Origin of the sequence: Bordetella genomosp. 2 (genome assembly GCF_002261345.1) — a bacterium.
GTDB lineage: Bacteria > Pseudomonadota > Gammaproteobacteria > Burkholderiales > Burkholderiaceae_B > Bordetella_A.
In genome coordinates, this window is the sequence record NZ_NEVT01000006.1 from 1 (window position 1) to 110,260 (window position 110,260).

110 protein-coding genes (1 of these 110 cut by a window edge) are annotated in these 110,260 nt (G+C 69.0%); 56 read left to right on the top strand and 54 right to left on the bottom strand.

The genetic code is table 11. The features are described 5' to 3' along the window. The first annotated feature begins 172 nt into the window (after positions 1 to 172). The gene (locus tag CAL24_RS10225; protein WP_038853914.1) at positions 173 to 592 is read left to right on the top strand and encodes a hypothetical protein; all 420 of its coding nucleotides are present in this window, start codon (positions 173 to 175) and stop codon (positions 590 to 592) included. Between the two features lie 84 nt (positions 593 to 676). Then, a complete protein-coding gene (locus CAL24_RS10230) occupies positions 677 to 2,404 on the top strand; it encodes a methyl-accepting chemotaxis protein (protein ID WP_094806637.1) in 1,728 nt (575 codons plus the stop codon). Positions 2,405 to 2,465: 61 nt separating this feature from the next. Here CAL24_RS10230 and fliR read toward each other — a convergent pair whose 3' ends face one another. From fliR to fliF, 13 genes are all read right to left on the bottom strand, one after another. Further along, positions 2,466 to 3,254 carry a flagellar biosynthetic protein FliR gene (gene fliR / locus CAL24_RS10235; RefSeq protein WP_028356309.1) on the bottom strand — a complete coding sequence of 263 codons (789 nt, stop codon included), beginning with the start codon at positions 3,252 to 3,254 and terminating at the stop codon, positions 2,466 to 2,468. 1 nt (position 3,255) lies between these two features. Then, on the bottom strand, positions 3,256 to 3,525 hold the full coding sequence (gene fliQ / locus CAL24_RS10240) for a flagellar biosynthesis protein FliQ (protein ID WP_094806638.1): 270 nt from the start codon (positions 3,523 to 3,525) through the stop codon (positions 3,256 to 3,258). Between the two features lie 13 nt (positions 3,526 to 3,538). After that, positions 3,539 to 4,309, bottom strand: coding sequence for a flagellar type III secretion system pore protein FliP (gene fliP / locus CAL24_RS10245; protein ID WP_028356307.1), 771 nt, complete (start codon positions 4,307 to 4,309; stop codon positions 3,539 to 3,541). A 29-nt stretch (positions 4,310 to 4,338) separates the two neighbouring features. After that, entirely contained in the window at positions 4,339 to 4,662 is a 324-nt protein-coding gene (gene fliO / locus CAL24_RS10250; protein WP_094806639.1) for a flagellar biosynthetic protein FliO, read from the bottom strand. Positions 4,663 to 4,666: 4 nt separating this feature from the next. Continuing rightward, on the bottom strand, positions 4,667 to 5,203 hold the full coding sequence (gene fliN / locus CAL24_RS10255; RefSeq protein ID WP_094806640.1) for a flagellar motor switch protein FliN: 537 nt from the start codon (positions 5,201 to 5,203) through the stop codon (positions 4,667 to 4,669). Beyond that, on the bottom strand, positions 5,196 to 6,203 hold the full coding sequence (fliM, locus tag CAL24_RS10260) for a flagellar motor switch protein FliM (protein ID WP_028356304.1): 1,008 nt from the start codon (positions 6,201 to 6,203) through the stop codon (positions 5,196 to 5,198). The genes fliN and fliM overlap by 8 nt, the downstream gene beginning before the upstream one ends. Before the next feature lie 2 nt (positions 6,204 to 6,205). Further along, positions 6,206 to 6,784: a flagellar basal body-associated FliL family protein gene (locus CAL24_RS10265; protein WP_028356303.1), complete on the bottom strand. Its 579-nt coding sequence runs from the start codon at positions 6,782 to 6,784 to the stop codon at positions 6,206 to 6,208. 115 nt (positions 6,785 to 6,899) lie between these two features. Then, positions 6,900 to 8,174 carry a flagellar hook-length control protein FliK gene (locus CAL24_RS10270; protein WP_249278524.1) on the bottom strand — a complete coding sequence of 425 codons (1,275 nt, stop codon included), beginning with the start codon at positions 8,172 to 8,174 and terminating at the stop codon, positions 6,900 to 6,902. A 23-nt stretch (positions 8,175 to 8,197) separates the two neighbouring features. Further along, positions 8,198 to 8,647 (bottom strand): flagellar export protein FliJ, encoded by a 450-nt coding sequence (gene fliJ, locus CAL24_RS10275; protein WP_028356301.1) that lies wholly within the window; start codon positions 8,645 to 8,647, stop codon positions 8,198 to 8,200. Then, positions 8,640 to 10,085, bottom strand: coding sequence for a flagellar protein export ATPase FliI (gene fliI / locus CAL24_RS10280; RefSeq protein WP_028356300.1), 1,446 nt, complete (start codon positions 10,083 to 10,085; stop codon positions 8,640 to 8,642). The genes fliJ and fliI overlap by 8 nt, the downstream gene beginning before the upstream one ends. Next, on the bottom strand, positions 10,082 to 10,825 hold the full coding sequence (gene fliH / locus CAL24_RS10285) for a flagellar assembly protein FliH (RefSeq protein ID WP_028356299.1): 744 nt from the start codon (positions 10,823 to 10,825) through the stop codon (positions 10,082 to 10,084). Before fliH ends, fliI begins: the two co-directional genes overlap by 4 nt. Beyond that, a complete protein-coding gene (gene fliG / locus CAL24_RS10290) occupies positions 10,818 to 11,828 on the bottom strand; it encodes a flagellar motor switch protein FliG (protein ID WP_028356298.1) in 1,011 nt (336 codons plus the stop codon). The genes fliH and fliG overlap by 8 nt, the downstream gene beginning before the upstream one ends. Beyond that, entirely contained in the window at positions 11,818 to 13,464 is a 1,647-nt protein-coding gene (gene fliF, locus CAL24_RS10295; protein WP_094806642.1) for a flagellar basal-body MS-ring/collar protein FliF, read from the bottom strand. Before fliF ends, fliG begins: the two co-directional genes overlap by 11 nt. Before the next feature lie 333 nt (positions 13,465 to 13,797). Here fliF and fliE point away from each other — a divergent pair, with 333 nt between their 5' ends. After that, positions 13,798 to 14,130, top strand: a complete 333-nt coding sequence (gene fliE, locus CAL24_RS10300) for a flagellar hook-basal body complex protein FliE (RefSeq protein ID WP_028356296.1) — start codon at positions 13,798 to 13,800, stop codon at positions 14,128 to 14,130. Between the two features lies 1 nt (position 14,131). Here the strand turns inward: fliE and CAL24_RS10305 are convergent, their stop codons facing one another. From CAL24_RS10305 to CAL24_RS10335, 7 genes are all read right to left on the bottom strand, one after another. Then, positions 14,132 to 14,518 (bottom strand): hypothetical protein, encoded by a 387-nt coding sequence (locus tag CAL24_RS10305; protein ID WP_028356295.1) that lies wholly within the window; start codon positions 14,516 to 14,518, stop codon positions 14,132 to 14,134. Positions 14,519 to 14,536: 18 nt separating this feature from the next. Next, the gene (locus tag CAL24_RS10310; RefSeq protein ID WP_094806643.1) at positions 14,537 to 14,860 is read right to left on the bottom strand and encodes an EscU/YscU/HrcU family type III secretion system export apparatus switch protein; all 324 of its coding nucleotides are present in this window, start codon (positions 14,858 to 14,860) and stop codon (positions 14,537 to 14,539) included. Continuing rightward, complete coding sequence (locus tag CAL24_RS10315; protein WP_028356294.1) at positions 14,857 to 16,080, bottom strand: flagellar hook-length control protein FliK; 1,224 nt, start codon at positions 16,078 to 16,080, stop codon at positions 14,857 to 14,859. The genes CAL24_RS10310 and CAL24_RS10315 overlap by 4 nt, the downstream gene beginning before the upstream one ends. Positions 16,081 to 16,117: 37 nt before the next feature. After that, positions 16,118 to 16,468: a flagellar protein FliT gene (locus CAL24_RS10320; protein ID WP_094806644.1), complete on the bottom strand. Its 351-nt coding sequence runs from the start codon at positions 16,466 to 16,468 to the stop codon at positions 16,118 to 16,120. A gap of 51 nt (positions 16,469 to 16,519) precedes the next feature. Further along, on the bottom strand, positions 16,520 to 16,948 hold the full coding sequence (fliS, locus tag CAL24_RS10325) for a flagellar export chaperone FliS (protein WP_094806645.1): 429 nt from the start codon (positions 16,946 to 16,948) through the stop codon (positions 16,520 to 16,522). Positions 16,949 to 16,969: 21 nt separating this feature from the next. Beyond that, positions 16,970 to 18,343, bottom strand: coding sequence for a flagellar filament capping protein FliD (gene fliD, locus CAL24_RS10330; protein WP_028356291.1), 1,374 nt, complete (start codon positions 18,341 to 18,343; stop codon positions 16,970 to 16,972). Between the two features lie 99 nt (positions 18,344 to 18,442). Continuing rightward, a complete protein-coding gene (locus CAL24_RS10335) occupies positions 18,443 to 18,820 on the bottom strand; it encodes a flagellar protein FlaG (protein WP_028356290.1) in 378 nt (125 codons plus the stop codon). A 133-nt stretch (positions 18,821 to 18,953) separates the two neighbouring features. Between CAL24_RS10335 and CAL24_RS10340 the strand changes: the two genes are divergently transcribed. Continuing rightward, entirely contained in the window at positions 18,954 to 19,691 is a 738-nt protein-coding gene (locus tag CAL24_RS10340) for an IclR family transcriptional regulator (protein ID WP_028356289.1), read from the top strand. 72 nt (positions 19,692 to 19,763) lie between these two features. Here CAL24_RS10340 and CAL24_RS10345 read toward each other — a convergent pair whose 3' ends face one another. The 4 genes from CAL24_RS10345 to CAL24_RS10360 form a co-directional block, all read right to left on the bottom strand. Next, the gene (locus tag CAL24_RS10345; protein ID WP_028356288.1) at positions 19,764 to 20,930 is read right to left on the bottom strand and encodes an acyl-CoA dehydrogenase family protein; all 1,167 of its coding nucleotides are present in this window, start codon (positions 20,928 to 20,930) and stop codon (positions 19,764 to 19,766) included. After that, the gene (locus CAL24_RS10350; RefSeq protein ID WP_028356287.1) at positions 20,930 to 22,150 is read right to left on the bottom strand and encodes a CaiB/BaiF CoA transferase family protein; all 1,221 of its coding nucleotides are present in this window, start codon (positions 22,148 to 22,150) and stop codon (positions 20,930 to 20,932) included. The genes CAL24_RS10345 and CAL24_RS10350 overlap by 1 nt, the downstream gene beginning before the upstream one ends. After that, positions 22,147 to 23,106, bottom strand: a complete 960-nt coding sequence (locus CAL24_RS10355; RefSeq protein WP_094806646.1) for a Bug family tripartite tricarboxylate transporter substrate binding protein — start codon at positions 23,104 to 23,106, stop codon at positions 22,147 to 22,149. The genes CAL24_RS10350 and CAL24_RS10355 overlap by 4 nt, the downstream gene beginning before the upstream one ends. Before the next feature lie 61 nt (positions 23,107 to 23,167). Continuing rightward, positions 23,168 to 23,569, bottom strand: a complete 402-nt coding sequence (locus tag CAL24_RS10360) for a cupin domain-containing protein (RefSeq protein ID WP_094806647.1) — start codon at positions 23,567 to 23,569, stop codon at positions 23,168 to 23,170. A gap of 159 nt (positions 23,570 to 23,728) precedes the next feature. On the opposite strand from CAL24_RS10360, the gene folC reads away from it, so the two are divergent. The 5 genes from folC to CAL24_RS10385 all read left to right on the top strand — a co-directional run bounded on the left by folC (position 23,729) and on the right by CAL24_RS10385 (position 28,508). Beyond that, entirely contained in the window at positions 23,729 to 25,036 is a 1,308-nt protein-coding gene (gene folC / locus CAL24_RS10365; RefSeq protein WP_094806648.1) for a bifunctional tetrahydrofolate synthase/dihydrofolate synthase, read from the top strand. A gap of 54 nt (positions 25,037 to 25,090) precedes the next feature. Beyond that, positions 25,091 to 25,921, top strand: coding sequence for an SPOR domain-containing protein (locus CAL24_RS10370; protein WP_028356283.1), 831 nt, complete (start codon positions 25,091 to 25,093; stop codon positions 25,919 to 25,921). After that, positions 25,918 to 26,406 (top strand): CvpA family protein, encoded by a 489-nt coding sequence (locus CAL24_RS10375; protein WP_028356282.1) that lies wholly within the window; start codon positions 25,918 to 25,920, stop codon positions 26,404 to 26,406. The genes CAL24_RS10370 and CAL24_RS10375 overlap by 4 nt, the downstream gene beginning before the upstream one ends. Before the next feature lie 44 nt (positions 26,407 to 26,450). After that, positions 26,451 to 27,968, top strand: a complete 1,518-nt coding sequence (gene purF, locus CAL24_RS10380; RefSeq protein WP_028356281.1) for an amidophosphoribosyltransferase — start codon at positions 26,451 to 26,453, stop codon at positions 27,966 to 27,968. 69 nt (positions 27,969 to 28,037) lie between these two features. Further along, positions 28,038 to 28,508, top strand: a complete 471-nt coding sequence (locus CAL24_RS10385; protein ID WP_028356280.1) for a disulfide bond formation protein B — start codon at positions 28,038 to 28,040, stop codon at positions 28,506 to 28,508. Positions 28,509 to 28,517: 9 nt separating this feature from the next. Here the strand turns inward: CAL24_RS10385 and CAL24_RS10390 are convergent, their stop codons facing one another. Continuing rightward, positions 28,518 to 29,375, bottom strand: a complete 858-nt coding sequence (locus CAL24_RS10390) for a 23S rRNA (adenine(2030)-N(6))-methyltransferase RlmJ (protein WP_028356279.1) — start codon at positions 29,373 to 29,375, stop codon at positions 28,518 to 28,520. A 22-nt stretch (positions 29,376 to 29,397) separates the two neighbouring features. Beyond that, positions 29,398 to 30,144 carry a glycerophosphodiester phosphodiesterase gene (ugpQ, locus tag CAL24_RS10395; RefSeq protein WP_094806649.1) on the bottom strand — a complete coding sequence of 249 codons (747 nt, stop codon included), beginning with the start codon at positions 30,142 to 30,144 and terminating at the stop codon, positions 29,398 to 29,400. Positions 30,145 to 30,381: 237 nt separating this feature from the next. Between ugpQ and CAL24_RS10400 the strand changes: the two genes are divergently transcribed. Continuing rightward, positions 30,382 to 32,352, top strand: a complete 1,971-nt coding sequence (locus CAL24_RS10400) for a SurA N-terminal domain-containing protein (protein ID WP_028356277.1) — start codon at positions 30,382 to 30,384, stop codon at positions 32,350 to 32,352. On the opposite strand, the gene CAL24_RS10405 is transcribed toward CAL24_RS10400, so the two are convergent. Beyond that, positions 32,337 to 33,005 carry an arylesterase gene (locus tag CAL24_RS10405; protein ID WP_028356276.1) on the bottom strand — a complete coding sequence of 223 codons (669 nt, stop codon included), beginning with the start codon at positions 33,003 to 33,005 and terminating at the stop codon, positions 32,337 to 32,339. The genes CAL24_RS10400 and CAL24_RS10405 overlap by 16 nt on opposite strands. On the opposite strand from CAL24_RS10405, the gene CAL24_RS10410 reads away from it, so the two are divergent. Beyond that, positions 33,004 to 33,675, top strand: a complete 672-nt coding sequence (locus tag CAL24_RS10410) for an ABC transporter ATP-binding protein (RefSeq protein WP_028356275.1) — start codon at positions 33,004 to 33,006, stop codon at positions 33,673 to 33,675. The genes CAL24_RS10405 and CAL24_RS10410 overlap by 2 nt on opposite strands. 48 nt (positions 33,676 to 33,723) lie before the next feature. Here the strand turns inward: CAL24_RS10410 and CAL24_RS10415 are convergent, their stop codons facing one another. Further along, entirely contained in the window at positions 33,724 to 34,362 is a 639-nt protein-coding gene (locus tag CAL24_RS10415) for a cysteine hydrolase family protein (RefSeq protein WP_028356274.1), read from the bottom strand. A 137-nt stretch (positions 34,363 to 34,499) separates the two neighbouring features. Between CAL24_RS10415 and CAL24_RS10420 the strand changes: the two genes are divergently transcribed. Then, entirely contained in the window at positions 34,500 to 35,489 is a 990-nt protein-coding gene (locus CAL24_RS10420) for a GlxA family transcriptional regulator (RefSeq protein WP_051439590.1), read from the top strand. 15 nt (positions 35,490 to 35,504) lie between these two features. Here CAL24_RS10420 and CAL24_RS10425 read toward each other — a convergent pair whose 3' ends face one another. Next, positions 35,505 to 36,470 carry a DMT family transporter gene (locus tag CAL24_RS10425; protein ID WP_028356272.1) on the bottom strand — a complete coding sequence of 322 codons (966 nt, stop codon included), beginning with the start codon at positions 36,468 to 36,470 and terminating at the stop codon, positions 35,505 to 35,507. A gap of 102 nt (positions 36,471 to 36,572) precedes the next feature. On the opposite strand from CAL24_RS10425, the gene CAL24_RS10430 reads away from it, so the two are divergent. Then, positions 36,573 to 37,481, top strand: a complete 909-nt coding sequence (locus tag CAL24_RS10430) for a LysR family transcriptional regulator (RefSeq protein WP_094806650.1) — start codon at positions 36,573 to 36,575, stop codon at positions 37,479 to 37,481. A 17-nt stretch (positions 37,482 to 37,498) separates the two neighbouring features. Here CAL24_RS10430 and CAL24_RS10435 read toward each other — a convergent pair whose 3' ends face one another. Continuing rightward, positions 37,499 to 38,296 (bottom strand): AraC family transcriptional regulator, encoded by a 798-nt coding sequence (locus CAL24_RS10435; RefSeq protein ID WP_081760496.1) that lies wholly within the window; start codon positions 38,294 to 38,296, stop codon positions 37,499 to 37,501. 91 nt (positions 38,297 to 38,387) lie between these two features. On the opposite strand from CAL24_RS10435, the gene CAL24_RS10440 reads away from it, so the two are divergent. From CAL24_RS10440 to CAL24_RS10475, 8 genes are all read left to right on the top strand, one after another. After that, complete coding sequence (locus CAL24_RS10440) at positions 38,388 to 38,828, top strand: transcriptional repressor (protein WP_094806651.1); 441 nt, start codon at positions 38,388 to 38,390, stop codon at positions 38,826 to 38,828. Then, complete coding sequence (locus CAL24_RS10445) at positions 38,825 to 39,235, top strand: hypothetical protein (protein WP_051439589.1); 411 nt, start codon at positions 38,825 to 38,827, stop codon at positions 39,233 to 39,235. Before CAL24_RS10440 ends, CAL24_RS10445 begins: the two co-directional genes overlap by 4 nt. A 337-nt stretch (positions 39,236 to 39,572) precedes the next feature. Further along, positions 39,573 to 40,613 carry a TRAP transporter substrate-binding protein gene (locus CAL24_RS10450; protein ID WP_028356268.1) on the top strand — a complete coding sequence of 347 codons (1,041 nt, stop codon included), beginning with the start codon at positions 39,573 to 39,575 and terminating at the stop codon, positions 40,611 to 40,613. 85 nt (positions 40,614 to 40,698) lie between these two features. Further along, positions 40,699 to 41,319, top strand: coding sequence for a TRAP transporter small permease subunit (locus CAL24_RS10455; RefSeq protein ID WP_028356267.1), 621 nt, complete (start codon positions 40,699 to 40,701; stop codon positions 41,317 to 41,319). Continuing rightward, a complete protein-coding gene (locus CAL24_RS10460) occupies positions 41,316 to 42,599 on the top strand; it encodes a TRAP transporter large permease (RefSeq protein WP_028356266.1) in 1,284 nt (427 codons plus the stop codon). The genes CAL24_RS10455 and CAL24_RS10460 overlap by 4 nt, the downstream gene beginning before the upstream one ends. A gap of 43 nt (positions 42,600 to 42,642) precedes the next feature. Further along, a complete protein-coding gene (locus tag CAL24_RS10465) occupies positions 42,643 to 43,326 on the top strand; it encodes a DUF2848 domain-containing protein (RefSeq protein ID WP_028356265.1) in 684 nt (227 codons plus the stop codon). A 61-nt stretch (positions 43,327 to 43,387) separates the two neighbouring features. Further along, positions 43,388 to 44,734, top strand: a complete 1,347-nt coding sequence (locus CAL24_RS10470; protein WP_028356264.1) for an amidase — start codon at positions 43,388 to 43,390, stop codon at positions 44,732 to 44,734. A 58-nt stretch (positions 44,735 to 44,792) separates the two neighbouring features. Next, positions 44,793 to 45,587 carry a putative hydro-lyase gene (locus tag CAL24_RS10475; protein WP_028356263.1) on the top strand — a complete coding sequence of 265 codons (795 nt, stop codon included), beginning with the start codon at positions 44,793 to 44,795 and terminating at the stop codon, positions 45,585 to 45,587. 182 nt (positions 45,588 to 45,769) lie between these two features. On the opposite strand, the gene CAL24_RS10480 is transcribed toward CAL24_RS10475, so the two are convergent. The 4 genes from CAL24_RS10480 to CAL24_RS10495 all read right to left on the bottom strand — a co-directional run bounded on the left by CAL24_RS10480 (position 45,770) and on the right by CAL24_RS10495 (position 49,748). After that, complete coding sequence (locus tag CAL24_RS10480; protein WP_094806652.1) at positions 45,770 to 46,828, bottom strand: porin; 1,059 nt, start codon at positions 46,826 to 46,828, stop codon at positions 45,770 to 45,772. 144 nt (positions 46,829 to 46,972) lie between these two features. Further along, the gene (locus CAL24_RS10485; protein WP_094806653.1) at positions 46,973 to 48,274 is read right to left on the bottom strand and encodes a TRAP transporter large permease; all 1,302 of its coding nucleotides are present in this window, start codon (positions 48,272 to 48,274) and stop codon (positions 46,973 to 46,975) included. Continuing rightward, on the bottom strand, positions 48,267 to 48,767 hold the full coding sequence (locus tag CAL24_RS10490) for a TRAP transporter small permease (protein WP_094806654.1): 501 nt from the start codon (positions 48,765 to 48,767) through the stop codon (positions 48,267 to 48,269). The genes CAL24_RS10485 and CAL24_RS10490 overlap by 8 nt, the downstream gene beginning before the upstream one ends. A 6-nt stretch (positions 48,768 to 48,773) precedes the next feature. After that, the gene (locus CAL24_RS10495; protein WP_094806655.1) at positions 48,774 to 49,748 is read right to left on the bottom strand and encodes a TRAP transporter substrate-binding protein; all 975 of its coding nucleotides are present in this window, start codon (positions 49,746 to 49,748) and stop codon (positions 48,774 to 48,776) included. A gap of 231 nt (positions 49,749 to 49,979) precedes the next feature. Here CAL24_RS10495 and CAL24_RS10500 point away from each other — a divergent pair, with 231 nt between their 5' ends. Then, the gene (locus tag CAL24_RS10500) at positions 49,980 to 50,489 is read left to right on the top strand and encodes a winged helix DNA-binding protein (protein WP_028356258.1); all 510 of its coding nucleotides are present in this window, start codon (positions 49,980 to 49,982) and stop codon (positions 50,487 to 50,489) included. 58 nt (positions 50,490 to 50,547) lie between these two features. Then, positions 50,548 to 54,171 (top strand): hydantoinase B/oxoprolinase family protein, encoded by a 3,624-nt coding sequence (locus CAL24_RS10505; protein WP_094806657.1) that lies wholly within the window; start codon positions 50,548 to 50,550, stop codon positions 54,169 to 54,171. Positions 54,172 to 54,240: 69 nt separating this feature from the next. On the opposite strand, the gene CAL24_RS10510 is transcribed toward CAL24_RS10505, so the two are convergent. Beyond that, positions 54,241 to 55,263, bottom strand: a complete 1,023-nt coding sequence (locus CAL24_RS10510) for a C45 family autoproteolytic acyltransferase/hydolase (protein WP_094806658.1) — start codon at positions 55,261 to 55,263, stop codon at positions 54,241 to 54,243. Positions 55,264 to 55,427: 164 nt separating this feature from the next. Between CAL24_RS10510 and glnH the strand changes: the two genes are divergently transcribed. From glnH to glnQ, 3 genes are all read left to right on the top strand, one after another. Beyond that, the gene (gene glnH / locus CAL24_RS10515) at positions 55,428 to 56,174 is read left to right on the top strand and encodes a glutamine ABC transporter substrate-binding protein GlnH (RefSeq protein WP_094806659.1); all 747 of its coding nucleotides are present in this window, start codon (positions 55,428 to 55,430) and stop codon (positions 56,172 to 56,174) included. A 104-nt stretch (positions 56,175 to 56,278) separates the two neighbouring features. Beyond that, positions 56,279 to 56,938, top strand: coding sequence for a glutamine ABC transporter permease GlnP (glnP, locus tag CAL24_RS10520; RefSeq protein WP_028356254.1), 660 nt, complete (start codon positions 56,279 to 56,281; stop codon positions 56,936 to 56,938). Then, positions 56,935 to 57,663 (top strand): glutamine ABC transporter ATP-binding protein GlnQ, encoded by a 729-nt coding sequence (glnQ, locus tag CAL24_RS10525; RefSeq protein ID WP_028356253.1) that lies wholly within the window; start codon positions 56,935 to 56,937, stop codon positions 57,661 to 57,663. Before glnP ends, glnQ begins: the two co-directional genes overlap by 4 nt. Before the next feature lie 143 nt (positions 57,664 to 57,806). Here glnQ and CAL24_RS10530 read toward each other — a convergent pair whose 3' ends face one another. Further along, on the bottom strand, positions 57,807 to 58,505 hold the full coding sequence (locus tag CAL24_RS10530) for a FadR/GntR family transcriptional regulator (RefSeq protein WP_094806660.1): 699 nt from the start codon (positions 58,503 to 58,505) through the stop codon (positions 57,807 to 57,809). Between the two features lie 238 nt (positions 58,506 to 58,743). Between CAL24_RS10530 and CAL24_RS10535 the strand changes: the two genes are divergently transcribed. Continuing rightward, a complete protein-coding gene (locus CAL24_RS10535) occupies positions 58,744 to 59,715 on the top strand; it encodes a tripartite tricarboxylate transporter substrate binding protein (protein WP_094806661.1) in 972 nt (323 codons plus the stop codon). Between the two features lie 53 nt (positions 59,716 to 59,768). Here the strand turns inward: CAL24_RS10535 and CAL24_RS10540 are convergent, their stop codons facing one another. The 5 genes from CAL24_RS10540 to CAL24_RS10560 form a co-directional block, all read right to left on the bottom strand. After that, positions 59,769 to 62,054: a RelA/SpoT family protein gene (locus CAL24_RS10540; protein ID WP_094806662.1), complete on the bottom strand. Its 2,286-nt coding sequence runs from the start codon at positions 62,052 to 62,054 to the stop codon at positions 59,769 to 59,771. A gap of 21 nt (positions 62,055 to 62,075) precedes the next feature. Then, complete coding sequence (rpoZ, locus tag CAL24_RS10545; RefSeq protein ID WP_028356249.1) at positions 62,076 to 62,279, bottom strand: DNA-directed RNA polymerase subunit omega; 204 nt, start codon at positions 62,277 to 62,279, stop codon at positions 62,076 to 62,078. Between the two features lie 41 nt (positions 62,280 to 62,320). Beyond that, entirely contained in the window at positions 62,321 to 62,956 is a 636-nt protein-coding gene (gene gmk / locus CAL24_RS10550) for a guanylate kinase (RefSeq protein ID WP_028356248.1), read from the bottom strand. 87 nt (positions 62,957 to 63,043) lie between these two features. Then, positions 63,044 to 63,967 (bottom strand): c-type cytochrome, encoded by a 924-nt coding sequence (locus tag CAL24_RS10555; protein WP_094806663.1) that lies wholly within the window; start codon positions 63,965 to 63,967, stop codon positions 63,044 to 63,046. Further along, a complete protein-coding gene (locus tag CAL24_RS10560) occupies positions 63,964 to 64,689 on the bottom strand; it encodes a c-type cytochrome (RefSeq protein ID WP_094806664.1) in 726 nt (241 codons plus the stop codon). Before CAL24_RS10560 ends, CAL24_RS10555 begins: the two co-directional genes overlap by 4 nt. A gap of 223 nt (positions 64,690 to 64,912) precedes the next feature. On the opposite strand from CAL24_RS10560, the gene CAL24_RS10565 reads away from it, so the two are divergent. Further along, positions 64,913 to 65,683 (top strand): SDR family oxidoreductase, encoded by a 771-nt coding sequence (locus CAL24_RS10565; RefSeq protein ID WP_028356246.1) that lies wholly within the window; start codon positions 64,913 to 64,915, stop codon positions 65,681 to 65,683. 69 nt (positions 65,684 to 65,752) lie between these two features. On the opposite strand, the gene CAL24_RS10570 is transcribed toward CAL24_RS10565, so the two are convergent. Beyond that, positions 65,753 to 66,373, bottom strand: coding sequence for a C40 family peptidase (locus CAL24_RS10570; protein ID WP_094806665.1), 621 nt, complete (start codon positions 66,371 to 66,373; stop codon positions 65,753 to 65,755). A gap of 243 nt (positions 66,374 to 66,616) precedes the next feature. On the opposite strand from CAL24_RS10570, the gene CAL24_RS10575 reads away from it, so the two are divergent. The 9 genes from CAL24_RS10575 (at position 66,617) to CAL24_RS10615 (ending at position 74,283) form a co-directional block, all read left to right on the top strand. Next, entirely contained in the window at positions 66,617 to 68,113 is a 1,497-nt protein-coding gene (locus CAL24_RS10575; protein WP_028356244.1) for an AMP nucleosidase, read from the top strand. A 110-nt stretch (positions 68,114 to 68,223) separates the two neighbouring features. Continuing rightward, entirely contained in the window at positions 68,224 to 68,523 is a 300-nt protein-coding gene (locus tag CAL24_RS10580) for a helix-turn-helix domain-containing protein (protein ID WP_094806666.1), read from the top strand. After that, complete coding sequence (locus tag CAL24_RS10585; protein ID WP_094806667.1) at positions 68,520 to 69,863, top strand: type II toxin-antitoxin system HipA family toxin; 1,344 nt, start codon at positions 68,520 to 68,522, stop codon at positions 69,861 to 69,863. Before CAL24_RS10580 ends, CAL24_RS10585 begins: the two co-directional genes overlap by 4 nt. Before the next feature lie 251 nt (positions 69,864 to 70,114). Next, positions 70,115 to 70,990 (top strand): UTP--glucose-1-phosphate uridylyltransferase GalU, encoded by an 876-nt coding sequence (galU, locus tag CAL24_RS10590; protein ID WP_094806668.1) that lies wholly within the window; start codon positions 70,115 to 70,117, stop codon positions 70,988 to 70,990. Between the two features lie 75 nt (positions 70,991 to 71,065). Beyond that, positions 71,066 to 71,902, top strand: a complete 837-nt coding sequence (locus CAL24_RS10595; RefSeq protein WP_094806669.1) for a DMT family transporter — start codon at positions 71,066 to 71,068, stop codon at positions 71,900 to 71,902. Positions 71,903 to 71,936: 34 nt separating this feature from the next. Next, positions 71,937 to 73,022 carry a calcium:proton antiporter gene (locus CAL24_RS10600; protein WP_028356241.1) on the top strand — a complete coding sequence of 362 codons (1,086 nt, stop codon included), beginning with the start codon at positions 71,937 to 71,939 and terminating at the stop codon, positions 73,020 to 73,022. Positions 73,023 to 73,067: 45 nt separating this feature from the next. Further along, positions 73,068 to 73,577, top strand: coding sequence for a low affinity iron permease family protein (locus CAL24_RS10605; RefSeq protein WP_081760495.1), 510 nt, complete (start codon positions 73,068 to 73,070; stop codon positions 73,575 to 73,577). Between the two features lie 53 nt (positions 73,578 to 73,630). Continuing rightward, entirely contained in the window at positions 73,631 to 74,038 is a 408-nt protein-coding gene (locus tag CAL24_RS10610; protein WP_141218072.1) for a hypothetical protein, read from the top strand. Positions 74,039 to 74,091: 53 nt separating this feature from the next. After that, on the top strand, positions 74,092 to 74,283 hold the full coding sequence (locus tag CAL24_RS10615; protein ID WP_094806671.1) for a hypothetical protein: 192 nt from the start codon (positions 74,092 to 74,094) through the stop codon (positions 74,281 to 74,283). Between the two features lie 27 nt (positions 74,284 to 74,310). Here the strand turns inward: CAL24_RS10615 and CAL24_RS10620 are convergent, their stop codons facing one another. Next, a complete protein-coding gene (locus CAL24_RS10620) occupies positions 74,311 to 75,249 on the bottom strand; it encodes a YicC/YloC family endoribonuclease (protein ID WP_028356239.1) in 939 nt (312 codons plus the stop codon). A gap of 141 nt (positions 75,250 to 75,390) precedes the next feature. On the opposite strand from CAL24_RS10620, the gene rph reads away from it, so the two are divergent. Further along, positions 75,391 to 76,131 carry a ribonuclease PH gene (gene rph, locus CAL24_RS10625; protein WP_094806672.1) on the top strand — a complete coding sequence of 247 codons (741 nt, stop codon included), beginning with the start codon at positions 75,391 to 75,393 and terminating at the stop codon, positions 76,129 to 76,131. A 146-nt stretch (positions 76,132 to 76,277) separates the two neighbouring features. Here the strand turns inward: rph and CAL24_RS10630 are convergent, their stop codons facing one another. Then, entirely contained in the window at positions 76,278 to 77,651 is a 1,374-nt protein-coding gene (locus CAL24_RS10630; RefSeq protein ID WP_094806673.1) for an MmgE/PrpD family protein, read from the bottom strand. A gap of 9 nt (positions 77,652 to 77,660) precedes the next feature. Further along, a complete protein-coding gene (locus tag CAL24_RS10635) occupies positions 77,661 to 78,821 on the bottom strand; it encodes an acyl-CoA dehydrogenase family protein (RefSeq protein ID WP_028356236.1) in 1,161 nt (386 codons plus the stop codon). Between the two features lie 126 nt (positions 78,822 to 78,947). Here CAL24_RS10635 and CAL24_RS10640 point away from each other — a divergent pair, with 126 nt between their 5' ends. The 8 genes from CAL24_RS10640 to CAL24_RS10675 all read left to right on the top strand — a co-directional run bounded on the left by CAL24_RS10640 (position 78,948) and on the right by CAL24_RS10675 (position 88,467). Continuing rightward, entirely contained in the window at positions 78,948 to 79,880 is a 933-nt protein-coding gene (locus tag CAL24_RS10640) for a LysR family transcriptional regulator (RefSeq protein WP_028356235.1), read from the top strand. Positions 79,881 to 79,958: 78 nt separating this feature from the next. Beyond that, positions 79,959 to 81,590 carry a methyl-accepting chemotaxis protein gene (locus CAL24_RS10645; RefSeq protein WP_094806674.1) on the top strand — a complete coding sequence of 544 codons (1,632 nt, stop codon included), beginning with the start codon at positions 79,959 to 79,961 and terminating at the stop codon, positions 81,588 to 81,590. A gap of 26 nt (positions 81,591 to 81,616) precedes the next feature. After that, positions 81,617 to 82,246 carry an RdgB/HAM1 family non-canonical purine NTP pyrophosphatase gene (gene rdgB, locus CAL24_RS10650; protein WP_094806675.1) on the top strand — a complete coding sequence of 210 codons (630 nt, stop codon included), beginning with the start codon at positions 81,617 to 81,619 and terminating at the stop codon, positions 82,244 to 82,246. Between the two features lie 22 nt (positions 82,247 to 82,268). Then, a complete protein-coding gene (gene hemW / locus CAL24_RS10655; RefSeq protein WP_094806676.1) occupies positions 82,269 to 83,486 on the top strand; it encodes a radical SAM family heme chaperone HemW in 1,218 nt (405 codons plus the stop codon). Between the two features lie 188 nt (positions 83,487 to 83,674). After that, positions 83,675 to 85,087 carry a type I glutamate--ammonia ligase gene (gene glnA, locus CAL24_RS10660; RefSeq protein WP_028356232.1) on the top strand — a complete coding sequence of 471 codons (1,413 nt, stop codon included), beginning with the start codon at positions 83,675 to 83,677 and terminating at the stop codon, positions 85,085 to 85,087. A 100-nt stretch (positions 85,088 to 85,187) separates the two neighbouring features. Further along, positions 85,188 to 86,252 carry a nitrogen regulation protein NR(II) gene (glnL, locus tag CAL24_RS10665; protein WP_028356231.1) on the top strand — a complete coding sequence of 355 codons (1,065 nt, stop codon included), beginning with the start codon at positions 85,188 to 85,190 and terminating at the stop codon, positions 86,250 to 86,252. Beyond that, positions 86,249 to 87,748: a nitrogen regulation protein NR(I) gene (ntrC, locus tag CAL24_RS10670; RefSeq protein WP_094806678.1), complete on the top strand. Its 1,500-nt coding sequence runs from the start codon at positions 86,249 to 86,251 to the stop codon at positions 87,746 to 87,748. Before glnL ends, ntrC begins: the two co-directional genes overlap by 4 nt. A gap of 62 nt (positions 87,749 to 87,810) precedes the next feature. After that, on the top strand, positions 87,811 to 88,467 hold the full coding sequence (locus tag CAL24_RS10675; protein WP_141218073.1) for a class I SAM-dependent methyltransferase: 657 nt from the start codon (positions 87,811 to 87,813) through the stop codon (positions 88,465 to 88,467). A 564-nt stretch (positions 88,468 to 89,031) separates the two neighbouring features. On the opposite strand, the gene CAL24_RS10680 is transcribed toward CAL24_RS10675, so the two are convergent. Beyond that, the gene (locus CAL24_RS10680; RefSeq protein WP_028356229.1) at positions 89,032 to 89,943 is read right to left on the bottom strand and encodes a LysR family transcriptional regulator; all 912 of its coding nucleotides are present in this window, start codon (positions 89,941 to 89,943) and stop codon (positions 89,032 to 89,034) included. Between the two features lie 150 nt (positions 89,944 to 90,093). On the opposite strand from CAL24_RS10680, the gene CAL24_RS10685 reads away from it, so the two are divergent. Further along, positions 90,094 to 90,792, top strand: a complete 699-nt coding sequence (locus CAL24_RS10685; RefSeq protein ID WP_094806681.1) for a pirin family protein — start codon at positions 90,094 to 90,096, stop codon at positions 90,790 to 90,792. A gap of 113 nt (positions 90,793 to 90,905) precedes the next feature. Beyond that, the gene (locus CAL24_RS10690) at positions 90,906 to 91,790 is read left to right on the top strand and encodes a pirin family protein (protein ID WP_094806682.1); all 885 of its coding nucleotides are present in this window, start codon (positions 90,906 to 90,908) and stop codon (positions 91,788 to 91,790) included. A gap of 3 nt (positions 91,791 to 91,793) precedes the next feature. Here CAL24_RS10690 and CAL24_RS10695 read toward each other — a convergent pair whose 3' ends face one another. From CAL24_RS10695 to CAL24_RS10705, 3 genes are all read right to left on the bottom strand, one after another. Next, positions 91,794 to 92,570, bottom strand: coding sequence for an ABC transporter ATP-binding protein (locus CAL24_RS10695; protein WP_028356226.1), 777 nt, complete (start codon positions 92,568 to 92,570; stop codon positions 91,794 to 91,796). A 4-nt stretch (positions 92,571 to 92,574) separates the two neighbouring features. Next, complete coding sequence (locus CAL24_RS10700; protein ID WP_028356225.1) at positions 92,575 to 94,245, bottom strand: ABC transporter permease; 1,671 nt, start codon at positions 94,243 to 94,245, stop codon at positions 92,575 to 92,577. Positions 94,246 to 94,373: 128 nt separating this feature from the next. Beyond that, positions 94,374 to 95,414: a Fe(3+) ABC transporter substrate-binding protein gene (locus tag CAL24_RS10705; RefSeq protein ID WP_028356224.1), complete on the bottom strand. Its 1,041-nt coding sequence runs from the start codon at positions 95,412 to 95,414 to the stop codon at positions 94,374 to 94,376. 312 nt (positions 95,415 to 95,726) lie between these two features. Between CAL24_RS10705 and CAL24_RS10710 the strand changes: the two genes are divergently transcribed. Further along, on the top strand, positions 95,727 to 96,503 hold the full coding sequence (locus tag CAL24_RS10710) for a ferredoxin--NADP reductase (RefSeq protein ID WP_094806683.1): 777 nt from the start codon (positions 95,727 to 95,729) through the stop codon (positions 96,501 to 96,503). Between the two features lie 43 nt (positions 96,504 to 96,546). Here CAL24_RS10710 and CAL24_RS10715 read toward each other — a convergent pair whose 3' ends face one another. The 4 genes from CAL24_RS10715 to CAL24_RS10730 form a co-directional block, all read right to left on the bottom strand. Then, entirely contained in the window at positions 96,547 to 97,923 is a 1,377-nt protein-coding gene (locus tag CAL24_RS10715) for an amino acid permease (protein WP_094807242.1), read from the bottom strand. Between the two features lie 174 nt (positions 97,924 to 98,097). After that, positions 98,098 to 99,063, bottom strand: a complete 966-nt coding sequence (locus CAL24_RS10720) for a Bug family tripartite tricarboxylate transporter substrate binding protein (RefSeq protein WP_094806684.1) — start codon at positions 99,061 to 99,063, stop codon at positions 98,098 to 98,100. 61 nt (positions 99,064 to 99,124) lie between these two features. Continuing rightward, the gene (locus CAL24_RS10725; protein WP_028356220.1) at positions 99,125 to 99,514 is read right to left on the bottom strand and encodes an AtuA-related protein; all 390 of its coding nucleotides are present in this window, start codon (positions 99,512 to 99,514) and stop codon (positions 99,125 to 99,127) included. Beyond that, entirely contained in the window at positions 99,511 to 100,869 is a 1,359-nt protein-coding gene (locus CAL24_RS10730) for an acyclic terpene utilization AtuA family protein (RefSeq protein WP_094806686.1), read from the bottom strand. The genes CAL24_RS10725 and CAL24_RS10730 overlap by 4 nt, the downstream gene beginning before the upstream one ends. A 108-nt stretch (positions 100,870 to 100,977) precedes the next feature. On the opposite strand from CAL24_RS10730, the gene CAL24_RS10735 reads away from it, so the two are divergent. The 7 genes from CAL24_RS10735 (at position 100,978) to CAL24_RS10765 (ending at position 108,477) form a co-directional block, all read left to right on the top strand. Next, a complete protein-coding gene (locus CAL24_RS10735; RefSeq protein ID WP_028356218.1) occupies positions 100,978 to 101,874 on the top strand; it encodes a LysR family transcriptional regulator in 897 nt (298 codons plus the stop codon). A 93-nt stretch (positions 101,875 to 101,967) separates the two neighbouring features. Then, positions 101,968 to 102,354 (top strand): Rid family detoxifying hydrolase, encoded by a 387-nt coding sequence (locus CAL24_RS10740; RefSeq protein ID WP_028356217.1) that lies wholly within the window; start codon positions 101,968 to 101,970, stop codon positions 102,352 to 102,354. A gap of 34 nt (positions 102,355 to 102,388) precedes the next feature. Further along, positions 102,389 to 104,476 carry an ATP-dependent DNA helicase RecG gene (recG, locus tag CAL24_RS10745; RefSeq protein WP_094806687.1) on the top strand — a complete coding sequence of 696 codons (2,088 nt, stop codon included), beginning with the start codon at positions 102,389 to 102,391 and terminating at the stop codon, positions 104,474 to 104,476. 52 nt (positions 104,477 to 104,528) lie between these two features. Continuing rightward, positions 104,529 to 105,473 carry a LysR substrate-binding domain-containing protein gene (locus CAL24_RS10750; RefSeq protein ID WP_028356215.1) on the top strand — a complete coding sequence of 315 codons (945 nt, stop codon included), beginning with the start codon at positions 104,529 to 104,531 and terminating at the stop codon, positions 105,471 to 105,473. 102 nt (positions 105,474 to 105,575) lie between these two features. Continuing rightward, entirely contained in the window at positions 105,576 to 106,082 is a 507-nt protein-coding gene (locus CAL24_RS10755; RefSeq protein ID WP_094806688.1) for a Dps family protein, read from the top strand. 102 nt (positions 106,083 to 106,184) lie between these two features. Next, positions 106,185 to 106,973, top strand: a complete 789-nt coding sequence (locus tag CAL24_RS10760; protein WP_028356213.1) for an SDR family NAD(P)-dependent oxidoreductase — start codon at positions 106,185 to 106,187, stop codon at positions 106,971 to 106,973. Continuing rightward, a complete protein-coding gene (locus CAL24_RS10765) occupies positions 106,966 to 108,477 on the top strand; it encodes an LTA synthase family protein (RefSeq protein ID WP_094806689.1) in 1,512 nt (503 codons plus the stop codon). The genes CAL24_RS10760 and CAL24_RS10765 overlap by 8 nt, the downstream gene beginning before the upstream one ends. A 47-nt stretch (positions 108,478 to 108,524) precedes the next feature. Here CAL24_RS10765 and CAL24_RS24310 read toward each other — a convergent pair whose 3' ends face one another. Further along, positions 108,525 to 110,260, bottom strand: the 3' portion of a protein-coding gene (locus CAL24_RS24310) for a sugar phosphate nucleotidyltransferase (RefSeq protein WP_249278525.1). The gene runs 100 nt beyond the window's last position; the window shows 1,736 of its 1,836 coding nt (coding positions 101-1,836); the start codon falls outside the window, past its right edge; the stop codon is at positions 108,525 to 108,527.

Consider the following 110,260-nt stretch of genomic DNA (forward strand, 5'->3'; position numbering starts at 1 on the left):
GCCGGGGCCGTTGCCCGCCGGCGCGAGCGCGGCCCGTCCGGCGCGTCGTGCGGCGCCCGCCACGCCGCCGGCCCCGACGATGCCCGCCGCGGCCGCCACGCGCCGGCCGGCGGCCGACGACGACTGGGAGTCCTTCTGACATGCCGGGCGGGCGAACCGACGGGCGACGGCCATGGGCGTGAGAGCGCTGCTGCTGGGGCTGGGCGCGGCCGCGGCGTTGGCCGGCTGCTCGACCTCCGGAAACAATTTCGATCCCGGCGCTTTGTCGATGCTGACGCCGGGGGAGTCGACTCTGCAGGAAGCCGCCTATGCGCTGGGAGCGGCGCCGGTGGTGTTGTACGGACAGAGCGATGGCGGCGCATTGGCGCTGTGGTCGTTCAAGGCGACGTTCGTGACGGACGGACTGTACAGCCGCAAGGAGGCCCTGCTGCAGTTCGGTCCGGACGGCAGGCTGGTGCGCCTGGTGGATACGACCAACCTCCTGCTGGAGCCATGGGAGCGGCGCAAGCTGCTCGGCCCGGCACCCGGGCGGCTGGACGGGCCGGCGGGCGCTCCCTGGTCGATACCCGTGCCGGCCGCGCCTATGCAATAAGCGCCGCGGCGTGACCCGCCGAGGCCGATAACGCGCCGGCCTGCGTCGGCGAATACTTGTGCGAGCATCCCGACGGAGAAAATCATGGAAGCGAGTTACGACACTGCCGGCGCCAAGCCGGCCAAGCCCAAGAAGCGGGCCCGGGCGCCCAGGCAGAAGCGTTCCTGGAAGATCCGCGATGCGCGCGTAGGCACGCTGCTGCTGGTGGTGATGGCGTTCTTCGCGCTGCTGATCGCGGCGGTCGGCGCCCTGGCGGCGTATTTCCTGCAGACCAACTACGATGCGATCCGCCGCATCAACGACCTGACCGAGCGCGCCAAGCAGGTCGAGATCATCAACAGTGACATGCTGCGCGCCCGGGTGGACCTGATGGTGGCGGCCCGCTACCTGCAGGAGTCCGGCTGGGGCAGCGGCGAGAACTCGGCCCAATCGGCCAAGGAAGCGCTCGACGGCGCCACCGGCCGGCTGGACGGCGTGCGCAAGCGCTTCGCCGATTTCCAGAAGAACATGCTGGAAGACGATAGCGGCCGCCGGCTGTCGATGAATCTGGTGCGCCGGTATCGGGCCTATATCGACGACGGCGTCGACACCATGGTGGAGGCGCTGCGCAGCGAGGACTATTCCACTTTCTACATGGTGAACAATGAGTACGGCACGCCGCGCAGCGCCACCTTCATCGAGGCGATTGCCGAGTTCGACCAGTACATCCAGGAGCAGCAGCGCGCCAATGTGGCGGCCGCGCACCTGAACTTCCAGCGCGCCGTGCTGGCGGTCGGCGTGGCCGTGATCCTGGCCCTGCTGCTGATGGTGATGGCGCGCCTGGTGTTCGGCCGCCTGGTGGTGCGCCCGCTGATCGACGCCGGGCAGCACTTCGACAAGATCGCGGCGGGCGACCTGACGGCGCGGGTGGAGGTGCGCAACAGCAACGAGATCGGTCAGCTGTTCGCGGCGCTCAAGCGCATGCAGGAGAACCTGGCGCGCACGGTGTCGCAGGTGCGGCGCGGGGTCGACGAGATCAACGTGGGCGCGCGCGAGATCTCGGCGGGCAACACGGACCTGAGCAGCCGCACCGAGCAGCAGGCGGCCTCGCTGGAAGAGACGGCGGCCTCGATGGAGGAGCTGGCCTCGACGGTCAAGCAGAACGCGGACAACGCGCGCCAGGCCAACCAGCTGGCGGCCAGCGCCTCGGACGTGGCCGAGCGCGGCGGCGCGGCGGTCTCGGAGGTGGTGAGCACGATGGAGGACATCTCGGCGAGCTCGCGCAAGATTTCCGAGATCGTGTCGGTGATCGACGGGATCGCGTTCCAGACCAACATCCTGGCGCTGAACGCGGCGGTGGAGGCGGCGCGGGCGGGCGAGCAGGGCAAGGGCTTCGCGGTGGTGGCCGGCGAGGTGCGTTCGCTGGCGCAGCGCAGCGCGCAGGCGGCCAAGGAGATCAAGGTGCTGATCGAGGACTCGGTGAGCAAGGTGGGCACCGGTTCGCAGCAGGTCGAGCGCGCGGGCGCGACGATGCAGGAGATCGTGGCGTCGGTCAAGCGGGTGACGGACATCATGGGGGAGATCTCGGCGGCCTCGGAAGAGCAGTCGGGCGGGATCGACCAGGTGAACCGGGCGGTGTCGCAGATGGACGAGGTGACGCAGCAGAACGCGGCGCTGGTGGAAGAGGCGGCGGCTGCGGCGGGGTCGCTGCAGGAGCAGGCGCAGCGCCTGGCCGAGGCGGTGTCGGTGTTCAAGATCAATGCCGGCGAGGTCATCGAGGTGCCGGCGCAGCAGCTGACCGGATACGCGGCGCCCATGGTGGCGCAAGCCTGAGGTACCGCGGTCCGGGGAACCGGCGGGATGCCGGGAGCCGCTCAGCCATGTCGCTGGCGGCTCACTTCCCCGCCAGCCCCCCGGCCACGTCGCTCATGGCCTGCAGGCCGTCGCGCAGCAAGGCTTCGAGGAAGGGCGCCGAATGGGGCAGCACCAGCGCCAGCAACAGCAGCCCGGCAATCAGGCTGACCGGGAATCCCACCGCGAACACGGACAGCTGCGGCGCCGCGCGGTTCAGGATGCCCATCGCCAGGTTGATCGTCAGCAGGGCGCAAATGAGCGGCAGGGCCAGCAGCAAGCCGGATACGAAGACCGCCTGGCTCCATTGCAGCAGGACGCCCCAGCCATTGCGGTCCAGGGCCAGGGGCTGCAGCGGCAGCACATCGAACGAGCGCACCAGCGCGGCCAGCACCAGCAGATGGCCGTCGAGCGCCAGGAACACCAGCATCGCCAGGATGTTGAACAGGCGCGCCAGCACGGCGGTGTTGGCGCCGGTGGCGGGATCGAAGAACGAGGCGAACGACAGGCCCATCTGCAGGCCGACGAACTCGCCGGCCGTCTGCACCGCGGCGAACACGATGCGCATGGTAAAGCCCAGCGCGATGCCGATGACCACCTGCTGCCCCAGCAGCCACAGGGCGGCATAGGAGCCGGGCGGGATGGCGGGCGGCGGGCCGAGCGCCGGCGTCACCGCGACGGTCAGCAGGAACGCCAGGCCCACCTTGACCCGGACCGGGATGGTCGATTCCGAAAACAGCGGTGCGCTGCCCACCAGCGCCAGCATGCGCGCGAACGGCCACAGGAACTGCAGCAGCCAGGCGTCGAGCTGTTGCTGGGTAAAAGAGACCACCCTACGAAACCAGCAGGGGAATCTGGCCGATCAACTGCCGGATATAGTCTGTCATGAGCCCCAGCAGCCACGGGCCGATCAGCACCAGCACGCCGCACATCGCCAGCAGCTTCGGGATGAACGACAGCGTCATTTCATTGATCTGGGTGGCGGCCTGGAACACCGCGATGACCAGCCCCACCACCAGCGTCACCAGCAGCAAGGGGCCGGCCATGGCCAGCGCGATCTTCATCGCCTGGTAGGACATCGACATGACGGTCTCGGCGGTCATGGGGGCGCTCCGCTCATTGATAGAAGCTGCTGGCCAGCGAACCCAGCAGCAGGTGCCAGCCATCGGCCAGCACGAACAGCATCAGCTTGAACGGCAACGCCACCGTGACCGGCGGCACCATCATCATGCCGAGCGACATCAACACGCTGGCCACCACCAGGTCGATGATCAGGAAGGGGATGAAGATGGTGAAGCCGATCTGGAAGGCGGTCTTGAGCTCGCTGGTGACGAACGCCGGCACCAGGATCTTCAGCGGCACCTGCGAGGGATCCTGCAGCTCCGGCTGCTTGGCGAGATTGGCGAACAGGCTCAGGTCATTCTCGCGGGTCTGGTGCAGCATGAAGGTGCGCAGCGGCGCAGCGGCCCGCTCGACCGCCGTCTCGAACGGAATGGCGCCTTCCGACAGGGGCTGGTAGGCCTCGGCGTAGATGCGGTCGAACACCGGCGACATGGTGTAGAACGTCAGGAACAGGGCCAGCCCGATCAGCACGTGGTTGGGCGGCGACATCGCCGTGCCCAGCGCGCTGCGCAGCAGTCCCAGCACGATGATGATGCGGGTGAAGCCGGTCATCATCAGCAGGGCGGCCGGCAGGAACGACAGTGAGGTCATCAGCAGCAGGGTCTGCATGCTGAGCGAATAGGTTTGCGAGCCATCCGGGCCGGGGGTCGCGGTCAGCGCCGGCAGGGTGGCCTGCGCGAGCGCGCCGGCGGGATAGAGCGCCAGCGCGGCCAGCACGGCGGCGATGACCAGCGGCGGCACGCAGCAGCGCTGGAGCAGGGACATGGCGGCGGATGTCATGGGGCGCGGGCGCGTCATTGGCCGCGCCGCAGCGCCGCGGCGAGCTTGCCGGCGAACGGCTCGGCGCCGGGGCCTGCCGGCGGCAGCGCGCCGGCCGGCAGCGTATGCAGCGTGGTCAGCTGAGTGGGCGTCACGCCGACCACCAGCCAGGTGTCCTCGATCTGCAGCACCGCCACGCTGTGCCGCGGGCCGAGCGGCACGCTGGCCACCTGGCGCAGCAGGCGCGCCTGCGCGCGGCCGGCCAGGCCGGCACGGCGCGCCAGCCAGGCGGCGGCCAGGATCGCGGCCACCACCAGCAGCAGGCCGATCGCCACGCGCAGCAGGGCGGAGTCTGTCATCGTGTCAACGCCGGTTGTTCAGGCGGTTGATGCGCTCGGACGGGGTGATGATGTCGGTGAGGCGGATGCCGTATTTCTCTTCGACCACCACCACCTCGCCCTGGGCGATGAGGTAGCCGTTGACGAAGATGTCCATGGGCTCGCCCGCCAGCCCGTCGAGCTCGACCACCGAGCCCTGGCCCAGTTGCAGCAGGTTCTTGATGGTGAGCCGGGTGCGGCCCAGCTCGACCGTGAGCTGGACGGGGACGTCCATGATCAGGTCGATGTCGCTGCCGGTGCTGCCGGCAGTATTGGCCAGAGGCTTGAATACCGAGCCGCCGGCCGGCCTGGCGGCCGCCGCGGCGGCGTCCGCCGGCGGCGCGCCGGCGGCGGCCTGTTCGGCCATGGCGTTGGCCCAGTCGTCCTGCGGCTTCAAGCCGTCGGCCTGGGTGGCAGGGGCGCCCGCGGCGGATTGTTCGGCGAGCGCGTCGGCCCAGTCGTCGGCCGGGCGGGCCGGCGAGCCGGGGTCCGCCTGGCCGGGCCGCTCGTTCGTGTCAGTCATGGTCGGGAGCCTCGTGAGAGTCGCTTTCGTGAGTAAACAGGTTCTGGACGCGCAGCGCGTACTGGCCGTTGAAGACGCCGTAGCCGCATTCCATCAGCGGCACGCCATTGACGCTGGCGATCACTTTCTCGGGCACGTCGATCGGCAGTACATCGCCCGGCTTCAGGCGCATCAGCTCGCCGATGGTCGCGGCGATGGCGGCGAATTCGGCCGTCAGCTCGACGTCGGCGCTGCGCACCTGGCGCGACAGCTGTTGTGTCCAGCGCTGGTCCACTTCCTCGAGCGCGGTTTCCTGCAGCGGCCGGGTCAGCAGGTCGCGCACCGGCTCGATCATGGAATAGGGCAGGCAGATATTGAGGTCGCCGCCGGTCGCGCCGAATTCGATATGGAACGACGTCACCACCACCACTTCGTTATTGCCGGTGATGCTGGCGAACTTGGTGTGCATCTCCGAGCGCACATACTCGAACTCGATCGGATACACCGCTTCCCAGGACTTGCCGTAGCTTTCCAGCGTCAGGTTCAGCAAGCGGCGGATGATGCGCTGCTCGGTGGTGGTGAAGTCGCGGCCCTCGACGCGCGTATGGTATCGCCCGTCGCCGCCGAACAGGCTGTCAATGACCAGGAACACCAGGCTGGGATCGTAGGTGAACAGCGCCGTGCCCCGCAGCGGCTTCATCTGGATCATGTTCAGGTTGCTGGGCACCGGCAGGTTGCGCTCGAAATCGGCGTACTTCAGGATCTTGATCGAGCCTACCGTGATGTCGGCGTTGCGCCGCATGAAATTCAGCAACAGGTGGCGCAGGTGGCGCGCGAAGCGCTCGTTGATGAGCTCCAGCGTCTGCATGCGCCGGCGCACCACGCGGTCGGGCGAGCTCAGGTCGTAGGCGCGCGCGCCGCGCGGATCGTCCTCGCCGCCCGGCTTGCTGTCGCTTTCGCCCGTGACGCCGGCCAGCAGCGCATCGACTTCGTCCTGCGAAAGAAACGCCTCGTAGGCCATGCTTACTGCACCACGAAGGCGGTGAACAGCGCGTCGCTGACGTACTGGCCGTCGGGCAGCGGCGAGAAGGGCCGGTTGACGGCCGCGACGATGGCCCGCGCCATGTCGGCCTTGCCCTGCAGGCTCTGGGCGGCGGCCGGCGACTGCGCCGACAGCACCATCAGGATGCGGCTGCGGACCTCGGGCATGTATTTCTCGATGCGCGTGCGGGTCTGCTCGTCGCCGGCCCGCAGGGTGATGCCCACGTGCAGGATACGTTCGCTGTCGGCGCTTTGCAGGGTGACCGTGAAGGCTTCCAGCGGGATGAAGATGGGCGCGGGCACCGCTGCCGGCGCGGCGGGCGGTGCCACGAATACCGCCTCGGCCGGCCCGGAGCCGGGTTGGCCGACGCCCAGCTTGACGGGCGCGGCGGGCTGCGAGTACTGGCGGTGCATGACGAACCAGGTGATGGCGACACTGGAGGCTGCGACGATGGCGAGCGCCAGCAGCCAGAAAAGACCGCGCAGGATTGGACTGCCGCCGGCCGCGCGCAGCGGCAGGCTGTTGCGCAGCGGCATGGAAGGATTCTTGGAAGTGGCCATCAGGGTTTCGATACTAGGGAATGAAGGGATTCTGCCGCAAAGTCCGCGGGCCTTTGCAGGCGAAAAACAGCACGAAATTCGCGTATCTCAGCCTATTGCGCGCCGTCCGCCAAGCTCAGGCGAAAGTGTCTACCAGCCCGTCGGTGGGGCGCGCCGGCCGGCCCGCGACATGCACGGCCACTTCCGCGTCGGCCGGGGACTCGCCATGCCCGCCCTGGGCCTGGCCGCGCGCTTGCTGTTGCATGTCGGAGCCGGACTGCGCGCCGTGGTCGCCCACGCTGGCCTGGCCCAGCGACAGGCCGGCCTGGGCCAGCGCCTGCTGCAATTGCGGCAGCGCGGCTTCGACCGCATGGCGCACGGCCGCGTGGGCCGATACGAAGCTGGCGCTCGCCACGCCGTCGTTGACGCTGAGCGTGACGCGCAGCGGGCCGAGGTCCGGCGGGTCGAGCCGCAGTTCGGCGGTGTGGTGTCCTGTGCCGCTCTCGTGGCTCAGTACCACCAGTTGATGTCCCAGGTCGGCGCCCCAGGCGGGCGTCGCGGACAGCGGCGTGGCGATGCTCAATGCCAGGGGAGGGTTGGCGCCGAGCTGGCCGGGCGCCGCGGCGCCGTCCGGGCGGCCGCTGCCCGACAAGGCCAGCGCGGCTTGCATGGCGGACGGCTGATCGGGGGCCGCGGGCGCGGCCGGCTCCGCCAGCGGGGCGGTCAAGGGTACGCCCGGCGGCGCGTCGGCCGTCGGCGGCGGCTCGTCGCCGGCCAGTTGCTGTGTTCCGGCGTGGGGCACCGGCGCCTGCGGCAGCGCGGCCGCCGGGGCGGCGGTAGCCTGCATGGCGCGCGTTGTCGCGACCGTCGTCGCCGCGGCAGCCGCGCGAGGGTGCGCCGCGGCGGCATCGGGCAGGATCGCGGTGGCCGGCACGCCGGACGGCGCGGCGGCCGCGGCCGGCTCGGACGAGAGCGTCATGGGCGTCGCCGCCGGGCCGGCGGCCAGGACAGGCGGCGCGGCCGGCGTCGGCGCCGCGGCGGCAGCGGCCTGTTGCAGCCGGGCCGCGTGCGCGGCGATTTCGATGGCCTGGGCGGGCAGCGCCGGCGCGGTCGGCGCCGCCACCGCCAGGGCCGCCGCGGCGGCCTGGGCGGCTTCCTGGTCCTGGGCCTGGTCGGGCTGGCCGGCATCGATGCCTGGGGCCGTCTCGCCCTCGACCGCCTTGCCGCGATCCGCCCTGCCAGGCTGGCCGGCGGATAGGGCGGCCGGGCCCGGGTCGGCGGCGCGCTGGCGCGCCAGCGTCTGCGCGAAGCTGTCCCGCCCGCCGCCGGACGCGGGCTTGTCGGCGCCGCGCCCGGCGTTGGGAGGCGCGGCGGAAGGAACGGGCAATTGAGGAGGCGAGGTCGCGGTCATGGTGGTCTTGATCGGCGGTCGTATCATCGCGGCGCGGCCTGGCCGTATGCCAGGCGGGACGCGTATTCGTCGTTGGCGCGTTGTTCGCGGCGCGCTTCGCGCGTGGCCCGCGCACGCTGTTCGCGCCGGGCCAGCGCATCGAACGAGTTGAGGCGGCGCTGCTGCTGCTGCCAATGCGCGCGGCCCTGCGCCAGATGGTCGTCGGCCTGGCGCAGCACGATGGCCTGCTGCCCGATGGCATCGTCGAGCGTGGCGATGAAGCGCTGGTAGTTGTGGCAGTCGGCGGCCGACATGCCGGATTGCATGGCGGCTTGCAGGCGCGCGAGGTAGTCCTGCCGGTACTCGTGCAGCATCGACAGTTGCTGCTCGGCGTGGTTGCGCTGGGCATTGAGGCGGCCCAGCGCGCGCGCCGCGTCGTCGGCGCCGTCCTTGGCCAGTCCGAGCAGGGTGTCGAGGGGCAATCCGCTAGGCATGGGCGTCCTTGGTTTCGAAGGTGGCGCGCAGTTGGTCGACAGCGGCGTCATAGGCGACGTTCTCGCCGATATCCTGCTGCAGGAACGCCTCCAGGCGCGGATAGCGCGCGATGGCGTCGTCGAGCTGCGGGTCGTTGCCGGCGCTGTAGGCGCCGACGGCGATCAAGTCGCGGTTGCGCTGATAGCGGGACAGCGCCTGCTTGAAACGGCGCACCACGGCGTACTGCGCATGCGGGATCAGCGCCGTCATGGCGCGCGAGATCGAAGCCTCGATATCGATGGCCGGGTAGTGCCCGGCCTCGGCCAGGTGGCGCGACAGCACCACGTGGCCGTCGAGGATCGCGCGCGCCGCATCGGCGATGGGGTCCTGCTGGTCGTCGCCTTCGGCCAGCACGGTGTAGAAGGCGGTGATCGAGCCGGCTTTGCCGCCCGCTCCGGGCGCGCCCATGCCGGCGCGCTCGACCAGCGCCGGCAAGCGCGCGAACACCGAGGGCGGGTAGCCCTTGGTGGCGGGAGGCTCGCCGATCGCCAGCGCGATCTCGCGCTGCGCCATGGCGTAGCGCGTCAGCGAATCCATGATCAGCAGCACGTCCCGGCCCTGGTCGCGGAAATGTTCGGCCAGGCGGGTGGCGTAGGCCGCGCCCTGTAGCCGCAGCAGGGGCGACACGTCGGCCGGGGCGGCCACCACCACCGAGCGCGCCAGACCGTCCGCGCCGAGGTTGTGCTCGATGAACTCCTTGACTTCGCGGCCGCGCTCGCCGATCAGGCCCACCACGATCACATCGGCGCGGGTATAGCGGGCCATCATGCCCAACAGCACGCTCTTGCCCACGCCGGAGCCCGCGAACAGGCCCATGCGCTGGCCCCGGCCCACCGTCAACAGCCCATTGATGGCGCGTACGCCCACATCCAGCACAGTGTCGATCGGCGCGCGCGACAACGGGTTGATCGGCTGCGCGGCCAGCGGCGCCAGCTCGGCGCCGACCAGCGGGCCCAGGCCATCCAGCGGGCGCCCGGCGCCGTCCAGCACGCGGCCCAGGAGGGCGTCGCCCACCGGCAGGTGGCGGCCCAGCTGCGGCTTGGCGTTGCCGTTGAGCTCGGCCGTGCGGGGCAGGGGGATGGCCCGCTGCACGGGCGGTTCGCCCGGCACGACCCGCGCGCCGGGGGGCAGGCCGGCAATGTCGGCCTGTGGCATCAAGTACAGGGTGTGGCCATCGAACCCGACCACCTCGGCATCGGCCCAGTGATCGTGGCCGCGCGCGATCTCGATGCGGCAGGCCGCGCCCACCGGCAGGCGCAGGCCGGTGGCGTGCAGCACCAGGCCGGTGGCGCGCGTGATGCGGCCGGCCGCCAGCCAGGGCTCGGTGGAGCCGGCGCGGATCGAGCCGATGCGCAGCTGGGTCTGCCAGCGCTCGATGACCGGCACGGCGGCGCTCATGCCTGTTCCTCCCAGGGCATGTCGCGGCCCAGCGACGCGGCGATGCGGCGCCAGCGGGTCTGCAGGGTGGCGTCGATGTCACCGTAGGGAGTCTCGGCGCGGCAGCCGCCGCGCGCGATGGACTCATCGGCCAGCACGCGCCAATGACCTTCGCGCAGCTCGTCGGCCAGATGCAGCCGCACCAGTTCGAGATCGTCCGGGTGCACCCACAGCCGCATGGCGCCGCCCGCCGCGGGGTGAATGTGCAGCACTTCCCGCACCGCGGCCAGCATGGCTTCGGGCTGCTCGCGCAGCGCGGTGCGCAGCACCTGGCCGGCGATGTCCAGGGCCAGCGTCAGCAGGGCCTGGCCCATGCGGGCCTCCAGGGCGGCCAGCGATGCGCCGCAGGCGTCCGCCAGCGCGTGCAGCCGCAGCGCTTCCTGGCGCGCCTGTTCGCGGCCTTCGGCCAGGCCCTGCTGGTAGCCGGCCTCGCGGCCCGCGGCCAGCCCTTCGGCGTGGCCGGCCGCCCGGCCTTCGGCCAGGCCCTGTTCACGGCCTTGTGCCAGCCCTTCGAGATGACCGGCCTGGCGGCCCTGTTCCTCGGCCTGGCGGCGCAGCGCATCGAGGTCCGGCCCGGGATCGGGCGTGGGCGGCGCGATCTCCACCGCGTCCTCGACCGGCAGGTCGAACGACGACATCTGCCAGCGCCGCCACGCGGTGCGCGCCAGCGCGTCGGCGGCCGGCCGGTGCGCCTCAGACATAGGCGTCGTCTCCCTGGTTGCCCAGCACGATCTGGCCGCTCTCGGCCAGGCGGCGGGCAATCTGCAGGATCTTCTTCTGCTCGCCCTCGACCTTCGACATGCGGACGGGCCCCTGGGCTTCCAGGTCCTCGCGCAGGATGTCGGCCGCGCGGCTGGACATGTTGCGCAGGAACTTGGCGCGCAATTCCTCGGATGCGCCCTTGAGCGCGATCATCAGGCTGTCGTTGTCGATCTCCTTGAGGATCAGCTGCAGGGCGCGATCCTCCACGTCGACCAGGTTGTCGAACACGAACATCTCGTCGATGATCTTCTGGGCCAGGTCGTTGTCGCGCTCGCGCAGGCTTTCGACCACCGCTTCTTCGTCGGCCGAGCTCATCATGTTGAGGATCTCGGCCGCCGTGCGGACGCCGCCCATCTTGCTGCGCTTGGCGCCCTGGCCGGCCAGCACCGAGTTCAGCACGTCGGTGAGCTCCGCCAGGGCCGCCGGCTGCACCCCGCCGAACGTGGCGATGCGCAGCATCACGTCATTGCGCAGCCGGTCGGTGAGCAGCGCCAGCACGCCCGCGGCGCGGTCGCGCTCCAGGTGCACCAGGATGGTGGCGATGATCTGCGGATGCTCGTCGCCGATCAGTTCGGCTACGGTGTGCGGGTCCAGCCAGTTGAGGGCGTCGATGCCGCTGGCGCCTTCGCCGGCTTCCAGGATGTCCTCGATCAGGCCGGCGGCGCGGTCGCTGCCCAGCGCCTTGGTGAGCACGGCGCGGATGTACTCGTCCGAGCCCAGCGTGACCGCCATGAACTGGTCCGCCTCCTGGCGGAATTCTTCCAGCACTATCGCCACGTCGCCGCGGGTGACCTGCTTCAGATTGGCCATCGAGCCGCCCACCTGCTGCACTTCGCGCGCGGTCAGGTACTTGAAGACTTCCGCCGCGGCGTCCTCGCCGAGCGACATCATCAGCACGGCGCTGCGGGTCACGCCATCCAGCGGTTTTCCGTCATTTCTCATCTTTGGTCATCCAGGCGCGCATCACCATGGCCACCGCGCGCGGATCCTTGGTGGCCATCTCGCGGGCGCGCTGCAAGTTGTCCTCATAGCGGTCGACTTCCTTGGCGCGCGCCGCGGCCTGGGCCTCGCGCTGCGCCTCCAGCCTGCGCGCCTCGGCTTCTTCCGGGTCGACCGGCGGGTACAGGTAGTTGGCCACCGCCGGGCGCAGCTTGCGGTACAGCCAGAAGGCCAGCGCCAGTCCCAGCACCCAGGCCAGCACGGTCTTGACCAGGCCGATCAGTTCGGGGTCGCGCCACAGGGGCGGCGCCGCCGGCTGGTCGTTGAACTGGCTGTTGACCAGGTTCAGCGAATCGCCGCGCGTTTCGGAATAGCCCATGGCCTCGCGCACCAGGTTGGTCAGCTTGGTGAGTTCTTCCGGCGGCAGCGGCTGCGGTTCGCCGCTGGCGTCGGGCAGGTAGTTGACCACCACCGCCACCGACAGGCGCTTGAGCTGGCCCACCGGCTGCTTCACGTGGCTGATGGTCCGGTCGACCTCATAGTTGATGGTGGCGTCGTGCCGGTTGTTGGTCGGCACCTGAGGCTGCGGCGCCTCGTTCTGTTGCTGGGCCTGGCCGGCCCGGGCCGGCTGGGGCGCGGGCGGCGGGTTGACGATCGACGCCTCGGCCGCCGCGGGCGGCTGGTTGCTCAGCGCGCCCGGCACGCCCTGCGCGGGGCCCACGCCGGTCTGCGCCGAATCGCTGGTCTGCTTGCTGCGCACGGCGGCCTGGCCCGGTTCCTGGTTGGGCCGGTAGACCTCGGAGGTCTGCTCGCGACGCGCGAAATCGACTTCGGCGCTGGCCTGGGCCTGCACATTGCCGGGGCCGACCAGCGGGTTGAGGATGGTCAGGATGCGTTCGACGGTGCGCTGCTCGACGTCGCGCACGAAACGCGACTGGTCGGCGTCCATGCCGCGTCCTTCGCCCAGCGGGGCCGACAGCAGGCGGCCGTTCTGATCGACGATGGAAATGTTCTCGGCGGTCAGGTCGGGCACGCTGGACGCCACCAGCCAGGCCACCGCCGCCACCTGGGCGTGGCTCAGGCTGCGGCCGGGGTACAGGTGCAGCAGCACCGACGCCGTCGGCGCCTGGCGGTCGCGCACGAACAGGGACTGGCGCGGCAGCGCCAGGTGCACCCGGGCGCTCTGCACCGTGTTCATGGCCTCGATCGAGCGGGCCAGCTCGCCTTCCAGCCCGCGCTGGTAGTTCACCTGCTCGGCGAACTGGCTGGCGCCGAAGCGGGCGTTGTCCAGCAACTCGAAACCGACCGAGCCGCCGCGCGGCAGGCCCTGGCTGGCCAGCTGCATGCGCGTGTCATAGACCCGTTCGGCCGGCACCAGCAGGGCGCGGCCATCGCTGCTGAAGCGATACGGCACGTTCATTTGTCCCAGCGCGGTGACGATGGCGCCGCCGTCGCGGTCGTCGAGGTTCGAGAACAGGACCTTGTAATCCGGCTCGCGGCTCCATAGCGCCAGCACGGCAACGACGGCCACCAGGGCGGCCGCCGCGCCCAGCAGCAGCGGCTTGGGCAGCGCGCGTACTTTTTCTAGAACCGGAAACTTCGCCAGCAGCGAGGCGCCTGGAATGGCCTGCTGGTTCATCGGTGGCTCCGGCAAGCTTCGCGGAGCGGGGAGGCGGACAACATGGGCGAATGGGGCAGGTTACGCATGCAACATGCTTGGGATCGGGGAGCGTGAATTATGGCGGTGGCCCTGGCTATCCCAATCGATGAAAACAACCGGTTTTTGGCGTTAGTTGTCCTCTATGTGTCCCGCCTTTTCCCGGGCCCCTCGCCCGGGGGGGGCACGAGCCAGCTCGCGCCGGTCATGCGCGGAACTGCCGGGTGTTTTGCCGGCTATTGGCGGCTATGGAGACGGCCGGCGGCGCGTACGCTTGCAATCCTCAATGTTTTTCCTGCGAGAGGAAGCAAGGCCATGGCGGTGTCGGGATTGTCGGGTATTGAAAGCATGCTGCAGCAGATGCGCGCCGTGGTGCGCGCGGCGCAGAGCAATGGCGTGACGCCGGCCGACCTGACCCCCGCGCCCACCAGTTTCGCCGCCGAGCTGCATCGTTCCGTGCAGCGCATTTCGGCCGCGCAGAATGCCGCCAGCACGCAGGCCAAGGCATTCGAGCTGGGCGCGCCGGGCGTGGCGCTCAACGACGTGATGATCGATCTGCAGAAAAGCTCGATCGCTTTCCAGACAGCCGTGCAGGTCCGCAACCGCCTGGTGGCGGCCTACAAGGAAATCTCGTCGATGTCGGTGTAGTTCAAGCGCCGGGCTGCGTGCGGGTTCCCTGGTACCACATGCAATCAGGAAAGGCCGACAGCATGGCCGCGCTGCGGTCGGGAAAGCGCAGCACCAGGGGCGCAGGCACGCGGAAGCGCACGTCGGCGCCGTCCGGGGTGCCGGCGGAAAAGTCCAGCGTCATCGTCTCGTACGGCCTGGCGCCGCGCAGGTGAATCTCGAAGCGGTCGATGTCGCGGGGCCGCCAGAAGAAGTGCCGCAACTGCCAATCGGGACCGAGGATGCGCACATCGCAGGCTTGGCCGTCGGCGCACACTTGCACGCGGCAGTCCGGATGCATCAATTCGCGCAGCATCGAGCGGATCTCGTCGGTGCGGCTCATCAGGGCGCCAGCGGAGACGGGTTTCATGGTCCGGGGCGGCCCTCATTACGACGCCGGAGCAGGCGCAGTCGGTCCGCCGGGCGGCGCCGCGGCGGCTTCCAGTCCATACAGCCAGGCCAATAGTTCGGCTACGGCGGCATATAGCTGCGGGGGAATGTGTGCGTCCAGGTCGACCTGCATCAGGAGCTCCACGAGTTCGCGCGATTCGTGCACATACAAGCCATGCTCCCGCGCGGTGCGCACGATGGTGTCGGCGATCTGCCCGTAGCCCTTGGCCACGATGCGAGGCGCCACATCGTTATCGCCATAGCTTAGCGCAACGGCTGCGCCGCGGCTGGTAGGCGTTTCCCTCGGCTCGGATGGGCTCATGGCAGCGGCTCGTCGGGACGGGATGCCGTGGCCGCCACGGAAAGCCGGCTCAGCGTCAGGCCGGCGCGCTGCAGGCTCTCCCGCAGCAGCTGGGTTTCGTCGCCGATCAGGGCGGCGCTGCGCGGCGCGACCAGTTGCATCACGAGCTGGTCGCCCGCCAGGGTCAGGCGCGCCTCGACCAGGCCCAGGCGCGGCAGATCCAGCTTGAGGCGCGTGGCCCAGTGCGGCACGGACGGGTCGGCGCCCTCCGGCGCCTGGCGGCGCACTTCCCATTCAAGCGGCGTGCCCGGCCAGGCCGCGCCATGCCAGAGCAGCGCCTGGTTTGCCAGGATGTCCAATTGCTGGCGCACCAGCGGCGCGGCGTCCGGGTGGACGCCGGCCGGCGCGGCGGACGCGCCGGCGGTCGGCGCGGAATTGCCGCCAGGCGCGCTGTCGCCCGGCGCCGCCGCCCCGGCCGATGCCGGCCCCGGCGCGCGCGGCGCGCTTGCGGGAGCGAAGGTCTGCGAATGGTCGCGCGGCAGGCCGGCTTGCGGTTCGCCGCGCACTTGCTCGAGCGTGCGCTGGCCAAAGGCCAGTTCGCTCAAGTGCGATTCGTAGAACAGCCCGCTGCCTTGCAGCGCCTGGCGCAAGGCGCCGGCCAGCATGGCGGGCAGGGCGGCCGGTCCCGCGGCGCTTGCGGCCGCCGGGCCGGCGGCAGGCGGCGGCGCAGCGGGCGTCGCGGAGGCGGGCGGCGGCGCGGGGTGGGGGGCCGGCCGCGCGATCGCCGCCTCCGCGGGCGCGGCAGCGCCGGCCGGGGCTGCCGGGGTACCGGGCGGCGTCGGCCAAAGCGGCGCGCGGCCCTGGGCCGCGGGAGCCTGGTCGGGATACAGCGCCAGCAGGGCCAGTATGGTGCGGGCTGTTTGTCCCAGGGTGGTGGGCGCGGAGGCCGTGGCGTCGTTGCGCGTGACCAGCTCGCGCGCGGCCTGGCCGGAGGTCTCGGCCGTCCTGGCGTCGCCGACGGCGTTGCCGCGGTCGCCGCGGGCCTGCACGGCTTCGGCCGGCGGGCGCGGATTGCGCCCGGTGGCGTCGGCCTGGCCGGGGCGGGCGGCCTCGCCCGGCTGGGCGACCGCGTCGGGCCGCGCGCCCGACACGAGATTGGCGTGGGCCGCCATGGTGGTGCCGAGCACGGCATCGAGCCGCTGCACCAGTACCGTGCTCAGGGCGGGCGGTCCGATGCTCATTGTCGCCGGCCCGCCGGGCCCAGGGTGCCGCGCGCCGTCATGCGGCGGACGGCTGCGTGCCGTACGCGGACAGCAGCGATTGCTGCCGCTTCATGCGGCCCAGCAGATCGCTCAGGCGCGCCATTTGCGGAATCGCCAGGTCGCGGGTGGCGGCATCATTGTCCAGGATGCGCACCAGCAGGTCGTACTTGGCTTCACGGCCGGCATGGTCCAGCGGCGTCACCGGATCGACAATGCGCAATCGCTCGACCAGTTCGCAATAGCGCTGGCCGCAGTTCAGCACCGTGCTCCAGTCGCCCGCCCGGGCGGCGGCGTGCATCTGGTCGGTCAGGTTGGCGATTTCCCGGTAAATGTCCAGGACGGGGGCGTGCCGCAAGGTGGACGTCATAAGTTTCTCGCGCGATGGGCGATACGGCGGCTGTGGGCGTACCGTAAGAGATCAGGCCGGCGTGGCGCCGGCGGGCGGGTCGTTGGCGGCTTGCCAGGCCTGCGCCAGCTCGGCCAGCAGGCGGTCGGCCGTATCGAGGCCGGCGCGGTCGGCCTTCAGGTTGGCCAGTAGCAGCGTGCGGACGATGTAGTCGTACAGGCTGGCCAGGTTGGCGGCGATTTCACCGCCGGCCTCCATGTCCAGGCCGGTCTTGAGGCCTTCGTCGATGATGCGGGTGGCCTTGGAGATCGCCGCGCCGCGCTCGGCGGTCCGGCCCGCCTCGAGATGCAGGCGGGCCTGCGCGATGGCGGCCCGCGCGCCGTTGAACAGCAGGCTGACCAGCCGCTCGGGACTGGCGCTCAAGACCTGGGTCTCGAGCCCGATATCGGTATAGGAGCGGGCGGAATGAGAGCCCAGGGGGCGGCGCGCGGCATACGTCATGGTTTACGGACTGTGAAATCGTCAGCTCGCCTTGGACAGCGCCTCGAATTGCTGATTCAGGTAGCTGCTCAGGTTGTTCATCTGCGCCACCAGGGCGTCGAGCCGGGTGAACTGGGCCCGGTAGTTGTCCATGGTGGCCTGGATCGACAGCTTGGTGCGGTCGTATTGGTCCTGCAGCGTCTCGACGGTCTCCTGCAGGCCGTCGGTGCGCGTCTTGATCGAGCCCTTGTCGCCCAGGATGGCATCGGTGGCCGTCTTCATTTTCTCGGCCAGCCCGCCGCTGCCGGCGAACAACCGCGTCACGTCGGCCGGGTTTTCCTTCAGCGCCTTGTCCAGCTTGGTCTGGTCCAGCTCCAGCTTGCCCGTGGTGGCGTTGGTGGTGATGCCGAGCTGGCTCAGCGTGCGCAGCGTTCCTTCGCCGCCGACAACTCGCAGCGCATTCGCCATGCCCGCCTGGATGCTGCGCGTGGTGCTGTCGCCGGTCAGCGCGCTTTGCGTCTCGGCTTTGACGTCGAAGGCCGTCAGTTCGCCTATCGTCGTCTGCAGGCTGTTGTAGGCGTCCACGAAGGTTTTCACCGCCTTGGACATTACCGCCGGGTCGCTGGTGATCGACACGTCGACGAACTTGCCGGCCTCGGTGGTGGCGGTCAATTCCAGCGTGACGCCGTCGATCGCCTCGCTGAGGGTGTTCGACTGGCTCTCGACGGTGATGCCGTTGATCGTGACAACTGCATTGTTGGCCGCCTGCTGCACGCTCATGGCCGACGGGCTGCCATCCTGGTAACCCACCACCGCCTGGACGGCGCCGTTGTCCGATGTGATGCTCCGCACCGCCGCCTGTTCGCCAGTGGCCTTGCTGGTCAGCATCAAGTAGCTGGCGCCATTGCCATCGGTGATGATGGTGGCGCGCACCCCGGCGTCGTCGCTGCCATTGATGGCCTTGGCGATGCCGTCGAGCGAGGTGTCGGAGCCGAGCTCGATGGTGGCCGTCTCGTCGTTGGCCAGGGTGATCTCGATGCTGCCGCCGGCGCCCATCTGCGCCTTGCGGTCGGCCACGGCGCCGGATTTCAGCGTCTGGGCGCTGGCCAGCTCGGCGACGGCGATCTTGTAGTCGCCCGGCACGGCGCCGGCCTCGGTCTTGACCGTCAGCGCATCGCCGCTGACCTTGCTGGCGACCGCGCCGAACGTCGCCGGATCGCCCAGCGCGGCGGCTGCCTTCTGCACGGCCTCGACCATGCCCTGCAGCTTGCTGTAGGCGGAAATGCGCGTCTGGTAGCTGGACTGGCGGGCGGTGATCTGCTTGAGCCGGACTTCTTCCGCTTCCTGGAGCTTGGTGAGCATGTCTTCCAGGTTGGTCAGGCCGGAGCCGACGCCGAGCGAGGTAATGGAGGCCATCTGTTATTCCTTACTAGCTATGCAATTCTGTCAAAACGTTCCGCCGCGCGATCGGCCGGGCAAGGGGGCAAGGGCGGCCTAGTTCCGGGCTTCGGGCCGTCAGGCCGTGGTCTGGACCGCATGGCCCTGCATCTGCACGATCATCCGTGCGATGCGCAGCAGTGTCTCGGACGGAATGGTGCGGATCGTGTCCCCCGTCTCGGAGTCGATGATGCTCACCACGACCTGGTGCACGTTGGGGTCGATCTCGAACTGCAACTGTGTCGACCAGGCGCGCAACTGCTGGTTGATCTCTTCCAGGGCGCGCTCCAGGGGCAGGGGCGGGCGGCCCGGGTCGCCCGCCGCCGCATCCTGCGCCCCGCCGCTGTTGGCCGAGGTGGCCGCCGGGGTGACGGCGACAGCCGGCTCTGGCGGTGCCGGCGCGACGGCCGCGGCGGGCAGCGCAAGAGGGGCGGGGGCGAGAGGGCTGACAGCCATGGTCACTCCTGTCGGGGGCGCGGGCGGCGCCGGGTCTGGGGGAATTTCTCAGCTACCATTACGGCACCGCCGGGCGGAACTTTAGGCGCCGCCGCCGGGGCGGCGCCGCTCCACCGATACAATCCAGCCAACCATGAGCGTCAAGACGGCCCTGCGAGTCATCGAAATCATCGAGACCTACGCGCGTGAACGGCGTGCCCTGCCGCTGTCCGAACTGGCGCGCCTGCTCGGCGTGCCGGTCTCGAGCTGCCTGGCGCTGATCCGCACCCTGTCCGATCTGGGCTACCTCTATGAAACCGGGCGCCGCCAGGGCTATTACCCCACCGGACGCCTGCTGGCGATGGCGCAGCGCATCGCCAGCGCCGATCCGGTGCTGGATCGCGTCTATCCCAGCCTGGTCGAGCTGCGCGACGCCACCCAGGAAACCGTGGTGTTCGCCAAACTCAGCGGCGAGGGCCGGGTGGTCTACCTGGACGTGCTCGATTCCCCGCATACCATCCGCTATGCCCCGGTGGCGGGCGAGTTCCGCGACGTGCACGCGAACTCCCTGGGCAAGGCGCTGATCTCCGTGCTGGATGCGCCGGCGCGCGCGGCCTTGCTGGCCCGCCGTCCGCTCACCCGCTATAACGATCGCACGCTGGTCACGCCCGAAGCCGTCGATGCCGACCTGGAGGCCTCGCGGCGGCGGGGCTGGTTCATGAACCTCGGCGAGTCCATTCCGGATGTCTGCGCCATTGCCTGGCCGGTCACGCTATCGGGCGAGACCTACGCCATTTCGGTGGGCGGCCCGGTGTACCGGATCGAGCCCCAGCAGCAGGAATACGCGCGCATCCTGCGGGCCGCCTGCACGGCGCTGGAGCAGCGCGGCTGAGCGTCGCAAGAATGCCAGGTGCCTGCCACCCCCCAGGGTGGCAGGCACCTCGGGTGAGCCGTGCGGCCCGGCTCAATAGGACTTGGGCAGCCCCAGCACTTTTTCGGCGATGAAGCACATGATCAGCTGCGGGCTGACCGGCGCGATGCGCGGGATGTAGCTTTCCCGCAGCAGGCGCTCGACGTGGTATTCCTTGGCATAGCCCATGCCGCCCAGCGTCAGCACCGCCGTCTGGCAGGCATTGTGGCCCGCCTCGGCGGCCAGGTACTTGGCGCTGTTGGCATAGGGCCCGCAGGGCAGGCCGGCGTCGTACAGGCTGGCCGCCTTGAAGACCATCAGGTTGGCGGCTTCCAGCTGCATCCAGGCCTGCGCCAGGGGATGCTGGATGCCCTGGTTCTGGCCGATCGGCCGCCCGAACACGGTGCGCTCGCCGGCATACTGCACGGCGCGGTCCAGCGCGGCCCGGCCGATGCCCACCGCTTCGGCCGCGATCAGGATGCGTTCCGGATTCAGCCCATGCAGGATGTATTCGAAACCGCGGCCTTCCTCGCCGATGCGGTCGGCCACCGGGATGCGCAGTCCGTCGATGAACAGCATGTTCGAATCGACCGCCTTGCGGCCCATTTTCTCGATCTCGCGCACTTCGACCTTGTCGCGGTCGAGATCGGTGTAGAACAGCGACAGGCCCTGGGTCGGCTTGGCGACTTCCGACAGCGGCGTGGTGCGCGCCAGCAGCAGCATCTTGTGCGCCACCTGCGCGGTGGAAATCCAGATCTTGCGGCCATGCACCACGTATTCGTCGCCGTGGCGCTCGGCGCGGGTCGACAGCTTGGTGGTGTCCAGGCCGGCGTCGGGCTCGGTGACCGCGAAGCAGGCTTTTTCGCGCCCGGCGATCAGCGGTTCCAACCAGCGGCGGCGCTGTTCGTCGGTGCCGAACACCACCACCGGGTTCAGGCCGAAGATGTTCATGTGCACGGCCGACGCGCCGGCGAACCCCGCGCCCGAGGCGGCGATGGTCTGCATCATCAGCGCCGCCTCGGTCATGCCCAGGCCGGCCCCGCCGTACTCTTGCGGCATGGCGATGCCGAGCCAGCCGTCGCGGGCCAGGTCGGCGTGGAAGTCGTGCGGGAAGCCGCCTTCGCGGTCGCGCTCGAGCCAGTAGTCGTCCGGATAGCGTTCGCACACGCGCCCGATGGCGTCGCGCAGGGCCAGTTGGTCGGACGAGAATTCAAAGTCCATCAGGGTGCTCCTTCTTGGGTGGCGCGCGCGGCGATCAGCGCGTCGATTTCGGCATCGGTGCAGCCCGCTTCGCGCAGGATCTCGCGGCTGTGCTCGCCCAGCCGCGGCGCCGGGCGGCGGATCGCCGTGGGCGTGGCCGCATAGCGGCCCAGCGGGGCCGGCGTGCGCATGCGGCCTTCGGACGGGTGCTCCAGCTCCTGGACGAAGCCGGTGGCGCGCAGGTGCGGATCGTCGATCAGGTCGTCCACCGAGTACAGGCGCGCGGCCGGAATGTCGGCCTGCGCCAGCGCCGCCAGCCACGCGGCGCTGGTGCGCGTGCGCATGACCTCGGCCACGAAGGCGTAGGCTTCGTCGATGTGCGCGGCGCGCGCGGTATGGCTGCAGAAGCGCGGATCCTGTTCCAGTTCGGGACGGCCGATCAGGGCAAAGAAATTACGCCAGTGCTTGTCGTTATAGATCAGCAGGCACAGATAGCCATCCGAGGTGGCGTAGGGCTTGCGATGCGCCGCCAGCAGGCGGGCGTAGCCGGTGGAGCCCAGCGGCGGCTCGAACGTGGCGCCGCCCAGGTGGTCGCCCAGCACCATGTGGGCCATGCCCTCGAACATGGGGATCTCGACCTGCTGCCCGCGCCCGTGGGCGCGCGCATGCAGCGTCGCCGACACCAGCGCGATGGCCACGTGCAAGCCGACCGCCCGGTCGGCCAGCGTCAGCGGCGCGTAGCGCGGCACGTCGCCGCTCTGGCGGCTGGACAGCTCGGCGATGCCGGTCTGCCCCTGGATCAGGTCGTCGTACGCAGGCCGCCCGGCGTACGGGCCGGCCTCGCTGAAACCGTAGGCGCCCACGTAGACCAGCCGCGGGTTGCGCGCGGCCACGGCCTCGTAGGACAGGCCCAGCCGGGCCATGGCCTGCGGCCGGATGTTATACAGCAGCGCATCGCAGCTCTCGGCCAGCTTCAGGCAGGCCTCGCGGCCGGCCTCGGTCTTCAGGTCGAGCACGATGGAGCGCTTGTTGCGGTTCAGGTGCAGGTACAGGTGCCCCATGCCCGCGTTGCGCATGGGGCCGACGGCGCGCATGTTGTCGCCCGCCGGCGATTCGACCTTGATGATGTCGGCCCCGAGGTCGCCCAGCACCTGGGTGGCGTAGGGCCCCATGACGACCGAGCTCAGGTCGAGGATGCGCACGCCGGCCAGCGGGCCGGCCGGTTCTGCAAACGTGGTCATTGTGGCTGGATACCTGCGTCTTTGATCAATTTGCCCCACAGGTCGCGCTGTTCGCTGACGAAGGTGGCGAAGCTCTCGGGCGTGCCGCTGAAGGCGTCGAAGCCCAGGCCGGCCAGGCGCTTGCGGATCTCGGGGTTGGCGACGATCTGGTTGATCGCGGCGTTGAGCTTGGCCACGATCTCGGGCGGCAAGCCGGCCGGGCCGAAATAACCGTTCCAGGAATTCAGGTCGAAGTCGTCGACCCCGGCCTCGCGCATGGAGGGCAGGTCGGGCACGATGCTGCTGCGCTCGGCGGTGGATACGGCCAGCGCGCGCAATTGGCCGGATTGCACGAACGGCAGCCCGGATGCCAGGTCGGTGAACATGAAGTCCACCTGGCCGCCCACCAGGTCGGTCAGGGCCTGCGGCGTGCCCTTGTAGGGCACGTGCAGGATGTCGATACCGGCCCGCCGCGCCAGCGTGCCGCCGGCGACGATGCCGGTGCTGTTGCCGGTGGCGTAGGTCACCTTGCCGGGATTCGCGCGCGCATAGTCGATCAGTTCCTTCACGCTCTTGTAGGGCCGCTGCGGGTTGACCACCAGGATGAAGGGCAGGTTGCCGCCGCGCGCGATGGGCGTGAAGTCCGTGACGGGGTCATAGGGCACGTTCTTCATCAGCCAGGGGGCCGCCGAATGCGAGGTGTTGGTGGTGACGAACAGGGTGTAGCCATCCGGCTTGGCGCGCGCCACATAGTTGGCGGCGATGGTGGCGTTGGCGCCGGGCTTGTTCTCGACCACGACCTGCTGGCCCAGGATGTTGCCGAGCTCGGCCGCGAAAATGCGGCCCACGGCGTCAGTGCCAGAGCCCGCCGGGAAGGGCACGACCAGGCTGATGGGTTTTTCGGGATAGGCGGCATGCGCCGGGGCGGCGATGGCCAGCGCGGCCAGGGCGGCGGCGCGCAGCGTGCGTAGCAACATGGGTCAGTCTCCTGGTATGGGGCGGCGTCTGGCGGCCGCCTGGTCGGGAAAGGGCGCCGGGTCAGGCGGGCGCCGCGAAGCCGCGTATCACGCGGTCGGGTGATTCTTCGTAAGGGGGCGAATAGATGACCAGCAGGCGCGCGGGCTCGTCGCTGGTGACGGTGAAGACGTGCGGCACGTCGGGCGGGAAATAGCAGCAGTCGCCCGCCGCCATGTCGGCCGACTCGTCGCCCACCTGGGCGCGCGCGGTGCCGGCCAGCAGGTAGCACACCTGCTCGATGCCGGGGTGGGCATGGGGCAGGGCGCCCTGGCCCTTTTCGATCACGCCCAGCACCACCTCGACATGGCGGGCGCCGACGGTTTCGGCGCCGATCAGGCGGCGGTTCAGCGTGCCGGTGTGATTGGCGGGGTGGTAGCCGGGGATGTCGGCCTCGCGCACCAGCCAGCGCGGGGATGAGGACATGGGATCTCCTGTATTTCCTGTCTGTGAAATCATTTTCATACATGAGAAAAATATTGGCAAGCCGGGTTTGCGCGCATGGCGCTGCCGCGCACAGGGTTTTCCCGAGCGGCGCCCGGGCCGGCTGCTACACTGCCGCCTCTGTCATTTTCGTGTGTCCCCATGACTGCGTTCCGCCCCGACGCCGCCACCCCGCTGCCAGAGTGGCTGCAATATCTCGAGTCCATTCATGGCAAGCCGATCGACCTGGGGCTGGACCGCGTGCGGCAGGTGGCCGACCGCCTGGCGCTGCGCCTCGACTGCGTCAAGTTCGTCGTGGGCGGCACCAACGGCAAGGGCTCGACCTGTGCCATGCTGGAAGCCATGCTGCTGGCCGCGGGGTACCGGGTCGGGCTGTATACCTCGCCGCACCTCATCGACTTCAACGAACGGGCGCGCATCAATGGCGAAATCGCCAGCGATGCCGCCCTGGCCGAGCAATTCGCCGCGGTCGAGGCGGCCCGCGGCGACGTCACGCTGACGTATTTCGAGTTCACCACGCTGGCCATCCTGCGGCTGTTCGCGCAGGCGCGGCTCGACGCCGTGGTGCTGGAGGTCGGCCTGGGCGGGCGGCTGGACGCCGTCAATATCGTCGACGCCGACTGCGCCATCGTCACCAGCGTCGACCTGGACCATATTGAATATCTCGGCGACACGCGCGAGAAGATCGGCCTTGAAAAGGCGCACATCTATCGCGCCGGGCGGCCCGCCATCTGTAGCGACCCCATGCCGCCGCAGTCGCTGCTCGATCACGCGCGCGCCATCGGCGCCGACCTCTGGCTGTTCGGCCAGGACTTCAATTATTCCGGCGACCGCCAGCAATGGGCCTACGGTGGCCGCGGCCAGCGCCGCAATGCGCTGGCCTACCCGGCGCTGCGCGGCGCCAACCAGCTGCTGAACGCTTCCGCCGCGCTGGCGGCGCTGGAGTCGGTGCGCGACCGCCTGCCGGTGCCGCAGCAGGCGGTGCGCGTGGGCCTGCTGCAGGCCTCGCTGCCGGGCCGCTTCCAGATCCTGCCCGGCCAGCCGGCCGTCATCCTGGACGTGGCGCACAATCCGCACGCGGCCGCGGTGCTGGCCCAGAACCTCGACAACATGGGGTTCCATCCCTATACCCACGCGGTGTTCGGCATGCTGGGCGACAAGGACGTCGACGGCGTCATCGCCAAGCTGGGCAGCCGCATCGACCACTGGCACTGCGCCGGGCTGCCGGGCCCGCGCGGCACCACCGGGCAGGATCTCGCCGCGCATGTGTCGGCGGCCCTGGCGGCGGTTCCCGCCGGCGCCGAGGCGCCTACCGTGCAGGCCCACGACGACCCGGCCGCGGCCTTTGCGGCGGCCCGCGGGCAGGCCGGCGAGGGTGATAGAATCGTGGTATTCGGCTCATTTCTGACCGTCGCCTCGGTTTTGCAGTCGCTGGGCCGCAAAGCGTAGGGCCACGGACGCGCGGGGCGCCAGCCCTGCCCAGGTCGCAAGGAATTCCGTTCCATGGGATTGTTCTCTCGCAAAGATTCCGCCTCGCAGGCATCGTCTTCCAGGCCGCGTCCGTCGGTCTCCAGCGAAGCCCAGGCGGCGGAACTCCGTGCGCGCGCGCGCCGCCGGCTGGCCGGGGCGGTAGCGCTGGTGCTGGCCGCCATCATCATCCTGCCCATGGTGCTCGATTCCGAGCCCGTGCCGGTGGCCGACGACATCCCCATCCGCATCCCTGATCGCAACACGCCGTACCAGCCGTCGGTGTCCGGTCCCGAGAACGGCGCGGGCGATCCGGCCGCGCAAGGCGCGACGCCGGGCCAGGCGCCGCCCGCCCAGGCGCAAGTTCCGGCCACCCCGACGCCGCCGCCCGATCCGGCCGCCGCGCCCGCGCAGCCGCCCGCCACCGCGCAAGCCACGCCGCCGGCGCCGCCGCCCGAGACGCCGCCGCCCGCTCCGCCGGCCGCGCAGCCGCCGGCCGCCAAGCCGCCCGCGGCGCCGCCCAAGCCGGTCGAAGCGCCGCGCGACGACGACGGCGCGCGCGCCCTGGCCCTGCTCGAAGGCCGCGCGCCCAGCCAGCCGGCGCCCACGGCCAAGCCGCAGGCCACGGCCAAGGGCAACTTTGTCTTGCAGATCGCGTCATACAGCAGCCAGTCCGACGCCCAGGCGCGCCGTTCCAAGCTGCACCAGGCCGGCATCACCAATGCCTTCGTCGAACAGGCTTCCGTGGGAGGCAAGCAGCAATACCGCCTGCGCGTCGGGCCGTTCCCGTCGCGCGACGCCGCCCAGGCGGCCCAGGCGCGGCTGCGCACGCTGGGCTACGACAACGGTTTCATCGCCAGCCAGTGACCGGCTTCGATTTCGTCGTCATGGCGATCCTGGCGGTGTCGGGCCTGCTGGGCCTGCTGCGCGGCCTGCTGAAGGAAGTGCTGTCCCTGATGGCGTACGTGCTGGCGTTCGTCGCCGCGATCTGGTGGGGCCCGACGGTCTATGGCTGGCTGGAGGCCTACATCGATACGGCGATGCTGCGCATGGGCGTGGCCTACGCGGCGGTGTTCCTCGTGGTGCTGCTGGGCGTGGGGCTGGTCAACATGACGCTGGCCGCCCTGATCCGCACCACCGGGCTGACGCCGGCCGACCACGGCCTGGGCGCCATTTTCGGCCTGGCGCGCGGGCTGCTCATCGTCCTGGTGCTGGTGGCGCTGGGGGGGTATACGCCGCTGCCGCAAGAGCCCTGGTGGCAGGACGCCATGTTTTCGCATTCGGCCACCGAGGCCGTCAGGCATATCAAGTTGTGGCTGCCGCCGTCGCTGGCGACGTGGCTGCCCTACTAGGGCCTTTCAACAGGCCGCATAGTTTTGTTTAACGGGAAATCACCATGTGTGGAATCGTAGGGGTCATCGGGCGCGGGCCGGTCAACCAGTTGCTCTATGACAGTCTGCTGCTGTTGCAGCATCGCGGCCAGGACGCGGCCGGCATCGCCACGTTCCAGGGCAGCCACTTCAACATGTTCAAGGCCCATGGCCTGGTGCGCGACGTGTTCCGCACCCGCAACATGCGCGCGCTGCCGGGCGCCAGCGGGATCGGCCATGTGCGCTATCCCACCGCCGGTTCCAGCGCCAGCGAGGAAGAGGCCCAGCCGTTCTACGTGAACGCACCGTTCGGCCTGACCTTCGCGCACAACGGCAACCTGACCAACTGGCGCGAGCTGCGCGAGTCGCTCTACCGGGTGGACCGCCGCCACATCAACACGAATTCCGACTCGGAAGTGCTGCTCAATGTGCTGGCGCACGAGCTGCAGTCGGCCGCCAGCGGCGTGTCGCTCGACGAGGACACCATCTTCCGCGCCGTCGCGGCCGTGCACAAGCGCGTGCGCGGCGCCTATGCGGTGGTGGCGCAGATCTCCGGCTACGGCCTGCTGGCCTTCCGCGACCCGCACGGCATCCGGCCGCTCTGCATCGGCCGCCAGGAAACCGACGAGGGCGTCGAATGGATGGCCGCCTCCGAGTCGGTTGCCCTGGAAGGCAGCGGCTTCGCGTTCGTGCGCGACGTCGAGCCGGGCGAAGCGGTGTTCGTCGACCTGGACGGCCGCATGGTCAGCCGTCAGTGCGCCGACGACCCGCAACTGGTGCCGTGCATCTTCGAATACGTGTATTTCGCCCGGCCCGATTCGCTGATCAACGGCGTGTCGGTCTACGACGCGCGCCTGCGCATGGGCGAATACCTGGCCGACAAGGTCGCCCGCAACATGCGCCTGGGCGACATCGACGTGGTCATGCCGATCCCGGATTCCTCGCGCCCGGCCGCCATGCAGCTGGCCGCGCGGCTCAACCTGGACTACCGCGAAGGGCTGATCAAGAACCGCTATGTGGGCCGCACCTTCATCATGCCGGGGCAGGCCGTGCGCCGCAAGTCGGTGCGCCAGAAGCTCAACGCCATCGGCATGGAGTTCAAGGGCAAGAACGTGCTGCTGGTCGACGACTCGATCGTGCGCGGCACCACCAGCCGCGAGATCGTCGACATGGCCCGCGCGGCCGGCGCCAACAAGGTGTATTTCGCCTCGGCCGCGCCGCCGGTGCGCTATCCCAATGTCTACGGCATCGACATGCCGACGCAGAGCGAGCTGATCGCCACCGGCCGTTCCGACGAGGAAATCGCCCGCACCATCGGCGCCGACGGCCTGGTCTACCAGGACCTGCAGGATATGCAGCAGGCGGTGCGCGACATCAATCCGGCCTTGACGCGTTTCGAGGCGTCCTGCTTCGACGGCCAGTACATTACCGGCGACATCACCGCCGAATACCTCGAGCGGCTGGGCCAGTCGCGCAGTGGCGGCGACGACGAAACCGCCGGCGGGCTGCAATTCAACATGGGCTACGTGTCCAACGATGCCTGAGCGGCCCGCCGCGGCACGGATGCCGGCCCGCGGGCCGGCGCCGCTTCCCTTCGCCTAACCTTTCACGCCATGAATCCGTCCCGCCAGCGCCTGCTCCTCGTCATTGCCGTCCTCTGTTTTGCCGCCGTGGGCGTGGCGCTGGTGTCCCAGCATGTGTTCGGCATGCCGCCCTGCGCCTGGTGCGTGCTGCAGCGCCTCATCTACCTGGTCATCGGCCTCGTGGCGCTGGCCGGCGCCTGCGCGGGCGCCATCGCCCGGGTTTGCGCCGCGCTGTGCGCGCTGCTCGGCGTGGGCGGCATTGCCGCCGCCTGGTACCAGTACGACGTCGCGGCGCACATGTTCTCGTGCGACATGACTTTCGCCGACCGCTTCATCAGCGGTTCGGGGCTGGATGCCGGCCTGCCCTGGCTGTTCGGCATCTTCGCCACCTGCATGGACGCCAGTGTCGAAGTGCTGGGCGTGGAATACGCCCTGTGGAGCCTGGCGCTGTTCGCGGTGCTGGTGATCGTGGCGCTGCGCGCGCTGCTGCCGCGCCGCTGACGCCCCGGTTCAGGCGGCCCGCTGCTGCAGCGAGAACGTGGCCCGGTCGTCCTGGGCCAGTTCCCGCGCCAGGAAGGGCAGGGCTTCCTGCAGCGCGGCATGCAGCGTCCAGGGCGGGTTGGCCACGAACATGGCGCTGCCGTGCAGGCCGAAGCCGTCCGCGGCCGGCTTGCGGACCGCCAGCGAGGCATGCACCCAGCTCTTGACCGGCAGGTTCTCCAGGTGGCGCGCCAGGTCGCCGACCTCGCGGCGCTGCACCAGCGGGTACCACACCGCGTAGGTGCCGGTGGCGAACCGCTTCAGGCCTTCTTTCACGGCATTCAGCGCGCGCTTGTAGTCTTGCTTGTCTTCATACGAAGGGTCGATCAGCACCAGCCCGCGCCGCGGCGGCGGGGGCAGCAGCGCCTTCATGCCCTCGAAGCCGTCGGCTGCATAGATGGTGGTCTGGCGCAGCGCGGTCTTGCCGAGCCGCTCGAGGTTGGCCACCAGCACGTCCGATTCGGTGGGGTGCATCTCGAACAGGCGCAGCCGGTCGCGCTCGCGCAGGGCGTCCAGCGTCAGCCAGGGCGAGCCCGGGTAATGCCGCAGGCGGCCGTCGGGGTTGTACTGCCTGATGCGCGCGACGTAGTCGGCCAGCAGGGGCGGCAGGTCGTCGCGCTGCCACAGGCGGCCGATGCCGTCGGCGAACTCGGCGTTCTTGGCCGCCCAGTCGCTGTCCAGCGCATACAGCCCCGCGCCGGCGTGGGTGTCGACCACCCAGTAGGGCGTGTCCTTGCGGTTGAGATAGTCCAGCGTGTGGACCAGCAAGGCGTGCTTGAGGACGTCGGCGTGATTGCCGGCGTGGAAGGCGTGTCGGTAACTGAACAAGGCGGGTCCTGCGTGAATGATGCTAGGGCGGGCTGATTTCGGTCAGCTCGTCCGTGAACAAGGCGTCCAGGCCCCAGGATAGCAGCAGCCGCGCGCGCGCCGGGTCGTTGACGGTCCAGGCGGCGATGCGGTAGCCGGCCGCGTGCACCGCCTCGATCAGTTCGCGGCTGGCGTCGCGCTGGTTGATATTGAGCGCCACGCAGTCGTAGCGCGCCAGACGCTCGCGCCAGTCGGGCGGCACCTGTTCGACCAGCAGGGCGCGCGGCAGCTCGGGCGCGGCCGCCTGGGCGGCCGCCAGGGCGGTCTCGGAAAACGACGACAGCAGCGGCGCCGGCAGGGCGTCCCGCCACAGCCGCCGGGCGGCCAGGGCCACGGCGGCGCCGGTGGCGGACTCCTGGCCGGGGCTGGGCTTGATCTCGATATTGCAGGCGATGCCATTGGCCAGGGCATAGCGCGCCACCGCCTCGAAGGCCGGCACCGGCTCGCCCGCGTAGGCGGGCGAATGCCAGCCGCCGGCATCCAGGCGCGCCAGTTCGGCGAACGATTGCGCGGCGGCCGGGCCCTGGCCGTCGGTGGTGCGGTCCAGGGTGTCGTCGTGCAGCAGGACGAGCACGTCGTCGCGGCTGAGTTTCACGTCGAACTCGAACATGCGGAAGCGGTGCTGGGCGCCCACGCGCATGGCCGCCAGGGTGTTCTCGGGCGCCAGGCGGCCGCCGCCGCGATGCGCGATGTGGGCAGGGTAGGGCCAGGGGGGCAAGGGGGCGTTCATGCGGGCCTCGGCAAGCGATGCGGCTGGGGGAAAGTTTGCAAGAATACTCCTTCGGCCGCGCGGGCCGGCCCGCAGGGAACTCCCCTGCGACGTCCGGGTCGGAAATGGTAAACTCCGCCGGCTGACCGGGTTGGATTCCGGCACCTGGCAAGGGCGAACCGGTTCGCCCTTTTTTATGCGTTTTCTTGCGGCGTGGTGCGCGCATTCCCCGCGCCGCGCAGGGCAAACAGGGATTCCATGTTCGATCTATTTCGCAATCACCGCCGCTGGATGCAGTTCATTCTGCTGATCCTGATCGTGCCGTCGTTCTTCCTGGTCGGTATCCAGGGCTACGAAAGCTTCATCAGCCGCGAGCCCGAATTGGCCACGGTGGCCGGCCAGCCCATCACGCGCGGCGAGTTCGACATGGCGCACCGCAACCAGCTGGAACAGTTCCGCCAGCGCCTGGGCAGCCAGTTCGACCCGGCCCTGGTCGACACCCCGGCGATGCGCGAACAACTGCTGAACCAACTGATCGACCAGCGCCTGCTGGCCCAGGTGGCGGCCGACAACCGCTTCTCGGTGTCGGACGGCACGCTGCGCAACACCATCGCCGCCATCCCCCAGGTGCAGGACAACGGCCGCTTTTCGCCCGAGCGCTATCGCCAGGTGCTGGCGGCCCAGGGCATGACGCCCACCTCGTTCGAGGCCGGCCTGCGGCGCGACCTGGCGGTGGCGCGCGTGCTCGAACCGGTCACCCAGTCGGCCAGCGCGCCGGCCACGGTCACGGCCGCGCTCGAGTCCGCGCTGACGCAGCAGCGCACGGTGCAGGTGCGCCGCTTCGACGCCGATGCCTACCGCGCCGGCGTGACCGTCTCCGACCAGGACATCAAGGCCTGGTATGACGCCAACAAGCAGCAGCTGACGGTGCCGCAGAACGTCACCGCGGAATACCTGGTGCTGGACGAAGCCGCCGCGACGCAAGGCGTGCAGGTCAAGGACGAAGACATCACCAGCTTCTACGAGCAGAACAAGAACAACTACGGCCAGCCCGAACGCCGCCGGGCCAGCCACATCATGATCGAGCTGCCGGCCGGCGCCTCCGAGGAAGCCCGCAAGGCGGCCCGCGCCAAGGCGGAATCGCTGGCCAAGCAGGCGGCCGCCGAGCCCGACAAGTTCGCCGAGCTGGCCCGCGCCGAATCGCAGGACGCCGGTTCCGCGGGCAATGGCGGCGACCTGGGCTGGATGGGCGCCACCACGCTGGGCGGCCCGCTGGCGCCGCTGTCCAAGGCCATTTTCGGCCTCTCCAAGGGCCAGGTATCGGGCGTGGTGGAAAGCCCGGCCGGCCTGCACATCATCAAGCTCACCGACCTGCAGCCGGCCGCCATCAAGCCGCTGGCCGAAGTGCGCGACGAAATCGCCGCCGAGATCCGCAAGCAGATCGCCGCGACGCGCTTCTCCGACATGGCTTCGGAGCTCACCAAGTCGGTGTACGACCAGCGCGACAGCCTGCAGCCGGTGGCCGACCAACTCGGCCTGAAGGTGCGGACCGCCGCGGGCATTACCCGCGAAGGCCTGCTGCCGGCCGACCAGGCCGGCGCCAACGCCGCCGCGGGCGGCCCGGACGCCGCGCTGCTCGACAATCCGCGCGTGCGCCAGGCCCTGTTCGCGCCCGAGTCGCTGCGCGACAAGCAGAATTCCGGCGTCATCGAGATCTCGCCCGACACCATGGTGGCGGTGCGCGTGGCGCAAGTGCAGCCCGAGCAGGTGCCGCCGCTGGAAAAGGTCAGCGATTCGATCCGCGAGCGCCTGGTCGCCGAGCGCGCGGCCGAGGCGGCCCGCAAGGCGGCGACCGCGGCCCTGGACGGCTGGAAGGCGGATGCGGCGGCGCAGCCCGAGGGCTTCGAGCCCGCCGTGGTGGTGTCGCGCCAGCAGGCCCAGCAGTTGCCGCAGCCGGTCCTGGAGGCCGCCATGCGCCTGCCGTCCCAGCCGCTGCCCGCCTATGCGGGCGTGGCCGACGGCGACGACTACGTAGTGGTGCGCCTGGAAAAAGTCGAGCCCGGCACGGCCGATGCCTCGGCCCGCGACCTGCTGGCCCGCCAGCTTGGCGCCGCCTGGGGCCAGGCCGAAGATGCCGCCGTGCTGGACATGCTGCGGCAACAGTACCAGGTCAAGATCCTGCCCGAGGCCGCGGCTGTCCTGAAGAGCCAGGATCAGTCGGCCGGCTGATCCGCTTGCAGCATGGGCCGCAGCTCGGCCCAGACGTTTTCCAGCAGCTTCGGCTGCGCCTGTTCGTTGGGGTGGATGCCGTCGGCCTGGAACATGGCGCGGTCGGCGGCCATGCCGTCCATGAAAAACGGCACCAGGCGGGCCTGTTCGGCCTGAGCCACCGCCGGGAACAGCCCGGCGAAGCGTTGCGCGTAATCGCGCCCATAGTTGGGCGGGATCTGCATCCCCACGATCAGCACCTCGGCGCCGGCCTGGCGCGAGCGCTGCGCCATGGTGCGCAGGTTCTGCTCCGTCATGTCCAGCGACAGCCCGCGCAGGGCGTCGTTGGCCCCGAGCTCCAGCACCACGATGGCGGGCTGGTGGCGTTCCAGCAGGGCGGGCAGGCGGGCCATGCCGCCGCTGGTGGTGTCACCGCTGATGCTGGCATTGACGACCCGATAGTTGGGGTATTGTTCAGACAGCCGGCGCTCGAGCAGCGGCACCCAGCCACTGCCGCGCGCCAGGCCATACTCGGCCGACAGGCTGTCGCCGACCACCAGCAGCGTGCGCGCCGCGGAACCTGGCGCCGCGCCGGCGGTCTGAGCGTGGGCGGGAAACACGGCGGTGGCGCAGGCCATCGCGGCGGCAACGAACAAACGGAAAAATACGCGCATGGATAGCAAGGTCTCGATCGAAGTCTCTGGGCTGGGCAAGCAGGTATCCGACGCCGGGGGGACGCTGTCGATCCTGGATGGAATCGATTTTAAGGTGGCCGCCGGCAGCGCCGTGGCCATCACCGGCAGTTCCGGTTCCGGCAAGTCTACGTTGCTGGGACTCATGGCCGGCCTGGATGTTCCCTCCTCGGGCACGGTGCGGCTGGCCGGGCAGGACTTGTTCTCGCTCGACGAGGACGGCCGGGCGCGGCTGCGTGCCCGCCATGTCGGCTTCGTGTTCCAGTCGTTCCAATTGCTGCCCAACCTGACCGCCCTGGAAAACGTCATGCTGCCGCTCGAACTGGCCGGCCAGCCTGCCCGCGACGCCGCGCAGGCGATGCTGCGGCGGGTCGGCCTGGGCGAGCGCCTGCATCACTATCCGCGCACGCTGTCTGGGGGCGAGCAGCAGCGCGTGTCGCTGGCGCGCGCCTTCGTGGTCCAGCCCGACCTGCTGTTCGCCGACGAGCCCACCGGCAGCCTCGACGCCGCCACGGGCGCGACGGTCATCGACCTGATGTTCGACCTGCACCGCGAGCATGGCACCACGCTGGTGCTGGTGACGCACGATCCGCAGCTGGCGGCGCGCTGCGGCCGCCAGTTGGTGCTGGCGGCCGGCCGGATGGCGGCCTGAACCTTGCCTGCCCGGCGCCCCGCGGCGGCGCCGGCACCGGCCCGCGCGTCAGGCGGCCTGCGCCAGCCCGCGGGCCCGCTGATTGGAGGCGTAGATGCTGTCGCGCGCAGGCATCGGCGCGCCGTTCAGGCCGGCGATCCATTCCTCCGTCCGCATCACGCTCGCGAAGCGGCTCTGCATCACCACCGTCAGCACCCGATGGATTTCCTCGGCCGTGGCCTGGCCGGCGCGGTTCGCGTACGGCACCGAGCCGGTGGCATCGGACAGCAGTTCCACCTGCAGCCCGGCGTGCACGGCATGCTTGACGGTGGAGTCGTCGCAATTGTGGGTCATATAGCCCACCACCGTGATGGTGTCGATGCCGCGCTCGGCCAGCCAGGCCTCCAGCCCCGTGCCGGCGAACGCGCTGGGCATGCACTTGACGGCCAGGTGGTCGTAGGGGCGGGCGGCCACGCTGGGGTGCAGTTCGGCGCCGTGCGAGCCCTGGGCGAACAGCGGTGCCTGCGGCGATTCGATATCCTGCACCACCACAACGGGTACGCCCGCCGCGTGCGCGGCGTCCATGGCGCGCCCGATATTGGCCAGCGATTGCTGCGGGTCGGGATACTCGATCGGCAGGTTGCCGGTGAAATATTCGTTCTGCACGTCGACGACGATCAGGGCGCGACGGGGAGCGGCTGAAGACATTCTGGTTCTCCGGTTGGACTGGGACGGTCGCATTATTCCTGGCGGCAGGCGCGGCCGATAGTGGCCTGAACGACAATGTTCGATAAAATCGGGCCATTGCCCCGGCCGGCCCGGCCGGGCGCCTGCCGGACCACGCCATGCCCAGTTCCCGGGATACCGCCCGCCATGCTCCGCGCGCCACCGTGGTGGCGGTGGCGGCCTTCGACCAGATCAGCGCCTTCCACCTGACCGTTCCGTGCGCCGTGTTCGAAACGCGCGACTCGCCCGGTTTGCCGCTGTTCGACCTGCGCGTATGCGCCGTCGAGCCCGGCCCGCTGCACACCAGCGCCGGCTTCACGGTGCAGGCCAGCCACGGCCTGCGCGACCTGGCGCGGGCCGATATCGTCATCGTGCCGAGCTGGCGCGACACTGCCGAGCCGGCGCCGCCGCCCTTGCTGCGCGCGCTGCGGCGCGCCCATGCGCGCGGCGCGCTGGTGGTGGGCCTGTGCCTGGGGGCTTTCGTGGTGGCCGAAGCCGGCTTGCTGGACGGCCGCAGCGCCAGCACGCACTGGATGTGGGCCGAGGACTTCGCGGCCCGCTATCCGCGGGTGCGGCTCGACCGCGATGTGCTGTACGTGGACGAGGACGACGTGGTGACCTCGGCGGGCACCGCGGCCGGCATCGACTGCTGCCTGCACGTGCTGCGGCGGCGCTGGGGCGCGGACGCGGCCAATGCGGTGGCGCGCCGGCTGGTGGTTCCGCCGCACCGGCAGGGCGGGCAGGCCCAGTATGTCGAGCAGCCGGTGCCGGCCTCGGTCGGCGCCGATCGCCTGGCCGGGGTGCTGGCGTGGCTGGCCGCCAACCTGGATCGCAACCACGATCTCGACGCGCTGGCCGCCCGCGCGGCCATGAGCCGGCGCACCTTCACGCGCCATTTCCGCCAGGCCACCGGCGGCACGGTCGGACAGTGGCTGCAGGCGCAGCGGCTGGCGTTGGCGCAGCGCCTGCTGGAAACCAGCGACGCCCCGATCGAGGTGATCGCCGGCCAGGCGGGGTTCGGCACGCCGTTGTCGCTGCGGCAGCATTTCCGCCGCGCGCTGAAGGTCTCGCCCTCGGCCTACCGGCGCGAATTCCGGCGCGCGGCCTGAACCGGCTCCGCGGCCCTAGGCCTCGGCAGCCGGCTGGAAGACGCGGCTGCGGCGCCATTCGATCAGGCCGATGACGATGCCGCTGCCGCAAATGATGGCGATGCCCAGCCAGGTCAGGGCATCGGGGAAATGCCCCCACGCCAGCCAGCCGATGGCGGTGGCGCTGACGATTTGCAGATACACGAACGGCGCCAGCGTGGACGCGGCGGCGTTGCGGTAGGCGCCGATCTGCATCAGGTGGCCGAGCGCCCCGGACAGGCCGGTCGACAGCAACAGCAGCCAGTTGCCGGCGTCGAGCTCGCGCAGCGCCGGCAGGGCGGGCGGCAGCGTGAACGGCAGGGCCAGCGTCAGGCAGACCGCGCCGACCGCGCCGCTCCAGATCAGCGACGTGTAGGGATCGTCGCCCGCCACGCGGCGGGTGGCGATGAACTGCGCGGCGAAACAGCAGGCGGTCAGCAGGCCGAACAGCACGCCCAGCGGATGCAGGCCGCCGCCGGGCCGGATGATGATGAGCACGCCGATGAAGGCCACCCCCGCCGCCACCCAGCGCGAAGCGCGCGGCGGCTCTTTCAGGACCCAGGGAGCCAGCGCCAGCACGATCAGCGGGGCCAGGAAGTTGATGGCGGTGGCCTCGGCCTGCGGCATGTAGCTCAGGGTGGTGAAGAAGGCCAGGGTGGCCACCAGCATCGAGCCGCCGCGCAGCAACTGCTCGCGCGGGTGGCGGCTACGCAGGATGCCCACGCCCCGGCCCGGCAGCACCAGCGCCAGCACCAGCAGCAGGTGCACCAGGTATCGCACCCAGCAGAGGATCAGCAGCGGCACGCCGGCGGCCATGACCCATTTGCCGCTGGCGTCCAGGCATGACAGCGTCCAGGCCGAGAGAATCAACAGGACGATGCCCACCAATGGCCGCGTCGCGGGCGGACGCGCGGGGTGGGGCGGCGTGGCTGCCGGCGCGGCGCCGGCGGCGGCCCGGTGCATGGGGATCTCCTTCAGGCAGACGGTCGAACGCCAGGCGGGCGGGGGCCTCGGCCTGGCGAAACGGCACATGATACGCTCATCCTCGCCATACGGACGCGGGCCATGATCGATCTACGAAATATTGAAACCTTCTTCTGGGTGTCGACGCTGGGCAGTTTCCGCGCCGCCTCCGAGAAACTCAACACCACGCAGCCGGCCGTCTCGCAGCGCATCGCCTCGCTGGAGCGCGACCTGGGCGTGCGCCTGTTCGAGCGCGACGCGCGCGGCGTCACCCTGACGGCCAAGGGGCAGGAGCTGCTGTCGCACGCAGAGCGCATGCTGCAATTGCGGCGCGACATGCTGCAGGCCGCGCGCGAGCAGAACGTGATGCGCGGTCCGTTGCGCCTGGGCGTGGCCGAGACCATCGTGCAGACCTGGCTGCCGGCCCTGATCGAGCACATGCACGCGGCCTATCCGGCGCTGGTGCTGCAGATCGAAGTGGACACCACGCCGGTGCTGCGCAGCCACCTGCTGTCGCGGCAGATCGACCTGGCCTTCCTGATGGGGCCGGTGCTCGAGGCGCGCGTCGAAAACCTGCCGCTGTGCGCCTATCCGCTGGCCTGGGTCGCCAGCCCCCGGCTGGCGCTCGGCCCCGAGCCGGTGACGCTCGAGCGCATCGGCACGCTGCCGGTGATCACCTATCCTTCCAGCAGCAGTCCCTACCAGCTCGTGCGCGACATGCTCACGCGCGCCGGCGTGCGGGCGCCGCGCATGTACGGCAGCGCTTCCTTGTCGATGGTGGCGCGCATGACGCTGGATTGCATCGGCACCAGCGTGATCGCGCCGGTATTCCTCGACAAGGAACTGGCCAGCGGCGAACTGCGCCTGCTGGACGTGCAGGCTGATCCGCTGCCCGACCTGGCGTTCACGGCCACCTGGGTGCAGGGGCCGGACAGCCATGCGCCGCGCACCATTGCCTTGCTGGCGCAGCAGGCGGCCGCCGGCAAGCTGGGGCCCTTGTCCATGGCGTAGGCGCGCGCCGCCGGCCCTCAGTGGCGGCCGAAATACTGGCTGGGGGTCACGCCGAAAGCGGCACGGAAGCTGCCGATGAAGGCGCTGGTGCTTTCGTATCCCACCGCCAGCGCGACTTCGGTGACCGGCTTGCCGACGGCCAGCATTTCCTGCGCGCGCAACAGGCGGGCCTGCTGCCGCCATTGCCCGAGCGTGACGCCGGTTTCGCCGCGAAAACGCCGCATCAGCGTGCGCGAAGACATATTCAGCCGCCGCGCCCAGGCCTCGATGCCGCGGCCGTCCTCGGGCTGGTCCAGCAGCGACGCGGCCAGCTCGCGCAGCCGGCGGTCGCGCGGCATCGGCAAGGACAACCGCACTTCGTCGCACAACTGCAATTCGGTGATCAGCAGATCGAACAGCCGCAGGGTATGGCGGCGCTGCAGTCCGTCCGCCGGCGCGCCGGCCAGCCGGTGCAGCAGCGCCTCGATCAGCGGATTCGACGGCCAGACGCGCGACTGGGCGGGCAGCCGCTCGCAGCCGTCTGCCCGCACGTACACGAACAGGCCGCGCGCGTGGCCGAACCAGTTGGCCTCGTGCAGCACGCCGGGCGGGATCCAGCCGACGCGCCCGGGCGTCATGGTCAGGACCGCCCCGTCGCTCTGCACCACGCTCAGGCCTTCCTGCACCATCAGCAGCATGCCCTGCGGATGCCGGTGCGGCGGGACGCTGATGCCGCGATTCTGGCGCGGCCCTTCGACACGGAACGGCGTGAGCAGGTGGGTCGGGTCCACGGCCTGCGGACCCTGCGTGAGCAGAGGTTGGCGGATTTGAGGCATAGGTTGACGGGATTCCGTTAGTCGCTCTCAATGCAAATGTACATCATTCTCATCATTGGGTTCCGGCAATAGCCGTGATGGGAGCAGGGCAATGACCGACAGGAATCTGCGCCAGGCCGGCATGAAGACCACCTTGCCGCGCCTGAAAGTGCTCGAGGTGTTCGACAGCCACCCCGACCGCCATTTGAGCGCCACTGACGTGTACCGGCTGCTGATGGAGCAGCGCGTCGAGATCGGGCTGGCCACCGTGTACCGGGTGCTCGGCCAGTTGACCGGGGCCGGCGTGCTCAGCCGCATCCAGGTCGAGCCGCACGGCGGCCTGTTCGAGCTGGGCAGCAAGGCGCGCCACGACCACCTGGTCTGCACGCGGTGCGGCCAGGTGGCGGAATCGTCCGATCCCGCCATCGCGCAACAGGCCGAGCGCGTGGCGCGGCGCCACGGGTTCACGCTGGAAAGCTACAACCTGGGCCTGTATGGCTGCTGCGCGGCATGCAGCGGCCGGCCGCCCGCCGCCAAAGGAGTGTTCGAATGAATCCCGATGCGTTTGCGCTGCATGACCTGACGCACTTTCCCGTGGTGCTGACGCGCCGTCCCCGCGCATCCGCGGGGACGATGCAACTCTGGACGCGCGAGATGGACATGCTGGCGGCCAGCCCCGAGCCGTTCGTGTTGATCGGCACTGACCTGAGTGTGGACCTGGCGCCGCTGGAGCGGCGCGACATGGCGGCCTGGCAGGCGGTGAACCTGGCGCGATTGCGGCAGCGCTGCGCGGGCTTCGTCTCCATCGTGCCCGATCCGCGCGCCTTCGGCCTGCCCTTCGCGGCCGTGGCCACGCTGGCGCAGGCCCGCGACAAGGCGCGCGGACTGCTGGCGGCATTCGGAGCCGCCGGAACGGAGCCGCCGCGCGCGGCGGACGCGCGCCTGGCGCTGCTGGCCTGAGCCATCGACGGGCGAATCGGCCCTAGGATTTTCCCTGATACGTCGCCCGCCGGCATGCGCGCGGGGCCGCCCGCGGCGCTCCCGCCGCGGGCCCGGCGCCTGCCCGCGAGCCCGCGTCATTGCTGGCTCGGCGGCCGCCGCGGGGCAGCGGCGCGGTGAGACCTAAAAAATATTTATACCCCGGCATCCACACTTACGATTGGACAGGAACCGACCCGCCCGGTGGAATGCGCGGCAGGAGGTCGGGCCGCAGCGCGGCCCGCCAGCCCATCGCAGCGCGCCACCGGGCAACGGGGCCCGGCGCGCGGTCGAATCCCGCCTGCAAGGAGAAAGCCCCATGAAGAAGCCGTTGATCTACGCCGCCGCGATGCTGCTGGCCGGCGCCGCGCATGCCCAGGACCTGCCCAAGACCCATCTCAAGGTGGTGGGCGGGCTCAGCAACTTGACCGCCTACACCGATTACGAAAGACCCTTCTGGACCAAGACCATTCCCGAGCTGTCCAAGGGCCAGGTCACGGCGGACATCAAGGGCTTCAACGAAATGGGCCTGAAGGGGCCCGAGCTGCTGCGCCTGATGTCGCAGGGCGTGATCGAGTTCGGCACCGCCACGCTGTCGTACTTCGCGACCGACAACCCCATCAATGAGGCCATCGACCTGGCCGGCCTGGCGCCCGACGTGAAGACGGCGCGCGCCGTGACCGAGGCGTTCCGGCCGGTGTACGCCAAGCTGTACGGCGAGGGCGCCAACGTCAAGTTGCTGGGTATTTCGACTTATCCGGCCCAGGTGCTGTTCTGCAACGCCGAAATCAAGAGCCTGGCCGACATCAAGGGCAAGAAGGTGCGCACCAGCAGCCGCACCACCGCCGAATTCGTCGAGGCCCTGGGCGGTTCCAGCGTCACCATGGCGTTCGGCGAAGTGGTGCCGGCGCTGCAGAACAAGGTGGTGGATTGCGCCATCACCGGCTCGCTGTCGGGCTACTCGGCCAAGTGGTATGAAGTGTCGACGCACTTGTACGCCTTGCCCATCAACTGGAACCAGCAGATTCACGCGGTCAACCAGAAGGCCTGGGACAAGCTCGATCCCAAGGTGAGGGAGTTCCTGCAGGCCAATGTCGACAAGCTGGTCGACGACATCTGGGATGCGGCCGCGCGCCAGACCCAGGAGGGCTATGACTGCAATACTGGCGCGGCCGCCTGCCCGTACCCGGCCAAGGGCAAGATGGTGCTGGTGCAGCCTAGCGACGCCGATCGCCAGTTGCTGAAGCAGGTGCTCAACGACGCCGTGCTGCCGAAGTGGGCGGCGCGCTGCTCGGCCAAGTGCGTAGAGGACTTCAACGCGACGATCGGCAAAGAGATCGGCCTGGTCGCGAAGAAGTGACCGGCCATCGACTGCAAGCGCGCGCCGCGCGGCGCATCGGGCACGGCGCCCGGTGTGTGGCGGCGCGCCGCGGAGGCGAATACGCATGACTAAACCCGAACACTTCCATACGCTGGGCATGCTGCTGCGCCGCGCGGAATCCTGCTCGCGCGTGGCGGTCTGGGTGGGCGGCGCGCTCACCCTGGCCAGCGTGCTGCTGATTTCATTCGACGTGCTGGCGCGCAAGTTCCTCGGCTTCACCACCGGCGGCGCCGATGAGCTGTCCAGCTACGCTTTCGCGATCAGCACTTCGTGGGCGCTGGCATTCGCCACCCTGCAGCGCGCCAATGTGCGCGTCGATGTGCTGTACCAGTATCTGCCGGTGCGCCTGTCCGCCGTGCTGGACTGGCTCTCGCTGGTCGCGCTCGGCATCTTCATGGTGTACCTGACCTACTACGCCATGGAGATGGTGCAAACCTCGTGGGCCGGCAACTCGGCGGCCAATACGCCGCTGGCCACGCCGCTGTGGATACCCCAGGGCCTGTGGCTGCTGGGGCTGGCGTGGATGTGCATCACGGTGGCCCTGATGCTGGTGCGCGCCTCGCTCGCGCTGGTCACGGGCGACCTGCAGCTGGTCAAGGCCATCTGCGGCGTGCGCTCGGCGCAGGAAGAGGCCGAGGAAGAGGCCGCCGCCGGCGAGCGCATGGTCAAGGGAGGCGCCGCATGATCGCCACCGCCCTGATTCTCCTGCTGGTGCTGATCGGCCTGTCCATTCCGGTGGGCGCGGCCCTCGGCGTGCTGGGGCTGATCCTCGACCCGCTGTATTCCATGCTGCCGCTCACGCGGGCCATCGGCGAGATGTCCTGGAGCGCCAACAACGAATTCCTGCTGGTCGCCATTCCGCTGTTCATCATGCTCGGCGAAGTGCTGCTGCGGTCCGGCTTCGCCGAGCGCATGTACAGCGCCATGAGCCTGTGGCTGTCCTGGCTGCCGGGCGGCCTGATGCATGCCAACATCGGCGCCTCGACGCTGTTCTCGGCCACTTCCGGGTCCAGCGTGGCGACGGCCGCCACGGTCGGCACGGTGGCTATCCCGCAGATCCGCAAGTACGGCTACAACGAACCGCTGTTCCTCGGCAGCCTGGCCGCCGGCGGCACCCTGGGCATCCTGATCCCGCCGTCGATCAACCTGGTGATCTACGGCGTGCTGACCAATTCGTCGGTGCCCAAGCTGTACTTGGCGGGCATCCTGCCGGGTTTCGGGCTGGCCGGCCTGTTCATCCTCACCGTAGCGCTGGCCTGCATCGTCAAGCCGCAATGGGGCGGCCAGAAAGTCCACGCGACCTGGGCGCAGCGCCTGGCCAGCCTGGTGCACCTGGCGCCGCCGCTGGGCATCTTCTTCCTGGTGGTGGGCTCCATCTACGCCGGCCTAGCCACGCCCACCGAGGCGGCGGCGCTGGGCGTGCTGGGCGCGCTGGTGCTGGCGGCCTGCTTCGGCCGCCTGACCTGGACCATGCTGCGCGAGTCCATCGAAGGCACCATGCGCTCGACCGCCATGATCATGCTGATCGTGATCGCCGCCAGCTTCCTGAATTTCGTCATGTCCGCCACCGGGCTGACGGATGCGCTGACCCAGTCGATCACCGGGCTGGGCCTGTCGCCGGGCTGGATGCTGCTGATCGTGGTGCTGTTCTACCTGGTGCTGGGCTGCTTCATGGAAACCCTCTCGATGATGATCACCACGATCCCGATCGTGGCGCCCATCATGATCGCGCTCGGCTACGACCCGATCTGGCTGGGCATCGTCATCATCGTGCTGGTCGAGGCCGCGCTGATCACCCCGCCGGTGGGGCTGAACCTGTTCGTCGTGCAGAGCCTGCGCAAGAGCGGCAACATGGGCGCCGTCATCGTCGGCAGCCTGCCGTTCGTGCTGGCCATGTTCGTCATGCTGGCGCTGCTGGCGGTCTTCCCGGACCTGGCGCTGTGGCTGCCGCGGGTATTCGGCTGAAGCGGCGCGTATTTATTTTGTCGAGTCTTACGCAGGAACCATCATGAAAGCTGTATTCCAGATCGAATCCGACGGCGCCGCGCGCACTGTCGAGGCCGATATCCGCAACCTGGTCGTGGCCGGCTGGGCTGGCCGCGACCGCGCCGCCATCGAGCACCACATCGAAGAGCTGGCGGCGATCGGCGTGCCCCGTCCCAGCAGCGTGCCGCTGTTCTACCGCATCGCCGACAACCAGCTGACGCAGGCCGCGCGCATCCAGGCGGTGGGCGAGGCCTCGTCGGGCGAGGTCGAGACCTTCGTCTTCCGCGCCGCCGACGAACTGTATGTGAGCATTGCCTCGGACCATACCGACCGCAAGCTGGAGGCGCACAGCGTGGCGCTGTCCAAGCAGGTGTGCGCCAAGCCGGTGGGCACCGCCGCCTGGCGGCTGGCCGACGTGGCCGACTACTGGGACGAGCTGGTGATCCGTTCCTACATCGTCGAGGATGGCGCCGAGGTGCTGTACCAGGAAGGCACGCTGGCGTCGCTGCGCACGCCGGCCGAGCTGATCGCCGGCTATACGCAGGGCGCGCCGCTGCCCGAAGGCACCGGCATGACCTGCGGCACCGTGGCAGCCATTGGTGGCATCCGGCCGTCCGCCACCTTCATCATGGAGCTGGAGGATCCGCGCCGCCAGCGCGTCCTGCGCCACCGCTATGATGTCGAGGTGCTACCCGAGGTGGCCTGAGCGCCGCCCGGCCCGGCCCGATTCACCGCCATACCTGCCGCCGCCGCGGCGCGAGGATCCTATGCTTGCCACCCTTAACGACACTGCCGCCTCCCTGCGGGAGGGGCGTACCAGCTCTATCGAATTGACCGAAGCCGCGCTGGCGCGCGCCGCCGATCCGGCCGGCGAGGGCGCGCGCGTGTTCACGCGCGTGTATGCCGAGCAAGCGCGCGCGGCCGCGCGCGCCGCCGATACGCTGCGCGCCGCCGGGCTGGCGCGCTCGCCCATCGACGGCCTGCCCATTTCCATCAAGGACCTGTTCGACGTGGCGGGCGAGACCACCCTGGCCGGCTCCGTGGCGCGCCAGGGCGAGCCCGCGGCGGACGAACATGCCGTGGTGGTGCAGCGCCTGCTGGCGGCCGGCGCCGTCATCGTCGGCCGCACCAACATGGTCGAGTTCGCCTATTCGGGGCTGGGCGTCAACCCGCACTATGGCACGCCGCGCAATCCGTGGGACCGCGCCGCCGGCCGTATTCCGGGCGGCTCGTCGTCGGGCGCGGCGGTGTCGGTCACCGACGGCATGGCCGTCGGCGCCATCGGCTCGGACACGGGCGGCTCGGTGCGCATCCCGGCGGCGCTGTGCGGCCTGGCCGGCTTCAAGCCGAGCGCCTGGCGCGTGCCCATGGCCGGCGTGCTGCCGCTGTCGACCAGCCTCGATTCGATCGGTCCGCTGGCGCCCACGGTACGCTGCTGCGCCACCCTGGACGCCATCCTGGCCGGCGACGCGGTCGAGCCGTGGCAGCCCGCCGCGCTGCGCGGGCTGCGCCTGGCCGTGCCGACCACCCTGGCGCTGGACGGCATGGACAAGCATGTGGCGGCGGCGTTCGACGCCGCCATCGCGCGCCTGTCGGCCGCTGGCGCGCTGGTCGACGAGATCGAGGTGCCCGAGTTCGCCCAGTTGGCCGCCATCAATGCGAAGGGCGGTTTCACCGCCGCCGAGGCCTGGGCCTGGCACCGCGACCTGATCGCGCGCGCCGCCGACCGCTATGACCCGCGCGTGGTGTCGCGCATCCGGCGCGGACAGGACATGTCGGCGGCCGACTACCTCGACCTGCTCGACGCGCGCGAGGCCTGGGTGGCGGCGGTGGAACACCGCATCGCCGGCTACGACGCGCTGGCGCTGCCCACGGTGCCCGTGGCGGCGCCCACCATCGCCGAGGTCAGCGCGAGCGACGAGGCCTACTACGCCGCCAACGGGCTGATCCTGCGCAATCCGACCCTGATCAACTTCCTGGACGGCTGCGCCGTGTCGGTGCCATGCCATGCCGCCGGCACGGCGCCGGCCGGGCTGATGATCGCCGGCGCCAATGGCGCCGACCGGCGCATCCTGGCGATCGGCATGGCCGTCGAGGACCTGCTCCGTTCTTGATCCTGTCCATTTATCGGCGGCGCGCGGCCCCGGCGGCCGGCGCCGCGGGGACCGCCACATGACCCACTTTCCTGAACCCGGCGCCGCGTACCGCGCGCGCCTCGATGCGCGCGCCGGCCGCCTGGCCGGCCCCACCGCCAACATCGCCCCCGGCCACGTGCAGGCCAACCTGGCCATCCTGCCGGCCGGCGTGGCGGCCGATTTCCTGCGCTTCTGCCAGCGCAATCCCAAGCCATGCCCGCTGCTGGCCGTGTCCGAGCCGGGCGACCCGTCCTTGCCCGGCCTGGGGCGGGACATCGACGTGCGCAGCGACATCCCGCGCTATCGCGTGTGGCGCGACGGCGAACTGGTGGACGAGCCCACCGACGTGCGGGACCTGTGGCGCGACGACCTGGTCGCCTTCCTGATCGGCTGCTCGTTCTCGTTCGAGGAAGCGATGCTGGAAAACGGGCTGCCGGTCCGGCATATCGAGCAGGGCTGCAATGTGCCCATGTACCGCACCTCCATTCCCACCTTGCCGGCCGGGCCGTTCCAGGGCCCGCTGGTGGTGTCCATGCGGCCGCTCAAGGCGGCCGATGCGATCCGCGCGATCCAGGTGACCTCGCGCTTCCCGTCGGTGCATGGCGCGCCCGTGCACCTGGGCGACCCGGCCGAGATCGGCATTGCCGACATCGGCCGGCCCGACTATGGCGACCCGGTTGAAATCCGCGCCGGCGAGATGCCGGTATTCTGGGCCTGCGGCGTGACCCCCCAGTCGGTCGTGGCGGCCGTGCGCCCGGCATTCTGCATCACGCACGCGCCCGGGCATATGCTGGTCACCGACCTGCTCAACAGCCGCATGGCGGTGCTGTAGCGGGGATGAATCCTGATGTCAGGTGTCAGACACCCCATGGGGTGTCTGACACCTCAGCGAAATCAAGCCGCGCCCGATGCATGGCAGGTGTCAGACACCCACAAGGTGTCTGACACCTGGGCCCCAAGCACCGGCAAAAAAAACGGGGCGCGAGGCCCCGTTTTCCTGGCGCCGGGTCCGGCTCAGAAAATGTGGCGGAAGCCCACGGCCGCGCCGACCTGGCTGCCGCTGCCGGCGATCTCGTCGCGGGCGGCATCCTTGACCTTGTTGTAGTCGACCGTGGCGTACACCTGCGAACGCTTGGACAAGGCGTATTCGGCCACGCCCACCAGCGCGTAGCGCTTGCCCTTGTCGCCCGATTCGACCACGTTCTTGCTGCGGTCATAGTAGGCCGCGCCGGTCAGCGCCCAGCGCGGGGTCGCATTCCAGGTCACGCCGGCGAAATAGCCGTCGTCCTTGCGGTCCAGCCCGGGCACCGGCGTGCCGCCCATGACGGCGTTGACGAAGCCGGTCTCGTCGCGGCCGTTGAAGTAGCCCAGGAATACCTTGGCGCTCTCGAACTGGTACGAGGCGTTCAGGTTCCAGACGCGCTGGCGGTCTTCGGAGTTGCTGTCCGAATACGTATGCTGGTAGGCGCCGCCCACGGCGAACTGGCCGAAGGTGTAGCGCAGCGATGCGCCGTACTGCGAACCGACCTTGTGGTCGTCGTAGTCTTCGCCATTGGCATAGGACAGCACCAGCGCCAGGTCGCCCAGCGTGTTGGCGTAGGTGACCATGTTGCTGGTGCGCACCCGCGACATGGCGGCCGGCAACCAGGCGTTCTGATCATAATTGCCCACGGTCAGCGGGTCGAAGTGGTCGGCCAGCAGGTTGAACATGGGCGTGTTCTGCAAGCCCAGGGTCAGCGAGCCGATGGCGCCGCCGTCCAGGCCCAGGTAGGCCAGGCGGCTGAACGACTTGTCCGGATCCGAACCGGTGCCGTTCTGCAGGTTGATGCCGTTTTCCAGGCGGAAGAAGGCCTTCATGCCATCGCCCAGGTCCTCGGTGCCGCGCAAGCCCCAGCGGCTGTTCGAGATGGCGCCGTTGGCCAGCCCGAAGCGGCTGCCGTCATCCTGGCTGCCGCGGCTGAGATAGCGCATGCTGATGTCGGCGATGCCGTACAGCGTGACGCTGGTTTCGGCCGCGGCGCTGCCGGCGGCCAGGCTGCCCAGGACGAGCAGCGCCATAGCGGTTTTCTTCATTGCGTGTTTCCTCCCGTACAACTTCTTTTCCCCCCGGCTCGTGGCCGGGCAGTGATGCCGGTGGCGGGATGCGGATCTGCGCCACGCCCCCGGCGAACAATGCGCCCGCCGTTGGCCGGCGGGCGCGCCTTCTTGAGTGCTTTTCTACATGCGCATGTGCTGGGGCAGCCAGGTGGCGATGCCGGGCACCAGGTACAGCAGCAGCACGGCGACGATCATCAGGACGAACATCGGCAGCGATGCGCGGGCGATGTAGGGCAGCTCGCGTCCGGTCATGCCGGACAGCACGAACAGGTTGAATCCGACCGGCGGCGTGATCTGGGCCATTTCGACCACGAACACCACGAAGATGCCGAACCAGATCAGGTCGATGCCGGCCGCCTGCACCGTGGGCAGCAGCACGCCCATGGTCAGCACCACGATCGAGATGCCGTCCAGGAAGCAGCCCAGCACGATGAAGAAGGCCATCAGCGCCATCACCAGCCAGAACTGCGACAGCCCCAGGCCGCCGATCCATTCGGCCAGCGCGCGCGGCAGGCCGATATAGCCCATCGACAGGGTCAGGAACTGGGCGCCGGCCAGGATGAGCGCGATCATGCAGTACAGGCGGGTGGCGCCCATCAGCGACTGGATGAAGGTCCGGGCCGATAACGAGCCCTGCACCGCCGAGAGGATCAACGCCCCGACCACGCCGATGGCGGCGGCCTCGGTGGCGGTGGCGATGCCGGCGTAGATCGAGCCCAGCACCGCGGCGATCAGCAGCAGCACCGGGATCAGGTGGCGGGACTGGTACAGCTTCTGCATCACCGTCATGTGCCGGTCGGCCGCCGGGACCTGGCCGGGATTGCGCAGCGCCCACCAGGCGATATAGCCCATGAACAGCCCGGCCAGCAGGATGCCCGGCACGATGCCGGCGATGAACAGCCGCGCGATCGAGACATCGGCCGCCACGCCGTAGACGATCATGATGATCGACGGCGGGATCAGCAGGCCCAGCGTGCCGGCGCCTGACAGCGTGCCCAGCACCTTGTCTTCCGGATAGCCGCGCCGCTTGAGCTCCGGGATGGTCATCTTGCCCACCGTGGCGCAGGTGGCCGCCGAGGATCCCGATACCGCCGCGAAAATGGCGCAACCGATCACATTGGTGTGCAGCAGCCGCCCGGGCAGGCGGTTGAGCCAGGGCGCCAGGCCCTTGAACAGGTCCTCGGACAGCCGCGTGCGGAACAGGATCTCGCCCATCCACAGGAACAGCGGCAGGGCGGTCAGGGTCCAGCTCGAGGCGGCGCCCCAGATGGTGACGGCCATGGCGTCGCCGGCCGGCCGGCTGGAGAAGATCTCCATGCCGATCCAGGCCGTGCCCGCCAGTGTCAGGCCGACCCAGACGCCGCAGCCCAGCAGGGCGAAAATGGAGACGACCAGCAGGGTGATGACCAGGACTTCATTCATGGGTTTGCTGCGAGGAGGGGGCGGGCAGGCCGCGCAGGCGGCGCACCAGTTCGTCGACCACGGACACCAGGAACAGGACGGTGCCCACCGCCATGCTGATCTGCGGGATCCACAGCGGCGTGGCGTCGTTGGCGGTGGAAATGTCGTTGTAGAGGTGGGAGTCGTGCACCAGCTTGATGCTGAACCAGGCGAAGGCCGCCGCCAGCACCGTGGCCACCGCCAGGGCGAAGAGGTCGAGCCGGCGGCCGCCGCGCTCGGCCAGCGAGTTCAGCAGCAGGGTCACGCGGATGTGCTCGCCGTGCTTGAAGGTGCTGGCCAGCGCCAGGAAGCCCGCGGCGGCCATGAAATAGCCGGCGTAGGCGTCGGTGCCGGGAATGTTCCAGCCCATCTGGCGGGCGATGATGGCGGCCAGCACGGAGACCAGCACGCCGATCATGCACAGGCCGGCCAACAGGCCGGCCGCGTTATACAGCGTATCGAGGAAACGGCGCATGCGGGCCTACATCTTGCGGTAGGCTTCGACCATGGCCTTGCCGTCGTCGCCCGAGCGCTCCAGCCATTCGTCGATCATGCGCTCGCCGACCTTGGTCATGCCCGACTGCAGCTCCGGCGTCGGCGTGATGATCTGCAGGCCGTTCTTGGTCAGTTCCTGCTGGTACCACTTGTTCTTTTCTTCCGACATCTTCCAGCCGCGCTCCTCGGCCTGCGCGCCGGCCTTCTTCAGCGCGTCCTGGGTGGCCGGGTCGAGCGCGTCGAAGGCCTTCTTGTTGACGATGACGGCGTTCTTGGGCAGCCAAGCCTGGGTGTCGTACCACTTCTTGATGTATTCGTAGGTCTTGGTGTCGTAGCCGGTCGAGGCCGACGACATGTACGAATCGATCACGCCGGTGGCCATGGCCTGGGCCAGCTCGGCCTGTTGCACGGTGACGGGCTGCGCGCCCACCAGCTCGGCGATCTTGGCGGTGACCGGGCTGTAGGCGCGCCATTTCAGGCCCTTCAGGTCCTCGACCTTGTTCAGTTCCTTGTTGGCGAAGATGCCCTGCGGTGGCCAGGCCACGGCGTACAGCAGCATCATGCCTTGCGACGCCAGCTTCTTTTCGAGGTACGGCTTCTGGGCCTGGTACAGCTTGTACGACGCCTGGTAGCCGGTCGCCAGGAAAGGCAGGCCGTCCAGCGCGTAGACCGGATCCTCGTTGGCGTAGTTGGTCAGCAGGATCTCGCCGATCTGGGCCTGGTTGCCTTGCACGGCGCGCTTGATCTCGGGCGCCTTGTACAGCGACGCATTGTTGTGCAGGGTGATCTTGAGCTTGCCGTCCGACAGACTGTCGACCTCTTTGATGAACGTGGTCAGGTTCTCGACGTGGAAGTTGCTGGCCGGATAGGCGCTGGGCAGGTCCCAGGTGGTCTGGGCCATGGCGCCGGCGCTGAATGCGATGGCGAAGCTGCCGGCCAGCACGGAAAGGGTCTTGTTCATATGAGGTCCTTCTGGGCGTATTGGAGTCACGGACGCGTCCCGCGCATCGCGCGGTGGACGGGACGCGCCGTCGCAATGTCACAAACCGTGCAATTCTAAGTCGCGCCGATCGCCCGAAGGTCCGGGAAAGTCCGGCGTACGGGTAATTCCTAGGAGGCTGATTTTTAATTTTTATTGATGAAACGTTTATAAATTATTAATATTTCATCCGTATCGATTCCCGGAGCCGTCGTGAACGCCCATCTCATCGCCTCGTCCGCGCACCTGGCCAGCGGCCGCGCGCCCGACCTGTCGGAAGTGGAATTCGGCCTGATGATCGCCGGCCACGCCTTCGACCGCTGGACCGTGCGTTGCATGGCCGCCGCGGGCCTGCCGGACCTCACCGCCACGGACGTGATGGTGATGCACCACGTGTACCACCGCCAGCGCAGCAAGAAGCTGGCCGACATCTGCTTCACGCTCAATGTCGAGGACACCCACATCGTCAACTATTCGCTGAAAAAGCTCGAGCGGCTGGGCATCGTGGCCGGCGAGCGCAGCGGCAAAGAGGTGTTCTACAGCGTCACGGAGCAGGGCGCGGGTTTCATCAAGCGCTATGCCGAGATTCGCGAGCAATGCCTGATCGACGGCCTCGAGGCCGGCGCCGGCGCGGGCGTCGAATTCACGCGGCAATTGGCCAAGACCCTGCGCGCCCTGTCGGGGCTGTACGACCAGGCGGCGCGCGCGGCCACCTCGCTATGACTTTCTCGCGGCCGGCCGCCGCCCGCGCCGCGCCGTTCTTTCCCTTTTCGAGGACACTATGAAGTGGCAATTCTGGATTGACCGTGGGGGCACGTTCACCGACATCGTGGCGCGCCGCCCCGACGGCGCCACCGCGACCGCCAAGCTGCTGTCGGAGAACCCCGAGCAGTACCGCGACGCCGCCGTGGCGGGCATTCGCCAGCTGCTGGGCCTGGCCCCGGGCGAGCCGGTGCCGGCCGAACGCGTCGAGTGCGTGAAAATGGGCACCACCGTGGCCACCAACGCGCTGCTGGAACGCAAGGGCGAACGCACGCTGCTGGTCACGACCCGCGGTTTCCGCGACGGCCTGCGGATTGCCTACCAGAACCGTCCGCGCCTGTTCGACCGCAACGTGGTGCTGCCCGAGATGCTCTACGAGGCCGTGGTGGAAGCCGACGAGCGCATCGACGCCGCCGGCGGCGTGGTGCGCCCGCTGGACGAAGCCGCCCTGCGCGCGCAATTGCAGCAGGCCTACGCGAGCGGCATCCGCGCCGTGGCCGTGGTGTTCATGCATGCCTGGCACGCGCCCGCGCACGAGCAGCGCGCCGCGGCCATCGCCCGCGAACTGGGCTTCACCCAGGTCTCGGCCTCGCACGAGGTCAGCCCGCTGATCAAGTACGTGTCGCGCGGCGACACTACCGTGGTCGACGCCTATCTGTCGCCCATCCTGAAACGCTACGTGGACCAGGTGGCGGCCGAACTGCCGGGCATCCGCCTGATGTTCATGCAGTCCAGCGGCGGGCTGACCGATGCGCACCGCTTTCGCGGCAAGGACGCCATCCTGTCCGGCCCGGCCGGCGGCATCGTCGGCATGGTGCGCACCAGCGAGCTGGCGGGGTTCCGGCGCGTGATCGGCTTCGACATGGGCGGCACTTCCACCGATGTCTCGCACTACGCCGGCGAATTCGAGCGCGAATTCGAGACCTTGGTGGCCGGGGTGCGCATGCGCGCGCCCATGATGAGCATCCACACGGTGGCGGCCGGCGGCGGCTCGATCCTGCATTTCGACGGCGCGCGCCTGCGCGTGGGGCCCGATTCGGCCGGCGCCAACCCCGGCCCGGCCTGCTACCGCCGCGGCGGCCCGCTGGCGGTGACCGACTGCAATGTGCTGCTGGGCAAGATCCAGCCGGATTTCTTCCCGCGCGTGTTCGGCCCCGGGGCCGACCAGCCGCTGGACCGCGAGGTGGTCCGGCAGCGCTTCGAGGCGATGGCCGCCGAGGTCCGCGCCGCCACCGGCCGCGCCATGACGGCCGAGCAGTTGGCCGAGGGCTTTCTCGAGATCGCCGTGGGCAACATGGCGGAGGCCATCAAGCGCATTTCGGTGCAGCGCGGCCATGACGTCACCGAGTATGCCCTCACCGTATTCGGCGGGGCGGGCGGACAGCACGCTTGCCTGGTGGCCGACGCGCTGGGCATGACCACGGTGTTCGCGCATCCGCTGGGCGGGGTGCTGTCGGCCTACGGCATGGGCCTGGCCGACCAGACCGACATGCGCCAGAAGACGGTCGAACAGGTGCTGGATGACGCCTTGATGCCGCAATTGCAGGGCGAGCTCGACGAATTGGCCGCCCAGGCCGTGGGCGAGTTGCGCCGCCAGCACGTGCCGCAGGATGTCATCCAGGTGCAGCGCCGCCTGCACCTGAAATATCGCGGCACCGATACGGCGCTGGAAGTGCCGTTCGGCGACCTGGCGCAGGTGCGCCGCGATTTCGAGGCCGCCTATCGCCAACGCTATTCCTTCCTGATGCCCGGCCGCGAACTGGTGGTCGAGACGATCTCGGTGGAAGCCACCGGCGGCGGCGAGGCGGCCGTCGAGACTCCGGTCGAGCGCCGGCGCGAGGGCGCGCCGCAGCCGCGCCAGATCGTCCAGATGTACGGGCAGGGCGCCTGGCGCGACACGCCGCTGTATGTGCGCGCCGACCTGGCGCCGGGCGACGTGCTGGCCGGGCCGGTCATCATTTCCGAGCCCAACCAGACCACGGTGGTGGAAGCGGGCTGGCAGGCCGAGCTGACCCGGCTGGACCACATCGTGCTCAAGCGGGTCGAGGCGCGCCCCGAGCGCCGTGCCGTCGGCACGCAGGCCGACCCCGTCATGCTGGAGGTCTTCAACAACCTGTTCATGTCCATCGCCGAACAGATGGGCTACCGGCTGCAGAACACCGCCTACTCGGTCAACATCAAGGAACGCCTGGATTTCTCCTGCGCCATTTTCGATGCCGAGGGCAACCTGATCGCCAACGCGCCGCACATGCCGGTGCACCTCGGGTCCATGGGCGAGTCGATCAAGACCGTCATGCACGCCAACGCCGGCCGCATGCGGCCGGGCGACGCCTACGTGGTCAACGATCCCTACCATGGCGGCACGCACTTGCCGGACGTCACCGTCATCACGCCGGTATTCGACCGCGACGGGCGCGAGATCCTGTTCTATGTCGGGTCGCGCGGCCACCACGCCGATATCGGCGGCACCACGCCCGGCTCGATGCCGCCCGATTCCAGGACAGTGGAAGACGAAGGGGTGCTGTTCACCAACTTCCAACTGGTGCGCGACGGCGAATTCCGCGACCAGGCCGCGCGCGAGATCCTCGCTTCCGGACGCTGGCCGGCGCGCAATCCGGACCAGAACATCGCCGACCTGCACGCGCAGATCGCCGCCAACGAAAAAGGTGTGCAGGAACTGCTGCGCATGTGCGACCACTTCGGCCTGGACGTGGTGCGCGCCTACATGGGACACGTGCAGGACAATGCCGAAGAAGCCGTGCGCCGGGTCATCTCGGTGCTGAAGGACGGGCGGTACGAGTACCCGCTGGACAACGGCGCGGTGATCCGGGTGGCGGTGCGGGTAGATCGCCAGGCCCGCAGCGCGGTGGTCGATTTCACCGGCACCTCGGCACAGCTGGACAACAACTTCAATGCACCCAGCGCGGTCGCCGTGGCGGCGGTGCTCTATGTATTCCGCACCATGGTGGACGACGACATCCCGCTCAATGCGGGTTGCCTGAAGCCGCTGGAGATCATCCTGCCCGAAGGCTCGATGCTGCGTCCCGATCCGCCCGCGTCGGTGGTGGCGGGCAACGTCGAGACCTCCATGTGCGTGGTCAACGCGCTGTACGGCGCCCTGGGGGTGCTGGCCGCCAGCCAGGGAACCATGAACAATTTCACCTTCGGCAACGCGCGCTACCAATACTATGAAACCATCTCCGGCGGCACCGGCGCCGGCCCGCTGCGCATCGATGCGGCCGGCCCGCGGGATGAGGGCTTCGCCGGCGCGTCGGTAGTCCAGGCGCACATGACCAATTCGCGCCTGACCGATCCCGAAGTGCTGGAGCTGCGCTTCCCGGTGCGGCTGGAGTCGTACGAGATCCGCCATGGCTCCGGCGGCGCGGGGCGCTACCGCGGCGGCGACGGCGGCGTGCGGCGGGTGCGGTTCCTGGAAGACATGACGGCGGCGATCCTCTCGAACAATCGCGTGTATGCGCCGTTCGGCCTGGCCGGCGGCGGCGCCGGCCAGCCGGGCCGCAACTACATCGAGCGCGCCGACGGCAGCATCGAGGAACTCGGCCCGCAGGACAGCGCGACGCTGCGCGCCGGCGATATATTCGTGGTCGAAACGCCGGGAGGCGGCGGCTACGGGCAGGCGTAGCCGCGGCGCCCGTTGCCCCGGGGCAGGCGCCGCCTGCCTCTGGCCCGCCGCGGCTCAGGCCCCGGCGGGCTATTTGACGGCGATGTCCTGCGCGACGCGGCCCTTGCGGTCGTAGATGCGCAGGGCCACGTCCTGCTCGTCCAGTTCGAACACGGCCGTGGCCAGGGTGTTTTCCTCGTCCGGGTCGTCCGCCGCCTGGCGCAGGATGGGCAAGTCGCCCTCGGTGTCGTGCAGCGCCGCCACCAGCTCGGTTTCGCCGGTGGCTTCGCTCCAGGTATCGACCAGCCGGTCGATGCGGTTCTGGCGCGCCCGCGACGAGTCGGTGATGATCTGCGCAATGTCCCGCGTACCCTGGTGGATCAGGTGGTTGGCGTGGCCGTAGCGGCGCGCGACGGTTTCCGCCGAGCAGGCGCCCGGCGTGGCCTCGACGCTGAGCAGGCGCGCGTCGCCGGCCGCGCCCAGGGTGTGGTGGAAGGCGCCCGCGCGCGGCATGTGCGCCAGCAGTTCGACGGCCTGGTCGAGCGTGGCGCAGTCGAGCACCGCGCGGGCCAGGAACATGCGCGGCACGCCGGCGCGGCGGGCGCGGGTGCGCAGGTTGTTGATGGTCTGCACCAGGCCGGCGCGATTGGCGGCGAAGGTATGCCCGGGCAGCGAGCCCGGATAGTAGAAACTGACGTATCCCGGCGCGTCGTCGGGCTGCACGTCCACCACATGGCAGCGGCCGTACAGGTAGGGATCGCCATCTTCATTGTGGGCGATCCAGCGCGTGCCGTTCGCCGCGTGCAGGGCCACCGAGGTGCAGCCGTCGCTGGTCTTGTGCAGCAAGTCGCCGCGGCAGTTCCACAGCAGCAGGTCGGCGACCGGCATCCGCAAGCCCTCCGCCAGCCCTTCGAATTCCTCCCAGACGGCCGGCAGGGCTTCCTGCGCATGGCCCGCCAGTTCCTGCAGGTAGGCATGGCCGCGCCAGGGGCGCAGCGCCGCCCACGCCGCGCTCTGGTCCAGGTAGGACGCCATCAGGGGGCGGCCCAGCTTGCCCAGCGCCAGGCCGACCTGGCGCCGGTTGCCTGTGATTCGTACGGGTTTGAACGGCATGGATATCTCCGGAGTTGATCCGATTGTAATTTCCCGGGGGCGGGACGCACATGGGGACGGATGCGTTAAGATGGCCCCGCGAGCGTGCCGGCCATCCGCCCTGGCGCGCCGGTTGATTGTCCCGGGCCGACACCGGGGTTCGTTGTCTCTACAGGAGAATTTCGATGATTAAGCGCAAAATCGCCGCCGCGCTGGTGGGTCTGAGCCTGATCGGCGCCACTGCCACCGCCGTCGCCCAGGACAAGGAGCTGGTCGTAGCCACCGACACCGCGTTCGTCCCGTTCGAGTTCAAGCAGGGCAGCACCTATACAGGGTTCGACATCGACCTGTGGGCGGCCATCGCCAAGGAACTGAACCTGAAGTACAAGCTGCAGCCCATGGACTTCAACGGCATCATTCCGGGCCTGCAGACCCGCAACATCGACGTCGCGCTGGCCGGCATCACGATCCGCGACGACCGCAAGAAAGTCATCGACTTCTCCAATCCCTACTACGAAAGCGGCCTGGCCATCCTGGTGTCCAACGACAATGACGCCATCAAGACGGCGCAGGATCTCAGCGGCAAGAGCGTGGCGGTCAAGACCGGCACGGCCACGGTCGACTTCATGAAGAAGGAAGTGCCGGGCGCCAAGTTGAAGCTGTTCCCCAATATCGACAACGCCTACCTCGAACTGGCCACCGGCCGGGTCGACGCGGCGGTGCACGACACGCCCAATGTGCAGTACTACGCCAACACGGCCGGCAAGGGTCGCGTCAAGGTGGTCGGCAAGGTCAAGAGCGGCGACTTCTACGGCATCGCCTTCCCGAAGGGCAGCGACCTGGTGCCCAAGGTGAACCAGGCCCTGGCCACGCTGAAGTCGAACGGCCAGTACGACGCCATCTACACCAAGTGGTTCGGCAAGCAGCCCTGATCGCGCGCGCGCAGCGGCGCTGCCGGGCTGGTGCGGGCATCCGCCCGCGCCGTTTCCGCGGTTCGCGCCGCGCTGGCGCCGCAGGTATGACATAAGGGGGAACCGTGGAATTCGACTGGTCAGTCATCTGGGCAGCCTTGCCCAATCTGCTCGACGGCACGCTGATGACCGTCAAGATCACTTTCTGGGGCCTGGTGGGCGGCTTCGTGCTGGGCGCATTGGCCGGCGTGGCCCGCGCCTACGGCCCCAAGGTCCTGTCCGCCATCGCGCAGGTGTATATCGCGGTGATCCGCGGCACGCCCATCGTGGTGCAGGTCATGTTCATTTACTTCGCGCTGCCGTTGCTGGTGCCGGGCATGCGGGTGGACGCCATCTGGGCGGCCATTGCGACGCTCATCATCAATTCCGGCGCGTACATCGCCGAGATCGTGCGCGGCTCGCTGCTGTCGGTGCACAAGGGGCTGAAGGAGGCCGGGCAGGCGATGGGCCTGCCGTTTCACAAGATCCTGGTCCACATCATCGGGCCGGTGGCATTCCGCCGCATGATCCCGCCGCTGGGCAACCAGTGCATCATCAGCCTGAAGGATTCATCGCTGTTCATCGTGATCGGCGTGGCCGAGCTGACGCGCCAGGGCCAGGAAATCATGGCCAGCAACTTCCGGGCCGTGGAAATCTGGTCGGCGGTGGCCATCATCTACCTGATTCTTACCGGCGCGCTGGCCCTCGGGCTGCGACTGGCCGAAAAGCGGATGCGCATACTATGAGCATGGTCGAGTTCCACAATGTCACCAAGCGCTTCGGCGATTCCACCGTGCTGGACGGCATCTCGCTCAACATCGACGCCGGCGAGGTCGTAGTGGTGGTGGGGCCCTCGGGATCGGGCAAATCTACCTTCCTGCGCTGCATCAACGTGCTGGAGACGATCGACGGCGGCGACCTGCTGGTCGACGGCCAGAGCGTGAAGGGTTCGCCCGCGCAGGTGCGCGAAATCCGGCGCGAGGCCGGCATGGTGTTCCAGCAGTTCAATCTGTTCCCGCAGATGACCGCGCTCGAGAATGTCATGTTCGGGCCCATCCACACCCGCGGCGCGAGCCGCCAGGAGGCGCGCGGGCAGGCCGAGGAACTGCTGGGCAAGGTGGGCCTGGCCGAACGCATGCAGCATTACCCGTCCGAGCTGTCGGGCGGGCAGCAGCAGCGGGTCGCCATCGCCCGGGCGCTGGCCATCAAGCCCAAGCTGATGCTGTTCGACGAGCCCACCTCGGCGCTCGACCCGGAACTGCGCCACGAAGTCCTGAAAGTCATGCGCGACCTGGCCGAGGAGGGCATGACCATGGTGGTGGTTACCCATGAAATGGAATTCGCGCGCAAGGTGGGCAGCCGCCTGATCTTCATCGATGCCGGCAAAGTGGCGCATGACGGGCCGCCCGCCGAATTGCTGTCGAATCCGCCCAGCCAGCGGCTGCGCGACTTCCTGCAGCACGTGGCGTAGCCGCCGCGACGGCGGCGCCCGTAGCCGGTGTCAGGCACCCTGCGCGAGCCTGACACCCCATCGAGCTGGCTGCCGGGCGAATCCTGCTGAATGCGCTAGCCAGGTGTCAGGCTCCCGCAGGGGGCCTGACACCTTGTCCTTTTCTAGGTCCCGAACAGATTCTGCTGGATCTGCTCCAGGTGCTGCGCCATCAGCGTCCGTGCCCGCGCCGCGTCGCGGTCTTTCAGCGCGGCCACGATGGCGCGGTGCTGCCGCTCGTACTGGCCGCGCCGCTGCGGCGTCAGCGAATTGCGCTTGAGGCGTCCCCATTCGCCTTGCTCGCGCACGCGGGTGGCCAGCTCCAGGACCTGCAGGAACAACGTGTTGTGCGTGGCGACGGCAAAGGCCTTGTGCAATTCGCCATCCCACAGCTCGAAGTCCTCGATGCCGCGGGCGGCCTCGGAACGCTCCAGACATTCCTCCATGCGGGCGAAATCGGCGGCCGTGGCGTTGCGCGCGACCAGGGCCGGCAGCAGCGGCTCGATCAGCAGCCGCGCCTGCATCAGTTCGGCCGGGCTGGTGAGCGGCGCCGCCGGCGAGCCGGCCGGCGCCAGGGCATGGACGCCCGCCGCCACGAAAGTACCGCTGCCCACCGCCTGGACGATCAGGCCGCGTTCGCGCAGTTCCGCCAGCACGCGCCGCACCGAGCCGCGCGAGGCGCCAAAGCGCTGGCTCAAGGCGCGTTCCGGCGGCAGCCGCATGCCCTCGCGCAGGCGGCCGCTGGCCATCGCCTCCAGCAGGGAGCGCGCCAGCGCCTTGGCCCCCTTGGCGCGCAAGGCGCTGCCCGCAACGGCGTCTTCCATGTCTGTCCTCCTGTCGCATCGCCACCGTAGCGGAGTTGAACCAATTGGTCAACTCCATGACGCGCGGAATACTTGCGCTGGCGCCGATATGGCTCTAGAGTTGGCCGTCAGTCAATGGCGGCAGTAGGCAGGTTGGTTCTGGTTGTGGCAAATAATTGGTCCAATTGGTTCAGCCACATCCAGTCGCCGGCCTGCCCGCGCACCCGCCCATACCCACATCAGAAGGAGGGCAGGAGACATGGCTGTTCCATCCGCGGGGAAGTGGTTGAGCGGCGCCGCGCTGGCGCTCGCGGCGGCCTGGGGGCATGCCCAGTATCCAGAGCGCGCCATCACGATGATCGTGCCGTTCCCGCCCGGCGGGGTGGCCGGCACGGTGGCGCGGCCCGTGGCCGAAGCGCTGTCGCGCGAGCTGGGGCAAAGCGTCGTGATCGAGAACAAGGCGGGCGCCGGCGGTTCGGTGGGCATCGGCCAGGCCGCGCGCGCCGCGCCGGACGGCTACACGGTGCTGATGAGCCTGTCGTCGATTTCGATCCTGCCCGAAGCCGACAAGATCCTCGGCCGCAACGCCGCCTTCCAGATCGACCAGTTCGCGCCCATCGCGCGCATCACTGCCGACCCCACCGCGCTGGTGGTGCGCGCCGATGCGCCATGGCAGACCGTGCAGGAGTTCGTGGCCGACGCGCGGCGCCGCCCCGGCGCGCTGAACTACGGCAGCTCCGGCATCTACGGGTCGATGCATGTGCCGATGGAGATGTTCGCCGCAGCCGCCGGCATCAAGTTGACGCACGTGCCTTTCACGGGCGCCGGGCCGGCGGTGGCGGCGTTGCTGGGAGGGCAGGTCGACGCGATCTCCAGCGGGCCGTCCAGCGTGGTGCAGCACATCCAGGCCGGCAAGCTGCGGGCGCTGGCCCACTGGGGCGATGCGCAGCTGGCGGCGTTGCCGCAGGTGCCGACGCTGGTTTCACAGGGCTACGACGTGAAGTTCGTGCAGTGGTCGGCCATCTTCGTGCCGGCCGGCACGCCGGCGCCGGTGGTCGAACGCCTGCGCGCCGCGGCCCGCAAGGTCGCCAACGACCCCAAGGTGCGGCAGACGATCCTGGCGGCCGGCAGCCCGGTACAGTACATGGATGCGCCCGAATTCGCCGACTACTGGCGCGCCGATGCCCAGTCCATGGCGCGGGCGGTGCAGCGCATCGGCAAGGTGGAGTGATCTGACGCCGCGGGTTAGCGGCCATGTGCCAGGCCGCCCTGCGGCGCCTGGCTTCAGCCCTTGACCCGCACGATCTTCTGCACCTGCGGCACGTGGCGGATGGCCCGTATGACCTGCGCCAGGTGCTTGCGGCTGTCGACTTGTATGGTCAGGTGCAGCGACACGGTGGAGACCGCGTCGTCGTGCATGGTGATCTGCACGATGTTGGCGTCGGCCGCCGTCACTTCCGCGGCCAGCCGGCCCAGCACGCCGCGCTCATTGCGCGTGATGACGTCGAGCCGGGTCGACAGGTGCTTGGCGGTCTGCGCGTCCCAGGCCACGTTGACCCAGCGCTCGGGCTCGCGGGCGCGCTGGCGCACCGCGATCGGGCAGTCGGCGGTATGCACCACCAGTCCCTGGCCGAGCCGCAGCCCGGCCACGATGGGGTCGCCGGGCAGCGGGCCGCAGCATGGCGCCAGCTGCACCGCCTGGCCTTCGTTGCCCTGGATCAGGATGGGCGCGCTGCGGGCCGAGGTGATCTCGTCCACGGCGGCGGCGGTGGTGGCCACCAGTTGATGCTCGGGCGCAAAGCGGCGCGCCACCACGGCGGCCAGGCGCTTGCCCAGCCCGATGTCGGCCAGGATTTCCTCGCGCGAGCTGGCGCCCGTGCTGCGGGCCAGCTTCTGCCAGGCGGGATCGTCGGACGCCGGCAGGGACAGGTGCAGTTCCTGCAGCGCCTGCTCCAGCAGCCGCTCGCCGAACGCCACCGACTCTTCGTACTTGACCGTGCGCAGGTAATGGCGGATTTCCGAGCGCGCGCGGCCGGTGCGCACGTAGTTGAGCCATTGCGCGTTGGGCCGCGAGGCCGGCGAGGTGATGATCTCGACGGTGTCGCCGCTGCTCAGTTCGGTGCGCAGCGGCACGAACTCGTTGTTGACCTTGGCCGCCACCGCCTGGTTGCCGATATCGGTGTGGATGGCGTAGGCGAAGTCGACCGGCGTGGCGCCGCGCGGCAGCGAAATGATCTTGCCGCGCGGGGTGAAGACATACACCGCGTCCGGGAACAGGTCGACCTTGACGTGCTCCAGGAATTCGCCGGAATCGCCGGTCTGGCTCTGGATGTCCAGCAGCGACTGCAGCCACTGGTGGGTGCGCTTTTGCAGGTCGTTCAGCGAGACGTCGGCACCCTTGTACAGCCAGTGCGACGCGACGCCTTCCTCGGCGATGTGGTGCATGTCGCGCGTACGGAACTGGAACTCGACCGGCGTGCCGTACGGCCCCACCAGCGTGGTGTGCAGCGACTGGTAGCCATTGACCTTCGGGATGGCGATGTAGTCCTTGAACTTGCCCGGCACCGGCCGGTAGAGCTGGTGCAGCGTGCCCAGCGCCAGGTAGCATTCCGGCAGCGTGTGCACGATGACGCGAAAGCCGTAGATGTCGAGCACCTCGGAGAACGACTTCTTTTGCTCGACCATCTTGGTGTAGATGCCGTAGAGCGTCTTTTCGCGGCCGGAGACTTCGGCCTCGATGCCCGCGGCGGGCAGGGCGGCTCGCACCGCGTCGCCGATCTTGCCGATCACTTCGCGGCGGTTGCCGCGCGCGGCCAGCACGGCCCGGTACAGGACTTCATAGCGGTTGGGGAACATCGCCGCGAAGCAGAGGTCCTGCAGCTCGCGAAACAGTACGTTGAGGCCCAGGCGATGCGCGATGGGCGCGTAGATGTCGAGCGTTTCGCGGGCGATGCGGCGGCGCTTCTCGGGGCTGACCGCGTCGAGCGTGCGCATGTTGTGCAGGCGGTCCGCCAGCTTGATCAGGATGACCCGCACGTCGCGCGCCATGGCCAGCAGCATCTTGCGGAAACTCTCGGCCTGCTGCTCGGCCTTGGTGGCGAAGTCGAGGCGGTCCAGTTTGGAGAGCCCGTCGACCAGCTCGGCGACTTCGGTGCCGAATTTCTCGGCCAGCTCGTGCTTGGCGATGCCCTGGTCCTCGATCACGTCGTGCAGCAGGGCGGCCGACAGCGCATTGGCGTCGAGCTTCCAGGCGGCGCAGATCTCCGTGACCGCGATGGGGTGCGAAATGTAGGGCGAGCCGCTTGCGCGGAACTGGCCCAGGTGCGCCTGGTCGGCGAAGCGATAGGCTTCGCGCACGCGTTCGACGTCTTTCTTATCGAGGTAGCTGCCGATGATTTCGGTCAGCGGCGCCAGCGAAGCGACCGGCGAGGGCGGCGCGTCGGCGGCGTCGGCCGGCGCGGCCAATTGGGCGGGGGAACCCTTCTTGCCGGGGCGGCGTCCCAGGCGGGAGCCCGCGCGCAAGGCGGCGAGCAGCCCGGTGGAAGCGTACTTCAGCCGGGGAAAAGCCATGTTGCCGCCCCCAGGCCCGGATCAGGTGGGGACTTTGCGCAGCATTTCCAGGCCGGTGTGGCCGCCGGCGATCTCGCGCAGGGCGGTCACCGTGGGCTTGTCCTTGCTGTCGATGCGCGGCGCGTGACCCTGCGCCAGCTCGCGGGCGCGATAGGTGGCGGCCAGCGTGAGCTTGAAGCGGTTGGGGACTTGGGTCAGACAGTCTTCGACGGTAATACGGGCCATGAGATACCTGGAAGGAATGTTGAAAAGGGGCGAAAACCGTGTCAGTGCGCCGCCGGAATGCCCAGTTGCGCGAACAAGGGCGCGTGGCGGACGGCCTGAGACGAAAAACGCAGCCGGGCAGCGCTGATGATTTGCACCAATTCCGCCAAGGCTACGCTAAATTCTTGATTAATAATAACATATTCACATTCCGGCGCGTGCGCGATCTCGCCGCCCGCGGCCAGCAGCCGGCGCGCGATCACCTGGGGCGCATCCTGGCCGCGCGCCTTGAGCCGGTGCTCGAGTTCGTCGATGGAGGGCGGCAGGATGAAGATGCCGATGGCGTCCGGATAGCGCTGCTTGACCTGGCGCGCGCCCTGCCAGTCGATCTCTAGCAGCACGTCGCGGGCGTCGCGGGTGGCCTGGTCGATGAGGTCGCGCGGCGTGCCGTAGAAATTGCCGTGCACCTCGGCCCATTCGAGCAAGGCCTGGCTCTTGCGCAGCTCGTCGAATTGCTCGGGGGTGATGAAGCGGTATTCGCGCCCGTCGACTTCGCCCTTGCGCGGCGCGCGGGTGGTGCACGACACCGAGAGCACCAGCGACTTGTCCTGGTCGAGCAGGGCCTTGACCAGGCTGGATTTGCCGGCGCCGCTGGGCGCGACGATCATGAAAACATTGCCGGGAGGGTGGTCGGACATGAATCGGACGGGACGTACAGGGTAAGACGCGAAGAATAGCAAATCGGCCGCCGCCATGGGGCGGCGGCCGTCGCGGAGCCCCTGTGGCTAGCGGCCGGCGCGCAGCTTGCCGCCGGACGGCGGCGCGGCGCTGCCCAGCAGATGGCCCTGGACTTCCAGCCCGTACAGCGAGTCCTCCGTGTCGTGGTACTTGGCGCGGGTGTCGGCCACCGACCCGGTGTAGCGGGGGTCCTGGGGACGCTCGTGCGCGTTCATGAAGTAGGCCACGTCCCAGGCCTGCTGTTCGCTGAGCAGGCCCGCCTGGCCGAGCGGCATGTTGGCGTGGATGAATGCCGCCGCATTGCTCAGTTGGTGCATGCCCGCGCCCCAGTTATACGACGCGTCGCCCCACAGCGCCGGGAACACCCAGTGCTTGCCGTTTTTCTGGCCCTGGCCCTCGGCCCCGTGGCATACCGCGCAATACTGGCCGTACACCTCCTGGCCGCGCAGGTAGTCCGGCTTGGCGGCCGGCGGCGGCAGCTTGCGGTAGCCCTGGCCCGCCAGCTTGACGCCGGTCGGGGCCTTGCTGGCCAGCCAGAACATATAGCTTTCCAGCGCGACGATCACCGGGTCGTCGGCCGCCGGCGGCTTGCCGTTCATGCTGTAGCGGAAGCAGCCCTGCAGGCGTTCGGCCAGGGTATTGACGTGGCCGTTCTTGGCCCGGTAGGCCGGGTACAGCACATAGGCCGCCCACATCGGCGCCGAATCGGGCCGCCGGCCGGCATCCAGGTGGCAGCTGGCGCAATTCAGGTCGTTGCCGACGAACTTGGCGGCGTGGGCGGGCGTATTGATGAACAACTGCTCGCCCTGGCGCACCACCTCGCCGAACGGCGTATCGGGAATGCTGCCGGGCGCGGGCGGCGTGAACGGCGGCGGGGCCTCGGCGGCGCGCAGTTGCGCGGCCGCTTGCATGGCGAACGCGCATGCCAGGGCGGCCAGGGCGGGGGCGGAAAGACGGCGGCGGAGTTTCATTGGCGGCCTCCCGCAGGTTGGCCGGCCTGGTCCTGCGCCGCTTTGGGCAGGTCGCCGTAGTAGGCGGCAACAGCGTCGATTTCCTGGTCCGACAGGCGCGTGGCCACCGCCGGCATGAGGGCCAGCGGCCCCGGCGGGCGGCGCCCCTCGCGCCAGGCGCGCAGTTGCGCCGCGATGTAGGCGGCGGACTGGCCCGCCAGGGCGGGGAAAGCGGCGCCTACGCCGATGCCGCCCGGCCCGTGGCACTGGCTGCAGGCGGGAATGTTGCGCTCCCAGGCGCCGCGGTTCGCCAGCCAGGCGCCGGTGTCGGCCGGCGTGATGGCGGCGCCGCGCGTCGCCGCCAGGCGGTCGGCATCCAGCGGAGCCGGCAGGCCGGCGTAATAGCTGGCCAGCGCGGCGCGCTGCTCGGCGCTCAACGCCGCGGCAATCGGCGCCATCACGGGATTGGGCCGGGAGCCGTTGGCCAGCGCGTCCAGTTGTTCGCGCAGGTAGTCGCTGCCGAGTCCGGCCAGGCGCGGGAAGTTCGCGGCAGGGTTGCCTTCGCCGCGCGCGCCATGACAGGTGGCGCAAGCCGCCGCGCCGTTGGCGCCGCTGGCGGCGATGCGGGCCGGGTCGACGGATTGGGCCGGCGCCGGGCCGGCCGCCAATGACAAGGCCAGCGCCACGGCGGCGGGCCATGGCGCGGGGCGTGATGCAGGACAGGAAAATCGGAACAGGGTCATTGCAGCAGGAGAAACAAAGAGCGCAACCTTTCGATAGAAAAGGTGCATACTTCGACTGGATTCAGCTTGAAGGGCTGGTCTTGCTTAATTTCTAATGGAAATAAGCAAATTAGGAATAATTATATATTCCTTGTAAGCCGGCGCGCGTCCTCGTCACTGCTACTTGCAACCCCTGCGTGCCGATTGCGTTAGGATTTTGCGGTTCAATCAGATGGAGATTCGGATGCATGCGAAAGACCAACCCGGCGCCCAGGTTGCGCTGGTGACCGGAGCCGGGACAGGCATAGGCCGGGCGGTGGCGCTCGAGTTCCTGGCGCAGGGCTATCGTGTGGTGCTGGCCGGCCGGCGCCGCGAGATGCTGGAACAAACCCGCACCGCCGCCGGCGAAGACGGCGTGCGGGCGCTGGTGGTGCCGACCGACGTTTCCGATGAGCAAGCCGTGCGCAGCCTGTTCGACGAAACCCAGCGCGCCTACGGCCGGCTCGACGTCCTGTTCAACAATGCCGGCCGCAATACGCCGGCGGTGCCCATCGAGGACCTGCCGGTCGACCTGTGGCGCGAAGTGGTGGATATCAACCTGACCGGCATGTTCCTGTGCGCCCAGGCCGCCATCCGCCTGATGAAGGCGCAGCAGCCTGGTGGCGGGCGCATCATCAACAACGGCTCGATCTCGGCGCACGCGCCGCGCCCCATGTCGATCGCCTATACCGCCACCAAGCACGCCGTCACCGGCCTGACCAAGTCGATTTCGCTGGACTGCCGCCCCTACGGCATCGCCTGCGGCCAGATCGACATCGGCAATGCCGCCACCGACATGACCGAGCGCATGGCCGCCGGCATCCTGCAGGCTGATGGCAGCCGCCGCGCCGAGCCGCGCATGGACGTGGCGCACGTGGCGCATGCCGTCGTGTCCATGGCCAAGCTGCCGCTCGACGCCAATGTACAGTTCATGACCATCATGGCCACCAACATGCCGTTCGTGGGGCGCGGCTGAGCCCGCGCACGACCATGAAAAAAGCGCCCGTGAATGGGCGCTTTTTTGTTCCGGGCCGGCGGGCCCGGTTCAAGGCGTGGAGGTATCGGCCTTGGCGATCAGATGGCCGGCCGGGGCGGTGTCCGGGGCCGTATCGAGATAGCGCCGCGCGGTGACGTAATGGCGCGACCAGTAGCTGTTGTCCAGGCTGTCGATGCGCACCTTGGAGCCGCGCGTGGGGGCGTGCACGAATTGGTTCTGGCCGATGTAGATGCCCACGTGCGACACGCCGCCGCGGCGGCGGGTGGCGAAGAAGACCAGGTCGCCCGGCTTGAGCTGCTTCTTGTTGGCCGACTTGCCGGCGCGGCGCTGCTCGCGGGCGGTGCGCGGCAGTTCCACGCCGGCGATCTCGCGGTACACGAATTGCGTCAGGCCGCTGCAATCGAAGCCGCCGTCCGGATCTTCGCCGCCCCAGACGTAGGGCGTGCCGAGGGTGTCCAGCCCGGCGCGCACCACCATGTCGGACAGCGACGGCACCGTGAGCGGATCGACCAGGCGCAGGCCCTTGAGCGAAGCCAGGGCTTCGGGCGAGAGCGACGCATGGGCGGGAGAGAGGGGGAGCCAGGACAGGCCGAGCGCCAGGAGGGGGGCGGCCAGGAATGCAGGAAAGGCGGATAGGGCAGGACGGACTTTTCGCGTCGGTGGAGTCATTGCGACACTTCAGAAATCGGAGCGGGCGGGATGGCTGACTACGTCAAGCCGGCGACGAGTGTGGCGCGTATACAACGCAGCCAGCGGTATTTTAACGGATTGATGTTTCTTTGCATTTACGGGTTATTACTAGGATGATGCAGACAGATGCAGGTGGCTTGCGCGAGCGCAAGCGGGGTCGTGCGGTTGCGGCATAATCCCGGCAGCCGCGCCGCCGGCATGCTGTCTTCCGGAAATCGCCTCATGACTATTGACTTTTCCATCTCTGCTGTTCGTCGTCCCGACCCCATCGAGTTCCAGCGGTTCGACCAGGCGCAGGCGGCCGTGGACCGGTTGGCCGAGATCTATGGGCGCAATACCGCGTTCATACGCGCCGCCTTCCAGGACGTGGTCAATGGGCGCGACCTGCCCGGGCCGGTGCGGGCCTGCTATCCGGCCATCCGCCTGGCCGTCGATACGTATGACCCCATCGATACCCGCCTGTCATTCGGCCATGTCGCCGAACCCGGCGTCTACCAGACCACGGTGACGCAACCGGCCCTGTTCCGCGACTATTTCATCGAGCAGATCGGCCTGCTGCTGCAGAACCACCGGGTGGCGGTGGAGATCGGCGAGTCCGACTCGCCCATTCCGCTGCATTTCGCCTTCCCGGACGGCGCCTATGTAGAGGGCGAGCGCCTGGAAGGCATGCGGCGGCCGCTGCGCGACCTGTTCGATGTGCCGGACCTGGCCGTGACCGACGACGCGATCGTCAACGGTTCGTGGCGCGGGCGCGAGGGCGAGCCGCGGCCGCTGGCGCCGTTCACCGCGCCGCGCGTCGATTACTCGCTGCATCGCCTGCAGCACTACACGGCCACGGCGCCCGCGTATTTCCAGAACTTCGTCCTGTTCACCAATTACCAGTTCTATGTCGATGAGTTCTGCGCCCGCGCCCGCGCGCTGATGGCCAGCGGCAACAGCGACTACGATGCGCTGGTCGAGCCGGGCAACCGGATCACGCGCCGCGGCGATAATGCCCCGCCGCCCGCGCCGGCCGGGGGCGTGCGCTTGCCGCAGATGCCCGCCTACCATCTGGTGCGGCCCAACCATTCCGGCATTACGCTGGTCAATATCGGCGTCGGTCCCTCCAACGCCAAGACCATCACCGATCACATCGCCGTGCTGCGCCCCCATGCCTGGCTGATGCTGGGCCATTGCGCCGGGCTGCGCGATTCGCAGCGCCTGGGCGACTATGTGCTGGCGCACGGCTATGTGCGCGACGACCACGTGCTCGATCACGATCTGCCGACCTGGGTGCCGGTGCCGCCGCTGGCGGAAGTGCAGGTCGCGCTCGAACAGGCGGTCGAGGAAGTGGCGGGGCTGTCGGGCTGGGAGCTCAAGCGCATCATGCGCACCGGCACGGTCGCCAGTATCGACAACCGCAATTGGGAACTGCGCGACCACACCGAACTGGTGGAGCGTTTCACCCAGTCGCGCGCGATCGCCCTGGACATGGAGTCCGCCACCATTGCCGCTAATGGGTTCCGCTTCCGGGTCCCGTATGGCACCTTGCTGTGCGTATCGGACAAGCCCCTGCATGGCGAGCTCAAACTGCCCGGCATGGCGAGCGCCTTTTATCGCGGGCAGGTGAACCAGCACCTGGAAATCGGCATCCGGGCGCTGGAGCGCTTGCGCGAGATGCCGCCGGAGCGCCTGCACTCGCGCAAGCTGCGCACCTTCATGGAAACAGCATTCCAGTAGTTTTATGGCATCAAAGTAGTATTTTTTGGATAAATACTACTTTGATGCTATTGATATGGGAAAATATGGCACTATAGTAGTCATATCCGCTTTCAGACTACTTTATTGCCATGAAGACCTTACCAGCCATTGCGGCCGTGCTGCGGCAGCGCCTGCGCGAACGCGGCCAGACCCAGGCCTCGCTGCGCGAAGCCGCTGGGGTGGCGCAACGCACGCTCACCAACGTGCTCAGCGGCGAACAGGATTTCAAGGTCAGCACGCTGCTGGCCCTGGCCGACCGGCTGGGGCTGGAAGTGCTGCTGGTGCCCAAGGGCGCCGCCCCGGCTTTCGACGCCGCCGCGCCGTCCAAGCCGGTGGTGCCCACCCGCATCCAGGTCGCCCGCAAGAAAATCCCGGGAGAGCCCCGGTGAACGTCAAGGCGCTGGCCATCTTCATCGGTCCCGAGCGCGTCGGCGTGCTGTTCCAGTACAGCATGCCGGGGGCGGAGGTCGTGACCCGCTTCGTCGCCGACGAGGCTTTCGCGCGGCAGGCCGACGCCGCCGTCCTGTCGGCCGCGTACCTGGCCGATTCGCCCCAGGATCAGGCGGCCTTCTGGACCGATGTACGCAGCGAACCGCTCAATGGCCGTCATTCGCCGCACAATGGCTGGCTGTTGCCGGCGTTCTTCCAGAACCTCCTGCCCGAAGGCGTGTTCCGCGACCATGTCGCGCGCATCCGCGGCTGCGATCCGAAGGATCATTTCGAGATGCTGGCGGCCTGCGGCGCGGACCTGCCCGGCAATGTATACGCCCGCCCGGTGGAGCTGTCGCGCGACGAGCTGGCGCATTACGTCACGCAAGACCAGGACGCGCTGGAAATGACCGTGACGGCCGACCCGATGGAGCAGGGCGTATCGCTATCCGGCGTGCAACCCAAGCTGGGGGTCATCAAGCAGGGCGAGCGCTATGTGGGACGCACCCGCGACCACGACACGCACATCATCGCCAAGCTGCCGGTGGTGGGACAGCCGCTGTTGCCGGAACTCGAAGCGCTGTCGCTGCGATTGGCCAGCGCGGCGGGCGTCGAGGTCTGCCGCGCCTATCTCGAACCGCTCGACAGGCTCTCGGCCGAGCATGGCTACGACCTGGGCGACGTCGATGCGCGCACCCAGTTCCTGGCGGTGGTGCGCTACGACCGCCAGCCCGGCCGCCGCACCCATTGCGAAGATTTCGCGCAAATCCTGGGCGCCATGCCGGAAGAGAAATACCGCGCCGCCACCTATCTGGATGTGGCGGCGGTATTGATGGCTTTCGACACGCTGGGCGAACCGGCGGTGCATGAACTGCTCCGGCGCATGGTCGTCAACGAAATGCTCGGCAACCCGGACATGCACTTGAAGAATCTCGGGCTGTTGTACCCCGACGGCAGGACGCCGCGCCTGGCGCCGGCCTACGACATCGTGGGCTACGCCGCCTACCATGCCTGCCAGGGCCATGCGCTGCGCATCGTGCCCGCCGCCCTGGAGCCGCGCCGGTCCGCCGCGCAGCAGGCCGCCGGCGCCAAGCCGGCCTTGTCGCCCGCGATGGTGCGGGCGTTCTGCGCCGGCCTGGGCATTCCCGAGAAACCGGCGGCCAAAGCCGTCGCCGATTGCGTCAGGACAGCCGCGGCGCAGTGGCCCGACCTGATCGCCAGGTCGGCCCTGACCGCGCGCCAGCGGCAGAACCTGCTGGCGCATTTGCAGTCTCATCCCATGATCCGGTCATTACGGTAAAGAAGGCATACAACCGGAACTTTTCGCCACAAAAAGGGTCTCACTGAAACAGGCGTATTCCACGCCACAGGAGACCACTATGACATACACGTCACGCGGGGAACGCGAAGACTACATGAAGTGGCCCAGCGACTTCCCAGCCAAGCACTGAACCTTCAATCCTGTCTTCGGGCCCGCTTCGGCGGGCTTTTTGTTGCAAGGGCGGCACGCCGCTTGCTACGGCTGCGGCACCAATAACTGCCGAGAACATCATGAAGCCGATTCGCAAAGCCGTGTTTCCCGTCGCCGGCATGGGCACCCGGTTCCTGCCCGCCACCAAGGCCATGCCGAAAGAAATGTTGCCCATCGTCGACAAGCCGCTCATCCAATATGCCGTGGAGGAAGCGGTGGAGGCGGGGATCACCGAACTGATTTTCATCACGGGGCGCAACAAGCGCGCCATCGAGGACCATTTCGATAGCGTGCCGGAACTGGAGGCGGGCCTGGAAGCCAAGCACAAGACCAAGCTGCTCGACGCGGTGCGCAACGTCATTCCCGCCCACGTCAACTGCATCTATACGCGCCAGGCGGCGCCGCTCGGGCTGGGCCATGCGGTGCTGTGCGCCGCCCCCATCGTGGGCGACGAGCCGTTCGCCGTGCTGCTGGCCGACGACCTGATCGATTCCGACATACCGGCCACCGCACAGTTGATCGAAGCCGCGCGCCGCCACGATGGCAGCGTGGTGGCCATCCAGAGCGTGGCGCGCGACCAGACCGACAAATACGGCATCATCTCGGGCCGCCGCGTCGATGCGCGCACCGCCCGGCTGAGCGGCATCGTGGAAAAACCGGCGCCGGCCGATGCCCCGACCACGCTGGCGGTGGTGGGCCGCTATGTGCTCGAGCCGCAGATATTCGACCAACTGCGCGCCACCCAGGCGGGCGTGGGGGGCGAGATCCAGCTCACCGACGGCATTGCCGGCCTGCTCGCCAGCCGCGGCGTCTACGGCTATCAGTACGAGGGCGTGCGCTATGACTGCGGCAGCAAAGCGGGGTTCTTCCAGGCCACCGTGGACCTGGGACGCAAGTATCACGGGCTGGGGGTGAGCAGCCTGGAGGCAGAGCTGGCCGTGGCGGGCGACGACTGAGCGCGGCCATGCCGGTCACCGCGATGCTGCGCGGCATATGGCTTGCTGCCAGCCAATGCTTGCACGGGAGGCACATTGGCTACGCTACTGGCGCTATGGTCGGCGCTGATTTTCGGCCTGATCGACTTCGCCGCCGCGCTGCTGGCGCGCCGCGGCGGCGCGGCGTCCATCGCGGCGCTGGTGCAGCTGGGCGGCTTGCTGCTCGCCTTGCCCGTGGCGATATCCGTCAGCGCCGGCATGCCGGCCGCGGCCACGCTGGGGTGGGGCGCCTTGTCGGGCATCGGCACGGGCGTCGGCATCATGTTCCTGTACCTGGGCATGCGGCGCGGCCAGCTTTGCGTGGTGGTGCCGGTCAGCGCCGTCGCCGCCATCGCCCTGCCGGCGCTGGCAGGCGTCTTGTTCCTGGGCGAGCGTCCCTCGGCGCAGGTTTACATCGGCATCGTCGCCGCGGCGACGGCGCTGTGGCTGGTTTCCTGCGGCGACCGGCTGCGGGCCGCCCTGCAGACCGGCGGCGCCCTGGAAGGCGCGATCGCGGGGGTGGGCTTCGCGCTCCAGTCGACCGCCGTCTTCATGCCCGGCGACGCGGCCGGCTATTGGCCGTTGGCCGCCAACCGCCTGGCCGCCATGTGCACCGTCGCAATACTGGCCAGGTCGCTGCATCTGCCGCTGTCATGGCGTTCCGCTCTCGCCCGGCCCGCGCTGGCGCTCGGCGCGGCCGCGGTAGTGTCGCTGGCCCTGTACCTGCACGCCGCCCGCCTGGGCCTGATGAGCACGGCCGTGGCGATTTCCTCGCTGTATCCTGTAGTGCCGGCGCTGTTGGGCGTCTACGTGTTGCGCGAGCGTCTGGCGCCATTGCAAGTGGCCGGGCTGGCCATGGCCGCGCTTGCCGTCGCGCTGATCGCGATGGGTTAGCGGCAGGCGGTTCGTCCGTTCCAGGAGAGCGCGCATGCAAGCGGTGTTGAAGCAGGAAGCATTGTTGTTGCTGGCGCTGGCGATTGCGATCGCCGCGTACGGCGCCGCCGGCCGGCTGACCGGCAGCGGACTCGATATCGCGGTGGCCGCCACCGTTGTGCTGGTGATGGCGATCATCTGCGCATCGCAGCGGGTCGCATTCCATGCCGAGCAACTGGCCCATCGCCTGGGCGATCCCTACGGCACCATGGTGCTGACGCTGTCGGCCGTGCTGGTCGAAGTCGTGGTCCTGGGCATCGTCATCTCGCACGAGCCGTCGCCCACGCTGGTGCGAGACACCATCTATGCCGCGGTCATGCTCGACATCAACGGCATCCTGGGGCTGGCGGCCCTGATGGGCGGGCTCAAGCATGGCGAACAAGCCTACAACGACGATTCGGCCCGCACCTATACGGTCATGATCCTGACCGCCATGGCCATTTCCATGATCGTGCCGGAGTTCATCCCGCGCGACCGCTGGCACCTCTATTCCGGCTTTACGATATTCGTGATGGTGATGCTGTACGCGGTGTTCCTGCGCATGCAGACCGGGCCGCACAGCTATTTCTTCAGTTATAGCTACCCCGAGAAGCGCCGGCGCCCGGTCGCGCCGCAGGGCCGCAAGCGCTCGACGGGGTTCTCGGTGGCGCTGCTGATCGCCGGCGTAGTACTGATTGGCGCGCTCTCCGAGGTCATGGCGTCCACGCTCAATGTGTCGCTCGAGCACGTGGCCGTGCCGGCCGTGCTGCCGGGCATCGTGGTGGCGCTGATCTCGGCCAGCCCGGAAATCCTCACCGCCTTGCGGGCCGCGCTGGCCAACCGCATGCAATCGGTGGTCAACATCGCCCTGGGCGCGTCGCTGTCGACCGTGATCCTGACGGTGCCGATCATGGAGGCGCTGGCGCTGTACACCGGCCAGCCCTTCGAGATGGCCATGACGCCCGTGCAGACCATGATGGTGCTGGTCACGCTGGTGGTCACCGCGATCAACCTGAACGACGGCCAGACCAACGCGATCGAGGGCATGACCCATTTCGCCCTGTTCGCCACCTTCCTGATGTTGTCGGCGCTCGGCCTGTAGCCGCGCGCCGATGCCACGCCAGCGATCGTCATCTAGGAGAATGCCATGAGCCACCATACCAATACCGGCGATCACAGTCATGCCCGCAACGCCAGGCAGCGTCCACGCCATGGGCAGGGGCAGGGGCCCGACAAGGAGCCCCGGCGCGAAGCCGCCCGGCACGCGCAGGGGCGCCGCGGGTCGCGCATGGCCCGCATGTTCGACCGCTTCGCCACGACAGTGGCCCGGGCCACCGGTTCGCCCGTGGCGTTCGGCTGCGCGGTCCTCATCATCCTGTTGTGGGCGGCCGCCGGTCCGTGGGCAGGCTTTTCGGAAGTGTGGCAACTGGTGGTCAACACCGGAACCACCATCATCACCTTCCTGATGGTGTTCCTGATCCAGCAGAACCAGAACAAGGACAGCCGCGCGCTGCACGTCAAGCTCGATGAACTGCTCATGGCCCTGAAGGGCGCCAGCGAAAAACTCGTCGATATCGAGGACCTGGACGAGGAAGAGCTCAACGAGATCGCCGAACGCTATCGGCGGCTCGCCAAGGCGGTGCGCGCCCGCGAGTAGCGCGCGGTACGGCGTTTGCTGGGATGGCGGATTCATGCCCCATGGAGGCGACCATGTCCCGTTATCTGCTTGTTTCCATCCGCTGCGCGGTGCTGGCCGCGCTGCCGGCCGTGGCCGCGCCCGTCCTGTGGGCTCAGCCGGTGCAAAACGAAGGCCGGGCGCAAGAGCAGCCCGGCTCGAGCCCGCGCCCCGAGAGCAGCCGTGCGCCCGATGGCAGTTCGACGACCCGCGGGCAGACCGATTCGAACCCCGACCGTCCCAGCGCCAGTCCCGGCGAACGCGCCCCCACGCCCAATGGCGCGGACAACCGCCAGCCAGGGCAGGGCGGCGCCTCGGCGCCCGGGCCGATGCCGCGCGGACAGGGGACAGTCGAGCCGCACCGCCCGGACGCGCCGGCCGGCTCGACGGTTCCCGGCGGGCGCGCCGGCTCCGGCGGCCACAAGCATGGCGGCGCCCGCTGAGGCGGGCATGCGCCTTGCTGCGGGTGGCGTCCATGCCTGGCACGGAGAATCCCATGCTTGCCTTTCCGCATCGCGAACCGGTCGGCCCGCCCGAAGTGCCGCCTGAAGACCCGGCCTGGCCTGGTGAGCCCAGGCCCGAAGAGCCCAAGCCGGGGTCGGACCGGCCGCCGTACGACCCTGACCGGATTCCGGGCACGCCGCAGGCGCCCAATCCGTCTTCGCCCGATACGATCGACCTGGCGTAGCGCGGCGTTGCCGCCGGCTGGGCGGACCTACTCGATGTTCTGCGCCTGCTCGCGCATCTGCTCGATCAGCAGCTTCAGGTCCATGGCGGCGCGGGTGACCTCCATGCTGCCGGCCTTGGAGCCCAGCGTGTTGGCTTCGCGGTTCATTTCCTGGAACAGGAAGTCGAGCCGCTTGCCGGCGCTGCCGCCGCCGCGCTTGGCGTCCTTGCCCTTGCCGCCGGCCTCGCCGCCGGCCAGCAGGTGGCGCAACTCTTCCAGGTGCGAGCGCAGGCGCGCCAGTTCCTCGGCCACGTCGATGCGCAGCGCGAACAGATTGGCTTCCTGGGACAGGCGCTCGGACAGTTCGGGGCCGGAGATATGGGCGAACCCGCCCGGAAAGGCGGCCTCGACCGATTCGCGCAGCTTGGTGGCCAGTTTCTCGCGGTGATCCGCCAGCAATTGGGGCAGGTGGGCCTCGACCGATTCGACGATGCGGGCCACGCCCTCGGCGCATTCGAGCATGGCCGCGGCCAGGCGCTGGCCTTCGCGCTCGCGGCCTTCCTGCAGCTGGGCCAGCGCCTGGCGGGCCGCCTGCAGGCAGGCGGCGCCCCAGGCTTGAGGATCCAGCGTGTCGTTGCCGCGCTGGCCCGGCCAGTTGAACAGCTCGGCCAGGCGCGGCGGCGCGACGTCGGGCAGCACCGCGCGGGCCGCTTGCAGTTGTTCGGCCAGGTGCTGCAGCCAGGCCGGATCCAGGCTGGCGAGTTCGGCCCCGGCGGCGCGGGTGTACGAGGCGCGGACCTCGACCTTGCCGCGGCCCAGGCTGGCGGTGAGCAGCTCGCGCAGCGGTGTCTCGACGTGCCGCAGTTCGTCCGGCAGGCGGAAGTACAGGTCGAGATAGCGGCTGTTGACGCTGCGCAGTTCCAGCGCCAGGGTGCCTTGCTCGAGGTCGGCGCGGGCATTGCCGAAGGCGGTCATGCTGCGGATCATGGGCGTGTCCTGATGAAAGATGCGCCCCCTGGATCAGGGGGCAAAAATGGCTGTTTCCGGCAGGATACCTCAAGCCCCGCGGCGCCACGTTGACGGCACGTACAATGCGGCGGTGTATCCGAATTCACCTGGAGCCCGTCCGTGTCCTCATCTTCCGCTTCCGCCGCCGCGCGTCCGTCCGGCCGCGCCGTCGATCAACTGCGCCCGTTCCGTCTGCAGCGCGGCTACACCCGCTATGCCGAAGGGTCGGTGCTGGTGCAGGCCGGCGACACGCATGTGCTGTGCACCGCCAGCGTGCTGGACAAGGTCCCGCCGTTCCTGAAGGGGCGCGGCGAGGGCTGGGTGACGGCGGAATACGGCATGTTGCCGCGCGCCACGCACACACGCGGCGATCGCGAGGCCGCGCGCGGCAAGCAAAGCGGCCGCACCCAGGAAATCCAGCGCTTGATCGGCCGCAGCCTGCGGGCGGTGTTCGACCTGCGCGCCCTGGGAGAACGGACCCTGCACCTGGATTGCGATGTGCTGCAGGCCGACGGCGGGACGCGCTGCGCCAGTATCACGGGGGCCTGGGTCGCGGCCGCCGACGCCGTGGCGCTGCTGATGCGGCGCGGGGACCTGGCGCAGAATCCGATCCGCGATGCGGTGGCGGCGGTGTCGGTGGGGCTGGTGGCCGGCCGGCCGGTGCTCGACCTGGACTACCAGGAGGATTCCGCCTGCGACGCCGACGTGAACGTGGTCATGACCGGCTCGGGCGCGTTCGTCGAGGTGCAGGGGACCGGCGAAGGCGCCACCTTCACCCGCGCCGAACTGGACGCCATGCTGGGCCTGGCCGAGCGCGGCATCGCGCAACTGGTGCAGGCGCAGCGCGCGGCACTGGCCTGAGGGCCGGCTGCCTCGGCGGGTACGGAGGTGTCAGACACCTTCGGGTGTCTGACACCTGGAGACCTGAAGGAGCGTAATGGCGGTAGGTGTCAGATACCCAAGGGTATCTGACACCGGAAAGACCTGGAAGCGCGAGCGCCGCGCCGCTATCGGGCCGGCAGCAGCGCGCCCACGCGCGGCAGCTTTTCCAGGTTCCAGACCGTGTCGATCAGGCCGCGCACTTCGACCTCGCTGGCGGCCTGCGCGTAGACGCCCAGCTGCAGCGCCTTGGCCTCGATCTCGGCCCGGCTGAGGGTGTTGCCGGGATCGCCCTTGGGTTCGTCCACGCGGGCGTGCAGCACCCGGCCGTCGGTAGTGCGCACGGTCACCTTGCCGATCCAGCGCTCGGGATACGCGGCGTCCACTTCGGGATCGAGTTCCATGCGGAACTTGCCGCGCAGGCCGGCCACGGCCGGATCGCCCAGGGCGGCATCGAACTCGGCCAGGCCGGCGCGTCCGCTGCGGGCGATCAGGGCCAGTACCGTCCCCATGGAAAACTTCGATTGGTGCACCGTCTTGGGGTCGACCACCGGCCCGAGCACGTCGATGGCGCCCTGGTGCACGTGCGCGACTACCTCCGCCAGGTCGCTTTCGCGCAGCTTGTATTCGTGCATGGCCTGCTGCAGGGCATCGGCCGCCGGGTGCGTGTGGCGGCACGAGGCGTGGTACTTGAACGAGGTTTCCGACAGGGCCCAGCGCTCGCCCAGGCGGTCGACCAGGCGGGCGGGATCGGCATCGCGCGACATGCCGGCCGCCATGCCCTGGGCGCCTTCCAGGATGCGCTGCGCGCCGGTGAAGCCTTCCCGCGCCAGGTAGGCCGCGGTCAGGCCGTCTGCGGCCGCCTTGGCGGTGTGCAGCTGCTTGGAATCCGCCGCGTCGCGCAGGAATTCCCACAGGCCGGCGGCCTGGGTGCCGGCCGAGCCCAGCGCATGCAGCATTTGCCCGGCGTCCAGCCGCAACAGGCGGCCTACCGTGACGGCGGCGGCGAGCGTGCCGACGGTGCCGGTGGTATGGAAAATCTTGTAGTGCGAGCGGCCCAGGTATTCGCCGACGCGGATGCCCACTTCGTAGCCCGCCACGGCGGCCACCAGCAGGTCCTTGCCCGAGCTTTCCAGCGCCTGGGCCACGGCCAGGGCCGGCGGGAACACCACCGCCGCCGGGTGGAATACCGAGCCGTTGTGCACGTCGTCCTGCTCGACCACGTGGGCCGCGGCGGCATTGACCATGGCGGCAAACAGCGGCGAGGTCTGGCGCCGCGTGATCAGCACCTGGGCCGCGCCCTGGGCCGGGCCCATGGCCGCGGCGTAGCGCTCGATGGCCTGGACCGGCCGGGCATTGGCGCCGGCCAGGATCGAGCCCAGGGTGTCAAGCAGCAGGTCTTCGGCACGCCGCAAGACCGGCGCGGGGATGTCCTCGAAGCGCAGGCTGGCGGCGAATTCGGCCAGGGCGGCGCTGGGGTGGGGGTGGGCGGGTGCGGTCATGGCGGGTCGTCAGAACGAACGCGGCAGGCCCAGGATGTGCTCGGCCACGTACGAAAGAATGAGGTTGGTGGAAATGGGCGCCACCTGGTACAGGCGGGTTTCGCGGAACTTGCGCTCGACGTCGTACTCGTTGGCGAAGCCGAAGCCGCCGTGGAACTGCAGGCAGGCGTTGGCGGCTTCCCAGGACGCATCGGCGGCCAGCAGCTTGGCCATGTTGGCCTGCGCGCCGCACGGCTGGTGCGCGTCGAACAGGCGGCAGGCCTCGAAGCGCATCAGGCTGGCGGCCTCGACGTTGATATAGGCGCGCGCGATGGGGAACTGCACGCCCTGGTTCTGGCCGATGGGGCGGCCGAACACGATGCGTTCCTTGGCGTAGGCGGCGACCTTGTCGACGAACCAGTAGCCGTCGCCGATGCATTCGGCCGCGATCAGCGTGCGTTCGGCATTCAGGCCGTCCAGGATGTACTTGAAGCCCTTGCCTTCCTCGCCGATCAGGTTCTCCGCCGGGATTTCGAGATTGTCGAAGAACAGCTCGTTAGTCTCGTGGTTGACCATGTTCGGAATGGGGCGCACCTGCATCCCGTGCTTGACGGCATGGTGCAGGTCGACCAGGAAAATCGACATGCCCTCGGATTTGCGGGTCACCTGGTCGAGCGGCGTGGTGCGCGCCAGCAGGATCATCAGGTCGGAATGCTGCACGCGCGAGATCCAGACCTTCTGCCCGTTGATCACGTAGCGGTCGCCGCGCCGCACCGCCGTGGTCTTGATCTTGGTGGTGTCGGTGCCGGTGGTGGGCTCGGTCACGCCCATGGACTGCAGGCGCAGTTCGCCGCTGGCGATGCGGGGCAGGTATTCGCGCTTCTGGGCTTCCGAGCCATGGCGCAGCAGGGTGCCCATGTTGTACATCTGGCCGTGGCAGGCGCCGGAGTTGCCGCCGCTGCGGTTGATTTCCTCCATGATGACCGAAGCCTCGGTCAACCCCAGGCCGGAGCCGCCGTATTCCTGAGGAATCAGCGCGGCCAGCCAGCCGGCCTCGGTCAGGGCGCGCACGAATTCGTCCGGGTAACCGCGCGCTTCGTCGACCTTGCGGAAGTACTCGCCGGGGAACTGGGCGCACAGGTCCCGCACCGCTTCGCGGATGTCCTGGTAGGAGTGATTGGAGTCTGGCATGGCTGGGGCTCTATGATGATGCTGGCAAATAATCCGGCACTTTGCCCCAAGGCGGGGCGCCTTGCCAATTTATGATTGCTTAATACCGGCTTAGCAATTGCCGAAGAACAGGTTCCAGAGGACTCAATGGCGGGACATTTCGATCTCACCGATCTACAGCTCATCGTACACATAGGCGACTGGCACAGCCTGACGCGCGCGGCGGAGAAAACCCACCTGTCGCTGCCGGCGGCCAGCACGCGCATCAAGAACCTGGAAGAGCATTTCGGCACGCAATTGCTGTATCGGACCAGCCAGGGGGTGACGCTGACCCCGGCGGGCGAGGCGCTGACCCGCCACGCGCGCACGGTCATGCGCCAGGTCGAGCAGTTGCGCGGCGACATGCAGGAATTCGCCCGGGGCGTGAAGGGCCACGTGCGGGTGCTGGCCAACACCACCGCCATGACCGAATTCATGCCGGCGGTGCTGGGGCGCTTCCTGGCGGCCCATCCGGACGTCAACGTCGAACTGCGCGAACGCCTGAGCTACCTGATCGTGCGGGCGGTGGCCGAAGGGTCGGCCGATCTCGGCATCGTGGCCGGCCATACCACGGACCAGAACCTGCAGTTCATTCCCTACCGCAAGGACCGGCTGGTGCTGGTGACCGCCGCCGGCCACCCGCTGGCCCGCGAATCCGCCGTGGCCTTCGCCGACACGCTCAGCAACGACTACGTCGGCCTGTCGGAATGGAGCGCCATCCATCCGTTCCTGGTGCAGGCGGCCGCCGCGCTGGGGCGCACGTTCAAGTTCCGCGTCGAGGTCGGCAATTTCGAGGCCGTGTGCCGCATGATCGAGACCGGCGTGGGCATCGGCGTCATTCCCGAGTCCGTGGCGGCGCGCTATGCCCGCGCGCTGCAGGTCGCCATCGTGCCGCTGGTGGATGACTGGGCGCTGCGCAAGCTGCAGATCTGCGTGCGCGACCTCGACGCGCTGCCGGCTTTCGCGCGCGAACTGGTCGACATGCTGGTGGCCGATATTCCGGCGGACCAGCGCGAGAGCGGCGCGGACGGCGCCGCCTGAATGTCAAGAATCTGCCAAGTTCGCCCCGCATAATCGCCGCACCCCGCCACCCTGGCGGCGGCAATTCCGTGTGGGCGTATGCGCAGAAATCTGAGTGTGAACCTGGCGCTGTCGGCGATGCTGGCGGTTTTCGTGGCATTGTTCGTGGCCGCGGCCGCCGGCGGCATCGGGTTGCTGCGCGACAACCGTGCCGATATCGAGGCGCTGGGCCGCGGCAACATCGAGCGGGCCGGCGACCTCAGCGACCTGGGCAGCCGGCTGTTCCAGGCGCGCGCCTGGCTGACCGACGCCAAGACCTATATGGAAGGCGGCCTGGAAGAACAGCGCGACCAGGCGCTGGCCCGTTCACAGGCGCTGCTCGAGCAGGCCGCCGCCAGCCATGAACGCCTGCGTGCCAACCCCGACACCAGCGCACAGGGCGGCGCGCTGTTCGAGGCGGTGCAGGCAGCCTACAAGGGTCTGGCCGGCGAGGCGCTGCTGCCATTGCAGCAGGCGATACAGGGCTGGAACGGCATCGAGGCCAATCGCATCGTCGAGCAGGCGCTGCCGGCGCGCAGCGCGGCCTACCTGGACGCCGTCGAGGCATTCCAGGCGTACGCGCGCGCCCAGGGCCAGGCGGCGGTAGCGCGCTCCGGGCGCGCGCTCGACCGGGCGATCGCGACGGCGGTGGCGCTGCTGGGCCTGGTTGCGGCCCTTGGGCTGGGGTTCGGGCTGGCATTCCGGCGGGTCTTGCTGCGGCCGCTGGTGCAGGCCGGGACCCATTTCGACCGCATCGCCGATGGCGACCTGAGCGCCGCCATCGCGGCGCGCGGCGCCAACGAGATCGGCGTGCTGTATTCGGCCATGCGCCGCATGCAGGCGGGCCTGACCGCGGCCGTCGCGGCAGTGCGGCGCGGTGTCGAGGAAATCCACGTCGGCGCGCGCGAGATCGCGGCCGGCAACGGCCAGGTGTCCGACCGTATCGCGCGACAGGCTGGCGCCCTGCAGGAGACGGCCGCCAATATGGCGACCCTGGCCGCCATGGTGCGCCACACCGCCGAGCAGGCCGACCAGGCGCGCGGCGAGGCCGCTGAAGCCGCCCGCCTGGCCGAGCGCGGCGGCCTGGCCATGACAACCGTCATCGGCGCCATGGAGAACATCGCCGCTGATACGCGCCGCATCGAAGCCATCGTCGAGGTGGTCGACAGCATCGCCTTCCGTACCAACATCCTGGCCTTGAACGCCGCTGTCGAGGCGGCGCATGCCGGCGAGCAGGGCAGGGGCTTCGCGGTGGTGGCCGGCGAGGTGCGCCTGCTGGCGCAACGCAGTGCGCAGGCGGCCAACGAGATCCGCGCCCTGATCCAGGCGGCGGCGCAAGGGGTGAGCGATGGCGTGCGCCAGGCCGGGACGGCGGGCGACGCGGTGCGCGAGGCGGTCGCCTCGGCGGGCCGGGTGACCGGGCTGGTGTCCGGGATTACCGAAGCCGCGGCCAAGCAGGCGGCGGGCATCGAGTCGGTCAACGACGCGGTGGCCCGGTTCGAGCGCGCCACCCAGGAAAATGCGGCCATGGTTGAACAGACCGCCGCGGCGGCGGCCGGCCTGGAAGACCAGGCCGCGGCACTGCAGGACGCCGTGGCGGTGTTCAAGCTGGCGGGCGGCATCCAGCCCCCGGCCGGCGCCGCGCCGCATCCGTCGGCCGCGCCCCTGCGGCTGGCGGCGGCGTCGGGTTGAGGCGTCCGCGCGTCTACAATGGCGGCATGACATCGACCAATCTCCAAACCGCCCTGGGCCGGGTCGTGCTGGCCTCGAACAACCCCGGCAAGTTGCGTGAGTTTTCCGCCTTGTTCGCGCCGCTCGGCATCGAACTGGTGCCGCAAGGCGAACTGGGCGTGCCCGAGGCCGAGGAGCCGCACGTCACCTTTGTCGAGAACGCGCTGGCCAAGGCGCGCCATGCCAGCCGGTTGACCGGCCTGCCGGCGCTGGCCGATGATTCCGGCCTGTGCGTGGCCGCGCTCGATGGCGCGCCGGGCGTGTATTCCGCCCGCTATGCGCAGCTCGGCAACCCGGCCGCGGCGCGCAGCGATTCCGCCAACAACGCGTTGCTGGTCAGCAAGCTGGCGGGCGTCGCCGACCGGCGCGCCTGGTACGTGGCGCTGCTGGTGCTGGTGCGCGCCCACGATGATCCGCAGCCGCTCATCGGCGAAGGCCTGTGGCAGGGCGAGATCGTCGACGTGCCGCGCGGCGAAAACGGCTTCGGCTACGATCCGCACTTCCTGCTGCCCGAGCTGGGCCGCACCGCCGCCGAACTGGAGCCGGCCGAGAAGAACCGGACCAGCCATCGCGCCCGCGCGCTGCGCCAGTTGCTCGACAAGTTCGCCCACTCCTGATTCCCGGCGCGGCGTTTTCATCGTGGCAATAACCATTCCCATCCACCAGGCGGGCGCCGGGTCCCGGGCCCGCGTGGTCACGCCGGCCGGCGCGGCGCTTACCAGCCTGCCGCCGTTGTCGGTCTACGTGCATGTGCCATGGTGCGTGCGCAAGTGCCCGTATTGCGATTTCAATTCGCACGCAGTGCCGGCCGAGCTGCCCGAGCGCGCCTACCTGGATGCCTTGCGCGCCGACCTGGAGCAGGCGCTGCCCTCGGTCTGGGGCCGCCAGGTGATTTCCGTATTCATCGGCGGGGGCACGCCCAGCCTGCTGTCGGCCGCCGGGCTGGACGAATTGCTGGCCATGCTGCGGGCCTGTCTCAATCTGCTGCCCGATGCCGAGATCACCATGGAGGCCAATCCTGGCACGGCCGAGGCAGGGCGGTTTCGCGACTACGCGGCCAGCGGCGTCAACCGGCTGTCGCTGGGCATCCAGAGTTTCGACGACGCGCAGCTTGCCAAGCTCGGCCGCATCCACGACGCGGCCCAGGCGCGCGCCGCCATCGACATGGCGCAGCGCGCCGTGGCGCGGGTCAACCTCGACCTGATGTTCGCCCTGCCGGGCCAGGACATGGACGGCTGCCTCGACGACCTGCGGCAGGCGCTGTCGCATGGCACCGAGCACCTGTCGCTCTATCACCTGACGCTGGAGCCGAACACGGTCTTCGCCAAGTACCCGCCGCAACTGCCGGACGACGACGCCAGCGCCGCTATGCAGGACGCCATCGAGACACGCCTGGAAGAGGCGGGGCTGCATCGCTACGAGGTTTCCGCATATGCCCGCACGGGCGCGCGCTGCCGCCACAATCTCAATTACTGGGAATTCGGCGACTATCTCGGGCTGGGGCCGGGTGCGCACGGCAAGCTGTCGTTCCACGACCGCATCGTGCGCGAGGCGCGCCTGCGCAATCCGGAATCATGGATGGCCCGCGCCCAGGCCCGCGACGGCAGCCATATCGCCGAGACGCGTGCCGTGGGGGCCGATGAACTGCCGTTCGAGTTCATGTTGAACGCGCTGCGCCTGAAGGACGGCGTGCCCGCTGCCTCGTTCAGCGAGCGCACCGGGCTGTCGCTGGCGGCCATCGCGGCCGCCCTGCAGGCCGCCAGCGCGCGCGGCCTGCTCGACCCCGACCCGACCCGCTTGCGGGCTACCGCGCTGGGCTGGCGGTTCCTCAACAACCTGCAGGAAATGTTCCTGTAATTCTTTTTGCACCATAATGGTGCCTTGATGCGCCATGTTTTGCACTATTATGGTGCCTCGATGCCCCTCCATGGCGTGCATGGGGCGGCGATGCCCCGTGTTGGAACTTGGCACGCATATTGCTTTCGTCTGTTTATGCCAGCCGGACCTGGGCGCAGCCCCCGGCGCTTTTATCACATGGAGATGACATGGCAAGCCCGAAAGACATCCTGAAACAGATCGCCGACAACGAAGTCAAGTTCGTGGACTTCCGTTTCACCGATACGGTCGGCCGCGAACACCACGTGTCCGTGCCGACGACCGCCGTCGACGAGGACAAGCTGGAAAGCGGCCAGGCGTTCGACGGTTCGTCGATTCCGGGCTGGAAGGGCATCGAAGCCTCCGACATGCTGCTCATCCCCGACCTGGATACGGCCAACCTCGACCCGTTCCGCGAAGAGCCCACGCTGATCCTCAGCTGCGACGTGGTCGAGCCTTCCGACCTGAAGGGCTACGACCGCGACCCGCGCTCGCTGGCCAAGCGCGCCGAGGCGTACCTGAAGTCCTCCGGCCTGGGCGACACCGCCTACTTCGGCCCGGAACCCGAGTTCTTCGTGTTCGACGGCGTGACCTGGAACACCGACATGTCCGGCACCTTCGTGAAGATCAAGTCCGAAGAGGCCTCGTGGTCCTCGGCGATGGAGTTCGAAGGTGGCAACATGGGCCATCGTCCGGCCGTCAAGGGCGGCTATTTCCCCGTGCCGCCGGTCGATTCCTTCCAGGACATGCGTTCCGAAATGTGCCTGCTGCTGGAGCAGATGGGCGTGCCGGTGGAAGTGCACCACCATGAGGTGGCGGGCCCGGGCCAGCTGGAGATCGGCACCAAGTTCAGCACGCTGGTCAAGCGCGCCGACTGGACCCAGATCCTGAAGTACGTCGTGCACAACGTGGCGCACGCCTATGGCAAGACCGCCACCTTCATGCCCAAGCCCATCGTCGGCGACAACGGCTCCGGCATGCACGTGCACCAGTCCATCTGGAAGGACGGCCAGAACCTGTTCGCCGGCAATGGCTACGCCGGCCTGTCCGAGTTCGCCATGTACTACATCGGCGGCATCATCAAGCATGCCCGCGCGCTCAACGCCATCACCAACCCCGGCACCAACTCGTACAAGCGCCTCGTCCCGCACTTCGAGGCCCCGGTCAAGCTGGCCTACTCGGCGCGCAACCGCTCGGCGTCGATCCGCATCCCGTACGTCGGCAACCCGAAGGCCCGCCGCGTCGAGACGCGCTTCCCGGATCCCCTGGCCAACCCGTACCTGGCGTTCTCGGCCCTGATGATGGCCGGCCTGGACGGCGTGCAGAACAAGATCCACCCCGGCGATCCGGCCGACAAGAACCTGTACGACCTGCCGCCGGAAGAAGACGCCAAGATCCCGACCGTGTGCGCGTCGCTGGACCAGGCGCTCGAGGCGCTGGACAAGGACCGCGAGTTCCTGACCCGCGGCGGCGTGTTCAGCAACGACATGATCGATGCCTACCTGGCCCTGAAGGAAGGCGAAGTGCAGCGTCTGCGCATGACCACCCACCCGGTCGAGTTCGACATGTACTACAGCCTGTGATGTTGTCAGCCAGGTCCGCCGGCGGCTTCCGGCCGCGGCGGGTTCTGGCGGGGGCGGGCGGGCCGGTCCGCCGGCCCGTCCTGCCCCGGTGCTGCAAATGATGAATGTAGACGCGTTTGATTTACTGGCGACATCCGTCTTGCTGCTGAACGAGCGAGGGCATATCGAACAGGCCAACGCCGCGGCGGAAGACTTGTTCGGACGGTCCCGCAAGCAATTGCGCGGCTTGTCGGCGGCCACCCTGTTCGGCCACCCGGAGGCGCTGCAGTCCTCCATCGATCGCGCGGTGGCGGGCCGGTTCGCCGATGTGCGGCAATTGTCCTCGCTGCGCCGGGCCGGCGAATCGGTGGAGGTCACCGTGACCACGGTATCGCTGTCCGGGCAGCCCTGGCCGGTGCTGATCGAGGCGCGCGAAATCGAACAGCGCGTGCTGGCCGACCGCAATCACCGCCTGGTCGAGGAAATAGAGGCGCACCGCGAACTGCTGCGCAACCTCGCGCACGAGGTCAAGAATCCCCTGGGCGGCCTGCGCGGCGCGGCCCAGTTGCTGGAAGCCGAGCTGCCCGACGCCGCCCTGGCCGAATACACCCAGGTCATCATTTCCGAGGCTGATCGCCTGCAGGTGCTGGTGGATCGCCTGAGCGGCCCGCAGCGCGTGCCGCTGGCCGCGCGCCCGGTCAACATCCACGAGATCTGCGAGCGCGTGTGCGCGCTGATCCAGGCGGAATTTCGCGACAAGGTGGCGCTGGTGCGCGACTACGACGCTTCGGTGCCGGACCTGCAGGGCGACGCCGCGCGGCTGATGCAGGCGGTGCTGAACGTGGCGCGCAATGCCGCGCAGGAGCTTGCCCTGCAGCAGCCGGGCGCCGATGTGCCGCCGCCGCAGATCACGCTGCGCACGCGGGTGGCGCGGCAGGTGCTGTTGGCGCACCGCCAGCACCGGCTGGCGCTGGTGCTGGCCATCATCGACAACGGTCCCGGCGTGCCGGAGTCGATCCGCGACCGCATATTCCATCCGCTGGTCACCGCCAGGCCCGGCGGCACCGGCCTGGGCCTGAGCCTGGCCCAGGATTTCGTGCAGCAGCACGGAGGCATTATCGAATTCGAATCCCGCCCCAGGCACACTGAATTCCGTCTGGTGTTACCGATGGAGCAGCCACTGTGAGCAAGCCAGTTTGGATCGTGGATGATGACCAGGCCATTCGCTGGGTCCTGGAAAAAGCGCTGGCCCGCGCCGGCGTGCCCACGCGCAGCTTCGCGCAGGCGGCTGATGTGCTGGATGCGCTGGCCGCCGGTGCCCCGGCCGCGCTGGTATCCGATATCCGCATGCCGGGCGACGACGGCCTGAGCCTCTTGCGCCAGATCAAGGAGCGCCATCCGCGCCTGCCGGTCATCGTCATGACGGCGTTCGCCGACCTGGACAGCACGGTGTCGGCGTTCCAGGGCGGCGCCTTTGATTACCTGGCCAAGCCGTTCGACGTCAACGAGGCGGTGGCGCTGATCGAGCGCGCCGTGCAGGAAGGCGATCCCGAGCAGGCCGGCGCCGGCGACGCGGGCGCCGAGCCGGTACAGAACAACGAGCGCTGGATGATGACGCAGTCGTCTTCCACCGCGATGCAGGAGGTGTTCCGGGCGATCGGCCGCCTGGCGCAATCCAAGGTCACCGTGCTGATCACCGGCGAATCGGGTACCGGCAAGGAACTGGTGGCGCGGGCGCTGCATGGCCACGGCGCGCGCGCCGGCGGGCCGTTCGTGGCGCTGAACGCGGCCGCCATCCCGCGCGACCTACTCGAGGCCGAGCTGTTCGGCCATGAGCGCGGCGCCTTCACCGGCGCCAATACGCTGCGGCGCGGGCGCTTCGAGGAAGCGCACGGCGGCACGCTGTTCCTGGATGAAATCGGCGACATGCCGATCGAGCTGCAGACGCGCCTGCTGCGCGTACTGGCCGAGGGCAGTTTCTACCGTGTTGGCGGCGCGCAGCCGGTGCGGGTCGATGTGCGCATCGTGGCCGCCACCCACCAGCCGCTGGAGCAGCGCGTGGAGCAGGGGCTGTTCCGCGAGGACCTGTTCCATCGGCTGAATGTGATTCGCCTGCGCCTGCCGCCGCTGCGCGAGCGGGTCGAGGATATTCCCGCGCTGGCGAACCATTTCCTGGCGGCCAGCGCGCGTTCGCTGGGGGTGCCGGTCAAGCGCCTGACGCCGGATGCGGTGGCCGTGCTGACGCGCTTCGATTTTCCCGGCAATGTGCGCCAGCTGGAGAACTTCTGCCATTGGCTGACGGTGATGGCGCCGGGCCAGGTCATCGAGCGGGCGGACTTGCCGCCGGAGATCCGCGCCATGGAGTTCCAGGCGCAGGCGCCGACGGGCGCGCCCGTGCAGGTGGCCGGCAACGCATTGCCGTCACCCGTGGGGACTGCGTCCGCGGCCTCCGGCGCGGCCGGCGGGACGGATTGGCAGGCCGCCTTGCTGCACGAGGCGCAGCACCGGCTCGAACGCGGCGAACCGGCCGTGATGGCCACGCTGACGCGCCAGTTCGAGCGCATCCTGCTGCAGAGCGCGCTGGATGCCAGCCGCGGCAGGCGGGTCGAGGCGGCCGCGCGCCTGGGCATCGGACGCAATACCATCACGCGCAAGCTGCGCGAACTGGGTATCGAGGAGTAGGGTGGCGGCCGGCGCCGCGGGTATGGTGCAATAGGTCCTCCATTGTTCGCAGGAGGATGCCCGTGCCCGACAGCCAGGCGACCCAGGAACCCGCGACGGCCGCGCCCCAGGCGGCGTGGTCGCCCGACTCCATTCCTACTGTTCCGTACATGGAGGAGGCGGGGCTGGCGCTGCTGCGGGAACGCCTGGCGCGGGTGCGCACCTATCTCGAGTATGGCTCCGGCGGCAGCTCGCTGATGGCGGCCAAGGCGGATGTGCGGCGCATCTATTCGGTGGATACCGACAAGCAGTTCCTGCAGGCGGTGCGGCAGCGGCTGCTGGCCGAAGGCGTGCCGCGCCGGCGTTTTGTGCCGGTCTATGCCAACATCGGTGCGACGGGCGCGTGGGGCCGGCCCAAGAACAGCAAGCACGCCACCCTGTGGCCGCGCTATTGTGCGGAACCGTGGCGCAAGCTGCGGCAGGCCGGCGATGAGCCGGACCTGATCCTCATCGACGGCCGCTTCCGCGTGGCGGCCTTCCTGATGTCGGTCCTGATGGCCAAGCCGGGCTGCATCGTGCTGTTCGACGACTATTTCATCCGGCCGTACTACCACGTGATCGAGAACCACCTGAAGCCGACCTGGCAGGCGGGCCGCATGGCGGAATTCATCGTCGAGCCGCTGGCCGACCGGGACCGGGCGTTGTTCGATGTGATGGCGTATTGCACTGACTCGCGGTGAGGAGGCCCAGGGGGCATGGGGGGAGGGGCGTGTGCGTGGGGCGTCCTGGGCGGGGTCGGGGCGTGCGGGCCGGTCACGTCGCTCGGCTCGGGCGCGCCACCAGGCGCCCTCGGCCCCCTGCGGGGGCTGCCCTCGCTCCAACTGACCGGCCCGCACGCCCCGACCCCGCCCAGGACTCACAGCAGCGGCATGCCCCGGTCCGCTGGCGCGCTGTCGGCAAATTGGGGGAGCTGCGCCGTGTCGTCATGCCGGCTTTACTATCAGAGACGCTATCACACCCAGGTGTCAGACACCCCTTGCGTACAGCCTGCTCTTGACGAGACGACGTGCACGGGGTGTCTGACACCACCGTGAAGCGTCGATGTCTCGCCCAGAGACACTGTGAGCCCGCGCCTGCCGGTGGGGCCTGGGCGGCCAGTTGGAGTGAGGGCAGCCCCCGCAGGGGGCCGAGGGCGCCTGGTGGCGCGCCCGAGCCGAGCGACGTGGCCGACCGGGCCCCACCGGCAGGCGCGGGCGTCTCAAGAGCCCAATACCGCGCGAAACTGCCAAGGCAACTGGGAGCTATCAAGCCCCCAACAAACTGGCGCACAAGCGCGGCGAGCGCAGTTTCTGCAGCCACCATTTGAGCGCCTGCCCGGGCGCCCGGTCGCGCCAGGCGTAGACCAGCTGCTCGGTGATCGGCACCGCGTCGTCCGTGGCGCATTGCACCAGCTCGCCCCGGGTGATGTATGGCGCGGCCAGCGTCAGCGGCAGATAACCGCAGCCCAGGCCGCGCACCTGCGCGTCGATCTTCGCCTGCATGTCGGGCATGACGATCAGCGGCTGCTCGCTGAGCAGGCCGCGCGTGCGCGGCGGCAGGTCGCGCGAGGTGTCGGCCACCACGACGGCGCAATAGGCCGCAATGTCGGCGGCCGCCAACGGACGGCGCAGCGCCGCCAGCGGGTGGTGCGGCGCCACGCAGAATGCGAACTGCATCTGCCCCATGGGCTGCGAATGATAGGCCCCCGAAGGCGCGCCGGCAGCGTCCGCGCCTATCACCAGGTCGGCACGGCCGGAAGCCAGCGCGTCCCAGTTGCCGCTGAGCACTTCGGTGGACAGGCGCAGCGTGGTGACGGCCGCCATCTCCCGGAACCCCTCGACCAGGTCGTACAGCGGCGCCCGCGGCAACACGGCGCTGGCGGCCACGCGCAGCTCCAGCTCCCAGCCGGTTGCCACCCGCTTGACCCGGCCGGCCAAGGCGTCCAGCGATTGCAGCACCTGGCGGCCGTCATGCAGCAGAGTTTCCCCCGCCGGCGTCAAGCGGGCGCGGTGTCCGCTGCGGTCGAACAGCAGCACATCGAGCGCGTCTTCCAGCTTGCGCACCGCATAGGTCACTGCCGACGGCACTTTGTCGAGCTCCCGCGCGGCCTTGGCGAAGCTGCCGTGACGCGCAATGGCGTCGACCATGTATAGCAATTCGGGCGTGATGGCTTGCATGGCGCGCACACTCATTCAAATAAATTGAATGATCTCATCAAAACGCTTCAGCCTCAATATCGCTGCCCCAGCGCACAATGCCTTCATTGGTGGTGCGCAACACGACACATGCCACCGCAACCACTTCAACTTATTTGCAAGGAGCCCATCATGCTGACCCTGCGCCGTAGTCACGAACGCGGCCATGCCAATCACGGCTGGCTCGACACCCACCACACCTTTTCCTTCGCCAATTACTACGATCCGGCGCACATGGGCTTCGGTCCGCTGCGCGTGATCAACGACGACCGCATCGCCGCCGGCCGCGGCTTCGGCACGCACGGGCACCGCGACATGGAAATCATCACCTACGTGCTGGAAGGCGCCGTGGCCCACAAGGACAGCATGGGCAGCGGCTCGACCATCGAGCCCGGCAATGTGCAGCGCATGAGCGCGGGCCGCGGGGTGCTGCATTCCGAGTTCAATCCGCTGGACGACCAGGCCACGCACCTGCTGCAGATCTGGATCGAGCCCGACGTGACCGGCATTGCGCCCGAATACGAGGAGCTCAGCGTGCCCGAGGCGGAAAAACGCGGGCGCCTGCGCCAGGTGGCCTCGCCGGACGGCGCCGATGGCTCGATGCGCATACACCAGGATGCGCGGGTATATGCCGGGCTGTTCGACGGCGCGGAGCAGGCCGAACTGCCGCTGGCGGCCGGCCGGCGCGCCTGGGTGCACATGGCGCGCGGCAAGGCCGTGGTCAACGGCCAGGTGCTGGCCGCCGGCGACGGACTGGCCCTGACCGACGAGGCCGCGGTCACGATCCGCGACGGCGAACAGGCCGAAGTGCTGGTCTTCGACCTGGCGTAAGCGCTATCTTGGCGTAACCGTGGCCGGCGCCGGGCCTGCGGGCCTGGCGCCGGCGCCGACAACTTCCAGAACATCGGCAGGGCAGGCGCTGCCCCGTCAACCAGGAGCTCATCATGTCCCTTGTCGAAACTCTCGTCATTCCCCGCACCAGCGACCTGGGCGGCGGCCTGGAGGTGCGCCGCGCGCTGCCGTCGGCCCAGCGCCGCACGGTGGGCCCGTTCGTCTTTCTCGACGAAATGGGGCCGGCGCTGTTCGCGCCGGGCGCAGGCGTGGACGTGCGCCCGCACCCGCACATCGGCCTGTCGACGGTCACCTACCTGTACGAAGGGGCCATGATGCACCGCGACGGGGCCGGCCATGTGCAGGAAATCCGGCCCGGCGAAGTGAACTGGATGACGGCCGGCCGCGGCATCGTGCATTCCGAACGCACTCCGGACACCCAGCGGCAGGCGGGCCAGCAACTGGCCGGGCTGCAATTGTGGGTGGGGCTGCCGGCCAGTCACGAGGAAACCGATCCCGGCTTCGTGCACTACGGGCTGGACGCCCAGCCGGTGGTCGAAGGCGAGGGCGTGCGCGCGCAGGTAGTGGCCGGTTCGCTGTTCGGCCAGACCTCGGCGGTCCGGGCCTTGTCGCCGCTGTTCTTCGGCGACATCGTCCTGCAGGCGGGGGCCACGGTGGTCGTGCCGCCGGAATACGAAGAGCGCGCCGCTTACCTGAGTCGTGGCGCGGTGGAGGTGGACGGGCAGGTCTATCAGCCGGGCCAGTTGCTGGTGTTCGCCGCCGGCCGGCCGGTCACCGTCCGGGCGGTCGAGGCCGCGCGCCTGGCGGTGCTGGGTGGCGAACCGCTGGAAGGCCCGCGCTTCGTGTGGTGGAACTTCGTCTCCAGCCGCAAGGACCGCATCGAGCAGGCCAAGCAGGACTGGCAGCGCGACCGCTTCGGCCAGGTGGTGCCGGGCGACGAGACGGAATACATCCCGCTGCCGGCGCCGCGCTCCTGAGCCTTACATGCCGCGCGCGTAGGCCTGCTGGCGCTGGGCCACCAGCGCCTCGCGCCGCACGAAGTCGCGCACGAAACCATCGGCCGGATGATGGTGCAGGTTGTAGGGCGTGTCCCACTGCACGACCCGGCCTTCGCTCATGACGCCGATGCGGTCGGCGATGGCGAACGCCTCGGCCTGGTTGTGCGTCACCAGGATGGCGGTGTGGCCGGTGGACTTGAGGATGTCGCGCACCTCGAAGGCCAGCCGCTCGCGTGTATCCACGTCCAGGTTCGAGAACGGCTCGTCCAGCAGCAGCAGGTCGGGCGACGGCGCCAGTGCGCGGGCCAGTGCCACGCGCTGTTGCTGGCCGCCGGAGATCTCGTGCGGGTAGCTGTCCGCCGAGGCCGACAGGCCCACCATGTCCAGCATCTCGCGCACCCGGGCGGCGCGTTCGGCGCGGCCCAGCTTGCGCAGCCCGAAGGCGACGTTCTCGGCCGCCGTCAGGTGCGGGAACAGGGCATAGTCCTGGAACATCATGCCTACGCGCCGCAGCTCGGGCGCGACCTGCACGGCAGGAGAGGAAATGATGTTGCCGTCGAGCGCGATATGGCCGGCGCGCACCGGCTCGAAGCCGGCAATGGCGCGCAGGATGGTGGTCTTGCCGCAGCCGGATTCGCCCAGCAGGCAGCCGATATGGCCGGCCGGCAGGGCCAGCGAGAGGTCGCGCACCACCGGCCGCAGCCCTTGCGGCGTGTCGTAGGCCAGGTGGATATGGTCGAGTTCAAGCAGGTCGGGCACGATATCAATGTCCCATTTTCAGATTGGTGCGGGCCAGCAGGATGACCGGCAGCAGGCCGGCGAGCACGATGGCCAGCGCCGCGACGGCGCCTTCTTCGTAGGTGCCGCGCGCGGCTTCGGCATACAGCCAGGTGGCCAGGGTCTCGAAGTTCAGGGGCCGCAGCAGCAGGGTGGCGGGCAGTTCCTTCATGGTGTCGACGAACACCAGCAGGGCGCTGGCCGCGAGGGCCGGGCGCAACAGGGGCAGGTGCACGCGGCGCAGCGTGCCGCCGGCGGTCTCGCCCAGCAGCCGCGAGGCCTGTTCGAGCGACGCCGGAATGCGCGCCAGCCCGGCCTCGACGCCGCCCACCGAGACGGCCAGGAAGCGCATCGTGTAGGCGCAGACCAGCGCCCCGGACGAACCCATCAGCAGCAGGCCGCTGGTGCCGAACACCGAGCCCAGCTGCCGGTCGATCCAGGTGAACGGCATCAGCAGGCCGATGGCCAGCACCGTGCCAGGCACGGCATAGCCCAGGCTGGCGATGCGCGCGCAGGCGCGGCCCGGATTGAAGCGGGCGCTCTCGCGCAGCGTGCGCCCCGCCCAGGCCACCACCAGGCCGCACCCCAGCGTGACCAGCGTGGCGACGAAGGCGATGGACAGCGTGTTGGCCAGGCCGTCGAGCAACTGGTCGGATACGCCGCCCACCAGGTGCAGGCGCTTATAGGTTTCGACCACCAGGTACCAGGCCGGCGCCACGAACCCCAGCAGCACCGGAATCCAGCCCAGCACTACCGCCAGCAGGGCCGCGCCGCCGCGCAGGCGGCGCGGCTGCATGGGGCGCATGCGCTGGGTGTTGGCATAGCGCTGGCGCTTGCGGCCATGGCGTTCCAGCAGGATCAGCCCGACCACGATGGCCAGCATGGTCAGCGCGATCTGGGCGGCGCTGGCCAGGTCCGAGCGGGTGATCCAGGTCGTGTACACGGAGACGGTCAGGGTCTGCACCCCGAGGAATTCCGAGGCGCCGATGTCGTTCAGCGTCTCGAGCAGCGCCAGGCTGGCGCCGACCGCGATGGCCGGCCGCGCCAGCGGCAGCGCCACGCGCACGAATACGCCGACGCGCCCGGCGCCGAGCGTGCGCGCCGCTTCCAGCAGGCTGGCGGCCTGCGTCATGAACATGACCCGGGTGCTCAGGTAGACGTAGGGATACAGGACGAAGCCCAACACGAAAATGGCGCCGTAGATCGAGCGCAGGTCGGGCAGGCGGAACTGGCGCGGGCTGTCATAGCCCAGCAATTCGCGTATGGCCGTCTGGATCGGCCCGATGGGGTGCAGCAGGTCCAGGTAGGCGAAGGCGATGATGTAGGTCGGCACCGCCAGCGGCAGCAGCAGCGCCCAGGTCAGCATCCGGCGGGTGGGGAACTCGTAGGCGGTCACCAGCCAGGCCGCGCCGGTCCCCAGGCAGGTAACCAGAATGCCGACCCCGGCCAGCAGCATGGCCGTGTTGGCAAGGGCCTGCGGCAGCACGTAGCTGGCCAGGTGGGTCCAGTGCGACAGATTGGCGTGCAGGGCTTCCCAGGCCAGCGCGCCCAGGGGCAGCAGGACGGCCAGCGCGATCAGCGCGGCGCCCGTCAGCCAGCCGACGCCGCGTTCGAGGCCGCGCGGGCGCCATGGGCGGGGCAAGGTGTCAGTAGGCATGCTTCAACAACGTAGCGTGGGCCATCGCGGACCCACCAGAAAAGCCCGCGCCGAAAAAGCCGATGTCAGGCTCCTCGCGGAGCCTGACATCCAGGCGCGGCGGCCGCCCTGCGCGGGCGGCATGGCGATCACTGGTCGAAGCCGACCTTGTCGACCAGCTCGCTGGCCTGCTTGCGGTACTTGGCGATTTCGGCCACGGGCAGCGCGTCGACCTTCAGTTCGCCGAAGCTGGCCACCACCGGGTCGAGCTGGACACCCTTGCGGATCGGGTACTCGTAGTTGGCGCGGGCGTACAGCGCCTGGGCCGGCTCGGACACCAGGAATTCCAGCAGCTTGACGGCGTTTTCCTTGTTGGGCGCGTGCGCGGCCACCGCGGCGCCGCTGATGTTCACGTGCGTGCCCGAACCGCCGTTCTTGAAGGTGGGGCGCACCACCTTGATGGCGTCGCCCCACTTGCGGGCGTCGGTGCCGGGCTCGGCGTTCTTCATGTGGCCCACATAGTAGGCGTTGGCAATGCCGATATCGCAGATGCCGCCGAGGATGTCGCGCGCCACGTCGCGGTCGCCGCCGGCGGCCTTGCGGGCCAGGTTGGCCTTGACGCCGCGCAGCCACTTCTCGGTGGCTTCGGCGCCGTCATGCGCGATCATGGCCGCCACCAGGGCGGTGTTGTACGGGTGCTGGCCCGAGCGGATGCAGACCTTGTTCTTCCACTTGGGGTCGGCCAGGTCTTCGTAGTGGAAGCTGTCGAGCTTCACTTCGTTGGCCACGTACAGCACCCGGTCGCGCAGCGACAGGCTGTACCATTTGCCGTCGGCCCCGCGCAGGTTGGCGGGAATGACCGAATTCAGCGTCTCGGACTGGATCGACTGGGTGATGCCGCCGTCGACCAGGTCGATCAGGTTGCCGATGTCGACCGTCATCAGGACGTCGGCCGGCGACTGCGCGCCTTCGGCCTTGACGCGTTCGAGCAGGCCGTCCTTGATGAAGACGGTGTTGACCTTGATGCCGCTTTCCTTGGTGAAGGCATCCAGCATGGGCTGGATCAGCTTCGGTTCGCGGGTGGTGTAAAGGCTGACTTCGTCGGCAGCCATGGCCGGGGCGGCCAGGGTGGCGCCGGCCAGCGCCAGCGCGCCCAGCAGCGGGGTCAGGGAAGAGCGTCGGGTCGACATAGGGGCGGGGCTCCAGTGCGTTGCAGCAGGGATGCGCCGGCCCGAACGGGGCTGCGGATGCATCCGTTAACGAAAATGATTATCAAGTGGATGCGACAATACCAGGAAGCCGCAGACCGTTCAACTTACCGTCAGTTGTGGTGACGGACCCCGTGATTTCTATCAAAAGGTTATAAGGGCATTACGGATTAATGAGAGCGGTTATCAAGCAGTCGCGGTAAAATAGGGAAAACCCTTAAGCCCGCGCCCGCCTTTTGCACGGCGTGGAATCCCACTCGGCGCGCGTGGTGCGTTGATTCTTTCTCAACGGACATGGCAGCTTTCAACACCGAGCGCGTACTGAGCGTGCATCACTGGAACGATACGCTTTTTTCCTTCACCACCACGCGCGACGCCGCGTTGCGGTTCCACAACGGCCACTTCGTCATGATCGGCCTGGAAGTCGAAGGCAAGCCCCTGATGCGAGCCTACAGCATCGCCAGCGCCAACTACGAAGAAAACCTGGAATTCCTCAGCATCAAGGTGCAGAACGGCCCGCTCACCTCGCGCCTGCAGCACCTGAAGGAAGGCGACACCATCCTGGTCAGCCGCAAGCCGGTCGGCACGCTGGTGGTCGACGACCTCAAGCCCGGCAAGCACCTGTTCCTGTTCGGCACCGGCACCGGCCTGGCGCCCTTCATGAGCATCATCAAGGACCCGGACGTCTACGAGCGCTTCGAGAAGGTCGTGCTGGTGCATGGCGTGCGCTGGGTCAGCGAACTGGCCTACGCGGATTTCATCGAAAAGGAACTGCCCAACAACGAGTTCTTCGGCGACGTGGTGCGCGAAAAGCTCGTCTACTACCCCACGGTCACGCGCGAGCCGTTCCGTAACCGGGGCCGTATCACGGAGCTCATCGAAAGCGGCAAGCTGTGCCAGGACATCGGCCTGCCGCAAATCAACCCCGAAACCGACCGCGCCATGCTTTGCGGCAGCCCGCACATGCTGGCCGACATCAGCGCCATGCTCGATGCGCGGGGCTTCCAGGTCTCGCCCGGCGTGGGCGAACCGGGCGACTACGTGGTCGAACGGGCCTTCGTCGAAAAATGACCCGCCGCCGCCCCGCGGGGCGGCGGTCATGGCGGCGGGCCGCTCAGGCTCGCGATTGCCCCATGGCGGCGCCCGTTTGCGGCGCCGTCGTGTTTTCCTGGTGCGCGCGCTTGCCGATGCCAAGGCGCTGCGCCACGATACCCATGATCACGATCGCGCCGGCCAGGGCCGAGGTGTACGTCACTTCGGTGCGATAGGTGCCTTCGACGATCATGGTCGCCAGCGCGGCGATGATGCACACGATCACGGCGTACGTCAGCCACGGGAACAGCCACATCTTGAACCGGAGCTCCACGCCGTCGGCCTGCAGGCGGTAGCGCATGCGCAGTTGCGAGCAGGCGATCACCAGGTAGACGAACAGCGCGATCGTGCCGGTGGCCTGCATCAGCACGTCGTAGAGGTCCATCTGGGAAGTCGCCATGAGCCAGACCGCGGCGAACGCGAACACACTCGAAACCAGCACCCCGACGTACGGCGCGCCGGTGCGGCGGCCGGTAGTCTGCATGATGCGGTGCGCATCGCCGCGTCGCGACAGCGAATACAGCATGCGCGAGGCAGTGTAGAGCGCCGAGTTGAAGCAACTGCAGACCGAAGTCAGCACGACGAAATTGACGATCGCCTGGGCGTGGGGAATGCCCAGCACATTCAGGGCGACGTTATAGCTGCCGTGCGTCGGCTGCGCCAGCGTGGGTTCGTTGTAGGGCACCAGGCAGACGACGATGAAGATCGAGCCGACGTAGAACAGGCAGATGCGCCAGACCACGGATTTGATGGTCCTGACGATTTCCTGGCTGGGATTGGCCGATTCGGCCGCCGCCACCGTGACGATCTCCGCGCCGATGAAGGCGAACATGACGCCCAGCAGCGCGACCACCACCGATTTGGCGCCGTTGGGCATGAAGCCTTGCGCGGTGAGCTGCGAGACGCCGCGCGCCTCGCCCCATGGCCACAGGTGCATGATCGCCAGGCTGCCGATCACCAGGAACAACACGATGGCGCCCACCTTGATCAGGGCGAACCAGAACTCGAACTCGCCGTAGTTGCGCACATTCATGAAGTTGACGGCGACCAGCGATAGCGTGACCAGCAGTGCGTAGCCCCAGTCGGGGATGAAAGGGAACCAGTCGTGCAGGATCTGGCCGGCCACATAGGCTTCCCAGCCCATGAGCAGCGCCCAGAAGTACCAGTACAGCCAGCCGATGGTGAAGCCGGCCCAGCGGCCGATCGCGCGGTCGGCATAGGTCGAGAACGAGCCGGTGTCGGGCTGGGCGACGGCCATTTCTCCCAGCATGCGCATGACCAGGATGACCAGCAGGCCGCCGCCCGCGTAGGCCAGGATCACCGCCGGCCCGGCCAGGGCGATCTGCTTGCCGGAGCCGACGAACAGGGCGGCCCCGATGACCCCGGCGATCGACATCATCGTCAGGTGGCGGGACTTCAGGCCGCCTTTCAGGTTGGTGTGCTGCGTGTTGGCCAACTATCTCCTCCTTCCGCCGTATCCGGCAATGAACGAAAAAGCGCCCCTCGTCGGGGGCGCGCTATATAACCAGCCCGCGCCGGCAGGCGCGGGGAGCGGTCCCGGCCGCCCTGGCTGCTACTCGGGTTGGATGCCCGCCTTCTTAATGATATCCCCCCACTTCTGCGATTCGCTACGCTGGAAGTCGGCCAGTTCCTGCGGCGAAGAGATCGCCGGCGCCGTGCCGGTGGACTGGTAGAACTGCTTGGCCGCGGCGCTCTCGGTGGCCTTGGTGAGCAGCTCGTGCAGACGCGCCACCACCTTGTCGGGCGTGCCGGCCGGCACGTAGGCGCCGAACCAATAGCCCATCTCATAGCCCGGCACGCCGGCCTCGTCGATGGTCGGCACCTCCGGCGCCAGGGGCGAGCGTTCCTTGCCGGTAAAGCCCAGGGCGCGCAGCTTGCCCGACTTGACCTGTGGCAGCCCGGTGGCCGTGTCGGTGATCATCATGTCGATCTGGCCGCCCAGCAGGTCGGTGACCGCCAGCGGGTTGCTCTTGTAGGGCACGTGCAGCAGCTTCACATCCGCCATCTGCTGCAGCAACTCGCCGGCGATGCGGCTGCTGGAACTGCCGCTGCCGAAGCTGAGCTTGCCGGGCGACTGCTTGGCAAGTGCCAGGAAGTCCTGCACGCTCTTGGCCGAAGACGACGGGTTGATCACCATGATCTGCCCGCCCTTGCCCAGCAGCGTGATCGGTGCGAAGTCCCGCACGGGGTCGTATGGCAGGGATTTGTACAGGTGCTCGTTGGCCGCGTGCGTGGTGTTGGTGGTGATCAGCACCGTATAGCCGTCCGGTTCGGCACGGGCCGCGCTCTGCGCGCCGATCATGGCGCTGGCGCCGGGCTTGTTCTCGATCACCACCGACTGGCCGGTCTGTTCCGCGACGCCCTGGCCGATGGCCCGGCCCAGCTGGTCGGTGGCGCTGCCCGCTGCGAAGGGCACGATGAAGGTGATGGGTTTGGCGGGGAAGTCCTGGGCGGCCGCGGCCAGGGGCAGGGCGGCGCACAGGCTGGCAAGCAGGCGTAGCGGGGCGGGAAAGCGCATCGGAGTCTCCGTGTATCGTCTGGTTTGTATTGGGATGTTGGTATCGGGCAAGCCGCGCCCGTCAGGGTCTGCCGGCGGCGTCGCCCGGCACGTCGGGCAGGCGCTCGGCCAGCGCGGGCGGGACGTCCACCCGCAGGTCCAGCAAATGGAACGACAGGCTCTTGCCGTGGGTATCCAGGTTGAGCGCGTCGTTCACGCCACCGTCCAGCACGCCTTCCAGCACGAAATTCATGGCATGCAGGCTGGGGATCAAATAGCGCGTGACGCGGCTGGGCCGGCGATAGCCGAACCATTCCGCCACGCGCGCCTCGGTGACCTGGGCGGCCAGCACTTCGTAGCATGCGGGGTCCCAGGCGATCAGGCTCAGGTTGGAGATGTCGCCCTTGTCGCCCGAACGGCTGTGCGCCAGGCGGTAGAGGGGCACGTTTACCAGCATTGGTCCGGCGCTCATGGCGTCTGCTCCTCCATCATGGTCCAGCCGCTGTCCACCGCGTCGCGCGGGACGGTGCAGGACACCATGTTCAGGCGCGGCCGCAACGACGTGCGCACGCCGCCGCCGCCCGCCGGTCCGCAGGTATACAAGGCCGTGACTTCGCGCAGCAGCCGTTCGGCGATGCGGCGGTCGTCGTGTTCGGCGGCCAGGCGCAAACGCACGTCGCGGCCATGGCCCGGCTGGCGACTTTCCAGCATGGCGCCGCCATCGTCGCCCAGAATGCTCAGCACGCCGATCAGGTCGACGCGCGGCGCCAGGGCCGGCCCGAGCCGGCGGCGCACCATGTCGGCGGCCAGGCGGGCGCGCGCCTCGGCCTGCACGCCCGCGTACGAGATTTCCGCTTCGGCCAGCCAGCCGCCGCGGTAGCAGACGTTCACCTTGAGTTCATCCGGGCGCGCGTGGCCGGTGATGCCGCGCACCGCCACGCGGTCCGGGCCCAGCACCTGCACGGCAGCGGCGCTCAGGCCGGCGACCACGTCGGGGGTCAGGTAGCGCGCCGGATCATGGACCTCATACAGCAGTTGTTCTTTCACCGTGCGCGCGTCCACCGCACCGCCCGTCCCGTCCGCCTTGCCGATCACGAATTCGCCGTCGGCGTCGATCTCGGCGATGGGGTAGCCCGCGTCGTGCACATCGGGCACGTCCTTCAGTCCGGGCACGCAGAAGTAGCCGCCGGTCACCTGGGTGCCGCATTCCAGCATGTGGCCCGCCATGGTCGCGCGCCCGAGCCGCGCCCAGTCGTCCATGGCCCAGCCATAGTGCGCCAGCACCGGTCCAACTGTCAGCGAGGGGTCGGACACCCGCCCGGCCACCACCACCTGGGCGCCGGCGCGCAGCGCGCCGGCGATCTCGCCCGCGCCCAGGTACACGTTGGCGCTGACGACGTCCATGTCGTCCAGGCGCGGCCCCAGCCGCTCGCGCAGCAGGGCCCGCTGCGCCGGGCTGGCCAGGGCGTCGCCGTGGATCACCGCGATGCGCGGGGCGGGCAGGCCCTGGGCGCGCGCCAGCTCGCCGATGCGGCGCGCCGCGGCGGGCGGATTGGCCGCGCCGAAATTGCCGACGATACGGATGTCGCGGCGCAGGCAATCGCCCAGCACGGGCCCGACGAGGTCGTCCAGCAGCGGTTCGTAGCCGGCGGCGGGATCGGCATTGCGCGCCAGCTGCGCCAGCGCCAGGGTGCGCTCGGCCAGGGTCTCGAAGATCAACGTGCCGCCGCCGCGCGCGGCCAGCGTATCGACCACGGCCCGGGCGCCGTCGGTGCGGTCGCCCGAAAAACCACTGGCACAGCCGACAAGTAAAGGAGGAATCGCCATCGTGATCCATGGAGCAGGGCGCCGGAGTGCGCCGCGATCCCGGTCACTATAGGCAGGCTTGCTTGATAATTGAAATAGAAATATAAGATCGATTCATCCAAGATATCTATGAATATATCGGCCCGCCAACTGCGCGCTTTCGTGGCACTCGCCGACGAGAAGCACTTCACCCGCGCCGCCCAGCGCTGCCACCTGACGCAGCCGGCGTTCAGCGCGCTGATCCGCGCGCTGGAAGACACCGCCGGCGTGCGGCTGTTCGACCGCAGCACCCGGCACGTCGAGCTGACAGCCGAAGGCCGCGTGCTCGACGCCTCCGCGCGCCGGCTGCTGGGCGACCTGGAACTGGCCATGGAAGACCTGCGCGACCATGCCGCCCGGCGCCGCGGCCGCGTCACCGTGGCGGCGCTGCCGTCGCTGGCCGCCGGCTGGCTGCCCGGCCTGCTGGCGCGCTATCACCAGGATCACCCCGGCATCACGCTGCAATTGCGCGACGCCTTGCTCGACCCGTGCCTGGACATGGTGCAGAGCGGCGCGGCCGATTTCGCGGTGGCGGCGCGGCGCGCCGACATGACCGACCTGGACAGCGAGTTCCTGCACGCCGACCGCTTCTTCCTGGTGTGCCGCCAGGATCACCCGCTGGCCGGCCGGGCCCAGGTGCGCTTGCGCGACCTGGCGCGCTGGCCCCTCATCCAGCTCGCGCGCGGCAGCAGCGTGCGCCGCCACCTCGACGAAGCCCTGGGGGCGGGCGGGGCGGCGCCGCTACTGGAGGTCGAGCACCTGGCCACCGTCACCGGGCTGGTATGCGCCGGGCTGGGGATCAGCGTGGTCCCGGCAATGACCCTGTTTCACTTCCGGCGCGAGGAGCTGGTCATCAAGCCGCTGGCCGGCCGGCCCCTGACCCGCCCGCTGTACCTGGTCCGGCGCCAGGGGCGCACCCTGTCCAGCGCCGCGCAGGCGCTGTACGACCTGCTGCTGGAGCACCGGGAACGGATAGGCGAGGCGTAGGGCCGGGAACTCCTCGCTTTCGCGGATGCCTATTGCTGTTTAAACTTCAATAGTCCAGTCTATTGCGACTGATCTCCCCCAAGGATACGGCCCATGAGCAAGCAAATCATCCATACCGACGCCGCCCCGGCCGCCGTCGGCCCTTACTCGCAAGCGGTAGCTGTCACCGGCGGCAAGACGGTCTACTTGTCCGGACAGATCGGCCTCGAACCCGGCACCGGCGACCTGGTCTCGGAGAACTTCGACGCCCAGGTGCGCCAGGCTTTCGCCAACATGAAGGCCGTCGTCGAAGAGGCGGGCGGCACCCTCGACAACATCGTCAAGCTGACTTTGTTCCTGACCGACCTCAACAAGTTCACGGCGGCCAACGCCATCATGGCCGAGATCATCCCGCAGCCGTTCCCGGCGCGCTCCACCGTGGGCGTGGCCAGCCTGCCCAAGGGCGCCCAGTTCGAGGTCGAGGCGATACTGGTCCTGTAGGCGAGCGGTATCGGGTATACGGGTCTGTCGCGCCATGCCGGCCACCGCCGCGGCACGCAAGGGGCAGGGCGTCGCGCCAGACGCCAGCCGCCCGCTGACGGCTGTGCAGCGCAAGCTGCACAGCCTGGGGCTGGCGACGCCCGGCGACTGCATCCTGCACCTGCCGCTGCGCTACGAAGACGAAACCCGTGTCGTGCCGATCGCCTCGCTGCGGCCTGGCCTGCCGGCCCAGGTCGAGGGCGAGATCCTGCGCAGTGAAGTCCTGTACCGGCCGCGCCGCCAATTGACCGCGGTCATGGGCGACGGCACCGGCGAGCTGCAGCTGCGCTGGCTGAATTTCTACCCCAGCCAGCAAAAGCAGCTGGCCATCGGACGGCGTCTGCGCGCGCGCGGCGAAGTGCGCGGCGGCTTGTTCGGCCGCGAAATGGTCCATCCGCGCATGAGCAGCGCCGACGCGGCGCTGCCCGAGGCGCTCACCCCGGTCTACCCCAGCACCGAGGGCCTGTCGCAGCCATCCTTGCGCAAGGCCATCGCCCAGGCGCTGCAGCAGGCTGACCTGAGCGACACGCTGCCGCCGCAGGCGCTGCAGCGCTACGGGCTGATGCCGTTCGAACCCGCCATCCGCCTGCTGCATGCCCCGCCGCCCGGCGTGTCCGAGCAGGACCTGGTCGAGCGCGGGCATCCCGCCTGGCGCCGCATCAAGTTCGACGAACTGCTGGCCCAGCAACTGTCGCTGGCGGCGGCCCGGGCGGCCCGCCGCAGCATCCAGGCCGAGCCGCTGCCCCGGCAGGGCGGTCCGGGCGGCCTGGTGGAGCGCCTGTACCAGGCGCTGCCGTTCAAGCTGACGGGCGCCCAGCAGCGCGTCGTCGAGGAGATCGCCGCCGACCTGGCCAAGCCGTATCCCATGCACCGGCTGCTGCAAGGCGACGTCGGCAGCGGCAAGACCGTGGTCGCCGCCATCGCGGCGGCGCAGGCGATCGCCTGCGGCGCCCAGGTGGCGTTGATGGCGCCCACCGAGATCCTCGCCGAGCAGCATTTCCACAAGCTGGTGGCGTGGCTGCAGCCGCTGGGCGTCAATGTCGCCTGGCTGAGCGGCAGCCAGACGGCCAAGGCGCGCCGCCAGGCCGCCGCGAGCGCCGCCGACGGCAGCGTGCAACTCGTGGTCGGGACGCAGGCGCTGATCCAGGACCACGTCGAATTCCACCGGCTGGGCCTGTCGATCGTCGACGAGCAGCATCGCTTCGGCGTCGGGCAGCGCCTGGCGCTGACCCGCAAAGGCGAGGTTCCCCACGGCCAGACCGTGCCGCACCAGCTCAACATGAGCGCCACGCCCATCCCGCGCACGCTCGCCATGACTTTCTTCGCCGACCTGGACGTGTCCGTCATCGACGAGCTGCCGCCGGGCCGCACGCCAGTGGTCACCAAGCTGGTGTCGGACAGCCGCCGCGACGAGGTCATCGCCCACATTGCCAGCGCCGTGCGCGAAGGCCGGCAGGCCTACTGGGTATGCCCGCTGGTCGAGGAAAGCGAGGCCCTGCAATTGCAGACCGCGGTGGACACCTACGAGGCCATGCTGGCCGACTTGCCCGACCTGCGCCTGGGCCTGGTCCACGGCCGCCTGCCGCAGGCCGACAAGGCCGCCGTGATGCAGGCGTTCCGCGATGGCGAGATCGACCTGCTGGTCGCGACTACCGTCATCGAGGTGGGCGTGGACGTGCCCAATGCCTCGCTGATGGTCATCGAGCACGCCGAGCGTTTCGGGCTGGCCCAGCTGCACCAGCTGCGCGGCCGGGTAGGGCGGGGCAGCGCCGAGTCGGTCTGCGTGCTGCTGTACCAGGCGCCGCTGTCGCAAGTGGCGCGGCAGCGGCTGCGCGCCATGTTCGAGACCTCCGATGGCTTCGAGATCGCCCGCCGCGACCTGGAGCAGCGCGGCCCGGGCGAGTTCCTGGGCACGCGCCAATCCGGGCTGGCGCTGCTGCGGTTTGCCGACCTGGAAGCCGATGTCGGCATCGCCGAGCAGGCCCGCGACGCCGCTTCCTGGCTGCGCGCCGAGCACCCCGGCGCCATCGAGGCCCACCTGGCGCGCTGGATGCGTGGCCGCGAGGATTTCCTGCGCACATGAACCTGTCCATTCATTTCAACCTTCATCGGCCGTCCCCGAGGTACGTATCGCCATGACACTGACCGAACTCAAATACATCGTCGCGGTCGCGCGCGAACGGCATTTCGGCCGCGCCGCCGAGGCATGCTTCGTCAGCCAGCCGACGCTGTCGGTGGCCATCCGCAAGCTCGAGGACGAACTCGGCGTCACGCTGTTCGAGCGCGGCGGCGCCGAAGTCGGCGTCACCGCCATCGGCCAGCGCATCGTCACCCAGGCGCAGAAGGTGCTGGAAGAAAGCGCCAGCATCAAGGAAATCGCCCGCCAGGGCCACGATCCGCTGGCCGGCCCGCTGCGCGTGGGCGTCATCCATACCATCGGCCCGTACCTGCTGCCGCGCCTGGTGCCCATGCAGATCGCGCGCACGCCGCAGATGCCGCTGCTGCTGCAAGAGAACTTCACCCTGCGGCTGGTGGAATTGCTGCGCCAGGGGGAGATCGACTGTGCCATCATGGCCCTGCCGCTGCCCGAGGCCGGCCTCGTCACCCAGCCGCTCTACGACGAGCCGTTCGTGGTCGCCGTGCCGCGCGACCACGAATGGGCCGAGCGCGAATCCGTCAGTTCCGAAGACCTCAAGCAGCAGACCATGCTGCTGCTGGGCACGGGCCATTGCTTTCGCGACCAGGTGCTGGAAGTCTGCCCCGAGCTGTCGCGTTTCTCGGCCGCCAGCGACGGCATCCAGCGCACCTTCGAAGGATCCTCGCTGGAAACCATACGCCATATGGTGGCTGCCGGCATCGGCGTCACGGTATTGCCGGTCACCGCCATCCCGGAAGCGCCCCAGCCCAAGGCGCTGCTGCGCTACCTGCCGTTCGAAGGCTCGCCGCCTGAACGGCGCGTGGTGCTGGCCTGGCGGCGCAGCTTCCCGCGGCTGGCGGCGATCGAGGCCCTGGCCCAGGCGGTATATGAGTGCGGCCTGCCCGGGGTGAAGATGCTCGACAAGGAAACCGCGACCAGCTAAGGCCTGTTTGCCTGGATCAGCGCCGCGGACCGGGCGCGCCGCTATTTGTTTCTTGACGGTGGTATTCTTGTTCCGTTCTCGTCCTCAATGAAGGAGCTCTACATGGCCAAGTCGTCCAAAGCCAGCAGCGGCAGCGCCGCCGTTCGCATCAACATCGGCATCTCTGACAAGGATCGCACCGCGATCGCGGCGGAACTCTCCAAGGTGCTGGCGGACTCGTACACGCTCTACCTGATGACGCACAACTTCCACTGGAACGTCACGGGCCCGCTGTTCAACACGCTGCACCAGATGTTCATGACGCAGTATTCCGAAGAATGGGCCGCGCTCGACGACATCGCCGAGCGCATCCGCGCCCTGGGCGTGCATGCGCCGGGCACGTACCGCGAGTTCGCCAAGCTGTCGTCCATTTCCGAGCCCGGCGACGTGCCCGACGCCATGGAAATGGTGCGCCTGCTGGTCAAGGGCAACGAAGCGGTCTCCAAGACCGCCCGGGCCGCGTTCGACAAGGCCGACGCCGCCAACGACCAGCCCACCGCCGACCTGCTGACCCAGCGCATGGACATCCACGAGAAGAACGCCTGGATGCTGCGCAGCCTGCTCGAATAAGGGCGGCTGGTTCCGTCGCCTGACGACCGGCTTCCCTTCGCGGGAAGCCGGCGTCGTTTCTGGCGGACGCCCCAGTCCGCCCATCCGCCTGTCCGACTGCGCATGACGTCTTCCCCTTCCTCCGGCGTACCCGCCTGCGTGCTGATCACCGGCGCCACCGGCGGCATCGGCGGCGCGCTGGCGCTGGAATACGCGCGCGCCGGCGCGGCCACCTTGATCCTGCAAGGCCGTAACCGCGCGCGCCTGGAAGAGCTGGCCCAGGCCTGCGGCGCGCAGGGCGCGCGCGTCATCCTGCACGAACTGGACGTGCGCGACCACGACGCCCTGCGGCAATGGCTGGCGGACATCGGCGCCACCGAAGCGCCCGACCTGGTCATCGCCAACGCCGGCGTCAACATCAATACCGGCCCGCAGCACCAAGGCGAAGCGTGGGACGACATGCACCGGCTGTTCGACGTCAACCTCAAGGCCGTCATGGCGACCGTGCACGCCAGCCTGCCGGCCATGCGCGCGCGCAAGGCCGGCCAGATCGCGCTGGTCAGCTCGCTGGCCGGCTGGCGCGGCCTGCCCGAGACGCCCAGCTACAGCGCCAGCAAGGCTGCCGTCAAGGTCTACGGCGAAGCCATGCGCGACCTGCTGGCGGGCGAGGGCGTCAAGATCAATGTCATCATGCCCGGCTACGTAGAATCGCAGATGTGCTTCGACATGCCCGGCCCGAAGCCCTTCCTGTGGAAGGCCGACAAGGCGGCGCGCGTCATCCGGGCCGGCCTGGCCGCCAACAAGGCCCGCATCAGCTTTCCCTTCCCCTTGAACCTGGGCTGCTTCCTGCTGTCGGTCATCCATCCGGCGCTCTCGGGCTGGATACTGCAGCGGTTGGGCTACCGTGGCTGACCCCTGGCTGTGGCCGCTGCTGGCCGCCTACCTGGGCGGGCTGGCCCTGTCATGGGGGCTCGAGCTGCTGCTGCAGCCGCGGCCGGTGGCGCCCTGGCGGCGCCCGGCCGGCTCGCTGGCCGTGCACCTGGGCACCTGGTCGCTGGCCTTCGGGCTGACGCTGTTGCTGTACCGCCGCCCGGTCTTCGCCGCGCTCAATGCGCTGGCGCTCGAACTGGTGATCGTGCTGGTCAGCAACGCCAAGTTCAAGGCGCTGCGCGAACCCTTCGTCTACGCCGACTTCGAATACTTCGCCGATGCAATCCGGCACCCCCGCTTGTATCTGCCGTTCCTGGGCTTCTGGTCGGCGGTGCTGTCGCCCATCGGGTTTGCATTGGCTTGCGCGGCGGCATTCCGCTACGAATCGAGCCTGCCCGCGCTGATGGGGATGCAAGGCTACGCCGTCCTGCTGGCGTTCCTGACCCTCGGCGGGGCGGCGCTGTGCCTGCTGGCGCGGCCCGCGCACATGAGCCTCGACGCCGGCGCCGACCTGCGCAGCCACGGGCTGCTGGCCTGCCTGTGGGCCTATGGTCGCGCCGAGCGGCAGGTCCCGGCCATCGCTCCCGCCGCCTGGCCGCGTTTCGACGCGGACCGCGCCAAGCCGGACCTGGTTTCCGTGCAGAGCGAGTCCTTCTTCGATGCCCGGCAGGCCTATGCAGCCCTGCGGCCCGACTTGCTGGCCGGCTATGACCGGCTGTGCGCCGAGGCGCGCCTGCATGGCCAGGTGCAAGTGCCGGCCTGGGGCGCCAATACCGTGCGCAGCGAATTCGAATTCCTGACCGGCCTGCCGGCCGCCGCGCTGGGGGTGCATCGCTACCAGCCGTACCGGCGCCTGGTGGCTGGCGGCGTGCCGGCGCTGGCGCGCCACCTGCGCGAGCAGGGCTACCGCACGGTATGCATCCATCCCTACCATCCTGGGTTTTATCGGCGCGACAGCATCCTGCCGCAACTGGGGTTCGACGAGTTCCTCAGCCTGGCGGCCTTCGGCGACAGCCCGAAGACCGGCCCCTATATCGGCGACGCCGAGGTGGCCCGGCGCGCCCTGGCCGAACTGCGCGCCGCCGACGCCCGGCCGGTGTACCTGCACCTGATCACCATGGAAAACCACGGCCCCCTGCATTGGGAGCAGGCCGGGCCCGCCGACCACTCGGCGGTGACCCGCCAGGCGCTGCCGGCGGGCTGCGACGACCTGGTGGTCTATGCCCGCCACCTGCGCAACGCCGACGCCATGTTCGTGGAACTGGCCGAGGCGCTGCGGCGCCATGGGCGTCCGGCCAGCCTGTGCGTGTTCGGCGACCACGTGCCCATCATGGCCGGCGTCTACCGGATCCTGGGCGAGCCGGCGGGGACGACGCCGTATCTGCTGTGGGACAACTGGCAGGGCCAGGCCGGAGCACGGCGCGACATCCGCCTGCACGAACTGGCAGGGCTCTGGCTCGATGGCTGCCGCGCGGCGCCCGGCTGACCAGCCGCACATGATGCGGCCAGCGCCGGCGCTTCCGCCTGACTGGCTCAGGCCGGCGGCGGGTCGAAGCGGACGATGTCGTCCTCTTCCAGGTAACCGCCGCTTTGCACCTCGATCATGATCAGGTCGCGCTGTCCGGGGTTGCTCAGCCGATGCAGGTGGCCGGCCGGGATATAAGTGGACTGGTTGCGCTCGATCAGCATTTCCTGGTCGCCATTGATCACTTTGGCCGTGCCGTCCAGCACCACCCAGTGCTCGCTGCGGTGGTGATGCATTTGCAGCGACAGCGAGGCCCCCGGCTTGACGCGCAGGCGCTTGATCTTGAAATTGGAGCCGGCTTCCAGGACGGTGTACGTGCCCCATGGACGATACACCGTGCGCTGCGATGGGTAGGCCTCATGCCCCCGGGCCCGCAAGGTGTCCAGCAAGGGCTCGACCAGTTCGGGTCGATGGGCGTCGATCACCAGCAATGCTTCAGGCGTATCGATAATCGTCAACTGGCTCACCCCGGCCGCCGCAACCAGGCGGTCAGCCGCGTGAATGGTGCAGTCCCGTACCTGGTTGAGCACCACTTCGCCCAGCGTGCGGTTGCCATCGGCGTCGGCAGGGTGCTGTTCGGCCAGGGCATTCCACAACTCGACATCCGCCCAGTCCAGGTCGGGCGCCGCATACCCGCCGCTGGCCGTGGACCGGTGCTTGTGCAGCACATAACTGCCCGTCGTCGCGGTGGCAGGTTCATCCTGGTCTCCCGCAACATCGGTTTCCAGTGCCGTATCGGCTTCGGTGCGGTAATAAATGGTGCCCTGTTGCACGCAGCTCCGGTGCCCGCTTGCCTGCAGCGCGGTCACAATGCGCTCGACCAGGCCGGGCCGGTGCGTATCCATGACCAAGACCGCGTCCGGTGTGTCCACGATCGTCAGGCCGGTCACGCCCGCGACGGCCACCAGGCGATCCTCGGCGTGGACATAACAGTCCCGCACCTGGTGCAGCACCATCTCGCCCTGGATGCGATTGCCGTCCGCATCCGGCTCCAAGCGCTCGGCCAGGGTATTCCAGTTGCCGACATCGCTCCAGTCGAGGTCGCACGGCACCACTGCCATGTGGCGGCTTTTCTCCAGCAATGCGTAATCCACGGAAATCGGCGCGATTTCCTGGTAGTGCCGCAGCTCCAGATTGATCCGGTATTCGGCCGCCGGGGTCGCTGTGGGCAGGGGCGCCGGCGGCATGCTGGCCTGCACCTGCCGCAGCAGGTCGGGCGCATGTTCTGCCAGTTCCCGCAACAAGGTGCTGGCCCGGGCGCATAGCATGCCCGAATTCCACAGATAATTGCCGCTGGCCAGGTACTGCCTGGCGGTGGCGTGGTCGGGTTTTTCAACGAAGCGGCATACCCGGTTGCCGTCGGCCTCGATATACCCGTATGACACTTCGGCGCGATCGGGCTGGATGCCGAAGGTCACGATGCCAGAGTCCGCGGCCAGGTCGCAGGCCTGCCGGACGGCCGCCGCGAGGGCATCCGTGTTGCCGATGACATGATCCGCCGTCAGGAACAGCAGCATGGCATCGCCATGGCGCTGCAGGCACGCCAGGGCCGCGGCCGCCACAGCAGGGGCGGTATTGCGCCCGACCGGCTCCAGGATATAGCCCAGCGCCAGCCCGTCGCGCCGCAGGGCGGCATAGGCGGCGGCCGTCTGGGTGTAGAGCTCTTGCCGGGTGACGGTCAGGATCTCGTCGACCCCGGGCAGTTGCTGCGCCCGCGCGAACGCCTGCTGCAGCAGATTCTCGC

Excerpts from the sequence above, each read along its gene's own strand:
- CAL24_RS10225 (WP_038853914.1), top strand. The coding sequence starts at position 173 with ATGGGCGTGAGAGCGCTGCTGCTGGGGCTGGGCGCGGCCGCGGCGTTG.
- CAL24_RS10230 (WP_094806637.1), top strand. The coding sequence starts at position 677 with ATGGAAGCGAGTTACGACACTGCCGGCGCCAAGCCGGCCAAGCCCAAG.
- fliQ (WP_094806638.1), bottom strand. The coding sequence starts at position 3,525 with ATGACCGCCGAGACCGTCATGTCGATGTCCTACCAGGCGATGAAGATC.
- fliP (WP_028356307.1), bottom strand. The coding sequence starts at position 4,309 with ATGTCCCTGCTCCAGCGCTGCTGCGTGCCGCCGCTGGTCATCGCCGCC.
- fliO (WP_094806639.1), bottom strand. The coding sequence starts at position 4,662 with ATGACAGACTCCGCCCTGCTGCGCGTGGCGATCGGCCTGCTGCTGGTG.
- fliN (WP_094806640.1), bottom strand. The coding sequence starts at position 5,203 with ATGACTGACACGAACGAGCGGCCCGGCCAGGCGGACCCCGGCTCGCCG.
- fliM (WP_028356304.1), bottom strand. The coding sequence starts at position 6,203 with ATGGCCTACGAGGCGTTTCTTTCGCAGGACGAAGTCGATGCGCTGCTG.
- CAL24_RS10265 (WP_028356303.1), bottom strand. The coding sequence starts at position 6,784 with ATGGCCACTTCCAAGAATCCTTCCATGCCGCTGCGCAACAGCCTGCCG.
- CAL24_RS10270 (WP_249278524.1), bottom strand. The coding sequence starts at position 8,174 with ATGACCGCGACCTCGCCTCCTCAATTGCCCGTTCCTTCCGCCGCGCCT.
- fliJ (WP_028356301.1), bottom strand. The coding sequence starts at position 8,647 with ATGCCTAGCGGATTGCCCCTCGACACCCTGCTCGGACTGGCCAAGGAC.
- fliI (WP_028356300.1), bottom strand. The coding sequence starts at position 10,085 with ATGAGCGCCGCCGTGCCGGTCATCGAGCGCTGGCAGACCCAGCTGCGC.
- fliH (WP_028356299.1), bottom strand. The coding sequence starts at position 10,825 with ATGTCTGAGGCGCACCGGCCGGCCGCCGACGCGCTGGCGCGCACCGCG.
- fliG (WP_028356298.1), bottom strand. The coding sequence starts at position 11,828 with ATGAGAAATGACGGAAAACCGCTGGATGGCGTGACCCGCAGCGCCGTG.
- fliF (WP_094806642.1), bottom strand. The coding sequence starts at position 13,464 with ATGAACCAGCAGGCCATTCCAGGCGCCTCGCTGCTGGCGAAGTTTCCG.
- fliE (WP_028356296.1), top strand. The coding sequence starts at position 13,798 with ATGGCGGTGTCGGGATTGTCGGGTATTGAAAGCATGCTGCAGCAGATG.
- CAL24_RS10305 (WP_028356295.1), bottom strand. The coding sequence starts at position 14,518 with ATGAAACCCGTCTCCGCTGGCGCCCTGATGAGCCGCACCGACGAGATC.
- CAL24_RS10310 (WP_094806643.1), bottom strand. The coding sequence starts at position 14,860 with ATGAGCCCATCCGAGCCGAGGGAAACGCCTACCAGCCGCGGCGCAGCC.
- CAL24_RS10315 (WP_028356294.1), bottom strand. The coding sequence starts at position 16,080 with ATGAGCATCGGACCGCCCGCCCTGAGCACGGTACTGGTGCAGCGGCTC.
- CAL24_RS10320 (WP_094806644.1), bottom strand. The coding sequence starts at position 16,468 with ATGACGTCCACCTTGCGGCACGCCCCCGTCCTGGACATTTACCGGGAA.
- fliS (WP_094806645.1), bottom strand. The coding sequence starts at position 16,948 with ATGACGTATGCCGCGCGCCGCCCCCTGGGCTCTCATTCCGCCCGCTCC.
- fliD (WP_028356291.1), bottom strand. The coding sequence starts at position 18,343 with ATGGCCTCCATTACCTCGCTCGGCGTCGGCTCCGGCCTGACCAACCTG.
- CAL24_RS10335 (WP_028356290.1), bottom strand. The coding sequence starts at position 18,820 with ATGGCTGTCAGCCCTCTCGCCCCCGCCCCTCTTGCGCTGCCCGCCGCG.
- CAL24_RS10340 (WP_028356289.1), top strand. The coding sequence starts at position 18,954 with ATGAGCGTCAAGACGGCCCTGCGAGTCATCGAAATCATCGAGACCTAC.
- CAL24_RS10345 (WP_028356288.1), bottom strand. The coding sequence starts at position 20,930 with ATGGACTTTGAATTCTCGTCCGACCAACTGGCCCTGCGCGACGCCATC.
- CAL24_RS10350 (WP_028356287.1), bottom strand. The coding sequence starts at position 22,150 with ATGACCACGTTTGCAGAACCGGCCGGCCCGCTGGCCGGCGTGCGCATC.
- CAL24_RS10355 (WP_094806646.1), bottom strand. The coding sequence starts at position 23,106 with ATGTTGCTACGCACGCTGCGCGCCGCCGCCCTGGCCGCGCTGGCCATC.
- CAL24_RS10360 (WP_094806647.1), bottom strand. The coding sequence starts at position 23,569 with ATGTCCTCATCCCCGCGCTGGCTGGTGCGCGAGGCCGACATCCCCGGC.
- folC (WP_094806648.1), top strand. The coding sequence starts at position 23,729 with ATGACTGCGTTCCGCCCCGACGCCGCCACCCCGCTGCCAGAGTGGCTG.
- CAL24_RS10370 (WP_028356283.1), top strand. The coding sequence starts at position 25,091 with ATGGGATTGTTCTCTCGCAAAGATTCCGCCTCGCAGGCATCGTCTTCC.
- purF (WP_028356281.1), top strand. The coding sequence starts at position 26,451 with ATGTGTGGAATCGTAGGGGTCATCGGGCGCGGGCCGGTCAACCAGTTG.
- CAL24_RS10385 (WP_028356280.1), top strand. The coding sequence starts at position 28,038 with ATGAATCCGTCCCGCCAGCGCCTGCTCCTCGTCATTGCCGTCCTCTGT.
- ugpQ (WP_094806649.1), bottom strand. The coding sequence starts at position 30,144 with ATGAACGCCCCCTTGCCCCCCTGGCCCTACCCTGCCCACATCGCGCAT.
- CAL24_RS10400 (WP_028356277.1), top strand. The coding sequence starts at position 30,382 with ATGTTCGATCTATTTCGCAATCACCGCCGCTGGATGCAGTTCATTCTG.
- CAL24_RS10410 (WP_028356275.1), top strand. The coding sequence starts at position 33,004 with ATGGATAGCAAGGTCTCGATCGAAGTCTCTGGGCTGGGCAAGCAGGTA.
- CAL24_RS10405 (WP_028356276.1), bottom strand. The coding sequence starts at position 33,005 with ATGCGCGTATTTTTCCGTTTGTTCGTTGCCGCCGCGATGGCCTGCGCC.
- CAL24_RS10415 (WP_028356274.1), bottom strand. The coding sequence starts at position 34,362 with ATGTCTTCAGCCGCTCCCCGTCGCGCCCTGATCGTCGTCGACGTGCAG.
- CAL24_RS10420 (WP_051439590.1), top strand. The coding sequence starts at position 34,500 with ATGCCCAGTTCCCGGGATACCGCCCGCCATGCTCCGCGCGCCACCGTG.
- CAL24_RS10425 (WP_028356272.1), bottom strand. The coding sequence starts at position 36,470 with ATGCACCGGGCCGCCGCCGGCGCCGCGCCGGCAGCCACGCCGCCCCAC.
- CAL24_RS10430 (WP_094806650.1), top strand. The coding sequence starts at position 36,573 with ATGATCGATCTACGAAATATTGAAACCTTCTTCTGGGTGTCGACGCTG.
- CAL24_RS10435 (WP_081760496.1), bottom strand. The coding sequence starts at position 38,296 with ATGCCTCAAATCCGCCAACCTCTGCTCACGCAGGGTCCGCAGGCCGTG.
- CAL24_RS10440 (WP_094806651.1), top strand. The coding sequence starts at position 38,388 with ATGACCGACAGGAATCTGCGCCAGGCCGGCATGAAGACCACCTTGCCG.
- CAL24_RS10445 (WP_051439589.1), top strand. The coding sequence starts at position 38,825 with ATGAATCCCGATGCGTTTGCGCTGCATGACCTGACGCACTTTCCCGTG.
- CAL24_RS10450 (WP_028356268.1), top strand. The coding sequence starts at position 39,573 with ATGAAGAAGCCGTTGATCTACGCCGCCGCGATGCTGCTGGCCGGCGCC.
- CAL24_RS10455 (WP_028356267.1), top strand. The coding sequence starts at position 40,699 with ATGACTAAACCCGAACACTTCCATACGCTGGGCATGCTGCTGCGCCGC.
- CAL24_RS10460 (WP_028356266.1), top strand. The coding sequence starts at position 41,316 with ATGATCGCCACCGCCCTGATTCTCCTGCTGGTGCTGATCGGCCTGTCC.
- CAL24_RS10465 (WP_028356265.1), top strand. The coding sequence starts at position 42,643 with ATGAAAGCTGTATTCCAGATCGAATCCGACGGCGCCGCGCGCACTGTC.
- CAL24_RS10470 (WP_028356264.1), top strand. The coding sequence starts at position 43,388 with ATGCTTGCCACCCTTAACGACACTGCCGCCTCCCTGCGGGAGGGGCGT.
- CAL24_RS10475 (WP_028356263.1), top strand. The coding sequence starts at position 44,793 with ATGACCCACTTTCCTGAACCCGGCGCCGCGTACCGCGCGCGCCTCGAT.
- CAL24_RS10480 (WP_094806652.1), bottom strand. The coding sequence starts at position 46,828 with ATGAAGAAAACCGCTATGGCGCTGCTCGTCCTGGGCAGCCTGGCCGCC.
- CAL24_RS10485 (WP_094806653.1), bottom strand. The coding sequence starts at position 48,274 with ATGAATGAAGTCCTGGTCATCACCCTGCTGGTCGTCTCCATTTTCGCC.
- CAL24_RS10490 (WP_094806654.1), bottom strand. The coding sequence starts at position 48,767 with ATGCGCCGTTTCCTCGATACGCTGTATAACGCGGCCGGCCTGTTGGCC.
- CAL24_RS10495 (WP_094806655.1), bottom strand. The coding sequence starts at position 49,748 with ATGAACAAGACCCTTTCCGTGCTGGCCGGCAGCTTCGCCATCGCATTC.
- CAL24_RS10505 (WP_094806657.1), top strand. The coding sequence starts at position 50,548 with ATGAAGTGGCAATTCTGGATTGACCGTGGGGGCACGTTCACCGACATC.
- CAL24_RS10510 (WP_094806658.1), bottom strand. The coding sequence starts at position 55,263 with ATGCCGTTCAAACCCGTACGAATCACAGGCAACCGGCGCCAGGTCGGC.
- glnH (WP_094806659.1), top strand. The coding sequence starts at position 55,428 with ATGATTAAGCGCAAAATCGCCGCCGCGCTGGTGGGTCTGAGCCTGATC.
- glnQ (WP_028356253.1), top strand. The coding sequence starts at position 56,935 with ATGAGCATGGTCGAGTTCCACAATGTCACCAAGCGCTTCGGCGATTCC.
- CAL24_RS10530 (WP_094806660.1), bottom strand. The coding sequence starts at position 58,505 with ATGGAAGACGCCGTTGCGGGCAGCGCCTTGCGCGCCAAGGGGGCCAAG.
- CAL24_RS10535 (WP_094806661.1), top strand. The coding sequence starts at position 58,744 with ATGGCTGTTCCATCCGCGGGGAAGTGGTTGAGCGGCGCCGCGCTGGCG.
- CAL24_RS10540 (WP_094806662.1), bottom strand. The coding sequence starts at position 62,054 with ATGGCTTTTCCCCGGCTGAAGTACGCTTCCACCGGGCTGCTCGCCGCC.
- rpoZ (WP_028356249.1), bottom strand. The coding sequence starts at position 62,279 with ATGGCCCGTATTACCGTCGAAGACTGTCTGACCCAAGTCCCCAACCGC.
- gmk (WP_028356248.1), bottom strand. The coding sequence starts at position 62,956 with ATGTCCGACCACCCTCCCGGCAATGTTTTCATGATCGTCGCGCCCAGC.
- CAL24_RS10555 (WP_094806663.1), bottom strand. The coding sequence starts at position 63,967 with ATGAAACTCCGCCGCCGTCTTTCCGCCCCCGCCCTGGCCGCCCTGGCA.
- CAL24_RS10560 (WP_094806664.1), bottom strand. The coding sequence starts at position 64,689 with ATGACCCTGTTCCGATTTTCCTGTCCTGCATCACGCCCCGCGCCATGG.
- CAL24_RS10565 (WP_028356246.1), top strand. The coding sequence starts at position 64,913 with ATGCATGCGAAAGACCAACCCGGCGCCCAGGTTGCGCTGGTGACCGGA.
- CAL24_RS10570 (WP_094806665.1), bottom strand. The coding sequence starts at position 66,373 with ATGACTCCACCGACGCGAAAAGTCCGTCCTGCCCTATCCGCCTTTCCT.
- CAL24_RS10575 (WP_028356244.1), top strand. The coding sequence starts at position 66,617 with ATGACTATTGACTTTTCCATCTCTGCTGTTCGTCGTCCCGACCCCATC.
- CAL24_RS10580 (WP_094806666.1), top strand. The coding sequence starts at position 68,224 with ATGAAGACCTTACCAGCCATTGCGGCCGTGCTGCGGCAGCGCCTGCGC.
- galU (WP_094806668.1), top strand. The coding sequence starts at position 70,115 with ATGAAGCCGATTCGCAAAGCCGTGTTTCCCGTCGCCGGCATGGGCACC.
- CAL24_RS10600 (WP_028356241.1), top strand. The coding sequence starts at position 71,937 with ATGCAAGCGGTGTTGAAGCAGGAAGCATTGTTGTTGCTGGCGCTGGCG.
- CAL24_RS10605 (WP_081760495.1), top strand. The coding sequence starts at position 73,068 with ATGAGCCACCATACCAATACCGGCGATCACAGTCATGCCCGCAACGCC.
- CAL24_RS10610 (WP_141218072.1), top strand. The coding sequence starts at position 73,631 with ATGTCCCGTTATCTGCTTGTTTCCATCCGCTGCGCGGTGCTGGCCGCG.
- CAL24_RS10615 (WP_094806671.1), top strand. The coding sequence starts at position 74,092 with ATGCTTGCCTTTCCGCATCGCGAACCGGTCGGCCCGCCCGAAGTGCCG.
- CAL24_RS10620 (WP_028356239.1), bottom strand. The coding sequence starts at position 75,249 with ATGATCCGCAGCATGACCGCCTTCGGCAATGCCCGCGCCGACCTCGAG.
- CAL24_RS10630 (WP_094806673.1), bottom strand. The coding sequence starts at position 77,651 with ATGACCGCACCCGCCCACCCCCACCCCAGCGCCGCCCTGGCCGAATTC.
- CAL24_RS10635 (WP_028356236.1), bottom strand. The coding sequence starts at position 78,821 with ATGCCAGACTCCAATCACTCCTACCAGGACATCCGCGAAGCGGTGCGG.
- CAL24_RS10640 (WP_028356235.1), top strand. The coding sequence starts at position 78,948 with ATGGCGGGACATTTCGATCTCACCGATCTACAGCTCATCGTACACATA.
- CAL24_RS10645 (WP_094806674.1), top strand. The coding sequence starts at position 79,959 with ATGCGCAGAAATCTGAGTGTGAACCTGGCGCTGTCGGCGATGCTGGCG.
- rdgB (WP_094806675.1), top strand. The coding sequence starts at position 81,617 with ATGACATCGACCAATCTCCAAACCGCCCTGGGCCGGGTCGTGCTGGCC.
- glnA (WP_028356232.1), top strand. The coding sequence starts at position 83,675 with ATGGCAAGCCCGAAAGACATCCTGAAACAGATCGCCGACAACGAAGTC.
- glnL (WP_028356231.1), top strand. The coding sequence starts at position 85,188 with ATGAATGTAGACGCGTTTGATTTACTGGCGACATCCGTCTTGCTGCTG.
- CAL24_RS10680 (WP_028356229.1), bottom strand. The coding sequence starts at position 89,943 with ATGCAAGCCATCACGCCCGAATTGCTATACATGGTCGACGCCATTGCG.
- CAL24_RS10685 (WP_094806681.1), top strand. The coding sequence starts at position 90,094 with ATGCTGACCCTGCGCCGTAGTCACGAACGCGGCCATGCCAATCACGGC.
- CAL24_RS10690 (WP_094806682.1), top strand. The coding sequence starts at position 90,906 with ATGTCCCTTGTCGAAACTCTCGTCATTCCCCGCACCAGCGACCTGGGC.
- CAL24_RS10700 (WP_028356225.1), bottom strand. The coding sequence starts at position 94,245 with ATGCCTACTGACACCTTGCCCCGCCCATGGCGCCCGCGCGGCCTCGAA.
- CAL24_RS10705 (WP_028356224.1), bottom strand. The coding sequence starts at position 95,414 with ATGTCGACCCGACGCTCTTCCCTGACCCCGCTGCTGGGCGCGCTGGCG.
- CAL24_RS10710 (WP_094806683.1), top strand. The coding sequence starts at position 95,727 with ATGGCAGCTTTCAACACCGAGCGCGTACTGAGCGTGCATCACTGGAAC.
- CAL24_RS10715 (WP_094807242.1), bottom strand. The coding sequence starts at position 97,923 with ATGATGTCGATCGCCGGGGTCATCGGGGCCGCCCTGTTCGTCGGCTCC.
- CAL24_RS10720 (WP_094806684.1), bottom strand. The coding sequence starts at position 99,063 with ATGCGCTTTCCCGCCCCGCTACGCCTGCTTGCCAGCCTGTGCGCCGCC.
- CAL24_RS10725 (WP_028356220.1), bottom strand. The coding sequence starts at position 99,514 with ATGAGCGCCGGACCAATGCTGGTAAACGTGCCCCTCTACCGCCTGGCG.
- CAL24_RS10730 (WP_094806686.1), bottom strand. The coding sequence starts at position 100,869 with ATGGCGATTCCTCCTTTACTTGTCGGCTGTGCCAGTGGTTTTTCGGGC.
- CAL24_RS10735 (WP_028356218.1), top strand. The coding sequence starts at position 100,978 with ATGAATATATCGGCCCGCCAACTGCGCGCTTTCGTGGCACTCGCCGAC.
- CAL24_RS10740 (WP_028356217.1), top strand. The coding sequence starts at position 101,968 with ATGAGCAAGCAAATCATCCATACCGACGCCGCCCCGGCCGCCGTCGGC.
- recG (WP_094806687.1), top strand. The coding sequence starts at position 102,389 with ATGCCGGCCACCGCCGCGGCACGCAAGGGGCAGGGCGTCGCGCCAGAC.
- CAL24_RS10750 (WP_028356215.1), top strand. The coding sequence starts at position 104,529 with ATGACACTGACCGAACTCAAATACATCGTCGCGGTCGCGCGCGAACGG.
- CAL24_RS10755 (WP_094806688.1), top strand. The coding sequence starts at position 105,576 with ATGGCCAAGTCGTCCAAAGCCAGCAGCGGCAGCGCCGCCGTTCGCATC.
- CAL24_RS10760 (WP_028356213.1), top strand. The coding sequence starts at position 106,185 with ATGACGTCTTCCCCTTCCTCCGGCGTACCCGCCTGCGTGCTGATCACC.